Source organism: Pseudomonas sp. LAM2023, assembly GCF_016620375.1.
Lineage (GTDB): Bacteria > Pseudomonadota > Gammaproteobacteria > Pseudomonadales > Pseudomonadaceae > Aquipseudomonas > Aquipseudomonas anuradhapurensis.
In genome coordinates this window covers 456,451-568,758 of sequence record NZ_JAENHV010000015.1, presented here as the reverse complement: position 1 = coordinate 568,758, position 112,308 = coordinate 456,451, and the positions used below count along the sequence as shown (strand labels likewise).

At 63.6% G+C, this 112,308-nt stretch carries 105 protein-coding genes and 2 pseudogenes (2 of these 107 cut by a window edge); 56 read left to right on the top strand and 51 right to left on the bottom strand.

Translation table 11 applies throughout. The features are described 5' to 3' along the window. Positions 1-395: the 5' end (the start) of a penicillin acylase family protein gene (locus tag JKP78_RS08160; RefSeq protein ID WP_200626517.1), read on the bottom strand. It extends 1,969 nt beyond the left edge of the window; 395 of the gene's 2,364 nt are visible here — the first part of the coding sequence; it begins with the start codon at positions 393-395; the stop codon falls past the left edge of the window. An 86-nt stretch (positions 396-481) separates the two neighbouring features. Between JKP78_RS08160 and JKP78_RS08155 the strand changes: the two genes are divergently transcribed. After that, complete coding sequence (locus tag JKP78_RS08155) at positions 482-1,033, top strand: sugar O-acetyltransferase (protein ID WP_200626515.1); 552 nt, start codon at positions 482-484, stop codon at positions 1,031-1,033. A 41-nt stretch (positions 1,034-1,074) separates the two neighbouring features. Here the strand turns inward: JKP78_RS08155 and JKP78_RS08150 are convergent, their stop codons facing one another. The 6 genes and pseudogenes from JKP78_RS08150 to JKP78_RS08140 all read right to left on the bottom strand — a co-directional run bounded on the left by JKP78_RS08150 (position 1,075) and on the right by JKP78_RS08140 (position 4,197). Then, the gene (locus JKP78_RS08150; RefSeq protein ID WP_170033547.1) at positions 1,075-1,350 is read right to left on the bottom strand and encodes a bacteriocin immunity protein; all 276 of its coding nucleotides are present in this window, start codon (positions 1,348-1,350) and stop codon (positions 1,075-1,077) included. Continuing rightward, a pseudogene (locus JKP78_RS25265) lies at positions 1,347-1,721 on the bottom strand (HNH endonuclease signature motif containing protein); the annotation flags it as partial. The gene JKP78_RS08150 and the pseudogene JKP78_RS25265, both read right to left, overlap by 4 nt. Next, positions 1,717-2,142, bottom strand: a pseudogene (locus JKP78_RS25055) (S-type pyocin domain-containing protein). The pseudogenes JKP78_RS25055 and JKP78_RS25265, both read right to left, overlap by 5 nt. 197 nt (positions 2,143-2,339) lie before the next feature. After that, positions 2,340-2,708: a hypothetical protein gene (locus JKP78_RS25050; protein WP_234454589.1), complete on the bottom strand. Its 369-nt coding sequence runs from the start codon at positions 2,706-2,708 to the stop codon at positions 2,340-2,342. 6 nt (positions 2,709-2,714) lie between these two features. Beyond that, entirely contained in the window at positions 2,715-3,548 is an 834-nt protein-coding gene (locus tag JKP78_RS25045) for a hypothetical protein (RefSeq protein ID WP_234454559.1), read from the bottom strand. Positions 3,549-3,633: 85 nt separating this feature from the next. Then, positions 3,634-4,197 carry a DUF6436 domain-containing protein gene (locus JKP78_RS08140; protein WP_200626513.1) on the bottom strand — a complete coding sequence of 188 codons (564 nt, stop codon included), beginning with the start codon at positions 4,195-4,197 and terminating at the stop codon, positions 3,634-3,636. A 235-nt stretch (positions 4,198-4,432) separates the two neighbouring features. Here JKP78_RS08140 and JKP78_RS08135 point away from each other — a divergent pair, with 235 nt between their 5' ends. Next, on the top strand, positions 4,433-5,359 hold the full coding sequence (locus JKP78_RS08135) for an alpha/beta hydrolase (protein ID WP_200626511.1): 927 nt from the start codon (positions 4,433-4,435) through the stop codon (positions 5,357-5,359). Here JKP78_RS08135 and JKP78_RS08130 read toward each other — a convergent pair whose 3' ends face one another. Next, entirely contained in the window at positions 5,360-6,112 is a 753-nt protein-coding gene (locus JKP78_RS08130) for a DUF2059 domain-containing protein (protein WP_186684155.1), read from the bottom strand. Between the two features lie 113 nt (positions 6,113-6,225). Here JKP78_RS08130 and JKP78_RS08125 point away from each other — a divergent pair, with 113 nt between their 5' ends. Both JKP78_RS08125 and JKP78_RS08120 read left to right on the top strand, forming a co-directional pair. Further along, positions 6,226-6,858 (top strand): 2OG-Fe(II) oxygenase, encoded by a 633-nt coding sequence (locus JKP78_RS08125; RefSeq protein WP_200626611.1) that lies wholly within the window; start codon positions 6,226-6,228, stop codon positions 6,856-6,858. Then, complete coding sequence (locus tag JKP78_RS08120) at positions 6,845-7,348, top strand: DUF523 domain-containing protein (RefSeq protein ID WP_186684157.1); 504 nt, start codon at positions 6,845-6,847, stop codon at positions 7,346-7,348. Before JKP78_RS08125 ends, JKP78_RS08120 begins: the two co-directional genes overlap by 14 nt. Positions 7,349-7,370: 22 nt before the next feature. Here JKP78_RS08120 and JKP78_RS08115 read toward each other — a convergent pair whose 3' ends face one another. Next, entirely contained in the window at positions 7,371-7,859 is a 489-nt protein-coding gene (locus tag JKP78_RS08115; RefSeq protein WP_186684159.1) for a substrate-binding periplasmic protein, read from the bottom strand. 222 nt (positions 7,860-8,081) lie between these two features. Between JKP78_RS08115 and JKP78_RS08110 the strand changes: the two genes are divergently transcribed. Then, entirely contained in the window at positions 8,082-8,558 is a 477-nt protein-coding gene (locus JKP78_RS08110) for a DUF4399 domain-containing protein (RefSeq protein ID WP_200626509.1), read from the top strand. A 45-nt stretch (positions 8,559-8,603) separates the two neighbouring features. On the opposite strand, the gene serA is transcribed toward JKP78_RS08110, so the two are convergent. After that, entirely contained in the window at positions 8,604-9,833 is a 1,230-nt protein-coding gene (gene serA, locus JKP78_RS08105; protein ID WP_170033531.1) for a phosphoglycerate dehydrogenase, read from the bottom strand. Positions 9,834-10,004: 171 nt separating this feature from the next. On the opposite strand from serA, the gene JKP78_RS08100 reads away from it, so the two are divergent. The 4 genes from JKP78_RS08100 to JKP78_RS08085 all read left to right on the top strand — a co-directional run bounded on the left by JKP78_RS08100 (position 10,005) and on the right by JKP78_RS08085 (position 14,189). Continuing rightward, positions 10,005-11,402 (top strand): FAD-binding oxidoreductase, encoded by a 1,398-nt coding sequence (locus JKP78_RS08100; protein ID WP_186684164.1) that lies wholly within the window; start codon positions 10,005-10,007, stop codon positions 11,400-11,402. A gap of 25 nt (positions 11,403-11,427) precedes the next feature. Then, positions 11,428-12,093, top strand: a complete 666-nt coding sequence (locus tag JKP78_RS08095; RefSeq protein ID WP_186684166.1) for a fumarylacetoacetate hydrolase family protein — start codon at positions 11,428-11,430, stop codon at positions 12,091-12,093. Positions 12,094-12,275: 182 nt separating this feature from the next. Further along, positions 12,276-13,196 (top strand): SdiA-regulated domain-containing protein, encoded by a 921-nt coding sequence (locus JKP78_RS08090; RefSeq protein ID WP_200626507.1) that lies wholly within the window; start codon positions 12,276-12,278, stop codon positions 13,194-13,196. Positions 13,197-13,286: 90 nt separating this feature from the next. Beyond that, positions 13,287-14,189: an SdiA-regulated domain-containing protein gene (locus JKP78_RS08085; RefSeq protein ID WP_170033523.1), complete on the top strand. Its 903-nt coding sequence runs from the start codon at positions 13,287-13,289 to the stop codon at positions 14,187-14,189. Between the two features lie 205 nt (positions 14,190-14,394). Here JKP78_RS08085 and rpiA read toward each other — a convergent pair whose 3' ends face one another. Further along, on the bottom strand, positions 14,395-15,069 hold the full coding sequence (rpiA, locus tag JKP78_RS08080) for a ribose-5-phosphate isomerase RpiA (protein WP_170033521.1): 675 nt from the start codon (positions 15,067-15,069) through the stop codon (positions 14,395-14,397). A 135-nt stretch (positions 15,070-15,204) separates the two neighbouring features. Between rpiA and ilvA the strand changes: the two genes are divergently transcribed. Beyond that, on the top strand, positions 15,205-16,719 hold the full coding sequence (gene ilvA / locus JKP78_RS08075; RefSeq protein ID WP_200626505.1) for a threonine ammonia-lyase, biosynthetic: 1,515 nt from the start codon (positions 15,205-15,207) through the stop codon (positions 16,717-16,719). A gap of 193 nt (positions 16,720-16,912) precedes the next feature. Further along, entirely contained in the window at positions 16,913-17,338 is a 426-nt protein-coding gene (locus JKP78_RS08070) for a DUF2269 family protein (RefSeq protein ID WP_200626503.1), read from the top strand. Between the two features lie 67 nt (positions 17,339-17,405). On the opposite strand, the gene JKP78_RS08065 is transcribed toward JKP78_RS08070, so the two are convergent. Further along, entirely contained in the window at positions 17,406-18,062 is a 657-nt protein-coding gene (locus JKP78_RS08065) for an HAD family hydrolase (RefSeq protein ID WP_200626501.1), read from the bottom strand. 141 nt (positions 18,063-18,203) lie between these two features. On the opposite strand from JKP78_RS08065, the gene JKP78_RS08060 reads away from it, so the two are divergent. Further along, a complete protein-coding gene (locus JKP78_RS08060; RefSeq protein WP_003249017.1) occupies positions 18,204-18,683 on the top strand; it encodes an RNA pyrophosphohydrolase in 480 nt (159 codons plus the stop codon). 22 nt (positions 18,684-18,705) lie between these two features. Beyond that, positions 18,706-20,985 carry a phosphoenolpyruvate--protein phosphotransferase gene (ptsP, locus tag JKP78_RS08055; RefSeq protein WP_170033513.1) on the top strand — a complete coding sequence of 760 codons (2,280 nt, stop codon included), beginning with the start codon at positions 18,706-18,708 and terminating at the stop codon, positions 20,983-20,985. A 135-nt stretch (positions 20,986-21,120) separates the two neighbouring features. Here the strand turns inward: ptsP and JKP78_RS08050 are convergent, their stop codons facing one another. Beyond that, positions 21,121-21,867, bottom strand: coding sequence for an NRDE family protein (locus tag JKP78_RS08050; RefSeq protein ID WP_186684175.1), 747 nt, complete (start codon positions 21,865-21,867; stop codon positions 21,121-21,123). A gap of 130 nt (positions 21,868-21,997) precedes the next feature. Here JKP78_RS08050 and JKP78_RS08045 point away from each other — a divergent pair, with 130 nt between their 5' ends. Genes JKP78_RS08045 through JKP78_RS08035 form a run of 3 tightly spaced genes read left to right on the top strand, consistent with a single transcriptional unit; the run spans position 21,998 to position 24,626 of the window. Further along, positions 21,998-22,780 carry a sulfite exporter TauE/SafE family protein gene (locus tag JKP78_RS08045; RefSeq protein ID WP_170033509.1) on the top strand — a complete coding sequence of 261 codons (783 nt, stop codon included), beginning with the start codon at positions 21,998-22,000 and terminating at the stop codon, positions 22,778-22,780. A 16-nt stretch (positions 22,781-22,796) separates the two neighbouring features. Continuing rightward, on the top strand, positions 22,797-23,603 hold the full coding sequence (gene lgt, locus JKP78_RS08040) for a prolipoprotein diacylglyceryl transferase (RefSeq protein ID WP_170033507.1): 807 nt from the start codon (positions 22,797-22,799) through the stop codon (positions 23,601-23,603). A 51-nt stretch (positions 23,604-23,654) separates the two neighbouring features. Beyond that, positions 23,655-24,626, top strand: a complete 972-nt coding sequence (locus JKP78_RS08035; RefSeq protein ID WP_186684177.1) for a thymidylate synthase — start codon at positions 23,655-23,657, stop codon at positions 24,624-24,626. 120 nt (positions 24,627-24,746) lie between these two features. Here the strand turns inward: JKP78_RS08035 and cadR are convergent, their stop codons facing one another. Next, on the bottom strand, positions 24,747-25,190 hold the full coding sequence (gene cadR / locus JKP78_RS08030; RefSeq protein ID WP_186684179.1) for a cadmium resistance transcriptional regulator CadR: 444 nt from the start codon (positions 25,188-25,190) through the stop codon (positions 24,747-24,749). A gap of 83 nt (positions 25,191-25,273) precedes the next feature. Between cadR and JKP78_RS08025 the strand changes: the two genes are divergently transcribed. The 6 genes from JKP78_RS08025 to JKP78_RS08000 all read left to right on the top strand — a co-directional run bounded on the left by JKP78_RS08025 (position 25,274) and on the right by JKP78_RS08000 (position 33,051). Next, a complete protein-coding gene (locus JKP78_RS08025; protein ID WP_200626499.1) occupies positions 25,274-27,487 on the top strand; it encodes a heavy metal translocating P-type ATPase in 2,214 nt (737 codons plus the stop codon). Positions 27,488-27,497: 10 nt separating this feature from the next. Further along, a complete protein-coding gene (locus tag JKP78_RS08020) occupies positions 27,498-28,367 on the top strand; it encodes a LysR family transcriptional regulator (protein WP_200626497.1) in 870 nt (289 codons plus the stop codon). A 235-nt stretch (positions 28,368-28,602) separates the two neighbouring features. After that, a complete protein-coding gene (locus tag JKP78_RS08015) occupies positions 28,603-29,661 on the top strand; it encodes a putative 2-aminoethylphosphonate ABC transporter ATP-binding protein (protein ID WP_200626495.1) in 1,059 nt (352 codons plus the stop codon). 1 nt (position 29,662) lies between these two features. Beyond that, positions 29,663-31,387: a putative 2-aminoethylphosphonate ABC transporter permease subunit gene (locus JKP78_RS08010; protein WP_200626488.1), complete on the top strand. Its 1,725-nt coding sequence runs from the start codon at positions 29,663-29,665 to the stop codon at positions 31,385-31,387. A gap of 18 nt (positions 31,388-31,405) precedes the next feature. Then, positions 31,406-32,431 (top strand): putative 2-aminoethylphosphonate ABC transporter substrate-binding protein, encoded by a 1,026-nt coding sequence (locus tag JKP78_RS08005; RefSeq protein WP_186684186.1) that lies wholly within the window; start codon positions 31,406-31,408, stop codon positions 32,429-32,431. Between the two features lie 71 nt (positions 32,432-32,502). Further along, positions 32,503-33,051: a phosphonate degradation HD-domain oxygenase gene (locus tag JKP78_RS08000; protein ID WP_170033465.1), complete on the top strand. Its 549-nt coding sequence runs from the start codon at positions 32,503-32,505 to the stop codon at positions 33,049-33,051. A gap of 63 nt (positions 33,052-33,114) precedes the next feature. Here JKP78_RS08000 and JKP78_RS07995 read toward each other — a convergent pair whose 3' ends face one another. Then, positions 33,115-34,479 (bottom strand): GTPase/DUF3482 domain-containing protein, encoded by a 1,365-nt coding sequence (locus JKP78_RS07995; RefSeq protein WP_186684188.1) that lies wholly within the window; start codon positions 34,477-34,479, stop codon positions 33,115-33,117. Continuing rightward, a complete protein-coding gene (locus JKP78_RS07990) occupies positions 34,472-35,863 on the bottom strand; it encodes a DUF2868 domain-containing protein (RefSeq protein WP_200626610.1) in 1,392 nt (463 codons plus the stop codon). Before JKP78_RS07990 ends, JKP78_RS07995 begins: the two co-directional genes overlap by 8 nt. A gap of 54 nt (positions 35,864-35,917) precedes the next feature. Between JKP78_RS07990 and JKP78_RS07985 the strand changes: the two genes are divergently transcribed. Continuing rightward, a complete protein-coding gene (locus JKP78_RS07985) occupies positions 35,918-36,433 on the top strand; it encodes a dihydrofolate reductase (protein WP_186684190.1) in 516 nt (171 codons plus the stop codon). 135 nt (positions 36,434-36,568) lie between these two features. On the opposite strand, the gene JKP78_RS07980 is transcribed toward JKP78_RS07985, so the two are convergent. Beyond that, positions 36,569-37,960, bottom strand: coding sequence for an L-cystine transporter (locus JKP78_RS07980; protein WP_186684192.1), 1,392 nt, complete (start codon positions 37,958-37,960; stop codon positions 36,569-36,571). Positions 37,961-38,204: 244 nt separating this feature from the next. Between JKP78_RS07980 and JKP78_RS07975 the strand changes: the two genes are divergently transcribed. Beyond that, positions 38,205-39,260: a haloacid dehalogenase-like hydrolase gene (locus JKP78_RS07975; RefSeq protein WP_186684194.1), complete on the top strand. Its 1,056-nt coding sequence runs from the start codon at positions 38,205-38,207 to the stop codon at positions 39,258-39,260. 9 nt (positions 39,261-39,269) lie between these two features. On the opposite strand, the gene JKP78_RS07970 is transcribed toward JKP78_RS07975, so the two are convergent. Next, a complete protein-coding gene (locus JKP78_RS07970) occupies positions 39,270-39,938 on the bottom strand; it encodes an FMN-dependent NADH-azoreductase (RefSeq protein WP_186684196.1) in 669 nt (222 codons plus the stop codon). Positions 39,939-40,077: 139 nt separating this feature from the next. Here JKP78_RS07970 and JKP78_RS07965 point away from each other — a divergent pair, with 139 nt between their 5' ends. Then, on the top strand, positions 40,078-40,932 hold the full coding sequence (locus JKP78_RS07965; protein WP_186684198.1) for a LysR family transcriptional regulator: 855 nt from the start codon (positions 40,078-40,080) through the stop codon (positions 40,930-40,932). A 67-nt stretch (positions 40,933-40,999) separates the two neighbouring features. Here the strand turns inward: JKP78_RS07965 and ilvD are convergent, their stop codons facing one another. Then, a complete protein-coding gene (ilvD, locus tag JKP78_RS07960) occupies positions 41,000-42,841 on the bottom strand; it encodes a dihydroxy-acid dehydratase (protein ID WP_186684200.1) in 1,842 nt (613 codons plus the stop codon). A gap of 479 nt (positions 42,842-43,320) precedes the next feature. On the opposite strand from ilvD, the gene JKP78_RS07955 reads away from it, so the two are divergent. Then, the gene (locus JKP78_RS07955) at positions 43,321-43,977 is read left to right on the top strand and encodes a magnesium transporter (protein WP_186684201.1); all 657 of its coding nucleotides are present in this window, start codon (positions 43,321-43,323) and stop codon (positions 43,975-43,977) included. Between the two features lie 156 nt (positions 43,978-44,133). Here JKP78_RS07955 and JKP78_RS07950 read toward each other — a convergent pair whose 3' ends face one another. After that, complete coding sequence (locus JKP78_RS07950; RefSeq protein ID WP_170033449.1) at positions 44,134-45,330, bottom strand: class I SAM-dependent rRNA methyltransferase; 1,197 nt, start codon at positions 45,328-45,330, stop codon at positions 44,134-44,136. A 177-nt stretch (positions 45,331-45,507) separates the two neighbouring features. After that, complete coding sequence (locus JKP78_RS07945) at positions 45,508-46,047, bottom strand: type 1 glutamine amidotransferase domain-containing protein (protein ID WP_186684202.1); 540 nt, start codon at positions 46,045-46,047, stop codon at positions 45,508-45,510. A 191-nt stretch (positions 46,048-46,238) separates the two neighbouring features. Here JKP78_RS07945 and JKP78_RS07940 point away from each other — a divergent pair, with 191 nt between their 5' ends. After that, complete coding sequence (locus JKP78_RS07940; RefSeq protein ID WP_186684445.1) at positions 46,239-47,057, top strand: HDOD domain-containing protein; 819 nt, start codon at positions 46,239-46,241, stop codon at positions 47,055-47,057. Between the two features lie 3 nt (positions 47,058-47,060). Next, the gene (mutM, locus tag JKP78_RS07935) at positions 47,061-47,873 is read left to right on the top strand and encodes a bifunctional DNA-formamidopyrimidine glycosylase/DNA-(apurinic or apyrimidinic site) lyase (protein WP_200626486.1); all 813 of its coding nucleotides are present in this window, start codon (positions 47,061-47,063) and stop codon (positions 47,871-47,873) included. A 39-nt stretch (positions 47,874-47,912) separates the two neighbouring features. On the opposite strand, the gene JKP78_RS07930 is transcribed toward mutM, so the two are convergent. The 5 genes from JKP78_RS07930 to JKP78_RS07910 all read right to left on the bottom strand — a co-directional run bounded on the left by JKP78_RS07930 (position 47,913) and on the right by JKP78_RS07910 (position 52,406). Next, the gene (locus JKP78_RS07930) at positions 47,913-48,164 is read right to left on the bottom strand and encodes a YfhL family 4Fe-4S dicluster ferredoxin (protein ID WP_013974644.1); all 252 of its coding nucleotides are present in this window, start codon (positions 48,162-48,164) and stop codon (positions 47,913-47,915) included. Positions 48,165-48,271: 107 nt separating this feature from the next. Then, positions 48,272-48,751, bottom strand: coding sequence for a pantetheine-phosphate adenylyltransferase (gene coaD, locus JKP78_RS07925; RefSeq protein ID WP_170033443.1), 480 nt, complete (start codon positions 48,749-48,751; stop codon positions 48,272-48,274). 111 nt (positions 48,752-48,862) lie between these two features. Then, positions 48,863-50,461, bottom strand: coding sequence for a GMC family oxidoreductase (locus JKP78_RS07920; RefSeq protein WP_186684205.1), 1,599 nt, complete (start codon positions 50,459-50,461; stop codon positions 48,863-48,865). 18 nt (positions 50,462-50,479) lie between these two features. Next, on the bottom strand, positions 50,480-50,965 hold the full coding sequence (locus JKP78_RS07915) for a twin-arginine translocation pathway signal protein (protein WP_186684206.1): 486 nt from the start codon (positions 50,963-50,965) through the stop codon (positions 50,480-50,482). A gap of 10 nt (positions 50,966-50,975) precedes the next feature. Continuing rightward, complete coding sequence (locus JKP78_RS07910) at positions 50,976-52,406, bottom strand: coniferyl aldehyde dehydrogenase (protein WP_200626484.1); 1,431 nt, start codon at positions 52,404-52,406, stop codon at positions 50,976-50,978. A 150-nt stretch (positions 52,407-52,556) separates the two neighbouring features. Here JKP78_RS07910 and JKP78_RS07905 point away from each other — a divergent pair, with 150 nt between their 5' ends. Together JKP78_RS07905 and JKP78_RS07900 are read left to right on the top strand one after the other, a co-directional pair. After that, positions 52,557-53,222, top strand: coding sequence for a TetR/AcrR family transcriptional regulator (locus JKP78_RS07905; protein ID WP_186684447.1), 666 nt, complete (start codon positions 52,557-52,559; stop codon positions 53,220-53,222). A 34-nt stretch (positions 53,223-53,256) separates the two neighbouring features. Further along, a complete protein-coding gene (locus JKP78_RS07900) occupies positions 53,257-54,111 on the top strand; it encodes a sulfurtransferase (protein WP_186684210.1) in 855 nt (284 codons plus the stop codon). A gap of 16 nt (positions 54,112-54,127) precedes the next feature. Here JKP78_RS07900 and JKP78_RS07895 read toward each other — a convergent pair whose 3' ends face one another. The 6 genes from JKP78_RS07895 to JKP78_RS07870 form a co-directional block, all read right to left on the bottom strand. Next, positions 54,128-55,120 (bottom strand): hydrolase, encoded by a 993-nt coding sequence (locus JKP78_RS07895; RefSeq protein ID WP_186684212.1) that lies wholly within the window; start codon positions 55,118-55,120, stop codon positions 54,128-54,130. 60 nt (positions 55,121-55,180) lie between these two features. Continuing rightward, positions 55,181-56,554, bottom strand: coding sequence for a M16 family metallopeptidase (locus JKP78_RS07890; RefSeq protein WP_186684214.1), 1,374 nt, complete (start codon positions 56,552-56,554; stop codon positions 55,181-55,183). Then, positions 56,547-57,848 (bottom strand): M16 family metallopeptidase, encoded by a 1,302-nt coding sequence (locus tag JKP78_RS07885; protein ID WP_186684216.1) that lies wholly within the window; start codon positions 57,846-57,848, stop codon positions 56,547-56,549. Before JKP78_RS07885 ends, JKP78_RS07890 begins: the two co-directional genes overlap by 8 nt. Before the next feature lie 92 nt (positions 57,849-57,940). Then, positions 57,941-58,543, bottom strand: a complete 603-nt coding sequence (rsmD, locus tag JKP78_RS07880) for a 16S rRNA (guanine(966)-N(2))-methyltransferase RsmD (protein WP_186684218.1) — start codon at positions 58,541-58,543, stop codon at positions 57,941-57,943. Continuing rightward, positions 58,543-60,033, bottom strand: coding sequence for a M16 family metallopeptidase (locus tag JKP78_RS07875; protein ID WP_186684220.1), 1,491 nt, complete (start codon positions 60,031-60,033; stop codon positions 58,543-58,545). The genes rsmD and JKP78_RS07875 overlap by 1 nt, the downstream gene beginning before the upstream one ends. Further along, entirely contained in the window at positions 60,026-61,381 is a 1,356-nt protein-coding gene (locus JKP78_RS07870; RefSeq protein ID WP_200626482.1) for a M16 family metallopeptidase, read from the bottom strand. The genes JKP78_RS07875 and JKP78_RS07870 overlap by 8 nt, the downstream gene beginning before the upstream one ends. A gap of 231 nt (positions 61,382-61,612) precedes the next feature. Between JKP78_RS07870 and ftsY the strand changes: the two genes are divergently transcribed. The 4 genes from ftsY (at position 61,613) to rpoH (ending at position 65,801) form a co-directional block, all read left to right on the top strand. Next, the gene (ftsY, locus tag JKP78_RS07865; RefSeq protein WP_200626480.1) at positions 61,613-63,139 is read left to right on the top strand and encodes a signal recognition particle-docking protein FtsY; all 1,527 of its coding nucleotides are present in this window, start codon (positions 61,613-61,615) and stop codon (positions 63,137-63,139) included. A 2-nt stretch (positions 63,140-63,141) separates the two neighbouring features. Further along, positions 63,142-63,813, top strand: coding sequence for a cell division ATP-binding protein FtsE (gene ftsE / locus JKP78_RS07860; protein ID WP_056794328.1), 672 nt, complete (start codon positions 63,142-63,144; stop codon positions 63,811-63,813). After that, a complete protein-coding gene (ftsX, locus tag JKP78_RS07855; protein ID WP_200626478.1) occupies positions 63,810-64,835 on the top strand; it encodes a permease-like cell division protein FtsX in 1,026 nt (341 codons plus the stop codon). Before ftsE ends, ftsX begins: the two co-directional genes overlap by 4 nt. Before the next feature lie 111 nt (positions 64,836-64,946). Further along, positions 64,947-65,801, top strand: coding sequence for an RNA polymerase sigma factor RpoH (gene rpoH / locus JKP78_RS07850; protein WP_170033417.1), 855 nt, complete (start codon positions 64,947-64,949; stop codon positions 65,799-65,801). A gap of 166 nt (positions 65,802-65,967) precedes the next feature. On the opposite strand, the gene mtgA is transcribed toward rpoH, so the two are convergent. Then, on the bottom strand, positions 65,968-66,678 hold the full coding sequence (mtgA, locus tag JKP78_RS07845; protein WP_186684225.1) for a monofunctional biosynthetic peptidoglycan transglycosylase: 711 nt from the start codon (positions 66,676-66,678) through the stop codon (positions 65,968-65,970). A 64-nt stretch (positions 66,679-66,742) separates the two neighbouring features. Between mtgA and JKP78_RS07840 the strand changes: the two genes are divergently transcribed. From JKP78_RS07840 to trmB, 4 genes are all read left to right on the top strand, one after another. Further along, positions 66,743-67,114 (top strand): DUF423 domain-containing protein, encoded by a 372-nt coding sequence (locus JKP78_RS07840; protein WP_170033413.1) that lies wholly within the window; start codon positions 66,743-66,745, stop codon positions 67,112-67,114. Between the two features lie 104 nt (positions 67,115-67,218). Then, entirely contained in the window at positions 67,219-67,419 is a 201-nt protein-coding gene (gene thiS, locus JKP78_RS07835; protein WP_170033411.1) for a sulfur carrier protein ThiS, read from the top strand. Between the two features lie 54 nt (positions 67,420-67,473). Continuing rightward, the gene (locus JKP78_RS07830) at positions 67,474-68,268 is read left to right on the top strand and encodes a thiazole synthase (protein WP_043208630.1); all 795 of its coding nucleotides are present in this window, start codon (positions 67,474-67,476) and stop codon (positions 68,266-68,268) included. Between the two features lie 9 nt (positions 68,269-68,277). Then, positions 68,278-69,000, top strand: a complete 723-nt coding sequence (gene trmB / locus JKP78_RS07825; RefSeq protein ID WP_170033409.1) for a tRNA (guanosine(46)-N7)-methyltransferase TrmB — start codon at positions 68,278-68,280, stop codon at positions 68,998-69,000. Between the two features lie 132 nt (positions 69,001-69,132). Here the strand turns inward: trmB and JKP78_RS07820 are convergent, their stop codons facing one another. From JKP78_RS07820 to JKP78_RS07780, 9 genes are all read right to left on the bottom strand, one after another. Beyond that, complete coding sequence (locus tag JKP78_RS07820) at positions 69,133-69,459, bottom strand: DUF3392 family protein (RefSeq protein WP_023378203.1); 327 nt, start codon at positions 69,457-69,459, stop codon at positions 69,133-69,135. 9 nt (positions 69,460-69,468) lie between these two features. Further along, positions 69,469-70,644 (bottom strand): radical SAM family heme chaperone HemW, encoded by a 1,176-nt coding sequence (gene hemW / locus JKP78_RS07815; protein WP_186684227.1) that lies wholly within the window; start codon positions 70,642-70,644, stop codon positions 69,469-69,471. Then, a complete protein-coding gene (rdgB, locus tag JKP78_RS07810; protein WP_186684229.1) occupies positions 70,641-71,237 on the bottom strand; it encodes an RdgB/HAM1 family non-canonical purine NTP pyrophosphatase in 597 nt (198 codons plus the stop codon). Before rdgB ends, hemW begins: the two co-directional genes overlap by 4 nt. Beyond that, entirely contained in the window at positions 71,234-71,668 is a 435-nt protein-coding gene (locus JKP78_RS07805) for a DUF4426 domain-containing protein (RefSeq protein WP_186684231.1), read from the bottom strand. Before JKP78_RS07805 ends, rdgB begins: the two co-directional genes overlap by 4 nt. 22 nt (positions 71,669-71,690) lie before the next feature. Further along, positions 71,691-72,311, bottom strand: a complete 621-nt coding sequence (metW, locus tag JKP78_RS07800) for a methionine biosynthesis protein MetW (protein WP_186672173.1) — start codon at positions 72,309-72,311, stop codon at positions 71,691-71,693. Positions 72,312-72,318: 7 nt separating this feature from the next. Beyond that, on the bottom strand, positions 72,319-73,458 hold the full coding sequence (gene metX, locus JKP78_RS07795; protein WP_186672174.1) for a homoserine O-succinyltransferase MetX: 1,140 nt from the start codon (positions 73,456-73,458) through the stop codon (positions 72,319-72,321). Positions 73,459-73,557: 99 nt separating this feature from the next. After that, positions 73,558-74,148: a YggT family protein gene (locus tag JKP78_RS07790; protein WP_170033398.1), complete on the bottom strand. Its 591-nt coding sequence runs from the start codon at positions 74,146-74,148 to the stop codon at positions 73,558-73,560. 10 nt (positions 74,149-74,158) lie between these two features. Continuing rightward, a complete protein-coding gene (gene proC / locus JKP78_RS07785) occupies positions 74,159-74,977 on the bottom strand; it encodes a pyrroline-5-carboxylate reductase (RefSeq protein ID WP_200626475.1) in 819 nt (272 codons plus the stop codon). A 38-nt stretch (positions 74,978-75,015) separates the two neighbouring features. Beyond that, the gene (locus JKP78_RS07780; RefSeq protein WP_186684233.1) at positions 75,016-75,705 is read right to left on the bottom strand and encodes a YggS family pyridoxal phosphate-dependent enzyme; all 690 of its coding nucleotides are present in this window, start codon (positions 75,703-75,705) and stop codon (positions 75,016-75,018) included. Positions 75,706-75,769: 64 nt separating this feature from the next. Between JKP78_RS07780 and JKP78_RS07775 the strand changes: the two genes are divergently transcribed. Continuing rightward, positions 75,770-76,768: a type IV pilus twitching motility protein PilT gene (locus JKP78_RS07775; RefSeq protein WP_186684234.1), complete on the top strand. Its 999-nt coding sequence runs from the start codon at positions 75,770-75,772 to the stop codon at positions 76,766-76,768. 127 nt (positions 76,769-76,895) lie between these two features. Here JKP78_RS07775 and JKP78_RS07770 read toward each other — a convergent pair whose 3' ends face one another. Further along, on the bottom strand, positions 76,896-77,525 hold the full coding sequence (locus JKP78_RS07770) for a C40 family peptidase (protein ID WP_170033390.1): 630 nt from the start codon (positions 77,523-77,525) through the stop codon (positions 76,896-76,898). Positions 77,526-77,691: 166 nt separating this feature from the next. On the opposite strand from JKP78_RS07770, the gene JKP78_RS07765 reads away from it, so the two are divergent. Continuing rightward, on the top strand, positions 77,692-78,108 hold the full coding sequence (locus tag JKP78_RS07765) for an NINE protein (protein ID WP_170033388.1): 417 nt from the start codon (positions 77,692-77,694) through the stop codon (positions 78,106-78,108). 139 nt (positions 78,109-78,247) lie between these two features. On the opposite strand, the gene JKP78_RS07760 is transcribed toward JKP78_RS07765, so the two are convergent. From JKP78_RS07760 to JKP78_RS07750, 3 genes are all read right to left on the bottom strand, one after another. Further along, positions 78,248-78,946, bottom strand: a complete 699-nt coding sequence (locus JKP78_RS07760) for an SPOR domain-containing protein (protein ID WP_170033386.1) — start codon at positions 78,944-78,946, stop codon at positions 78,248-78,250. A gap of 1 nt (position 78,947) precedes the next feature. Then, complete coding sequence (argS, locus tag JKP78_RS07755; RefSeq protein WP_186684236.1) at positions 78,948-80,684, bottom strand: arginine--tRNA ligase; 1,737 nt, start codon at positions 80,682-80,684, stop codon at positions 78,948-78,950. A gap of 206 nt (positions 80,685-80,890) precedes the next feature. Beyond that, the gene (locus JKP78_RS07750) at positions 80,891-83,110 is read right to left on the bottom strand and encodes a primosomal protein N' (protein ID WP_200626473.1); all 2,220 of its coding nucleotides are present in this window, start codon (positions 83,108-83,110) and stop codon (positions 80,891-80,893) included. Between the two features lie 167 nt (positions 83,111-83,277). Here JKP78_RS07750 and rpmE point away from each other — a divergent pair, with 167 nt between their 5' ends. The 3 genes from rpmE (at position 83,278) to JKP78_RS07735 (ending at position 85,763) form a co-directional block, all read left to right on the top strand. After that, positions 83,278-83,493 (top strand): 50S ribosomal protein L31, encoded by a 216-nt coding sequence (gene rpmE, locus JKP78_RS07745; RefSeq protein ID WP_003257833.1) that lies wholly within the window; start codon positions 83,278-83,280, stop codon positions 83,491-83,493. A gap of 2 nt (positions 83,494-83,495) precedes the next feature. Continuing rightward, a complete protein-coding gene (locus tag JKP78_RS07740) occupies positions 83,496-84,317 on the top strand; it encodes a thermonuclease family protein (RefSeq protein WP_186684241.1) in 822 nt (273 codons plus the stop codon). Between the two features lie 177 nt (positions 84,318-84,494). Next, positions 84,495-85,763, top strand: a complete 1,269-nt coding sequence (locus tag JKP78_RS07735; protein WP_119371725.1) for a malic enzyme-like NAD(P)-binding protein — start codon at positions 84,495-84,497, stop codon at positions 85,761-85,763. A 177-nt stretch (positions 85,764-85,940) separates the two neighbouring features. Here the strand turns inward: JKP78_RS07735 and JKP78_RS07730 are convergent, their stop codons facing one another. Beyond that, positions 85,941-88,391, bottom strand: coding sequence for a penicillin-binding protein 1A (locus JKP78_RS07730; RefSeq protein WP_372241587.1), 2,451 nt, complete (start codon positions 88,389-88,391; stop codon positions 85,941-85,943). 194 nt (positions 88,392-88,585) lie between these two features. Here JKP78_RS07730 and pilM point away from each other — a divergent pair, with 194 nt between their 5' ends. From pilM to JKP78_RS07675, 11 genes are all read left to right on the top strand, one after another. Further along, the gene (gene pilM / locus JKP78_RS07725) at positions 88,586-89,467 is read left to right on the top strand and encodes a type IV pilus biogenesis protein PilM (protein WP_186684243.1); all 882 of its coding nucleotides are present in this window, start codon (positions 88,586-88,588) and stop codon (positions 89,465-89,467) included. Continuing rightward, positions 89,464-90,000, top strand: coding sequence for a PilN domain-containing protein (locus JKP78_RS07720; protein ID WP_170033374.1), 537 nt, complete (start codon positions 89,464-89,466; stop codon positions 89,998-90,000). Before pilM ends, JKP78_RS07720 begins: the two co-directional genes overlap by 4 nt. Beyond that, positions 89,997-91,013, top strand: coding sequence for a pilus assembly protein PilP (locus JKP78_RS07715; protein ID WP_234454558.1), 1,017 nt, complete (start codon positions 89,997-89,999; stop codon positions 91,011-91,013). Before JKP78_RS07720 ends, JKP78_RS07715 begins: the two co-directional genes overlap by 4 nt. Continuing rightward, the gene (locus JKP78_RS07710) at positions 90,937-92,205 is read left to right on the top strand and encodes a type IV pilus secretin PilQ (protein ID WP_200626471.1); all 1,269 of its coding nucleotides are present in this window, start codon (positions 90,937-90,939) and stop codon (positions 92,203-92,205) included. Before JKP78_RS07715 ends, JKP78_RS07710 begins: the two co-directional genes overlap by 77 nt. Positions 92,206-92,209: 4 nt before the next feature. Continuing rightward, positions 92,210-92,728, top strand: coding sequence for a shikimate kinase AroK (aroK, locus tag JKP78_RS07705; protein WP_170033370.1), 519 nt, complete (start codon positions 92,210-92,212; stop codon positions 92,726-92,728). Between the two features lie 97 nt (positions 92,729-92,825). Then, positions 92,826-93,923 carry a 3-dehydroquinate synthase gene (gene aroB / locus JKP78_RS07700; RefSeq protein ID WP_200626469.1) on the top strand — a complete coding sequence of 366 codons (1,098 nt, stop codon included), beginning with the start codon at positions 92,826-92,828 and terminating at the stop codon, positions 93,921-93,923. Between the two features lie 15 nt (positions 93,924-93,938). Further along, a complete protein-coding gene (locus JKP78_RS07695) occupies positions 93,939-95,567 on the top strand; it encodes an SPOR domain-containing protein (protein WP_186684246.1) in 1,629 nt (542 codons plus the stop codon). A 372-nt stretch (positions 95,568-95,939) separates the two neighbouring features. Then, a complete protein-coding gene (gltB, locus tag JKP78_RS07690) occupies positions 95,940-100,385 on the top strand; it encodes a glutamate synthase large subunit (protein WP_200626467.1) in 4,446 nt (1,481 codons plus the stop codon). A gap of 106 nt (positions 100,386-100,491) precedes the next feature. Continuing rightward, positions 100,492-101,910, top strand: coding sequence for an FAD-dependent oxidoreductase (locus JKP78_RS07685; protein ID WP_013974599.1), 1,419 nt, complete (start codon positions 100,492-100,494; stop codon positions 101,908-101,910). Between the two features lie 238 nt (positions 101,911-102,148). Further along, a complete protein-coding gene (gene hemE / locus JKP78_RS07680; RefSeq protein WP_186684248.1) occupies positions 102,149-103,213 on the top strand; it encodes a uroporphyrinogen decarboxylase in 1,065 nt (354 codons plus the stop codon). 115 nt (positions 103,214-103,328) lie between these two features. Beyond that, positions 103,329-103,676 (top strand): YgiW/YdeI family stress tolerance OB fold protein, encoded by a 348-nt coding sequence (locus JKP78_RS07675; protein WP_200626466.1) that lies wholly within the window; start codon positions 103,329-103,331, stop codon positions 103,674-103,676. A 120-nt stretch (positions 103,677-103,796) separates the two neighbouring features. Here JKP78_RS07675 and JKP78_RS07670 read toward each other — a convergent pair whose 3' ends face one another. Next, the gene (locus tag JKP78_RS07670) at positions 103,797-104,984 is read right to left on the bottom strand and encodes an MFS transporter (protein ID WP_225931989.1); all 1,188 of its coding nucleotides are present in this window, start codon (positions 104,982-104,984) and stop codon (positions 103,797-103,799) included. A 165-nt stretch (positions 104,985-105,149) separates the two neighbouring features. On the opposite strand from JKP78_RS07670, the gene JKP78_RS07665 reads away from it, so the two are divergent. Both JKP78_RS07665 and JKP78_RS07660 read left to right on the top strand, forming a co-directional pair. Next, on the top strand, positions 105,150-106,043 hold the full coding sequence (locus JKP78_RS07665) for a LysR family transcriptional regulator (protein WP_200626459.1): 894 nt from the start codon (positions 105,150-105,152) through the stop codon (positions 106,041-106,043). An 89-nt stretch (positions 106,044-106,132) separates the two neighbouring features. Continuing rightward, positions 106,133-106,906 (top strand): ParA family protein, encoded by a 774-nt coding sequence (locus tag JKP78_RS07660; RefSeq protein WP_186684254.1) that lies wholly within the window; start codon positions 106,133-106,135, stop codon positions 106,904-106,906. Here the strand turns inward: JKP78_RS07660 and trxC are convergent. The 3 genes from trxC to mscK all read right to left on the bottom strand — a co-directional run. Next, positions 106,903-107,337 (bottom strand): thioredoxin TrxC, encoded by a 435-nt coding sequence (trxC, locus tag JKP78_RS07655; protein ID WP_186684256.1) that lies wholly within the window; start codon positions 107,335-107,337, stop codon positions 106,903-106,905. The genes JKP78_RS07660 and trxC overlap by 4 nt on opposite strands. A 126-nt stretch (positions 107,338-107,463) precedes the next feature. Then, positions 107,464-108,924: a protein adenylyltransferase SelO gene (gene selO, locus JKP78_RS07650; protein WP_186684258.1), complete on the bottom strand. Its 1,461-nt coding sequence runs from the start codon at positions 108,922-108,924 to the stop codon at positions 107,464-107,466. Positions 108,925-109,040: 116 nt separating this feature from the next. Beyond that, a protein-coding gene (gene mscK / locus JKP78_RS07645) for a mechanosensitive channel MscK (RefSeq protein WP_186684260.1) crosses the window boundary here: on the bottom strand, positions 109,041-112,308 show its 3' portion. The gene runs 41 nt beyond the window's last position; 3,268 of the gene's 3,309 nt are visible here — the last part of the coding sequence; the start codon falls outside the window, past its right edge; the stop codon is at positions 109,041-109,043.

The following is a 112,308-nucleotide window of genomic DNA, read 5'->3' as shown; positions in this document are numbered from 1 at the left end:
TGCAGGGCCTGCCAGGCAGGGGCTTGGCGGTCCTGACGCGCGGCCATCAGGGCGGCCTGTTCGCGAATGCGCAGGCTGCGGAACAGGGTGTCGGTGGGCAGCAGCTTGTCGCCCAGCACCTCGGCCAGTTCGCCACGGGCCAGGCGACGCAGGATCTCCATCTGGAACAGCCGGTCCTGGGCATGCACATAGCCCAGCGCGCGGTACAGGTCTGCCTCGCTCTGCGCCTGCAGGTGCGGCACGCCGCGGGCGTCATAGCGCACGCTGACCGGCGCTTGAAGGCCGGCGATGGCCACTTCGCCCTCGCGTTGCGGCAGTTTGCCCTGCACGTACCAGTATCCGGCGCCTGCGGCTACGGCAACCGCTACGGCCAACAGGGTCAGGCTGCGCTTCATTCAGGCTCCTTGTGCATTCCAGCGAAAAATGTGGTCCGATCATGGGCGGATTCGCGAACAGAGCATAGCCCCAGGAAGGAGTTTCCATGTCCCTCAGCGAAAAACAGAAAATGCTTACAGGCCAGCTCTATCATGCCGGTTGCCCCGAGCTGCAGGCCGAGCAGATCGCCAACAAGCACTGGATGCACCGTTACAACAACAGTGTCGAATTGCTCAACGACGCACGGCATGGGCTGTTGGCCGAGCATTTTGCCCAGGTTGGCGAAGGCGCGGTGATCCGCCCACCGTTCTATTGCGACTATGGCTACAACATCAGTGTCGGTCGCAATACCTTCATAAACTTCAACTGCGTGATTCTCGATGTGTTGCCGGTACGTATCGGCGACGACTGCCAGATCGGCCCCAACGTGCAGATCTACACCGCCGACCATCCGCTCGACCCTGAGGTGCGACGCACCGGGTTGGAGAGCGGGCGGCCGGTGACCATCGGCGACAACGTGTGGATCGGCGGTGCGGCGATCATCCTGCCGGGAGTGACCATTGGTGACAATGCCGTGGTGGGTGCCGGTAGCGTGGTGACTCGGGATGTACCGGCGGGAGCCACGGTGGTGGGTAACCCTGCGCGGGTGCGTGGATAACTATGAAAAGCTCTGCGGTTTCTGCCGCAGGGCTTTGTAGGTCAGGCGGGCTTGAAGCCGGGTTTGCCGTTGGCGGCGCGCCATTCTTTAATGCGGTTTATGACGCCTTGAGGGCTTTTGTCCGAGCCTGCTGGAGGGCGTGTCAGAACATCAGCCCCATCAGGGTGTTCGGTGATCTTTTTGAAATTGGAAATGATCCTGTCTCGAAAGCTCTCTAACTCAGTACCGCGGCGGCCCGCTCGGTTTTCGTACAGTTCTGTTATGAGCGCGAGGAATTCATCTTCTGTGTAATCCTCCAATTTGCCCTTGAGTGTCATTGATTGCTCTCCTTGTGGTGATCAATATGAACTCGCGGTGTCATGAGTACAAGATTGTCCAGATCATACACTGCGCCACCGCTTGCGATTTCATGCTTATGATGGATCTCCAGCTTTATTCGTCTTCCTACCCAATGGCTCTCGGGGGCGTAAGGAGCAATACCATTTCGCATGTTGTCAGCGTTCAGAAATTCTAGATGCTGTTTGAACACCTCATCCGCAGCGATCTCCATCCAGATTGCTTCCCGTAGATTATCGAACCTACTGAACCTTCGCCCCCTCAGCCTTTCCGCAATCCTCGTGGGAATTGGCGCGCCTGCCGCCGTGCTTGCTGCGTCCAATACCCTGTCTGGCGTAAGCACCCCATTACCGCTGGCAACTCCGGAATATTGCGGGGCTGCGCAACATCACATAAATCGGCGCCAGTCCTGAATCTGCCGGGAAGATGATGACGTAGTCATCAATGTGCAGTTCGGGCCGTTCGGGGAAGGAGCGGATGTCCGCCTGCTGCGGCACAATGAGGCGTCCGGGGTAGTGCTTCTGCACCTCTTCTACGATGGGCTGGCCGCCGACCTAGGCGCCGGAGTGCAAGTCCAGTTTGCCCAGGCTGCTTGGCGGTGTTGCCGGGTGCCAGAGTAGGGTGGCGCCGCCTGGGCCATCGGCAGTGAAGCGGTAGGCTTTGACGGCAGAGTCCCATTGCGCCTGGCGCACTCGCACATCACGCAGTACAGCGTTGCCGTCGGTGTTGACCAGGTAGACCTCGGTCTGCTCGCCGCTGGGTACCGCGTTCATGCGCAGCGGCAACTCCAGCGTCTGGCCTGCCAAGCGATTGGCCTGTTGGGTGAGGTCGGCACCGGCTGTCATTGAGGCCAGCGGGACAGTTACGCCCATACGCTCGCCGTCACCAAGGCGGGCTGAGTAGAACATCAGCGGGGCATATCTGAGCGCGACCGTGAGGCTGCTTTCGAGCAGGCGTACCGCAGCTTTGCTCAGAAGTTTGCCAAAGGGCTCCCATACAGACTCGAAATGCGCCACGCCACCGCGAGAGGTGGCAAGCACCAGCGGATGGCGGGTGCTGGCGGCCCAAGCGTTGAAGATGACCGGTATGCTACTCGGGGGGCGCGCCCGGCGAGCGCAGCGAGGTAGAGCTGTTCGTCGAATGCAGCAGTGAGGCTGCGGTCCGACGCTGCAAGCAGGCGTGCGACGTTGGCCTTTTCAGTTGGCCACGACTGGACATGGGTGGCGTTGAAAGCGCTGACTTGCTGCTTGAGATCCAGCAACTCCTGCTTGTGTGGCAGCGGTGAGCGCGCGGTGTCCAGCTTGAGCGTGACGTCAATTCTGGTAGGGGTATGGCGCATGTGCCCCTAGAGCTTGTCGAGGTCGACGTACAGGGTGCTGAGAGTGGCTCGGCACTTGAGCAAGTCGAACGTTTCCAGTTCTAGTTCGCGGGCATGTGCCAGCGCAGCCTGCTCGGCCACATCGTCATGTTGGTGGCGTTCAAAGTTTTTGAGCTGGGCTTGCAGCATGCTGCGCGTCAGCAGGTACTCATGCTGGGCGGCCATCGTCCGGTCAAGCGTCTGCGCGGAAAGCTTCAGACGTTGGCTTGCTTGACCGGTCTGCATCTGCCGGTAGCGGGTGTTGGACCGTTCGCTGTTGAGCCGGCTGCGATGACGGCCCAGTTCGTCGATCTGCCGCTGTAGAACCTTCGCGGCGAAAGCGGCGCGGTAGGAGGCCAGCCAGGCTTGGCGTGGGTCTGTTGCGCTACCGGCACGCCGGCTGCTGTCGACAAATTCCTTGAAGGAGCGGTGTTCCGGGTCTGATCCAAAAAACTGGTTGGCTGCCTGGCGGGTGGTTTGGAGCTCGGCCTGGTACTTGGCCGTGAGATGGTTCACGGCAGCGAGCTTTCGTTCGATGGCCAACAGCGGCTCCAGCCCAGCCAGCGAACCGGTCTGCGTCAGGACGGCCTGGTCGAGCTTCTGCTCGAGCGCTTCAAGTTGCTGATTGTGTTCTTGCTTGACCCGCTGCTTGTCAGCCTCGATCTGGGGCACCAGGTCGATGACCAGATGGCCGGGTCGAAAGGTCGACGCCAGATAGCGAGACGGTATGCGGTTGTGGCCCCAAAAATATTGCGGGACTGGTGGAAGACGGGGGGCTTTTACAATGCTGTCGGCTAGCTCGACGGATCCGTGTTGAGACATACAGTTTCTCCATTGCTCTGTATGTCGCTACGGTAAGAATCCTCCTGTGGGCTGCTGCTGTAGATAATCCTTGAATGCTTGCTATCTACCAGGGGCAATAGCACCCTGAGGCAAGGGTGTTGTCGGCCTGTACAGGCCGGTTTGCGAGTAGTGCCTGTATGACCGGCTCGATGAAGCTGTTGCTGGCGTTGCACACCGCCCCTTCGCTGTATGGGCCGAAGTAAGCCAGGCGGCCTTGCCTGTCCCAGATGGCAACGGCCGGAGAGGCCGGCAGCTGCTCGCTGCCGGGCAAGCTGGCGATGGGCTGCAGGCTGCTCAGGTTGGCCGGCAACTGCCCATGGCTGCCGGGCTTTTGCAGCACATGGAAGACCACCCCTTGCGCGGCAAACTGGCTGACCAGTTCGCCCAGGTGCTGCTGGTTACCGACGTTGCACGGGCAGGTCGGGTCCCAGAAGTGCACCACGCGGATCGGCCCGGGGCCGGCCAGCTCGGCGGGCAGCTGCAGTTGGCTGCCGTCGAACAGCGTGGTCTGGTTGTCGAATGGACGCAGGTAGCGGGCCTGGAAGGTGGTGTAGGCCTGCCAGAGGATGGCGGCCCCGACCAGCAGGGCAACTGCTGTGCACAGCGGTTTGATGATCCGGTTGTTCATGAAGTTCTTCCGCGGTCCCCTTGTAGGAGCGGCCTTGTGTCGCGAGAGGGCCGCAAAGCGGCCCCGGCAACCTCAGCCTGATGCCCAAATCCCGGGGGCGCTTCGCACCCCTATCGCGACACAAGGCCGCTCCTACAAGGTTCGGTGCTGGTCGTTCGAAGCTGAGCAAGCTTGCCACGATGCCGGCCAGAGCTGAATATCGCAGATCAATACTTGCTTCGCTTTGGATGTAACGATGCCCGCTGCCTTTCACCCCGACCTGCTGCGCACCAGCCTGGCACCGTTGACCGCGCGCCAGGCGCTGTCGGCACAGGCCCTGGAATACCAGCGCTTCTATGGCCTGAACCTGCCGGCGCAAAGCTGGCTGGGCGGCTTTCAGGCTGCAGGCTTCGATCTGGTCGGGCAGGTCTGGTTACCCGAGCAGGCCAACGCGACGCTGTTCCTGCTGCACGGTTACTACGACCATATGGGGCTCTATCGGCATGTGATCGAGTGGGCGCTAAAGCAAGGATTCGCCGTCATCAGCTGCGACCTGCCTGGCCATGGCCTGTCCAGTGGCGAGCGGGCCAGTATCAGTGATTTTGCGCTGTACCAGCAGGTGCTGGAGGCGTTGTTCGAACAGGCGCTCATGCTGCGACTGCCACGCCCGTGGCATTTGTGCGGGCAGAGCACCGGTGGTGCGATTGCCGTGGACCACCTGTTGTACCAGGGCGCGCAGAGCCCCATCGATGGCCAGGTCATCCTCTTGGCACCGCTGGTACGGCCCTGTTCCTGGCGCTGGTCGAAGTTGAGCTACCGTGTGCTGCGCCATTTCGTCAACGGCATCGAGCGGCGTTTCAGCGAGAACACCAACGACCCGGCCTTCCTGCCGTTCCTCGAAGCTGACCCGCTACAACCACGCCGCTTGCCAACGGCCTGGGTGGGAGCCCTGATCGCCTGGGTCAAACGCATCGAGGCCGCCCCGTGCAGCACGCGGCGGCCATTGATCGTGCAAGGGCAGGCGGATGGCACGGTGGACTGGCCCTACAACCTTGAAGTGCTCAAGGCCAAGTTCGCCGAACCGCAGATCCTGCTGTTGCCCGAAGCTCGCCACCACCTGGCCAACGAGCTGCCGGGCATTCGCCAGCGCTACTTCGACTTCATCGACCAGCGCCTGGGCTGATCACTTCAGGTCGCTGTTGCTCTGGCCCACCGCCAGGCCGGCGCGAACGGCGGCCAGGGCGGCCTGGTAGTAGGCCTTGCCGTCAGGCGATTCGGCAAAGGTGGCAAACTCTTCCAGCTCGGCGTCGGAGAGGTCGCGGTAGACATACAACAGGGTGTTGTTGAGGTCTTCGCCGATCTGGCTCATCAGGCGCTGGCGCTGGCCGTCGAGCAGGCCCTGGGCCTGGCCGTTACCGAACAGGCCGGGGATCATCGAACTGAGGCTGTCGGCGGCAACGCCCGCAATGGCCAGGCTGACTTCGGCGCCGGCCTCGCGCGCCGGCAGGGCCTGGGCCAGGTGGCCGATGATCAGCAGGCGGTCATCGCTGGCCTGGATCTTCGGCAGGCCTTTGGCGTTTCTGGCCAGTTCATCCTTGCGCGTGGCCTTGAGTTCGGCTGCCACCACCTTGCGCCCCAGCGGCGACTGGAAGAACGCCAGCGCCGGCGCCGGATTGGCCAGGGTCGCACGCAGTTTTGCCTGGGCGCGACGGTCCACGGCCTGGGCCTGGAAACGCTGGTTGCTGTTGTTGACCAGCGCCTGGTACACGGCAGGCGGCAGACTGTTGCGGTAGCGTTCCTGGGCAGCGGTCAGGGCATCGTTGAAATGGGCGCGCTGGTCAGGCCAGCCGGCGGCCTTGTACAGCCGATCCAGGTTGTCTGCCCAGACAGGCACGGTGCAGATCATCAGCAGAATCAGGGAAAACAGACGGCGCATTCAGGACTCCTGTCGGCAGGCGGCTATTGTCCTTGGCCCGGCGCCGGTTTGTCGAGATATCCGCGTACTTGTCAGCCAAGTGGCGCTGTGCGGCGGCATGGCTAATGGATATGATGCGCGCCATGCATATTACCCCTGAACACCCGATGCTCGCGGCCGTCGTCGACGATCTGGCCACCCATGGCTGGTCGCAGCAGGCATTCTTCCTGCCTGCCGACCTGGTGCGCGCGCTGGCAGCCGAATGCCGGCGCCGTGATGCCGAAGGCGAACTCAACCCTGCCGGGGTTGGGCGCGGTGTTGCCCAGGAGGTGCGCGAAGCCATTCGCGGCGACCACATCCAGTGGGTCGACCCTGGCCAGGGCGAGGCCTGCGACCAGTATCTGGCCGCCATGGACCAACTGCGTCAGGCCATCAACCGGGGCCTGTTCCTGGGCCTGGAAGATTTCGAGTGCCATTTTGCCCTGTATCCGCCAGGGGCATTCTATCGCCGGCACCTGGACCGTTTCCGCGACGATGACCGGCGCATGGTGTCGGCGGTGCTGTACCTGAATGAAGGCTGGCAGCCGCAGGACGGTGGCCAGTTGCGCATGTTCCTGGCGGACGGTGTCGAACACGATGTGCAACCGGTGGCGGGTTGCCTGGTGGTGTTCCTGTCCGGTGAGGTGCCGCACGAAGTGCTGCCGGCCGGGCGCGAGCGGCTGTCGTTGACCGGCTGGTTCCGGCGCCGTGGCAATGACCCGTTCTGAGTTGCCCAAGGTGCTGGTCAGCGCCTGCCTGCTGGGGCAGCCGGTGCGTTATGATGGCCGTACCAGTGGCTACCCCGAGCTGTTGCAGCGGTGGCAGGCCGAAGGGCGTGTGGTGCCGTTGTGCCCTGAAGTGGCAGGCGGCTTGCCGACCCCTCGGGCACCTGCAGAGATACCGGGTGGGCAGGGCGCAGCGGTGCTCGACGGTGACAGGCAGGTGCTGACGGTGAGCGGTGAAAATGTCAGTGCGCAGTTCATTGCCGGGGCGCAGCAGGCGCTGGAGCTGGTGCGCCGGCATGGCATTCGCGTGGCGGTGTTGAAGGCCGGCAGCCCTTCGTGTGGTAACCGCTTGACCTACGACGGCACGTTCAGTGGCGTGAAGGTAGCGGGGGAAGGCGTGACCACGGCGCTGCTGCGGCGGGCTGGGGTACAGGTGTTCAGCGAGCTGGAGCTGGAACTGGCGGAGCAGGCGCTGGTTGGGCTTTCAGCCTAAGCCTGTTCCGCGACGAAGGCGCTTACTGCCCGGCCGCAGTCGCCGACACTCCCTTGAACCACTTCTGTTCAAGTTCGGCAGTCCGCCCGCTGTCCTTGAGCCGCTGCAATGCGTTGTTCAGCGCACTCTGAAAAGCCGGGTTGTCCTTCTGGAACGGGATCACCAGCTGTTTCTCGCCAAACGGCTGGCTTACATCGAGCGCACCATCAGCCTTGGGCGTTTCACTCGGCGGGGTCAGGGCAATGTCGTACTTGCCACTCTCCACGCCCGGCAGAACCTCGGTTGCGGGGGCTTCGATGAATTCGGCGCGCAGGTCCAGTTCCTTGGCCAGGTCCTGGCCAAACTCCACGTCGAAGCCGGTCAGCTGGTCGTTTTCCTTGAAGGCGTACGGCGAGTTGTCAGCCTGTACAGCAATGCGCAGTTCGCCCCGGTCGGCAACTTCGTCTATCAGCTCGGCCTGTGCCAATGGCGTGATCAGCAGCGCCAGCAGTAGTCCAATGGTCGAACGCATGAAAGCCCCTTTCTTCTTGGCAGGTGAATAATGCCCGCCACGGCTTTTTCCTCGCCGTGGTCGAGCGCAGCCTATGACCTTGAAGCTTCGGCGATGTTTGACCGTGACGGAAATATTTCTACCTGTCGATGTGAACATATGGGCGTCCATATCAACTAAGGTGAATTACCGCCGCCGTTGGATCGCAGGCGGGGGCCAACAAGTGAATCACAGGAGAAGTGAATGAACAGCCTATTTTCGCGTGCTGCCGTTGCGGGTCTGCTGATGGGAGCATCGGTGCTGGCCAGTGCCGCAGATGCATTGAAAAGCCAGGAGCCGCCCAAGGAGGCCAAGGTCTTCATCGTTTCCCCCGCCGATGGCGCCACGGTCGACAAGACCTTCACCGTCAAGTTCGGCATCGAGGGCATGGCACTCAAGCCTGCCGGTGACCACACCCCGCATACCGGCCATCACCACCTGCTGGTGGATGTGGACAAGGAGCCGGTGGCCGACATGCCACTGCCAACCAGCCTGATGCCGGAAAAAGGTGTGGCGCTGCCGGATGGGCCGCAGGTGCTGCACTTCGGCAAGGCGCAGACCGAAACCACCATTACCCTGTCCCCGGGCAAGCACACCCTGCAGCTGATCCTGGGTGACCAGTATCACGTGCCGTTCAAGCCAAGTGTCGAGTCGCAGAAAATCACGGTTGAAGTGAAATAAAAAAGGGAGGCCATCAAGGCCTCCCTTTTTCATGTCACCAGCAAATCAGAACAGGACGCGCGAGCGGATGGTGCCCTTGACCTGTTGCAGCTTCTCTTGCGCCAGGTCCGAGTACTCGGCGTCGACGTCGATTACCACGTAACCGACCTTTTCGTTGGTTTGCAGGAACTGGCCCGAGATGTTGATGCCGTTCTCGGCGAAGACCTTGTTGATCTCGCTGAGCACGCCCGGGATGTTCTGGTGAATGTGCAGCAGGCGGTGCTTGCCTGGGTGCGCCGGCAGGGCCACTTCCGGGAAGTTGACCGAGGACACCGAGGTACCGTTGTCGCTGTACTTGACCAGCTTCTCGGCCACTTCCAGGCCGATGTTGGCCTGTGCTTCGGCGGTGGAACCACCGATGTGCGGGGTCAGGATTACGTTGTCCAAGCCACGCAGCGGGCTTTCGAACTCTTCGTCGTTGGAGCGCGGCTCGACCGGGAACACGTCAATGGCGGCGCCGATCAGGTGCTTGTCCTTGATCGCGGCAGCCAGGTGGTCCAGCTCGACCACGGTGCCACGGGCGGCGTTGATCAGGATCGAACCCTTCTTCATGGCACGGATTTCCTTCTCGCCGATCATCCACTGGGTGGACGGCAGCTCAGGCACGTGCAGCGAGACGATGTCGGCCAGGCCCAGCAGTTCGTGCAGGCTGGTCACCTGCACCGCGTTGCCCAGCGGCAGCTTGGTCAGCGGGTCGAAGAAGTACACCTGCATGCCCAGGCTTTCGGCCAGGACCGACAGTTGGGTACCGATCGAGCCGTAGCCGACGATGCCCAGCTTCTTGCCGCGGATCTCGAACGAGTTGGCCGCGCTCTTGATCCAGCCGCCACGGTGGCAGGAGGCGTTTTTCTCAGGGATGCCGCGCAGCAGCAGGATGGCTTCGGCCAGTACCAGTTCGGCCACCGAACGGGTGTTGGAGTATGGCGCGTTGAACACGGCGATACCGCGCTCGCGGGCAGCTTCCAGGTCGACCTGGTTGGTGCCGATGCAGAAGCAGCCAACCGCGACCAGTTTCTTGGCGCAGTCGAAGATCTCTTCGGTCAGCTGGGTGCGCGAACGAATGCCGATGAAGTGGGCATCGGCGATCTTTTCCTTCAGCTCGGCTTCCGGCAGCGAACCAGTGAGGTATTCGATGTTGGTGTAGCCGGCGGCCTTGAGGGTATCGACCGCGTTCTGGTGCACACCTTCAAGAAGAAGGAACCGGATCTTGCTCTTGTCGAGAGAAGTCTTGCTCATCTGCGTAAACCTGTATCCCGGAGAAAAAATGGCGAGGGGTGATGCCAGGCGCCAGGGCTGCCTTAGCATGAACAGCGGGAGGGCTATGCTAGCATACGCGACACAATCTGAGCTTATCCCGACAGGTGAAGAGTGCTCAGGGTGACTATGAATAAGTCGAGAGTTCCAGCGATGACCCATCCCGCTGTAATTGATGAACTGATGACCTTGGTTGACCCTGGCAAGGTCTTGACCGACGCGGCTTCCCTGGAAGCCTATGGCAAGGACTGGACCAAGCATTACCCACCGGCACCCAGCGCCATCGTGTTTCCCAGGACGGTGGAGCAGGTGCAGGCGATTGTACGCTGGGCCAATACCCACAAGGTAGCGTTGGTGCCGTCTGGCGGGCGCACCGGGCTTTCCGCGGGGGCTGTGGCGGCGAATGGCGAAGTGGTGGTGGCCTTCGACTACATGAACCAGATTCTCGGCTTTAATGCCTTTGACCGCACCGTGGTCTGCCAGCCGGGGGTGATCACCCGGCAGTTGCAAAGCTTCGCCGAAGAGCAGGGCCTGTATTACCCGGTGGACTTCGCTTCCAGCGGTTCAAGCCAGATTGGCGGCAACATCGGCACCAATGCCGGCGGGATCAAGGTGATTCGCTACGGCATGACCCGCAATTGGGTGGCTGGGCTGAAGGTTGTCACCGGCAAGGGCGAACTGCTTGAGCTGAACAAGGGCCTGGTCAAGAACGCCACCGGCTACGACCTGCGCCAGCTGTTCATCGGCGCCGAAGGCACCCTGGGCTTCGTGGTCGAAGCCACCATGCGCCTGGACCGTGCACCGCGCAACCTCACCGCCATGGTGCTGGGTACCCCGGACTTCGACTCGATCATGCCGGTGCTGCATGCCTTCCAGGGCAAGCTGGACCTGACCGCCTTCGAATTCTTCTCCGACAAGGGCTTGGCCAAGATCCTGGCACGTGGCGACGTGCCGGCACCGTTCGAGACTTCTTGCCCGTTCTATGCGCTGCTGGAATTCGAGGCCAGTACCGAAGAAGTGGCAAATGTAGCCTTGGCCACCTTCGAGCACTGCGTCGAGCAAGGCTGGGTGCTGGACGGCGTGATGAGCCAGAGCGAGACCCAGCTGAAAAACCTGTGGAAGCTGCGTGAATACCTGTCGGAAACCATCTCGCGCTGGACGCCATACAAGAACGACATTTCCGTCACCGTGGCGAAAGTGCCGGAATTCTTGCGCGATATTGACGCGATCGTCGAAAAACACTACCCAGATTACGAAGTAGTGTGGTACGGCCACATTGGCGATGGCAACCTGCACCTGAACATCCTCAAACCCGAGCACATGGGCAAGGACGAGTTCTTTGCCTCGTGCGCCAAGGTCAACAAATGGGTGTTCGAGATCGTCGAACGCTATAACGGCTCGATCTCCGCCGAGCATGGTGTGGGAATGACCAAGCGCGACTACCTGGGCTACAGCCGCTCAGCGGAGGAAATCGCTTGCATGAAGGCAATAAAGGCCGTGTTCGACCCTAACGGCATCATGAATCCGGGTAAGATCTTCGCACCTGAATAAAAAGCAGTATCCAGAGGAGTCGGCCATGAGTTACCAGCACCAGTACGTAGACGGCACGCGCATTCACTTCCCGCTGGGCAAGGTCGTGTGCATCGGCCGTAACTATGCCGAGCATGCCAAGGAGCTGGACAACCCCATCCCCTCCGAACCGCTGCTGTTCATCAAGCCGGGTAGCTGCGTGGTACCAGCCGAAGGTGGCTTCAAGATCCCGACCGAGCGTGGTTCGGTGCACTATGAGGTCGAGATCGCGGTGTTGCTGGGCAAGCCGCTGTCGGCTCACCCGACCGAGGAAGAGGTACTGGACGCAATTTCCGGTTATGCCCCGGCGCTGGACCTGACCTTGCGTGACGTGCAAGCCAAGCTGAAAGAGAAGGGCCTGCCGTGGGAACTGGCCAAAAGCTTTGATGGCGCCTGTGTGCTGCCTCCGTTCGTGTCGGCTGGCAGCTTTGAAGACGTGACCGACATTCCGGTGCGCTTGACCGTCAACGGCGAAGTGCGCCAGGACGGCAACAGCAAGATGATGCTCAACCCGATCGTGCCGATGATTCAGCACATATCGGCACACTTCTCGCTGCAGGCAGGGGATGTGATCCTCACCGGCACCCCGGCGGGCGTGGGGCCGTTCAATGTCGGTGACGACGTGGTGCTGGAGTTGCCAGGTGTGAGCCGCTTCGAAAGCCGGGTGCTTTGAGCCGGAACCGTATCGCCTTCTTCGCGGATAAACCCGCTCCCACAGGTACTGCGCAACCCTCAAGGGCGGCGCTATGCCTGTGGGAGCGGGTTCACCCGCGAAGAGGGCAGACCTGTTTACCGATTTTTCACACCCAATCTGGATAATGCGCGGATCTACGCCCATTTCACCAGGAACCTCGCATGCCATCTCCCTCCAGCGCCCCGGCAACACCCAAGCGCCGTTTCTACCTGCGCTGGCCCTTCGGCCTGGCCGTGGCGGCGCTGATTGGCTATGGCGTAGCCGTGGCCATGCATTGGGATGACCGTGGCGCGCTGTGGGTCAAGGAAAGCTTCGAAAGCACCGCCGAACGCAGCGAAAGCGTGTGGCTGCCGAATTACCGGGTCGACATCGATGCCAAGCCGCTGCCGGGCATGGCGGATGACGAAGCCTCCGACGTGGCATTCAACCCGCGCACCCGCACCCTGTTCGCAGTGATGGGCAAGAACCCGTTCCTGGTCGAGCTGAACCTGGATGGCGATGTACTGCGCAAGATCCCGCTCAACGGCTGGAACAATCCGGAAGGCATCGCCGTGCTCGAAGACGGCTACCTGGCGATTACCGATGAGCGCTTGCACGACCTGACCGTGGTCAAGGTGGATGCCCAGACCACCGCGCTGAACCACGATGATTTCCAGAGCCACGATCTGGGCCAGTCGGTGAAAAGCAACAAGGGCTTCGAAGCGGTTGCCTGGGACCCGCTACGCCAGCGCCTGGTCATCGGCGAGGAGCGCCCACCCAAGCTGTATACCTGGAACAGCGATGGCCGTAGTCCGCTCACGGGTGACAAGCAAGCGTTGCCCAGCGATGAGCTGGACTTGCGCAACCTCTCGGCGCTGAGCGTCGACCCGCGTACCGGCCATCTGCTGGTGCTGTCGGCCGATTCGAACATGCTGCTGGAGCTGGACGAGCAGGGCCAGCAAGTCAGCTTCATGACCTTGCTGGGCGGCTTCAACGGCCTGCGGGACACGATCCCGCGCGCCGAAGGGGTGGCCATGGACGATCAGGGCAACCTGTACATGGTCAGCGAACCGGCCTTGTTCTATCGCTTCAGAAAGAACTGAGCCGAATATCAGAATTTTCTGATGCTGGCATTAAGCTTTATTTCAGTTGTTCATGGTTAGATTCGTCACCCCTATGTCGAGTCTGTACGCATGCGCCGTTTTGTTCGCCCCGCTCTTGTCCTGGCCGTTGCCGGCCTGTTCCTGCTCGGTTGGGCCGGGCAGGAGTTCCGCCTGTTCGAGCGTGGCTGGTTCAACCTCAAGGCCTGGTGGCAGCCTGCGCAGCAGAGCATCGGCCTGGACCGCTACCGGGTGGTGGTCGAGGCGCAGCCGGTCGAGGGGTTGGACGATGACCTCTCGGCGCTGACCTACGACCCCGACCGCAAGACCCTGTTCACGGTTACCAATGCCCGTTCCGAGCTGATCGAGCTGTCGCTGGACGGTCGCATCCTGCGCCGGGTGCCGCTGACCGGCTTCGGCGACCCGGAAGCCGTCGAGTATGTAGGGCCGAACAGCTATGTCATCACCGATGAGCGTCAGCAGCGGCTGATTCGCGTACGCCTTGACGACGACACCATGTTCCTCGACGCCGGCGATGCCGAGCAGCTGACCTTGGGCATAGGCCGGAACGGCAACAAGGGCTTCGAAGGGCTGGCCTACGATTCGGCCGGCAAGCGCTTGTTCGTGGCCAAGGAGCGCGATCCGATGCTGATCTACGAAGTGCGTGGTTTTCCGCATGACAACCCCGAACAGCCTTACGCGGTACACGTGGTGCAGGACAGCAAGCGCGATGCACGGCTGTTCGTGCGCGACCTGTCGAGCTTGCAGTTCGACGAGCGCAGTGGGCATTTGCTGGCGCTGTCTGACGAGTCGCGGCTGGTGCTGGAACTGGATGTGGAAGGCCGGCCGCTGAGCACCCTGTCGTTGCGCAAGGGCTTCCAGGGGTTGCAGGCGACGGTGCCGCAAGCGGAGGGGATTGCGATGGATGAGGCTGGGACCATCTACCTGGTCAGTGAGCCGAACCTGTTCTATGTGTTCAAACAGCCAGCGCAGTGAGGGATGGTGGGGCTGCTTTGCAGCCCATCGCGACACAAGGCCGCTCCTACAGGAAATTGAGCTGCGCCCCAGATGTTGGACACCTGTCCACCATCTGGGGATTTTCATGAGCCCATCGAGGCACAAGGCCGCTTCTGCAGGAAATCGCGTACCTCTGTAGGAGCGGCCTTGTGTCGCGAAACGAGGGCGAAGCCCTCGCCGCAGGTTACTCGGCCTTGAGGCTTTTCACGCCTTCAGAGGTGCCCAGCAGCAGCAGGTCCGCCGGCCGTGCCGCGAACAGGCCGTTGGTTACCACGCCAACGATGGCGTTGATCTGCGCTTCCAGTTCTACCGGGTTGGTGATCTGCAGGTTGTGCACATCGAGGATCACGTTGCCGTTGTCGGTGATCACGCCCTCGCGGTACACCGGGTCGCCGCCCAGTTTGACCAGTTGGCGCGCCACGTGGCTGCGGGCCATGGGTATCACTTCGACCGGCAGCGGGAACGCACCCAGTACCGGCACCAGCTTGCTGGCATCGGCGATGCAGATGAAGGTCTTGGCCACGGCGGCAACGATCTTCTCGCGGGTCAGGGCTGCGCCACCGCCCTTGATCAGGTTCAGGTGCGCATCGCTCTCGTCGGCGCCGTCCACGTAGAACTCCAGTTCGCTGACACTGTTGAGCTCGTACACCGGGATGCCATGGCCCTTCAGACGCTGGGCGGTGGCCTCGGAGCTGGCGACCGCGCCGTCAAAGGCGGTCTTGTGCTGAGCCAGGGCGTCGATGAAGAAGTTGGCGGTCGAACCGGTACCGACGCCGACAACGCTCTTTTCATCCAGCTTGGGCAGAATGAAGTCGACAGCGGCCTGGGCGACGGCCTGTTTGAGTTGGTCCTGGGTCATGCGGGCTCCGAGAGGGGCAGGGCGGTTTTGAAAAGGAGCCTAGTATAACGGCTCGCACGGCTTTGCTGTGGTCGCCCGACGTAGCGCTGGGGTAGACTCCAAGCCCTTGTCCCGCGGCCCAGTGATGCATTCCCGATGCTCGAACAGTACGTCAAGAAGATCCTCACCTCGCGCGTCTACGACGTTGCGGTCGAAACCCCGCTGCAGAGCGCCGGGCAGCTGAGCAAGCGCCTGGGCAACCAGATCCTGCTCAAGCGCGAAGACCTGCAGCCGGTGTTCTCGTTCAAGATTCGCGGGGCCTACAACAAGCTCGCCCAGCTGAGCGCGGAAGAACTGGCCCGTGGCGTGGTCACCGCCTCGGCCGGCAACCACGCCCAGGGCCTGGCCCTGGCTGCGCGGGAAATGGGCATCAAGGCTACCATCGTGATGCCCAAGACCACCCCGGAGATCAAGATCGAAGGCGTGCGTTCGCGCGGTGGCAAGGTGGTGCTGCATGGCGACACGTTCCCCGAGGCACTGGCCTATTCGCTGAAGTTGGTGGATGAAAAGGGCTTCGTCTACATCCACCCCTACGACGACCCGCACACCATTGCCGGGCAGGGCACCGTGGCCATGGAGATCCTGCGCCAGCACCCTGGCCAGCTGGACGCGATCTTCGTGCCCGTGGGGGGTGGCGGCCTGATCGCCGGCATTGCCGCGTACGTCAAGTACCTGCGCCCGGAAATCAAGGTGATCGGCGTCGAGCCGGACGATTCCAACTGCCTGCAGGCGGCCATGGCGGCCGGCGAGCGCGTGGTGCTGCCACAGGTCGGGCTGTTTGCCGACGGCGTGGCGGTGGCGCAGATCGGCCAGCACACCTTCGATATCTGCCGTCACCATGTGGATGAGGTGGTGACTGTCAGCACCGACGAGATCTGTGCCGCGATCAAGGATATCTATGACGATACCCGCTCGATCACCGAACCTGCCGGTGCGTTGGGTGTGGCTGGCATCAAGAAGTACGTCGAGCTGTACGGCGTGAGTGGCCAGACCCTGGTGGCCATCGATTCGGGTGCCAACGTCAATTTCGACCGCCTGCGCCATGTGGCCGAACGTGCCGAGCTGGGTGAAAAGCGCGAAGCGATCATTGCCGTGACCATCCCGGAGCGCCCGGGTAGCTTCAAGGCCTTCTGCGAGGCCATCGGCAAGCGCCAGATCACTGAATTCAACTACCGCAAGCATACCTCCGACGAAGCGCACATCTTCGTTGGCGTACAGACCCACCCGGAAAACGACCCGCGCGCGGCATTGGTACAGCAACTGACCGAGCAGGGCTTCCCGGTTACCGACCTGACCGACAACGAGCTGGCCAAGCTGCATATTCGCCACATGGTCGGCGGGCATTCGGCGGGTGCCAGCGACGAAATGGTCCTGCGCTTCGAGTTCCCCGAACGGCCAGGGGCGCTGTTCAACTTCCTCAACAAGCTGGGCGGGCGCTGGAATATCTCGATGTTCCACTACCGCAACCACGGCGCGGCTGACGGGCGCGTGGTGGCAGGGTTGCAGGTGCCGGAGGACGAGCGCCACCTGGTGCCGACGGCGCTGGCCAAGATCGGCTACCCGTACTGGGACGAGACTGATAACCCGGCTTACAAGCTGTTCCTGGGCTGAGCGGCTAAGCTAAGCCAGATCTCTCGCCTTTTGTAGGAGCGGCCTTGTGTCGCGATGGGCCGCAAGGCGGCCCCGGCAATGTGTGAGCATGGCCGAGATCCCGGGGCCGCTTTGCGGCCCTTTCGCGACACAAGGCCGCTCCTACACAGAGAAAGGCTGCTGCCAAAATGGCCTGATAAAGGACAATTCGGACATGGAACACCTGACCACCTTCAAAACCCTCCACATCCTCGCCACCGCACTGCTGCTGCTGGGTGCCCTTGGCCTGGCGATCTGGACCGTACGCGCCCGTCGCCAGGGCGATGGCGAGGCCTACGCCAAGCTGCTGCGTCGGCCGCTGGTGTTCGTCTGGCTGGTGATGGGCCTGTGCCTGGTGAGCATGCCGTTCACCGGCTGGTGGCTGGTACACCTGGTGGGCTGGCCGCTGGGGCAGGCTTGGGTGCTGGCGTCCAGCGTCATCTATATATTCGGCGCGTTTGCCGTGTGGTGGTTGCTGGTGCGGCTGAACCGGCTGCGCAAGGCCGAGGTAGTGGGGTTGCGTTTTACCTTGGCGCTGGCGGTGTTCAGTGGGGTTTGTTTCCTGTCCATCGCCGGGCTGATGGGCGCCAAGCCCGTCTGAAGGCCTTGTGCTCGTTGGGCGGGCCCATTCGCAGGTAAACCCGCGAATGGGCCGGCACAACAGTGCCTCAATCGCGCAACGAGAGCACCGGCCACCCGCGCTTCTCGGCCTCGGCCCGCAGGTTCGGGTCCGGGTCCACCGCCACCGCATGCGTTACCCGCTGCAGCAACGGCAGGTCATTCATCGAGTCGCTGTAAAAGCAGCTGTTCTCCAGGCCGAAGCCGTTCTCCAGCATCCAGCGTTCCAGCCGCGTCACCTTGCCTTCACGGAAACAGGGTATATCGGTACTACGCCCGGTATAACGGCCATCACGCATCTCGCATTCGGTCGCCAGCAACACGCGAACCCCCAGGCGCCGAGCAATCGGCGCGGTGACGAAGCGGTTGGTGGCGGTGATGATCACCAGCTGGTCGCCCGCTTCGCGGTGTTGCTCCAGCAGGGCCAGCGCCTTGGGCAGGATGATCGGCTCGATGCAGTCGCGCATGAAGTCGCGATGCCATTCGTCGAGCTGGGCCACGGACGTTGCCGCAAGGATTTCCATGGAAAAGGCCAGGTAGGCCTGCAGGTCGAGCGTGCCGTTCAGGTAGTTCTGGTAGAACGCATCGTTGCGTTGCTTGTAGGCAAGCGGGTCGACGATGCCGCGCTCGCACAGGTAATCCCCCCAGGCATGGTCGCTATCGCCACCGAGGAGGGTATTGTCCAGGTCGAATAAAGCCAGGCGCATCGCGGTCACTCGCATCAGCCACAAGGTAGGCCCGCAGAATACGGAGTTTTCACACGGCTGCACATAAGCTTGGCGGGCGCGTTGCTGCGCTCGCAAGCTTTGTGGAACAATGCGGTGACATGCGTTTGCGAGGTTGCTGCCGTGATCGACCCGGATGGTTTTCGCCCCAATGTCGGAATCATTCTCACGAATGATGCCGGGCAGGTGCTATGGGCTCGACGGATCAACCAGGATGCCTGGCAATTCCCCCAGGGTGGCATCAACCCTGACGAGACGCCGGAAGACGCCCTGTACCGCGAGCTGAACGAAGAAGTTGGCCTGGAACGCGATGATGTGGAAATTCTTGCCTGCACCCGTGGCTGGTTGCGTTATCGTTTACCCCAGCGACTGGTACGTACGCATAGCCAGCCGCTGTGCATCGGCCAGAAGCAGAAGTGGTTCCTGCTGCGCCTGGTCAGCAACGAACAACGGGTGCGGATGGACCTGACCGGCAAGCCGGAATTCGACGGCTGGCGCTGGGTCAGCTATTGGTACCCGCTGGGCCAGGTTGTGACATTCAAGCGCGAGGTCTACCGACGCGCCCTGAAAGAGCTAGCACCGCGTCTGCTGACGCGCGACTGACGACGGAGTTCGACCCCGAGCCATGCTCAATACGCTGCGCAAGATCGTCCAGGAAGTAAACTCCGCCAAAGATCTCAAGTCGGCGTTGGGGATCATTGTCTTGCGTGTCAAGGAGGCCATGGGCAGCCAGGTCTGCTCGGTCTACCTGCTCGACCCGGAAACCAACCGCTTCGTGCTGATGGCCACCGAAGGCCTGAACAAGCGCTCCATCGGCAAGGTCAGCATGGCCCCCAACGAGGGCCTGGTTGGCCTGGTCGGTACCCGGGAAGAGCCGCTGAACCTGGAAAACGCCGCCGATCACCCGCGTTACCGCTATTTTGCCGAAACCGGCGAAGAGAAATTCGCCTCCTTCCTCGGTGCGCCGATCATCCACCACCGCCGCGTGGTCGGGGTACTGGTCATCCAGCAAAAGGAGCGTCGCCAGTTCGACGAGGGCGAAGAAGCCTTCCTGGTCACCATGAGCGCCCAGCTGGCCGGGGTCATCGCCCACGCCGAGGCGACCGGCTCGATCCGCGGCCTCGGCCGTCAGGGCAAGGGCATCCAGGAAGCGCGCTTCGTCGGTGTGCCGGGCTCGCCTGGGGCCGCCGTGGGGCGCGCGGTGGTGATGCTGCCGCCGGCCGACCTGGAGGTGGTGCCGGACAAGACCGTCGATGACATCGACGCCGAACTGAGCCTGTTCCAGAACGCCCTCGAAGGCGTGCGCGACGACATGCGCAAGCTGTCCGCCAAGCTGGCTACCCAGCTGCGCCCGGAAGAACGCGCGTTGTTCGATGTGTACCTGATGATGCTCGAGGACGCGGCCCTGGGCGGTGAGGTGACCGAAGTCATCAAGACCGGCCAGTGGGCCCAGGGCGCCTTGCGCCAGGTGGTGGGCGAGCACGTCAACCGCTTCGAGCTGATGGACGATGATTACCTGCGTGAGCGCGCCTCCGACGTCAAGGACCTCGGCCGGCGCCTGCTGGCCTACCTGCAGGAGGCCCGCTCGCAGTCCCTGGTGTATGCCGACAACACCATCCTGGTCAGTGAAGAGCTGACCCCGGCGATGCTCGGCGAAGTGCCGGAAGGCAAGCTGGTCGGCCTGGTCTCGGTGCTGGGCTCGGGCAACTCCCACGTCGCCATCCTGGCCCGTGCCATGGGCATCCCCACGGTGATGGGCCTGGTCGACCTGCCCTATTCCAAGGTCGACGGCATCGAGATGATTGTCGACGGCTACAAGGGCGAGGTGTTCACCAACCCCAGCGAAGTGCTGCGCAAACAGTACAGCGATGTGGTCGAAGAGGAACGCCAGCTGGCCCGCGGCCTTGATGCCCTGCGCGAACTGCCGTGCGTTACCCCGGATGGCCATCGCATGCCGCTGTGGGTCAACACCGGCCTGCTCGCCGACGTGGCCCGTGCCCAGCAGCGCGGTGCCGAAGGGGTGGGCCTGTACCGCACCGAAGTGCCGTTCATGATCAACCAGCGCTTCCCCAGCGAGAAGGAGCAGCTGGCCATCTACCGCGAGCAGCTGGCGGCATTCCACCCGCTGCCGGTGACCATGCGCACCCTCGACATCGGCGGCGACAAATCGCTGTCGTACTTCCCGATCAAGGAAGAAAACCCGTTCCTCGGCTGGCGCGGTATCCGCGTCACCCTCGACCACCCGGAAATCTTCCTGGTGCAGACCCGCGCCATGCTCAAGGCCAGCGAGGGCCTGAACAACCTGCGTATCCTGCTGCCGATGATTTCCGGCATCCATGAGCTGGAAGAGGCCCTGCACCTGATCCACCGCGCCTGGGGCGAAGTGCGCGACGAAGGGACCGATGTGCCAATGCCGCCGGTGGGCGTGATGGTCGAAATTCCTGCGGCGGTGTACCAGACCAAGGAGCTGGCGCGGCAGGTGGACTTCCTCTCGGTCGGTTCCAACGACCTGACCCAGTACCTGCTGGCCGTAGACCGCAACAACCCGCGTGTGGCCGATCTGTATGACTACCTGCACCCAGCGGTGTTGCAGGCGCTCAACACGGTGGTGCGCGACGCCCACGGCGAAGGCAAGCCGGTGAGCATCTGTGGCGAGATGGCCGGTGACCCGGCGGCGGCGATCCTGTTGATGGCAATGGGCTTCGACAGCCTGTCGATGAACGCCACCAACCTGCCGAAGGTGAAATGGATGTTGCGCCAGGTGAACCTGAGCAAGGCCAAGGAGCTGTTGGTGGAAGCCCTGAGCCATGACAACCCGCAGGTTATCCACAGCTCGCTGCAGCTGGCCCTGAAGAACCTGGGGCTGGCACGGATGATCGGGCCAGAGGCCAATAAGACCCTGTGAAGTGCCGGGGCCGCTTGGCGGCCCTTTCGCGACACGAGTCCGCTCCTACAGAGAATGCAATTGCCCAGGGATAGGCGATCCCCTGTAGGAGCGGCCTCGTGTCGCGAAAGGGCTGCAAAGCAGCCCCCTTGGCCCTCAAACCATAAGATCAACTTCCCCCAGGTGCCCACCAAACGGCCCGAAACTGCGCTCAACCAGCCGCCTTCTGCCTTGATCATCTACCAACAGCACGGTACTCGCCCGCGTGCCATAGTTCTGGCTGGCAATGAACACACTCGACAGCAGTTTCTCGGTCGCCAATCCCACCCCGGTCTCCGGCAACTCGCCTTCCGGCGCAGGTTCGGCATCGGCCAGCAAGGCCAGCAACCGCTGCGGGTCTGCCGTCTCGAGCAAACCCTGCAGCCCGCTGCGCGCCTTCACCAGCTTCGGCCATGGCGTATCCAGCCCGGCGTTGGATAACCCGTACACCCCGGCCTCGAGCAAGCGCGGTGCGGCCTCCCGCGCATGCAGGTAGCCAAGCTGTCGGCCATCGCCCACCAACAGGTTGAACCCCGAATACTGATCACTACGGCTGGCCACCTGATCCAGATAGGCCTCCACCCCCAGCTCACCCTGCAGGTAGGCGGCTACCAGCTCGCCGCGTGAACGTGGACCCAACGGTTGCCGTGGGTCGCGGATATTGGTCAGCGCCGCGAAACGCCCTTGCGGACCCACCCCCAACCAGGTTCCGCCGGCCTCCAGGTCGCGCCCGGCATACACCCCTGGTGCGTCTTCCCAGGCTGCCAGGGCCTGGGTAGGGCGAGCATAGAACTCGTCGCGGTTGGCCGCCACCACCAATGGCAGGGCATGCCCTGGTCGCCAGGCGAATACGATCAGGCACATCGTTCGAGCCTCTGTGTGTTTTTGCCACTGTACCCACAGCGGTGGGGCTGATCCATCCTGACACAGACTTCACTAGAGCGCCGAGCCCGGCTTCCGTTACCATGCCGGATTGTTTTTTGGGGGAAGACGAATGGAATTCGTGCTCTATCTGGTGTTGGGCGCCTGTGCCGGTGTGCTGGCCGGGTTGTTCGGTGTGGGTGGTGGCATCATCATCGTGCCGGTGCTGGTGTTCAGCTTCACCTTGCAGGGGTTCGATGCCTCGGTGCTGACTCATCTGGCGGTTGGCACATCGCTGGCAACCATCGTCTTCACCTCGATCAACGCCGTGCTCGAACACCATCGCAAAGGCGCGGTGCAGTGGCCGATCTTCGCCTGGATGACCCTCGGCATCCTCATCGGCGCCGGTATCGGCGCCAAGACCGCCTCGCTGATCCAGGGGCCGCTGCTGCAGAAGATCATTGGCGTGTTCGCCCTGGTCATCGCCGCCCAGATGGCCCTGGACCTCAAGCCCAAGGCCAGCCGTGGCATCCCCGGCAAACCCGCGCTGGTCGGTGCCGGTGGGGTGATCGGCTGGGCCTCGGCCATTTTCGGCATTGGCGGTGGTTCGCTGACCGTGCCGTTCCTGACCTGGCGCAGCCTGCCCATGCAGCAGGCGGTGGCTACGTCCTCGGCCTGCGGCCTGCCGATTGCCGTGGCCAGTGCCCTGAGTTTCATGCTGCTGGGCTGGAATGAGGCGCACCTGCCGGCTCATAGCCTGGGTTACGTGTACTTGCCGGCGCTGGTCGGCATTGCCGTGACCAGCATGTTTTTCGCCCGCTTCGGCGCGCGCCTGGCGCACAAGTTGTCGCCACGTTTGTTGAAGCGCCTGTTCGCAGCCTTGCTGTTCTGCGTCGGGCTCAGCTTTCTGATTTGAACCGAGAGGAAGTTCCATGCTGCCTTACCCGCAGATAGATCCCGTGGCCGTAGCCATCGGGCCGCTGAAAATCCATTGGTACGGCCTGATGTACCTGGTCGGCATAGGGGGTGCCTGGCTGCTCGCCTCGCGCCGGCTGAACCGCTTCGACCCCACCTGGACACGCGAAAAGCTCTCCGACCTGGTGTTCTGGCTGTCGATGGGGGTGATCGTCGGTGGCCGGCTGGGCTACGTGCTGTTCTACGATCTGCACGCCTACCTGGCCAACCCGACGCTGATCTTCGAGGTCTGGAAAGGCGGCATGTCGTTCCACGGCGGCTTCATCGGCGTGATGCTGGCGGCCCTGTGGTTCGGCAAGCGCAACAACAAGTCGTTCTTCGAGCTGATGGACTTCGTTGCCCCGCTGGTGCCGATCGGCCTGGGCGCCGGGCGCATCGGCAACTTCATCAACGCCGAGCTGTGGGGCAAGCCGACCGATGTGCCGTGGGCGATGATCTTCCCGCCGTTCAGCGACCCGGCGCAGCTGCCACGGCACCCGTCGCAGCTGTACCAGTTCGCCCTCGAGGGCGTGGCGCTGTTCGTCATCCTCTGGCTGTTCTCGCGCAAGCCGCGGCCAACCATGGCGGTGTCGGGCATGTTCGCGTTGTTCTACGGCATCTTCCGCTTCATCGTCGAATTCGTCCGCGTACCAGATGCCCAGCTCGGCTACCTGGCCTGGGGCTGGCTGACCATGGGTCAGATTCTGTGCGTGCCGATGATCCTGGCTGGCCTCGGCCTGATCTGGTGGGCTTATAATCGCAAGCCCACGGCGAAACCCGCCTGATTAATCCCACGGCAGGGGCGATCCTCCTGCCGTTCTTGCTACAGGTAAGCCATGAAACAGTATCTGGACCTGGTCCGCGACGTCATCGAAAACGGCACGCTGCAGGGCAACCGCACCGGCATCCGCACCATCAGCCTGCCGGGCGCCATGCTGCGTTTCGACTTGCAGAAGGGCTTCCCGGCCATCACCACGCGCAAGTTGGCGTTCAAGTCGGCGATCGGCGAAATGGTCGGTTTCCTGCGCGGTGTGAAAAACGCCGGTGAATTCCGCGAACTGGGCTGCAAGGTGTGGGACCAGAATGCCAACGAAAACGCCCAGTGGCTGGCCAACCCGTTCCGCCAGGGCCAGGACGACCTGGGCGAGATCTACGGCGTGCAGTGGCGCCAGTGGCCGGGCTACAAGCGCATCCCGCTGAGCAACCCGGAGGCCATCGAGATGGCCGAGCGGGCAGGCTTCCGCCGCATTGCCCAGGACGAGGAGGACGGGGTCGCCTTCGTCATCCTGTACAAGGCCATCGACCAGGTGCGTCAGTGCCTGGACACCATCGCCAACGACCCGGGCAGCCGGCGTATCCTGTTCCACGGCTGGAACTGCGCGCAGCTGGACGAAATGGCGCTGCCGCCGTGCCACCTGTTGTACCAGTTCCACCCGAATGTAGAGACGAAGGAAATTTCCCTGACCCTGTACATCCGCTCCAACGACCTGGGCCTGGGTACACCGTTCAACCTCACCGAAGGTGCGGCCCTGTTGTCGCTGTTCGGCCGCCTTACCGGCTACACCCCGCGGTGGTTCACCTACTTCATCGGCGATGCCCATGTGTATGAAAACCACCTGGACATGCTCAACGAACAGCTCAAGCGCGAGCCGCTGGAAGCGCCGAAGCTGGTGATCAGCGACCGCGTTCCGGCGTTTGCCGAGACTGGCAAGTACGAGCCGGAGTGGCTGGAGAAGATCGAGCCAAGTGATTTCTGGCTGGAAGGGTATGAGCACCATGCGCCGATGACGGCGCCAATGGCGGTCTGACTGATCGCTATTGCCTGAACTGGCCTATTCGCGGGCACGCCCGCTCCCACAGGTACAGCGCAGCCTTCAGGTGCGGCGCGGTCCCTGTGGGAGCGGGCGTGCCCGCGAAGCTTTTTGGGCTCAATGCCCGTGACTACGCCCCACATGCGAATGCTCGGTATCCGGCACCGATACCGCCCCGTTCGTTTCCAGTTGCTGCAAGATCGCGCACTCAGCCCCCTGTGCATTGCAGCGCCGCCGTAGCTCCACAAGCTGTTCCTGCAGCGCCACCAACCCATCGATGCGTGCCTGCACATGCTCGATATGCTCGTCGATCAGCGCATTGACGCTGCCGCAAGAACCCTCCGGGCTGTCGCGCAGGCGGAGCAGGCTGCGGATTTCGTCAAGGGTCATGTCCAGGGTGCGGCAGTTGCGGATGAAGGTCAGCCGCTCGACGTGGGCCTGGGTGTACAGCCGATAGTTGCCCTCTGTGCGTGCCGGCTCGGGCAGCAGCTGTTCGCGCTCGTAGTAACGGATGGTTTCCACGGCGCAATCGGTGGCCTTGGCCAGTTCTCCGATCTTCATCAGCAAATCTCCAGCAAGTGGCTTGACCCTATAGTGGCTACAGGGTGTTCACTTGGCAACAGGCGCAAATCAAGGACGCACTCATGAACCAGTCTGTCAGCCACGAACATAAGCATCACCACCACGCCCACAGCTGCTGTGACGCCTCCGCTGCGCCCGCCAAGGTACAGGTGAGCGGAAAGGCCAGCAGCCACGCCCAGCTCAGCCGCTTCCGCATCGAGGCCATGGACTGCCCGACCGAGCAAACGCTGATCCAGGACAAACTGGGCAAGCTGGCGGGTATCGAACAGCTGGAATTCAACCTCCTGAACCGCGTACTCGGCGTACGTCACACCTTGGACGGCACGGCTGAAATCGAACAGGCGATCGACAGCCTGGGCATGAAAGCCGAACCGCTTGGCAGCGCAGATGAAGGCACCCGCCGCGCGCCTCAATCGGCCAAGGCTCGCTGGTGGCCGCTGGCACTGTCGGGCGTTGCCGCGCTCGCCGCCGAAATCGTGCACTTCTGGGCGCTGGCACCAGAATGGGTGGTGGCGGCATTGGCGCTGGCGGCAATCCTGGGCTGTGGCCTGGGTACCTACAAGAAGGGCTGGATCGCCCTCAAGAACCGCAACCTCAATATCAACGCGTTGATGAGCATTGCCGTGACCGGCGCCGTGCTGATCGGCCAGTGGCCGGAAGCCGCCATGGTGATGGTGCTGTTCACCGTCGCCGAACTGATCGAAGCCCGCTCATTGGACCGGGCACGCAACGCCATCGGCGGCCTGATGCAGCTCGCCCCGGACATGGCCACCGTGCGCCAGGCCGATGGCCAATGGCACGAAACGGAGGTGCGCGAGGTGGCCATCGGTGCCTTGGTGCGGGTACGCCCCGGCGAGCGCATCGGCTTGGATGGCGAAGTGACAAGTGGGCAGTCCAGCGTCGATCAGGCGCCGATCACCGGCGAAAGCCTGCCGGTGGAAAAGGCGGTTGGCGACAAGCTGTTCGCCGGCACCATCAACCAGGCGGGGGCGCTGGAGTTTCGCGTCACCGCCGCTGCCGGGCAATCGACCCTGGCGCGGATCATCAAGGCGGTCGAGGAAGCCCAGGGTGCGCGGGCGCCGACCCAGCGCTTCGTCGACCGCTTCTCGCGCATCTACACCCCGGCGGTGTTCGCCATTGCATTGGCCGTGGCGGTAATACCGCCGCTGTTCCTGGCGGGCGGCTGGTCCGACTGGGTCTATCGCGCCCTGGTGCTGCTGGTCGTGGCCTGCCCGTGTGCCTTGGTGATTTCAACCCCGGTGACCATTGTCAGCGGCCTGGCCGCCGCCGCACGCAAAGGTATCCTGATCAAGGGCGGTGTGTACCTGGAGGGCGGCCGCCATCTGGACTTCCTGGCGCTGGACAAGACCGGCACCATCACCCATGGCAAGCCCGTGCAGACTGATGCCAAGGTACTGGAGCCGCTGTTCGAAGGCCGCGCCCAGGCCCTGGCCGCAAGCCTGGGCGTGCGTTCGGACCACCCGGTGTCGCGCGCCATCGCGCAGTTCGGCAGGCAGAAAGGCCTGGCCCTGGCCGAGGTCGAAGATTTCGCGGCCCTGGCCGGCCGTGGCGTGCGGGGTACCATCGCCGGCGAGGTCTACCACCTGGGTAACCACCGCCTGGTCGAGGAGTTGGGGTTGTGCTCGCCGCAACTGGAGGCCCAGCTGGATGCGCTGGAGCGTCAGGGCAAGACGGTGGTGCTGCTGCTCGACCGCTCCGGCCCGCTGGCCTTGTTCGCCGTGGCCGACACAGTCAAGGACAGCAGCCGCCAGGCGATCGCCGAGCTGCATGAATTGGGCATCAAGACGGTCATGTTGACCGGGGACAATCCGCATACCGCCCAGGCCATCGCTGCCGTGGTCGGCATCGACCGCGCCGAAGGCAACCTGCTGCCCGGCGACAAGCTGCAGAGCATCGAAACGTTGTACGCCCAGGGCCACCGGGTGGGCATGGTCGGGGACGGCATCAACGATGCGCCGGCGCTGGCCCGTGCCGAGATCGGTTTTGCCATGGCGGCGGCCGGTACCGACACCGCCATCGAAACTGCCGATGTTGCGTTGATGGACGACGACTTGCGGAAAATCCCTGCCTTCGTCAGGCTGTCGCGGCAAAGTGCGGCGATCCTCATGCAGAACATCGTTCTGGCGTTGGGTATCAAGGCGATATTCCTGGCGATCACCTTTGCCGGCATGGCCACCATGTGGATGGCAGTGTTCGCCGACATGGGCGTCAGCCTGCTGGTGGTGTTCAACGGCTTGCGCCTGTTGCGCAAATAAGAGGACGTGCATGCTGAGTTCGGAGCTCAAAGCCTTCTACATGGTGGCCCGCCTGGGCAGCATCACCCTGGCGGCGAAGAAGCTCGGGCTCAGCCAGCCCACGGTGACTACGCAGATTCGTAACCTGGAAAGCCAGTACGCGGTGGAGCTGTTCTACCGCGGCGGGCGGCGCCTGGTGCTGAGCGAAGAGGGCGGGCGCCTGCTGCCGATGGTCAAGGCGCTGCTGCAGCAGGAGGCCGACATCGAGTTCGAACTGCGCAACAGCGGCCAGGCTCAGGGCAGCTTGCGTATTGCGGCCACGGCACCTTACTACATTCTCGACCTGGTGAAGATCTACCGTGAACGCCTGCCGCAAGTGGACGTGGCGGTAGAAATCGGCAACTCGCAGCAGGTTCTGGAAATGCTCGAGGAGTACCGGGTGGATATCGCTGCTTCGTCGCAGCTGGTGGAGGATGCGCGGCTGGTGCGGCGGGTACTGGGGACCGACCCGCTGGTGGTAGCGGTGCACCGCAATCATCCGTTGGCCCATCACCAGGCGGTTTCGATCGAGGCGCTGGCCGGGCATTGCCTGCTGCTGCGCGAGAAAGGCTCGACTACGCGCAAGCTGACCGAGCAGATGATGCGGGAAGCCGAGGTGACGGCCGGCACGTTGCTGGAAATTGGCAGCCGTGAATCGATCCGCGAGGCGGTGTTGCGCAATATCGGCATCAGCGTGATTGCCCGGCACGAAGTGCCGCACAACCCCGAACTGCGGGTGCTGGCACTGGAAAACGCGCCGGTGATGCACGAGTACCTGTATTGCCTGAAAGAGCGGCGTCAGGCCAGGTTGCCGGCCGCTTTCCTGGGGGTGGCACAAGAGGTGGCGGGTCCGCGTTTCTGATTCAAGACCAGCACAGCCTGTAGGAGCGGCCTTGTGTCGCGAAAGGGCTGCGAAGCAGCCCCGGGATTTCAGTTTCACCGCAAAAAACTGCTGGGGCTGCTTCGCAGCCCTTTCGCGACACAAGGCCGCTCCTACAAAATCTGCCTATACCACTATTGCCGGCTTTTGCCCTGAAGCCACACAACCTTCGCATAGCCTTCCTAGCATGGCCCCATCTCTTCGATGAGGCCCTGCCATGAACCCCACCACCTCCGGCGCACCGATGAAAGTGCGCAACATCCACAAGCGCTTCGGTGCCTTCACCGCGCTCAACGATGTCTCGCTGGACATCAACGCCGCCGAGCTGGTGTGCCTGCTGGGCCCGTCCGGCTGCGGCAAGACCACCCTGCTGCGCTGCATCGCCGGCCTGGAGCACCAGGACAGCGGCACGCTGTTCATCGGCGAGCGCGATGTCTCCGCGCTGCCACCCCAGGCCCGGGACTACGGCATCCTGTTCCAGTCCTACGCGTTGTTCCCCAACCTGAGCGTCGAAGCCAACATCGCCTACGGGCTGGCCGGCAGCGGCCGCGATCAGGCCCGCCAGCGGGTGGCCGACATGCTCGAACTGGTAGGCCTGGTCGGTAGCGAGAAAAAGTACCCTGGCCAGCTCTCCGGTGGGCAGCAACAGCGTGTGGCCCTGGCCCGTGCGCTGGCACCGGCGCCCTCCCTGCTGCTGCTCGACGAGCCGATGTCGGCGCTGGATGCCCGCGTGCGCGAGCACCTGTGCAGCGAATTGCGCCAGTTGCAGCGCCAGCTGGGCATCACCACGCTGATGGTCACCCACAACCAGGACGAAGCCATGCTGATGGCCGACCGCATTGCGGTGATGAACAACGGCCGGGTCGAGCAGTACGCCACCCCACAGGCAATCTACGACCAGCCCGCCACGCCATTCGTTGCCGAATTTGTCGGCCAGGGCAACTGGTTGCCGTTCCAGCGCAGCGGCGACAGCCATGCCCAGGTGGGCGGCATGAACATGCGCCTGGCGCCGGGTGCGGCCCAAGCCAGCAGTGGCCGGCTGTTCTGTCGCCCGGAGGCGATCGCGGTCAACCCGCCGGTACCCGAAGACAACCTGTTCCCGGCGTTGATCCGCGAGATCACCTTCCTCGGTAACCGCTGCCGCATGCGCTTCGAGCTCAAGGCCCTGCCAGGCCATGCGCTGCTGGCCGAGCTGGCCCCCGAGGCCATGCCACGGCTGGGCTCGCAGGACATCTGGGTGGCACTGCCGCCACAGTGCCTGCAGGTGTTTGCCTGAGATGGCCGCGCCAATGTCCCTGCCGTTGAGCCAGGCCCAAGCCGCTCGAAACGCTGGCGTCGCCCGGGGTGACCGGTTGTTCGTCGTCGGCGGCAAGAGCCTGCTGCTGATCCTGCTGCTGGTGGCGGTGCTGATGCCGCTGCTGGCAATCTTCTGGCGCGGCTTCAGCGCCGAAGCGGGCCAGGGTGGCGGCCTGGTGGCGGCAGGCGAGCTGTTCGCCAGTGCCAACTTCCACTGGTTGCTGGGCAATAGCCTGGCGGTCGCTTTCACCGTCGCGGCCATCGTGGTGCCACTGGCCTATCTGTTCGCGTATGCGTTGCAACGCACGCTGGTCCCGGCCAAGGGTCTGTGGCGGGGCATTTCCCTGTTACCGCTGCTCGCGCCGTCGATGCTGCCGGCCATTGCCCTGGTCTACCTGTTCGGCAACCAGGGGCTTCTGCGCGGGTTGCTCAGCGACAATATCTATGGCTTCTGGGGCATTGTGCTGGGCGAAGCCATCTACACCTTCCCACATGCGCTGATGATCCTGCTGTCGGCCCTCTCGCTGGCCGATGCACGCCTGTTCGACGCCGCGTCCAGCATGGGCGCCGGGCCGTGGCGGGCCTTTTTCAGCATCACCTGGCCGGCCACGCGCCAGGCAGTGTTCGCGGCGTTCTGCCTGGTGTTCACCCTGACCATCACCGACTTCGGCGTACCCGTCGTGGTTGGCGGTGATTATCAGGTGCTGGCGCTGGAAGCCTACAAGGCCGTGGTCGGCCAGCAACAGTTTGGCCGTGGAGCGTTGATCGGCATGGTGCTGCTGGTGCCGGCGCTGTTGAGCTTTTCCGTCGACGCCTGGCTGCGCCGACGCCAGGGCGAGGCCATGAGCGGTCGTGCCCAGGTGTTCGAGGCAAAGCCGTCACGGGCCCGCGATGCCTGCTTCCTGGCCATCGTGCTACTGGTGTGTGCGGCGTTGCTGCTGGTGATTGGCATGGCGGTGTATTCGTCGCTGGTTACCTTCTGGCCCTACAACCTGTCGCTGTCGCTGCGTCACTACATGTTCGAGGACACCGCCGGAGGCGGCTGGCTGGCCTATCGCAACAGCGTGACCATGGCCGTCGGCACTGCGCTGATCGGCAGCATGGTGATCTTCACCGGTGCCTACCTGATGGAGAAGACCCAGGGCCAACGCCTGCTCAACCAGGCGCTGCGCTTGCTCAGCTTCATCCCCATGGCTGTGCCGGGCCTGGTACTAGGCCTGGGCTACGTGTTCTTCTTCAACCTGAACGGCAACCCCTTGCACGTGTTCTATGGCGGCATGGGGCTGTTGGTGGTGTGCACCATTGCCCATTACCTGACCACCGCACAGATGACCGCGACCACCGCGCTGCGCCAGCTCGACGGCGAGTTCGAGGCCGCCGCGCTATCGCTGAAGGCTCCACTGTACCAGCACTTCCTGCGGGTGACCGTGCCGATCTGCCTGCCGGCGCTGCTGGACATCATCCGCTACCTGTTCGTCTCGGCGATGACCACCGTCTCGGCGGCGATCTTCCTGTACAGCCCCGACACCATCCTGGCTGCCGTCGCCGTGCTGAACATGGACGACGCCGGCAACGTCGGCGGTGCCGCCGCGATGTCCACCCTGATCCTGCTGACCAGTGCTGGCGCTTCACTGTTGCTGGCCGCAGCCTCACGCGGCCTGCTGCGCCGCTCCCAAGCCTGGCGCCAACGCGCCGCGACCGTCTGACCTGTAAGGAACCTACCCATGCACAAGCACCTTGCACTTGCCGCTGCCGTTTCCGCCGTGTTCAGCCTGCAGGCCTCGGCCGCGGCTACCCAGCTGACGGTCTACACCGCGCTGGAAGCCGAACAGCTGAAGAGCTACAAGCAGGCCTTCGAGAAGGCCAACCCGGACATCGAGATCAAGTGGGTCCGTGACTCCACCGGCATCATCACCGCCAAGCTGCTGGCCGAGAAAGACCGCCCGCAAGCTGACGCCGTATGGGGCCTGGCGGCATCGAGCCTGGCCATCCTCGATCACAATGGCATGCTTGAAGCCTATGCACCCAAGGACCTGGACAAGATCGCCGGTAACTATCGCGATGCTGCCAACCCGCCAGCCTGGGTCGGCATGGACGTGTGGGCTGCCACCCTGTGCTTCAATACCATCGAGGCCGAGAAGCAGGGCCTGAGCAAGCCGGTCAGCTGGCAGGACCTGACCAAGCCCGAGTACAAGGGCAAGATCGTCATGCCCAACCCGGCCTCGTCCGGCACCGGCTTCCTAGATGTCAGTGCCTGGTTGCAGACCTTTGGCGAGCCGCAGGGCTGGGCCTACATGGATGCCTTGCACGAGAACATCGGCCAATACGTTCATTCCGGGTCCAAGCCGTGCAAGCTGGCGGCGGCGGGCGAGTTCCCGATTGGCATCTCGTTCGAGTACCCGGCCGTGCAGCTCAAGCGCCAGGGCGCGCCGCTGGACATCGTGCTGCCGAAGGAAGGCCTGGGCTGGGAGATCGAGGCGACCGCAGTGATCAAGGGCTCGCCGAAGGCGGATGCGGCCAGGCGCCTGGCTGATTTCTCGGCCAGCCCGGCGGCCATGCAGCTGTACAAGGAGAACTTTGCCGTGCTGGCCGCGCCGGGTATCGCCAAGCCACAGACCGAGTTGCCGGCGGATTACGAACAGCGGTTGATCAACAACGACTTTGCCTGGGCTTCGCAGAACCGTGACCAGATCCTGGCCGAGTGGCGCAAGCGCTATGACGGCAAATCGGAGAAGGTCGCCCAGCAGTAACCCGCACTGGCCTCTTCGCGGGCGTGCCCGCGCAGCATCCAGCACCGCAATCACGCCAGGAGAAGGCTGTTATGCCTACCCCAACCCAGATCATCGACAGCATCTTTGCCCTTTACCAGCGCCACGGCAATGACGATTACATCGGCGAGGCCATCACTCAGCTCGAACATATGTCCCAGGCCGCGCAACTGGCCATGGCCGAGGGCTTTGACGATGAAGTGGTGCTGGCGGCGTTCTTCCACGACATCGGCCACCTGTGCGGCGGTGACGCCAGCATGGGCGGCTATGGCGTGGTCAGCCATGAACGCATCGGCGCCGAGTACCTGCGCCGCTGTGGCTTTGGCGAGCGCATGGCGCGGCTGGTGCAGAACCACGTGGAGGCCAAGCGCTACCTGACCTTGCGCCAGCCGGGGTATTACCAGCGGTTGAGCGAGGCGAGCCGGCGCACGCTGGGATATCAGGGGGGCGTGATGAACGAGGCCGAGGCGGATGCGTTCGAACGCGACCCGCTGTTCGAGGTGAGCTTGCGGATGCGGGATTGGGACGAGAGAGCCAAACAGGTCGATGTTGCGCTGCTCGACCTGGATGAGTTGAAACAGAAGGCGCTGGCGTTACTTTGAAATGCTGGCTGCCAGCACAGGCCCAATCGCCGGCTTGCCGGCGATGAGACCAGGCCTGCAGGCTCAGATCTGCGAAACCAGCGCCTCCAGTTGCTCTTGCCGCTCCGCCTGGTTCAGCTTCGCCCCAGGGTTCAGGGTGGACCACTGCGGATGCGCCCGCGCCTTCACCAGTGCCTCCGGCAACTTGCCCTCACGCCAGGTCTGCTCATCCAGCGCTTCCAGGCGAATGCTGTCCTGCGCTGCATGCCCGCGATTTTCCAGCGCGACCTGCAGCTGCTGCTGACGCAGGGCCAGCAGGCGCAACACGGTATCGTCCACGGTCAGCTCGCGCTTGCCTTTCAACTTGCCCATCAGGCGCGACCCATAGTTGCGGGCGGTTTGCAGCGCGCCTCCGGCAATCGCCCCGGCCAGTGCCGCCGCGCCGAGGGTGAGGCCGCCCACCAGTAGGTCGACCCCGGCACCGGCCGCAGCACCGGCCGCCACACCGCTGCCCAGGCGCACGCCGAGCAGTTTCAAGGTCTCCGGATTGAACAGGTCGTCGCCCCAGCGGCCATCCAGCAACGGCAGGTCGCTGGCATGGGCATCCTCGCGGCGAAAGGCATACAGCTTGAGCAACGCTTCGACACAGCGCTGTTCGCGCTGGCGTACCTCTTGCCGCAGCGCCTCGATGGCCCGGGCCTCGGCCGCTGGCTCGGCCTCGACACTGCGCCGGCAGGCGGCGCAGTCCAGCAGCAGCTCGGCGATCAGGCGCTTGCCGCTGTGCCGGCGTGCCAGGCGCTGCGCCTGCTGGTCGTCGATCAGCCGCTGCAAGGCCGGGCGGGCGTTTTCCAGCAGTAGCGCCAGGCTTTCGTACAACCGGCGCTCGCCATCCTCTGGCGGGGCCACGCTGTCGAACCGCACCAATGCGTGAAGGCCAAGGCGGGCGAGGGCTTCACGCCATTGCGGCTCGCGATGCGCGTGGCTGGCGACGAAGTTGAGCACCGGTAGCAGCGGCTTGCCGCAGCTGGCCAGTACCTCCAGCTCGTCGCGGTACTTGGCCAGTACCGGCTCGCGGGCATCGATCACATACAGGCCGGCATTGCTGGCCAGCAGCTGGCGCAGCACCTTGGCCTCCTGTTCGAAACGTTGGCGTGCTTCGCTGCCCTGCAGAAAGCGCTGCAGACGGGCCGGGCCGTCGAGGCGCTCGCCCGGGCGGTCCAGGCGTTCAAGGTAGTCGAGCAGGGCGATGGCGTCTTCCAGGCCCGGGGTGTCGTACAGTTCCAGCAGGGGCTCACCGTCCACCGACAGCCGCGCCCCTTCTACGTGGCGGGTGGTGCTGGGGCGGTGGGATACCTCGCCGAAGCCGACGTCACGGGTCAGGGTGCGCAGCAGCGAGGTCTTGCCGACGTTGGTGTGGCCGACCACGGCCAGTTTCAGTGGCTCAGTCATGGCCATGCTCCAGCCAGGTCAGTGGTGAGGTATCGGCATGTGGCAAGCCAAGCCGGTCGAGGGCTTCGTGCCAGTCACCCAGGCGCTGCGCGTCCAGGGCCTGGCCCGGTGCGGCCTGTAGCAGCCAGATGCGGGTTGCGCCGGCATTGCGTGCCAGTTCGGCGAGCAGCGCCAGGCTGCCACGGTCGGGCGAGCGGCGTGGGTCGCAGGCAATGGCCAGGCGCGCCGGGGGGAAGCGGCTGAGCTGCTCCAGCAGCCGGTTACGCGATTCACGGCTATCGAGCACACCGGCATCGGTCACGCTTTTCGGCAATGTGGGTGGCCAGGGGCGCTGGTCGTCCAGTTCCAGGCCGACCAGCAGTGCGCCACTGCTGCCGCTTTCCAGCTGGCCGGCGGTGAACGCCGGCAAGGTATCGGGCGCGGCGTCCTGTACGCCGATGCGTTCGCTGCGTGGCATCAGCGCTTCACGCAGTTGCGCGTAGCCGGGCAGGCTGAGATCCAGCGCCAGGCACCCACGGCCCTGGCGCCAGCGCCACAGGCACAAGCCGGCCAGCAGCAGGCGTGGCAACAAGCCATAAACCAGCACCACGCCGAGCAGCCAGCTGGCCCAGGCTTGCCGTGCCAGGTCCAGGGCCGGCAAGCTGTCGCCGCTCGCACGGATCATGCCCTCGTCGGGCACGGCGAAGCCCAGCAGCGAGGGCAGGGCGCCCAAGGCCTGGGTCAGGTGGATGAACGGGTCGGCAGCGAGCAGGGTGGTTTCCCAGACGAAGCCATAGCGGCGGGTGGCCAACAAGGCCAGCAGCATGCCCAGCGCGCTGATCATCGCCAGCAGCCACAACCCGTGCACCAGCAGGCCGAGCAACCAGCGGCTGAGGCGCTGGCGCTGCAACAGAACCAACAGTGCCGGGGCCAGGTGCGCGGCCTTGGCGTCGCGGGCGAAGCGTTCGCTCAGCCACAGCCACAGGCGGCCCAGCCCGGCGCCATACTCGCCGCTGGCGGCAAAGCCGATGGCCCAGCCCAGCAGCATCAGCAGGTCAAGCCCGAGCAGGCTGCCCAATGCCCAGAACACATTTACCGGGCGCTGGCCATCACCGAGGGCCGCCAAGGCCAGCCCCGCGCCGCTGAGCATGGCCAGTATCAGCAAGGCCAGCAGCGCCAGGCGCGCGCCCTGTTTCCAGTGGCGCAGGGCGACGCTCATGCCGTCGCGTTCAGCCAGGAACAGCGCACGGGTTTCAACCCGGGTCGCCAGGTCACCTCCCGCTTGGCGGGCACGGCGGTTGGCTTCCTGGTCCTCCAGGGGGCCGGCATGTTCCTCGCGCAGGCGTACCGCTTCGGTGAGCCAGCGCTTGTCCAGGAAAGTCGGAGCAGTCACAAGGTCTTCCAATGCACAGGTCAGGGCAGAAGCATAACCCACACGCCCGGTGCTATCCTCGCTGGCATGAATACATCACTCCCCCTCAGCCTGATCGCGGCGCATGCCGAAAACCGCGTGATCGGCATCGACAATTCCATGCCCTGGCATTTGCCGGGGGATTTCAAGTACTTCAAGGCCACCACCCTGGGCAAGCCGATCATCATGGGGCGCAAGACCTGGGATTCCCTGGGGCGGCCGCTGCCCGGGCGCTTGAACATCGTGGTCAGCCGCCAGGCAGGGCTGGAGCTGGCCGGTGCCGAGGTGTTTGGCTCGCTGGAACAGGCCCTGGTCCGCGCCGAGCAGTGGGCGCGTGAGAACGGTGTCGATGAATTGATGCTGATTGGTGGGGCGCAGCTGTATGCGCAGGCGCTGGAGAAGGGGCTGGTCAGCCGGATGTACCTGACACGGGTGGATTTGGCGCCGGAAGGGGATGCCTGGTTCCCCGAGTTTGATCAGGGGCACTGGCGGCTGGTGTCGAGCGAGGCACAGGCAGAGGAAGGCAAGCCTGGGTATCATTTTGAGGTTTGGGACAAGGTTTGAGATTTTAGGGCTGCTTTGCAGCCCATCGCGACATAAGGCCGCTCCTGCAGGCGGCCGCGCAAGACGGACATGCGCGGTGCCCTGTAGGAGCGGCCTTGTGTCGCGAAAGGGGCGCAACGCGCCCCCGGCAATCCGTCAGGTATGGCTCAGCTCGGCATGTTCATCGCCAGCCAGCACTTGTTTGTCGGTCTCTTTCAACAGCTGGCTGGTCACCACGCCCGCGGTCATCGAACCATTCACGTTCAACGCCGTGCGCCCCATGTCGATCAGCGGCTCTACCGAAATCAGCAACGCCACCAACTCCACCGGCAAGCCCATGGCCGGAAGCACGATCAATGCGGCGAACGTCGCGCCACCACCTACACCGGCAACGCCTGCCGAACTCAGGGTAACGATGGCCACCAAGGTGGCGATCCACAGCGGGTCGAAAGTATCGATGCCCACCGCAGGCGCCACCATCACCGCCAACATGGCAGGGTAGAGGCCGGCGCAGCCGTTCTGGCCGATGGTGGTGCCGAACGAGGCGCTGAAACTGGCAATCGACTGCGGCACGCCCAGGCGCCGAGTTTGCGCTTCGATGTTCAGCGGAATGCTGGCGGCGCTGGAACGGCTGGTGAAGGCGAAGGTCAGCACTGGCCACACCTTGCGCAGGAAACGCAGCGGGTTCACACCGCTGGCGGCGAGGATAACGCCGTGCACCATGAACATCAGCCCCAGGCCCAGGTACGACACCACCACGAAGCTGCCCAGCTTGACGATGTCTTGCAGGTTCGAGCTGGCCACCACCTTGGCCATCAACGCCAGCACGCCATACGGGGTCAGCTTCATCACTACCCGCACCAGGCGCATCACCCAGGCCTGCAGGATGTCGACGGCCGACAGCACGCGCTGGCCTTTCTCGGCATCGTCCTTGATCAGCTGCAACGCGGCCAGACCGAGGAATACGGCAAAGATCACCACGCTGATGATCGAGGTCGGTTTCGCCCGTGCCAGGTCACCCACCGGGTTGCTGGGGATGAACGACAGCAGCAGTTGCGGGATGTTGAGGTCGGCGACCTTGCCGGCATAGTCACTGTGGATGACCTGCATGCGTGCACTTTCCTGGGCGCCAGCCACCAGGCCTTCGGCGCTGAGGCCGAACAGGTTGGTCAGGACGATGCCGATCAATGCCGCGATGGCAGTGGTCAGCAGCAGGGTGCCAATGCTCAGCACGCTGATGCGGCCCAGCGACGAGGCATTGTGCAGGCGCGCCACGGCGCTGAGGATCGAGGCGAAGATCAGCGGCATGACGATCATCTGCAACAGGCCGACATAGCCGTTGCCGACCAAGTCAAGCCAGCTGATGGTGGCCTTGAGCACCGGGTGGCCTGCGCCATACAACGTGTGCAGGGCCAGCCCGAAAACCACGCCCAGCACCAGGCCCAGCAGGACTTTCCTGGCCAGGCTCCAGTCGGTGCGGCGGGTTTGTGCCAGGCCCAGCAACAAGGCCAGGAACGCCAGCAGATTAAGGGACAGCGGCAGGTTCATTAAAGCTCCAGCGGAAAAAGGCAAAAGAGGCACCGCCTCTGTGAGCGATTGCGAACGGAAATGCTAACAGCCTGAAAACAAACGAATTTATACGCATATGGAATGTGCATAGTCGTTTATGGAATAACGCGCTGTCGCGGATGGCAATGAACGCGGCGTTTGCAGCTGCATGAGGGTCGTTATGAAAGGCCGCCGACAACGGTTGTTGCACTAGCGTTTCGGGGTCATTTCAGGAGATTCGTAGATGAAATTTGCTCCGAAAGCTGTCGCTGCCGCCCTGTCCCTGCTGTTCAGTATCGAAACCTTCGCCACCGAGCTCAAACACTGGCCGGCCGAGGCCGCCAAGCAGCTCGACAGCCTGATCGCCGCCAATGCCAACAAGGGTAACTACGCGGTGTTCGACATGGACAACACCAGCTACCGTTACGACCTCGAAGAGGCCTTGCTGCCATTCCTGGAGAACAAAGGCCTGCTGACCCGCGACAAGCTCGACCCCTCGTTGAAGCTGATGCCATTCAAGGACACCGCCGACCACAAGGAAAGCCTGTTCAGCTATTACTACCGGCTGTGCGAAGTCGACGACATGGTCTGCTACCCGTGGGTAGCCCAGGTGTTCTCGGGCTTCACCCTGCAGGAGCTGAAGGTGCAGGTGGATGAGATGATGGCCTCCGGCAAGCCGATCCCCAGCACCTACTACGAAGGCGACCAGGTCAAGACCATCGAGGTGCAGCCGCCCAAAGTCTTCAAGGGCCAGACCGAGCTGTACAACAAGCTGATGGAGAACGGTATCGAGGTCTACGTGATTTCCGCTGCCTCCGAGGAGCTGGTGCGCATGGTCGCGTCCGACCCCAAGTATGGCTACAACGTGAAGCCGGAGAATGTGATTGGTGTGAGCCTGCTGCTGAAGGACCGTGCCAGCGGCCAGCTGACCACTGCCCGCAAGCAGATCACTGCCGGGCACTACGATGCCAAGGCCAACGCCGGGCTGGAACTGACCCCGTATCTGTGGACCCCGGCCACCTGGATGGCCGGCAAGCACGCGGCCATCCTGACCTATATCGATGAGTGGAAGAAGCCGGTACTGGTCGGCGGTGATACGCCAACCAGCGACGGCTACATGCAGTTCCATGGCGTGGACGTAGACAAGGGCGGTATCCACCTGTGGATCAACCGCAAGGCCAAGTACATGGACCAGATCAACGGGATGATTGCCAGGAATGCGGCGGCACAGGCCAAGGAAGGCTTGCCGGTGACGGCGGACAAGAACTGGGTGGTCGTGACGCCGGAGCAGATTCAGTAACGGGGCTTGTCAGCCGTTGCGGCCCACGATGACCGTCCGGGCCGCTTCCTGATCAATGTTCTGCGCCAGCAAGGTAGCGGCTTCGATGGCGGCTGTACGGACGCTGGCCCCTACAGGGCCAAGCGTCTGTTCGACGACGACACTGTGCACCTGGTTTATACCGACGAAGCGAAACCATGTGTCGATGAAGGGTTTTTCCAGGCCAAAGCCTTGCTCGGGGGTCTGTGAGCCGGGGCCATACCCCAGTCCGCGAGAGTAGATTGCAACAGCCCGACGTCCACCCAGCATGCCGTTCAACCCGTGCTCATCGAAGGTGAACAAGACGTCTTTGTGCGAAATGGCGTCGATCAGATGCTTGAGCTTGTACGGAATGCCGAAATTCCACAGCGGCACGCTGAACACCAAGGTATGAGCCTGGTGGAACCGTTCAGCGAGTGCCTCGATCTGCTCCCATGCCGCGGCTTGAGCGGCAGACAGTGGGGTGTCGACAAGCCTTGCATATTTTGCCGCGAGTAACGCGCCATCCACTTCGGGAAGTTCGCATTCCCAGGGATCAAGGCGGTCAATTTGCACGGCTTTGCGCTCTGCTAACGCCGCCAGGAACACTTCGGCAATCTGTGTGGAGACGGAGCGCTCTCCACGCGGTGATGCGCAAACATACAAGATACGTTCAACCATCGGGCTTCTCCTTGGCAGTGTGGGTGACACGATCCCGGCAGTACAACTGCGCGGATACTTGGCGCAAAGTCTGATTCAGAATAATCAGTTATGGAAATCACGTATGCTTCGCTCATTGAGTGAGATAGGTGATTAATCGGTGTTCGATATCGTGCTTTTGCGAAGCTTCATTGCTGTTGCCGACAGCGGTGGCTTCACGCGTGCTGCGCAGAGCCTGCACCTGACGCAGTCGGCGATCAGCGCCCACATCAGGCGGCTGGAAAGTGATGCCGGGCATAGATTGCTGGAGCGCACGACCCGTTCTGTCAGCCTGACGCCAGCCGGTACGCGCCTGGCAGGCTATGCCCGCACCATCCTGGCGCTGCATGATGATGCCCGCGCGAGTCTCGGCGTCGGCCGCCGGGTTTCCGGCATGGTAGTTGTCGGGTTGAGCGAGGAGATGGTGAAAGCGCCCATCATCGACTGTTTGCGTCGATTCTCGGCGGCACATCCCGACGTGGAAATTTCGCTGAAAGTCGGCCTGACCGGCGAGCTGCTTGGACTTTTACAATCGGCTGGGCTCGATATCGTGCTGGGCAGCCGCTGCGGCGATGATGAACGTGGCGAATTGCTTTGGTCCGAGCCGCTGATCTGGGCGAGAGGGCCGCTTGCGTTGAGCCTCGATGATGCAAGCACCCCGATACCCTTGGCGGTGTTTTCCGACCAATGCCCCTATCGGGCTGCCGCCATCGCAGCCTTGGCACGTGCGGGGCGACAATGGCGGATCGTTTGTCAGAGCCCAAGTGCCGGGGGGCTGATAACCGCCGTCAACGGTGGGCTGGGTATTACGCCGGTCACCCGATCAACTGCACTGGCTGCAGGTTTGCAGGAAGAGCCAACGCTGCCTCCTCTTCCTCAAGCGCAGTTCATTCTGACCTCGACGGCAAAGCCGAAGCGTTCGGTTGCCTTGCTGCTGGCGCAATTGCGTCACTGTGCTTCGAGAGCAGTGCTTTGATTCAGTAGTTCTCGCTGCCAAAAAAAACCGGCGCACCAGGCGCCGGCTTTTCAACTGCCAGGTAGCCTTACAGCCCTTCCAGCATCGCCTTGTTACGCACAGCGCCCTTGTCGGCACTGGTCGCCAGCAGGGCATAGGCCTTCAGCGCGGTGGTCACCTTGCGTGGGCGCACTTCGGCAGGCTTCCAGCCCTTCTTGTCCTGCTCGACGCGGCGCTGGGCCAGTTCTTCGTCGCTGACTTGCAGGTTGATCGAACGGTTGGGGATGTCGATCAGAATCTTGTCGCCGTCGCGCACCAGGCCGATGGCGCCGCCAGCAGCGGCCTCCGGCGAAGCGTGGCCGATCGACAGGCCCGAGGTACCTCCCGAGAAGCGGCCGTCGGTGAGCAGGGCGCAGGCCTTGCCCAGGCCTTTGGACTTCAGATAAGAGGTCGGGTACAGCATCTCTTGCATGCCCGGGCCGCCTTTCGGGCCTTCGTAGCGGATGATCACGATGTCGCCGGCCTTCACTTCGTCGGCGAGGATGCCGCGCACGGCGCTGTCCTGGCTCTCGAAGATCTTCGCCGTGCCTTCGAACACCAGGATCGATTCGTCGACACCGGCGGTTTTCACCACGCAGCCATCCAGCGCGATGTTGCCGTACAGCACGGCCAGGCCACCCTCCTGCGAATAGGCGTGCTCGACGCTGCGGATGCAGCCTTCGGCGCGGTCCAGGTCCAGGCTCGGCCAACGGGTCGACTGGCTGAACGCGGTCTGAGTCGGAATGCCGGCAGGACCTGCCTTGAAGAAGGTGTGCACGGCTTCGTCATCGGTCTGGGTAATGTCCCACTTGGCGATGGCTTCTTCCATGCTGCGGCTGTGCACGGTCGGCAGGTCGGTGTGCAGCAGGCCGCCACGGGCCAGCGAGCCGAGGATGCTGAAGATGCCGCCGGCGCGGTGCACATCTTCCATGTGGTACTTCTGGATGTTCGGCGCCACCTTGCACAGCTGCGGCACTTTGCGCGACAGGCGGTCGATGTCGCGCAGGTCGAACGCCACCTCGGCTTCCTGGGCTGCGGCCAGCAGGTGCAGGATGGTGTTGGTCGAGCCGCCCATGGCGATATCGAGCATCATGGCGTTCTCGAACGCCTTGAAGTTGGCAATGTTGCGCGGCAGTACCGACTCGTCGTTGTCGCCGTAGTAACGCTTGCACAGCTCGACGATGGTGCGGCCGGCAGTGAGGAACAGTTGTTCGCGGTCGGCGTGGGTGGCCAGGGTCGAGCCGTTGCCCGGCAGGGCCAGGCCCAGGGCTTCGGTCAGGCAGTTCATCGAGTTGGCGGTGAACATGCCGGAGCACGAGCCGCAGGTCGGGCAGGCGCTACGCTCGTATTCGGCGACCTTTTCATCGGAGGCCGAAGAGTCGGCAGCGATGACCATGGCATCGACCAGGTCCAGGCCATGGCTGGCCAGCTTGGTCTTGCCGGCTTCCATCGGGCCGCCGGAAACGAAGATTACCGGGATGTTCAGGCGCAGTGCGGCCATCAGCATGCCGGGGGTGATCTTGTCGCAGTTGGAGATGCACACGATGGCATCGGCACAGTGGGCATTGACCATGTATTCCACGGCATCGGCGATGATCTCGCGGCTTGGTAGCGAGTACAGCATGCCGTCGTGACCCATGGCGATGCCGTCATCGACCGCGATGGTGTTGAACTCCTTGGCCACGCCACCGGCGCGTTCGATCTCGCGGGCGACCAGCTGGCCCAGGTCCTTCAGGTGCACGTGGCCCGGGACGAACTGGGTGAACGAGTTGGCGATGGCGATGATCGGTTTCTTGAAGTCTTCGTCCTTCATCCCGGTGGCGCGCCACAGGGCACGGGCGCCGGCCATGTTGCGGCCTTGGGTGGAAGTCTTTGAACGGTAATCAGGCATGAAACACTCCTGGCGGCTTAATCAGGTCACAAAAAGGGGAGTGAGCTTCTCTTGTCCTTTGTACCGCAGGCCGGTTGCCACTGGCACGGATGGGGCCGAAGACCGCGCGGGATCGCCGCGTGCTTGGGCAGAGCTCATAAACCCGCCGGGGATGACTGGCGATGAATAGGCCGATTCTACACCGCTGAGGCGGTGAGGGAATGGCGATGTGGCCGGGCGGTGGATTTGGCCTGTTGGCCGGTTGCTTGTAGGGCCTTTCTGAATCGCTGCTGATGGGGCTGACCAGCAGGCCCTGAGCTTCTATTATCCCGGCGCCGCATGTGCGGCTTTGCGAGAAAAACACTCAATGGACCTTCCCAGTTACCGGTTCCAAACGAACCTGAAATCTGGCACTGAGCGCGCCGTCGCCAGGGCTGCCGAAGGCTTGAGTCCACGGGGCTGAGGTCTGTGGGCGCCTGGGTCGGCGCCTGGAGAAACTCATGCAACAATCGCTCGATAAAGACACCTCCGGCCCGAACATCCAGGCAGCCCTGGAGGCACAACGGCGTGAGGCGACCGAAGATTTCCACAAGGGCGCCTCTATCACCAATCACATAGGCAATCTGCGCCACGCGACCCTTGGCCTGCTTTACCGCAAACGCGTGTTCTGGCTGGTTCTGCTGGTGTTCGGCAACCTCTTTTCCGGGGCGGGCATTGCTGCCTTCGAGGAAACCATCGCCGCCCACATCGCTCTGGTGTTCTTTCTGCCACTGCTGGTGGACAGCGGCGGTAATGCCGGCGCCCAGTCTGCAACCTTGATGGTGAGGGGGCTGGCCACAGGTGAAGTGGTCATGCGTGACTGGTGGCGCATGCTGGGGCGGGAATTCGCGGTGGCGCTGCTGCTTGGATGCACCATGGCAGTGGCCGTAGCGTCCTTGGGGGTACTACGCGGGGGGCCGCAGATTGCCCTGATCGTTGCCAGCAGCATGGTGGTGATCGTTTTGGTCGGCAGCCTGATCGGCATGAGCCTGCCGTTCCTTCTCAGCCGCTTCAAGCTGGACCCGGCCACGGCCAGTGGCCCGTTGATCACATCGATTGCCGATGCGGCGGGGGTACTGGTGTATTTCGGCATAGCGACGCAGGTATTGGGGATCTGATGCCAGTTTTGACCATCGTGCTTTTGTAGGAGCGGCCTTGCGTCGCGACGGGCTGCGAGCAGCCCCTTCGATCCGTGCACAATGGCCGAAATCCTGGGCCGCCTTGCGGCCCATCGCGACGCAAGGCCGCTCCTACGGAAGCAATTACGGAGGCGGTCAGCTGTTGGGCAGCAACCGGCAGGTGATGCTCTTGATGTAGCGGGTTTCAGCGATGGCCGGGTGCACCGGGTGGTCCGGGCCCTGGCCGCCGCGTTCGAGCAATTGCAGGTTGCGGTCCAGGTGGCGGGCGCTGGTCAGCAGGATGTTGTGCAGGTCGTCTTCCGGCAGGTGCATCGAGCACGAGGCGCTGACCAGGATGCCGTCCTTGGTCAGCATGCGCATGGCCTGTTCGTTCAGGCGACGATAAGCCGCCTCGCCGTTCTTCAGGTCTTTCTTGCGCTTGATGAACGCGGGTGGGTCGGCAATGATCACGTCGAAGCGCTCTTCGGCGGCCTTGAGCTCGCGCAGCGCCTCGAACACGTCGCCTTCGATGCAGGTCAGCTTCTCGCTGATGCCGTTCAGCGCGGCGTTGCGCTCCACGCCATCCAGGGCGAAGCCCGAGGCATCGACGCAGAACACTTCGCTGGCGCCGAAGGCACCGGCCTGCACGCCCCAGCCACCGATGTAGCTGAACAGGTCGAGCACGCGCTTGCCTTTGACGTAAGGTGCCAGGCGCGCACGGTTCATGCGATGGTCATAGAACCAGCCGGTCTTCTGCCCTTCACGCACCGGAGCTTCGAACCTGACGCCGTTCTCTTCCAGCGGCACCCAGTCCGGCACTTCGCCGTAGACCGTCTCGACATAGCGCTGCAGGCCTTCGGCGTCGCGCGCCGAGGAGTCGTTCTTGAACAGAATGCCGCTGGGCTTGAGCACCTGCACCAGGGCTGCAATCACGTCGTCCTTGTGCGCTTCCATGGTGGCCGAGGCCAGTTGCACCACGAGGATGTCGAAGAAGCGGTCGACCACCAGGCCTGGCAGCAGGTCGGAGTCGCCGTAGACCAGGCGGTAGCACGGTTGCTCGAACAGGCGCTGGCGCAGTGACAGGGCCACGTTCAGGCGGTGCACCAGCAGCGACTTGTCCAGCGGCAGCTTGGCATCGCGCGACAGCAGGCGGGCACAGATCAGGTTGTTCGGGCTCAGTGCAACGATGCCCAGCGGCTTGCCGTTGGCCGCCTCGAGAACAGCCTGCTGGCCGGCCTGAAAGCCCTGCAACGGGGTCGCGGTGACATCGACTTCGTTGCTGTAGACCCACAGGTGGCCGGCGCGCAGGCGGCGGTCGGCATTGGCTTTGAGGCGAAGGCTGGGCAGGGACATGACGTCGCTCCGGAAAAAAGAGCGGGATTATAGCCTGTCTGCCTATCTATCGGTGTCAGGCTCGACAAACTGCGGCCTCATCGTCGGCAAGCCAGCCACCACATGGGCTGAACCGCCTTGGCGGCGTGCGCCTTACTGTGGAGGCGGGCTTGCCAGCGATGAGCCCGCTAGCGGCAATCAGGCCGCGAGTGCCTTGATCAACTGCTGGCTGAACGCCGGAATGTCATCGGGCTTGCGGCTGCTGATCAGGTTGCCATCGACCACCACTTCTTCATCCACCCATTCCCCCCCGGCATTGCGAATGTCGTCCTGCAGGGTCTTGTAGCTGGTCATCCGCTTGCCCTTGACCAACCCGCATGACACCAGCAACCAGCCGCCGTGGCAGATCACTGCCAGCGGCCTGCCGGCCGAGTCGTGGCTTTTCACCAGTTTCTGCGCGGCGGGGATGAGCCGAATCGTGTCAGAATTTTGCACGCCGCCGGGCAGCACCAAGGCATCGTAGAGGTCCAGGTGGGCGCCTTCGAAGGTGGCATCCACGGCGAATTCATCCGCCGGCCGGTCATGGTTCCAACCCCGTACAGTGCCTTCTCTGTCGCTGAGGATATCCACTACCGCGCCGCTCTGTTCCAGGGCTTCGCGGGGCCCGGTCAGCTCCACCTGCTCGAAGCCATCGGTGACCAGAAAGGCCACGCGCTTGCCGTTCAGTTCCGCACTCATGGGCCTTGCTCCTTTTTCGATGGGTGTGAAAAAAGAGGCCCGTGGCGCTCAAGGAAAGTTCCGGCGTTACGATTCAGTGGTTGGTCCCTTGCCAGTCTAGAAGGTTAGAATCGCCCGTCCCGAACGAGTATGCACGTATGTCCCAGGAACTCAGCGCCGAACAGATCCAGCAAGCCTTGCAAGGCATTACCATCCCGCCGCAACCGCAGATCATGGTCGACCTGCAGTTCGAGCAGTACATGCCTGACCCGGACCTGGAAACCATCGCCAAACTGATTTCCCAGGACCCGGGCCTCTCGGGTGCCTTGCTCAAGCTGGTCAACTCCCCGCACTTCGGCCTTTCCAACAAGATTGGTTCGATCCAGCGCGCGGTGAACCTGCTGGGTAGCCGTTCGATCATCAACCTGATCAACGCCCAGTCGATCAAGGGCGAAATGAGCGACGAGACCATCGTCACCCTCAATCGCTTCTGGGATACCGCCCAGGATGTGGCGATGACCTGCCTGACCCTGGCCAAGCGCACCGGCATCCAGCCTGCGGACGAGGCCTATACCCTCGGCCTGTTCCACGACTGCGGCGTGCCGCTGATGCTCAAGCGCTTCCCGAACTACATGGAGGTGCTGGAGCAGGCCTATGCCACGGCCGATGAGGAAACCCGGATCGTCGACACGGAAAACCGTTCTTTCAACACCAACCATTCGGTGGTCGGCTATTTCACCGCCAAGTCCTGGCGGCTGCCCGAACACCTCAGCGCGACCATTGCCAACCACCACAATGCCCTGGCGGTGTTCCGCGACGAAAGCTCGCGCAACACCCAGAGCCAGCTGAAGAACCTGCTGGCGGTGCTGAAGATGGCCGAGCACATCTGCGCCTCCTACCGGGTGCTGGGTAACCAGTCGGTGGACCACGAGTGGCGTGTGGTCGGCCCGCTGGTGCTCGATTACATCGGCTTGTCGGAATACGATTTCGAAAACCTCAAGCAGAACATTCGCGAGTTGGGCGGGCACTGACACATGCCGGAATTACCCGAAGTAGAAACCACCCGGCGCGGTATCGCGCCGCACCTGGTGGGCCAACGCGTCAGCCGGGTGGTGGTGCGTGACCGGCGCCTGCGCTGGCCGATTCCCGAAGACCTGGATGTGCGCCTGTCGGGGCAGCGCATCGTCAGTGTCGAGCGGCGCGCCAAATACCTGCTGATCAATGCCGAGGTCGGTACCCTGATCAGCCACCTGGGCATGTCGGGCAACCTGCGCCTGGTCGAACTGGGCTTGCCGGCAGCCAAGCATGAGCACGTCGACATCGAACTGGAGTCGGGGCTGATGCTGCGTTACACCGACCCACGCCGCTTTGGCGCGATGCTGTGGAGCCAGGACCCGCTCAACCACGAACTGCTGCTGCGCCTGGGCCCGGAGCCGCTGACCGACCTGTTTGACGGCGAGCGATTGTTCCAGCTGTCCCGCGGGCGCTCGATGGCGGTCAAGCCGTTCATCATGGACAACGCCGTGGTGGTGGGGGTGGGCAACATCTACGCCACCGAGGCCCTGTTTGCCGCCGGCATCGACCCCCGCCGCGCGGCAGGCGGGATCTCACGGGCGCGCTACCTGAAGCTGAGCATCGAGATCAAGCGGGTGCTGGCGGCGGCGATCGAGCAGGGCGGTACCACCTTGCGCGATTTTATCGGCGGTGATGGCCAGCCGGGTTACTTCCAGCAGGAATTGTTCGTGTATGGGCGCGGCGGGCAGCCGTGCAAGGTGTGCGGCACGCAATTGCGCGAGGTAAAGCTGGGGCAGCGGGCCAGCGTGTATTGCCCGCATTGCCAGCGCTGAGGTGTTTCGCTCCTACAGGTGCCGCGCAGGCCTGTGGGTTCAGGCCTTGCCGGTAATCCGGCGATACTTGGCCATCAGCTCTTCTTCGGTTTCCGGGTGCGCTTCATCCAGCGGGATGCAATCGACCGGGCAGACCTGCTGGCATTGCGGCTCGTCGTAATGGCCCACGCACTGGGTGCACAGGTTAGGGTCGATCACGTAGATCTCTTCGCCTTGGGAGATGGCCTCGTTCGGGCACTCGGGTTCGCAGACGTCGCAGTTGATGCAATCGTCGGTGATGATCAGGGACATGGGGACTCCGGCCGGGGCTCTGCGCCCGGGCATGTTCAACGCAGTGGGCACAATTGTGCCGCATTCGCGCCCGCAGTGCACGCGGGCGCGACAATCAGCTGTGTGGCTTACTTCCTGAAGCGTTCGGTCAGCGCGTCGGCCACCACCGGGTGTACGAACTTGCTGATATCACCACCCAATGCGGCGATTTCCCGGACCAGGGTCGAGGAAATGAACGAATAACGCTCCGAAGGCGTGAGGAACAGGCTTTCCACATCAGGAGCCAGTTGCCGGTTCATGTTCGCCAGCTGGAACTCGTACTCGAAGTCGGATACCGCCCGCAGGCCGCGCAGGAACACGTTCGCGCCCTGTTCCTTGGCGAAATGCGCCAACAGCGAGGAGAAGCCGATGACTTCGACATTGGGCAGGTGCTTGGTGACCTCCCGGGCGAGCTCCACCCGTTGTTCCAGCGGGAACAGCGGGTTTTTCTTGGGGCTGGCTGCCACGGCGATGATCACGTGGTCGAACAGCCGCGAGGCGCGTTCGACCAGATCGCCATGGCCTTTGGTAATGGGGTCGAAAGTACCCGGGTACAACACTCGGTTCATCGCGTCATCCTGGCTGGAGTGCGTTGGGGACTCGGATGGTAGCGCAGCGACTGCGCCCGGCCAAGTCATGCGGCCGGCTGATGGCACTATAGACAGGGGCCGTGTTCGTTGTCATGCGCTGTGTGCCAGGCGGGCGATCAGGGCCTCGCTGAGCCTGGCGCTGATGGCATACACCGACAATTGCGGGTTGGCGCCGATGCTGGTGGGGAACAGCGAACCGTCGTGAATCGACAGGTTTTGCAACTGGTGATGGCGGCCCAGGCTGTCGCATACCGCCTGGCGCGGGTCCTCGCCCATGGCACAACCGCCCATCACGTGGGCGCTGCCCAGGCGCGTGCGGAACGGCTCCAGGCGCAAGCGGTCGATCATGGCCAAGGCCTGTTGCAGGCTGGACGCGGCACTGGCATCGCTGTGCACGGCGGTGACCTGGGTGGCGCCAGCGGCGAATTGGATTTGCGCCATGCTGCGGTAGGCGCGGCGCAAACCGTCGTACAGATAGTCAGTGAGCGGGTAGTCGAGCACGGGCGAACCATCGCCGCGCAGCTCCACGGTGCCACCCTGGCTTTGTGGGTGAAAGCCATCGCGCAGCAGCGCCAGCATCACGTGGGTATGTGGCAGCTCGGCCATGCGTCGGGCATTTTCCTCGCCGTATCCGCCCAGCAGGGTGCTGGCCAGGGCCGGGTGCAATGGTGGTACCTCCAGTTTGTAGCCAATCGGGCCATCGACGCCGCCTTGCCATTGGAAGTGGTCGCTGTAGATGGACTGTGGGGCGCCGTAATAAGGGTCGATACGCTCGTTGAAGCGGGCCGCGCTGAAGTTCACCAGGTGCAGGAAGGTCCGTTTGCCCAGGCGGCCGTGCGGGTTGGGCGCGGCGGACCGCAGCAGCAGCGCCGGGCTGTTGATGCCGCCACCGGCAACCACGTAGTGACGGGCGCGAATGTGCACCAGGCGGCCGGTAGGGTGCAGGCCCTGGCTGTCCAGAGCCTGGCAGGTCAGGCCGAGGATGCGTTCGCCGTTGTGCTCGAAGCGCTCGGCCCGGGCCAGATAGAGCAGCTCGCCGCCTTGCTCGAGGGTGGCGGGAATGCGGGTCACGAGCATTGATTGCTTGGCATTCACCGGGCAACCCATGCCGCAATAACCCAGGTTCCAGCAGCCGCGCACGTTGCGTGGGATCACTGCCCAGCGGTAGCCCAGCTGCTCGCAGCCACGGCGCAACACGTCGTTGTTGGCATTCGGCGGCAGCGCCCAGGGAGTGATGCCCAGCTCCTGTTCGATGCGTTCGAACCAGGGGCGCATCTGCGCTTCGCCCAGGCCGCTCACGTTGTGCGCCGACGCCCAGTGCGCCAGCGTCTGGGGCGGGGTGCGAAAGCTCGAGGTCCAGTTCACCAGCGTGGTGCCGCCCACGGCCCGGCCCTGAAGGATGGTGATGGCGCCATCCTTGCTCATGCGGCCCAGGCCTTCCTGGTACAGGCTGGCGTAGGCTTCGTTTTCCAGCAGATGGAAATCGCTGCTGGTCTTCAATGGGCCTTCTTCGATCAACAGCACCTTGAAGCCGGCGGCACTGAGCATCTGCGCGCTGGTAGCACCACCGGCACCGCTGCCGATCACCGCAACATCGGCCTCCAGGGTGAGGTCTTGCTCCAGGCGCGAGGCGTCGTGGGTAATCCAGCCGCGCTCCAGGCCTTGGCGAAACGGGTCAGGTACAGGCATCTGCGCTGCTCTTCGTTGTCAGATCTTCGGTGGGCCCGGGTAGCCGCAGGCGGCCCAGGATTCAGGGCGTTCATACCAGGCCATCTGCAGCAATTGCAGCAGCGATGCGTGACCCATGCGCAGCAGGTTCAGTGAGCTGTCCTGCCAACGCTGCAGGAAGGCCCTGACTTGCGCGGGGCTGGCTTGTTCCCAGGCACCCCAGATACCCGTCAGCGGGCCGCGAGTCAGCGGCAGGCTGAGCACGTCGAACAGCTGCCGGGTGAGCTTGAGCATTTCTGGCGACAACGCCGACAGCTTGTGGTCGAGGCTGTGCAGCACCAGGGTTTCGGTGGCCTGCGTGCCGGCCAGTACTACCGGGATCAGCGCACCCAGTAGCGGCAGGTCATCGTCGCGCAGGATGTCGTAGCCGGTCGCGGCGGTTTGGGCGCGGCAACCGACCAGGCTGGTGCCGGCCAGCACGAGGCTGGCACCCAGGCTGAAACGCAACAGTTCGCGGCGGTGCATGGGCTGCCCCTCAGCGGATGAACAGCTTGTAGACCAGGCGTTGCAAGGCTTTGCCATAAGGCGGGTAGATCAGCCGTGCGGTATTGAGACGTTGCTTGGCCAGTACCGCCTTGGCCTTGCTGAAGGTCAGGAAGCCGTCGCGGCCATGGTAGTGGCCCATGCCCGAAGGCCCGATGCCGCCGAATGGCAGGTCGTCCTGAGCCACGTGAAGCAGGGTGTCGTTCAGGCACACACCGCCGGAATGGGTGTGGCGCAGTACCTGCTCCTGGCCAGTGCGGTCATAGCCGAAGTAGTACAGCGCCAACGGGCGCGGCCGTTGGTTGACGTAGGCCAGCGCCTGCTCGAGGTCGTCGTAGGGCACCAGCGGCAGCAGTGGGCCGAAGATCTCGTCCTGCATCACCTGCATGTCGTCATGTACCCCCAGCAACAAGTGTGGTGGCAGGCGCCGGCCCTGGTGGGTTTCGTCGGGGTACAGGTCGAGCACCTGCGCGCCTTTGGCGCGGGCATCGTCCAGCAGCCGTTGCAAGCGCTGCAGCTGGGACGGGTTGATGATAGCGGTGTAGTCGGGGTTGTCGGCGATGCGCGGGTACAACCGGCGCACGGCCCGCTGGTAGGCGTCGCTGAAGGCTTGCAGCCGCTCGCGCGGCACCAGCACATAGTCGGGGGCGACGCAGGTCTGGCCAGCGTTCAGCGTCTTGCCGAAGGCGATGCGCTCGGCGGCGCTGTCCAGCGCTACGTCAGCCGAGACAATCGCCGGTGACTTGCCGCCCAATTCCAGTGTGACCGGGGTCAGGTTGTGTGCCGCAGCCAACATCACCTGACGCCCCACGCTGGTGGCGCCGGTGAACAGCAGGTGGTCGAAAGGCAGGCGAGCAAAGGCCTGGCCTACCTCGACCTCGCCGAGTACCACGCTGACCAGGTCACTGGGGAACACCCGTTCCAGCAGCTGTTTCAGCGCCAGGCCCGTGGCCGGTGTGGCTTCGCTGAGCTTGAGCATGACCCGGTTGCCGGCTGCCAGGGCGCCGGTCAGCGGGCCGATGGCGAGGAACAGCGGGTAATTCCACGGCACGATGATACCGACCACGCCCAAGGGTTGATAACGCACCTGCGCGCGGGCCGGCTGGAAGGCCAGGCTGACCCGGCGCCGGCTGGCGCGCATCCAGCGTTGCAGATGCTTTTCGGCGTGGCGCAGGCCTTGCATGCAAGGCAGCAGCTCGGCCAGCAAGGTCTCGTCGGCGCTGCGCCCTGCAAAATCCTGGCCGATGGCATCGATCAACTGCGTCTGATCGGCCAGCAAGGCCTGGCGCAGGCTTTTCAGCCATTGCCGCCGCTGCGCTGCGGGTGGCAACGGGTTGCCGGCAAAAGCCCGACGCTGGGCAGCGAACATCGCCGCCAGGTCGGTGTCGGATTGCACAAGAGGCAGGGCGCTAGGCGTATTCATGGCAGCGTCGAGTCCGGGCCGGAAATCCCTAGAGCCTATACTCTAATTCGGCCGATGGTGGGACTTTTTTCGCGCTTTCGGGCGGTGCACTCCACCCTCGATACGCCGTAAGATGACCTTTTGATGAAGCCCGCAGACTGGGAGCCGAGCATGGCGCCGCGCATGAAGACCCGAGAGCGCATCGTGCAGAACAGCCTGGAGTTGTTCAACCAGCAGGGTGAACGCAGCGTCAGTACCAACCATATTGCCGCACACATGGAAATCTCACCCGGTAACTTGTACTACCACTTCCCCAACAAGCAGGCGATCATCGCCCTGTTATTCAGCCAGTACGAGGAACTGGTGGACAGCTTCCTGCGCCCGCCGCAAGGCCGGGTAGCGACCGTCGAGGACAAGCGCTTCTACCTCAAGGCCCTGTTGGCAGCGATGTGGAACTACCGCTTCCTGCACCGGGACCTGGAGCATCTGCTGGACAGTGACCCGGAGCTGGCCGCCCGTTACCGACGCTTTTCCGAGCGCTGCCTGCACCAGGGCCAAGCGATATACCGTGGCTTCGTCGAGGCGGGCATCCTGGCCATGACCCCTGCACAAATCGAATCGCTGACCATCAACGCCTGGATCGTGCTGACCTCCTGGGTACGGTTTCTCAGTACCACGCGGGAGCATTCAGCACACCTGGGGGAGGAAGCTTTCAAGCGCGGCGTCTACCAGGTGCTGGTGCTGGAGCTTGGCTTCGTCACCGATAATGCCCGCAATGCCGTGGATGCCCTGTGCCAGGAGTTCCATGTACCGTTCAACCAGGCCCTGGAGCAGTAGCTGGGGCCCAAGTGCCATCGATCAGGAGATTGTCATGCCCCTTGCGCAATTGATCACCCCGCAGCAGTTGGCCGAGCGTCTGGGCTCGCCCAAATTGGTGATACTCGACTGCCGCTTTGCTCTGGAGGATGTGGACTATGGCCAACGCAGCTATGCCCAGGGGCACATTGCCGGGGCGCATTTTGCCGACCTGGAGCGTGATCTGAGCGGGCCGGTGAGCAAAGGACGCACCGGGCGCCACCCATTGCCCGATGCGCGCCGGCTGGTCGAACGCCTGCGCGAGTGGGGCCTGGACAATGACAGCGAGGTGGTGCTGTACGACGACGGCCCCGGTGCCTTTGCCGCCCGGGCGTGGTGGCTGCTGGCCTGGCTGGGCAAGCGCAGCGGTGTGGCAATCCTCGACGGCGGGCTGAAGGCCTGGCATGCGGCACACCTGCCGCTGAGCCTGGACCCGCCAGCCAAGCGGGAAGGCACCTTCGCAGGTGAGCCGGACGCCAAGCTGCTGATCGATGCCGGGCATCTGGCCAAGCGCTTGGGTGCAGATGACCTGACTTTGCTCGACGCGCGTGCCTTGCCGCGGTTTCGTGGGGAAGTGGAGCCGATCGACCCGGTGGCAGGGCATATCCCAGGCGCCCAGTGCGCAGCGTTCACCGACAACCTGGGGGCTGACGGATGCTTCCTGCCGGTGGAGCAGCTTAGGCAGCGCTTTGCCGAAAAGCTGGCGGGGCGTGCGCCGGAGCAGCTGGTCGCCTATTGCGGATCAGGCGTGACCGCCTGTCACAACCTGTTTGCCCTGGCCCTGGCGGGCTACCCGCTGGGCAAGCTGTATGCCGGATCCTGGAGTGAGTGGATCAACGACCCGGCGCATGGCGTAGCGACTGGTGAATAAGTAGGCCGGTACTGCTCTACTGGCCTTGCAACAGCCACTGCGGAATCCGCCGCTCCAGGTAATACCCCGGGTTGCGCAGGCTGCCATCGACGAACCCCACATGGCCACCTCGACTGTGCAGTTCGAAACGCGTCTGCGGTGCCAGTTCACGCGCCGTGGGCAGGCTGTGGCCTGAAACGAATGGATCGTCGCTGGAATGGATGATGAGCGTCGGCGTGCGGTTGCGGCCGAGGAAGAAATGGCTCGATGAGCGGCGATAGTAGTCGTGCGCGTCGCGAAAGCCGTTCAGCGGCGCGGTGACCTTGCCATCGAAATCCCAGAAAGTGCGCAGCTTGCCCAGTGGTTCCAGCCGTTGCAGCGTTGCCAGCCGCTCATGCAGGCCGTTGTCGTGAAAGTGCCGCTGCTTGAGTTGCACGTACGCCAGCATCTCGCGCATGAAATGTGCCTGGTACACCTTCGAGAAACCTTGGCCGATACGGTCAGCGCAGTGGTCCAGACGAAACGGCACCGACACCGCCACTGCGGCTTCCAGCTGGCTGGCCACGCCACTTTCGCCCAGGTACTTGAGCAGCACATTGCCCCCCAGCGAGTAGCCCACCGCGTACAGCGGTGCCAAGGGGCGCAGGGCACGCAGGTGGCTGACGATTTCTGCCAGGTCTTCGCTGGCACCGGAATGGTAGCTGCGTGGCAGCAGGTTGGGTTCGCCCGAACAACCGCGCCAGTTCACTGCAACGCTGGCCCAGCCGCAGCCTTGCAATGCTTGCTGCAAGCCTTTGACGTAAGGCGAATGCGATGACCCGGTCAACCCATGCAGCACCAGTACCAGGGGAGCATGGGGTTGGTGCGGGCCGTGCCAGTCCAGGTCGATGAAGTCGCCATCGGCCAGCCACAGCCGCTCGCGGTTGCGCGGCAGGTCGGGCAGCTTGCGCCACAGAGGCCCCCACAGGGTTTGCAGGTGAGGGTTGGACAGGCCGATGGCCGGGCGGAAGGTGGCGCTGGAGCTGGGCATGCTGGGCGACTCGTGATGTGCCTGCCTAGAGTGCCATGAAACAGCGCCACTGTACCTGCGCTATTGGTCGGTAGGCGGTAGCGGTTGCTGCTCGACGCCAGGGCCGACACTCACCAGTACTTTTTGATTGGGGTCAAGCCGGCGTCGCATGACCGAGCGAACTTCCTCCGCTGTGATCGCCCTGATGCGCTCGACGTAGGTGTTCAGATGATCGGCGGGCTGGCGTTGATGGGAGATCTCGCTGAGCAAGGCTGCCAGGCTCTGGTTTTGAGCAGCGGCACGCAGCAGGTCCCCGGCCAGCCGCTTGCGGGCGAGCTGCAATTCCACCTGGCTTGGCCCTTCGTCGATGAACTCACGCAGCAAGGTTTCCACCAGAGCCTGGGAAGCTTGGACGTATTGCGGCGCGATTTCCCATTCAACGGCAAACAATCCTCCCGCGCTGAGGGGCACTATCGTGCTGTAGATACCGTAGGTCAGGCCGCGACGTTGGCGCAGTTCCATCATCAAACGAGCCTCGTAACCCCCTGCGAAGACTTCGCTGGCTAATATCAAGGGCAAAAACTCAGGGTCGCTGGCAGGCACGTTCATCGGCAGGGCTAGTAACGTTGCGCTGCTCGTACCGGGCTGCTGGATGTTGATGGTTGCACTGGTTACCGCCGGTACGGCAGGCAGTTCAGCGGCTGTCCAACCTTGCGGCAGGGCCTGGCTGATCCGCTGAGCGATGGCTTGGGCTTCGCTCAAGGAAAGGTCCCCTACCATGACCACCTCAAGATTGCTGGCAGCATAGGCGCGTTGATGGAACCGGCGCAGATCATCCACGGTTACCGATTCAATACCCTGCGGGGTACTGCCCACACGATTGCCATAAGGATGGCCATTGAACATATGGCGGAACGTCTCGTTGCGAGCCTTTACGCCAGGCTGCCGTTCGCGCGAGGTATTCAGGTGTAGTAATTGTGGTTTTATCTTTTCCAGGGCAGGCGGCTGTAGTGCGGGGTTGGCGACCAGATCGATGAACAGCTCCAAGGCCGCGTCGAACCTCGAGGGGTCGGCAAGGCTGCGCAAACTGAGCGTGGCATGCTCCAGGCGTATCTCTCGTTCGGTAATTGCGCCGAGGCGTTCCAGCTGCTCTGCATGTTCAGTAGTTGTATGCCGTTGGCTGCCCTCGTCAAGCATGTAGAACGTCAGGGCCGCCAGGCCGGACTGATCGGTGTCCTGGCTGGTGCCAGCCCTGAAACGCAATACGACATCGACAATTGGCAGCCCATGGGCCTCGATGAACTTTACCGCTGTGCCGCTCATCGTGGTCCAGGAGCGGACCGGCGTGTTCAAGGTTTCGAAGCTGTCCAGGTCAAGGCCTTGGGTGGACTGCAAGTTGCTACCGACGCTGCTGGCTACGGCTGGCTGTTGGGGGGGCGGAAGGGAGTCATGCATGAGCGCTCTCCTTGGAATGCATGAAGGTCATGGTCGCTCGCGATTCGGTAAGGTAGGCATAGGCGGCCTGGCCCACCTGTTCGGCTGTTACAGCTTCTATGGCTTGACGTTCGTCATCCAGGGCAACCGGGTCCAGCCCGCAGGCTGCCTGCTTGCCGATAGCAAAGGCCTGTCTGTCGATGGCGTCTCGTTCAAACAGTTGCCTGGCCAGCAGCCGTGCCTTGGCTCGCTCGAGGTCTTGTTTGGCGGGGGCGGCCTGACGAAACGCGCCGATTTCGAGCATCAGTCGTTCGGCTGCGGCTTCCGGTGCTACGTGCGGGCTGCATAAGGCGTAAAGGGCAAACATGCTGTCGCCGCGTTGCCAGGGTTCATAGTCCGCGCGCAGGCCCTGAAGCAGCGGCTCGTCCTGCACCAGCAGCCGTTTCAGCCTGCTGGCCCGCCCATCGGCAAGGATTTCAGGCAGCAACCGCAACGCATAGGCTTGGGAGTCCGAACCTGCGGTGCATTGACTGGGCAGGTTGAAACCAAGGAGCGCACCGGTATAGAGGCCTGGCAGGCGCAGCGTTTGGTGGCGCCTGGCCAGGTTAGAGGGCGCCATTGGTACCTGTTGCTCGGGAATACGGTGGGCAGGTATTTCAGCAAAGTACCTATTCACGAGTGCTTGCAGTTGCGCCAGGCTGATGTCGCCGGCCACCGCCAGCGTGGCGTTGTTGGGGTGGTACCAGGTTCTATACCAGGTTCGTGCTGCTGCCGGGGTTATATGCTCGAGATCTGCCTTGTGGCCGATCACCGGCGAGCCATAGCCGAAATCGCCATAGGCCAGCAAGTGATGATGCTCCAGCGCGAGCGCCAGAGCGTTGCTATCGACATTTTTGCGCCGTTCGGCCATCACCACGGCCAGTTCCCTGGCAAAAGGTGTATCGCTGAGGGTGGCGCTGGCCATGACATCAGCCATGGCCTCGAGGGCGACTGCCACGCGGCTGGCCGGTAATGTGAGCGGGAACACAGTGGCATCCCAGGTGGTGAATGCATTGGGATTGCCGCCCAGGCGGGTCATGAGGGCCGAATACTCGCCTGGCGCTAGTTTGCTGCTGCCTTCGAAAAGTAGATGTTCCAGGGCGTGAGACAGGCCTGTGTGGCCTTGCGGTTCATAACTGGACCCAACGTGATACCAAAGCTGCACACTGACCAGCGGGGCGCGATGGTCTTCACGCAGGTAGATGCGCAAGCCGTTATCGAGGCTGAATGATTGCACCGTGCTCGCTGCTGCGGGCGGAGAGGAACGATCGGTCATGGTTGAAGTGCTCCTGCAAGAAGAGGGAGCAGCTTCAACCAGGGTGCGGATGGCTTGGCGGTAACTAAATACGCCGGCTTGCGGTTAGCCGGTCAGCCCCGCTGCCAGAGTGCGTAGTACACCTGGCCGGTTTTCTTCTCGCGGTGCAGGCGCCAGTTACCGGGAAGCTGCAAGGTCGACGGCGCGGTTTCGCTTTCGGTGTAGACCCAGGCCTGTTGATGTAGCCACTGGTTCTGCTCCAGCAGGTTGCAGGTGTTGGCCAGCAGGTCCTGATGGAACGGCGGATCGAGGAACACCACGTCGAACTGTTGCTTGGCCGGGTTCTGCAGGTAGCGCAGGGCATCGGTCTGCAGGATCTGCCCGCGTGGGCAGCGGAGGATTTCGAGGTTGTTCTTCAGGTTGGCGATGGCGGCCGGGTTGCTGTCCAGCGCCACGGCGTCCTCGGCCCCGCGGGACAAGGCTTCGAGCACCAGGGCGCCGCTACCGGTGAAGGCGTCGAGTACCCGGGCGCCTTCAATATAGGGCGCCAGCCAATTGAACAGGGTTTCGCGCACACGGTCGGGTGTTGGCCGCAGGCCTTCGCCGTCCGGCACCGCCAGGCGGCGGCTGCGCCACTCGCCAGCGATGATGCGCAGGTGGCCCTGGCCCTTGCTCTGGCCCGGTTGCGGGCGGGCGGGAGGGGTGGATCTCGGCATTAGTGCTCCGGTACCCCGAGCGCTTGCTCGGAGGGTTTGTCAGTAGGTGCTGGCAGCGGCTTTTGTGGCACTTTCGGGCCAACGGTGACCATCACCAGTTTATCCGCTGACAGGTGTTTGTTCATGGCTGCCCTGACCTGTTCGACGGTGAGCGCCTGGGACTGCTGCATGAAGTCCTCCAGCCAGGTCAGCGGCAGGTTGTAGAAACCAATGGCACCCAGCTGGCCGACGATGCTGGCATTGCTGGCATTGGACAGCGGGAAGCTGCCGGCCAGCTCGCGCTTGGCGTCGTCCAGCTCCTGCTGGGTGGGGCCGGTCTTGAGGTATTCGGTGAGAATGCCTTGCACCAGCTTGAGCGTACCCTCGCTGAGCTCGGCACGGGTTTGCAGGTTGATCATGAATGGCCCGCGGACCTGCATCGGGCTGAACGCCGAGTATACCCCGTAGGTCAGGCCGCGCTTTTCACGCACCTCGCTCATCAGCCGGGTACCGAAGGCCCCACCACCGAGGATCTGGTTGCCCAGCGACAGCGCTGGCCAGTCCGGGTCCTGGCGGTCTATACCGAGTGTCGCCAGCATCAGGTGGGTTTGCGTAGTCGGGAAGTCAATGTGGTTCAGGGTTGCATGCGTTTCAGTGGGTTGGGGCGGTGCTGGCAGCGCCGGGCCCCTGGGCAGGCCTGCGGACACTTGGGCAGCGATGCTTTCGGCTTCGGCGCGGCTGAGGTCGCCGACCAGGGCGATGACCGCATTGCCGCCGGTGTAGGCCTTGGCATGGAAGGCACGCAATTGTGCCAAGCTTATGCCCTTGATGCCTTCGGCAGTGCCGTCGCTTGGGTGGGCATAGGGATGCTCGCCGTAAAGGTTGGCGAACAGCGCCTTGCCAGCGATCTTGCCGGGGTTCTGCTTGTCGTATTCGAAGCCGGCCAGCATCTGGTTCTTGATGCGCTTGAGCGCATCTTCCGGGAAGGTCGGTTTGCCGGCCACCTCGGTAAACAGCTTCAAGGCCGGTTCACGCTTGTCCTTGGCGCTGAGGCTGCGCAGCGAAGCCACCGCCATGTCGCGGTAGGAGCCGTTGCCAAAGTCTGCGCCCAGGCTTTCGAAGCCTTCGGCAATCGCTGTCACGTCCTTGCCGGCCACGCCTTCGTTGAGCATGGCGTTGGTCAGGGCGGCCAGGCCTGGCACGCCGCCATCCTGACTGCTGCCGGCGGCGAAGGTGACACGCAGGTCGAACATCGGCAGCTCGCGGGCTTCGACGAACAGCACCCGCGCGCCTTCAGCGGTGTTCCAGTGCTGGATGTTCAGCTGGCGCCGGCTGGGTGCCTTGCCATCCAGCTCGGCCAGCGACTGCAGGGTGTTGGCCGGGCGTGCGGCGTTGCTTTCGGCCTTGGCGAGGTCGTCGGCCATGGCCGGGCCGGCCAGCACGGCCGCCAGCGCCAGGGCACGGATGCCGGTGGTCAGCAGGGTTGGGCGCGGGGCGCGGCGGTCACTCATTAGCGGACTCCTCGGGCAATACATGGGCAACGCTCAGGCGTTCGCGGGTGAAGTAGCTGCGCGCTGCGTTCTGGATGTCTTGCGGAGTAACGCGCTCGAGTTCGTCCAGTTCGCTGTCGATCAGCTTCCAGGACAGCCCGACGGTTTCCAGCTGGCCGATGGTGGTGGCCTGGCTGCTGATGGAATCACGGTCGTAGACCAGGCCGGCGATGACCTGGGCGCGCACGCGCTCGAGTTCCTCGGTGCTGGGTGGGGTGGTCTTGAGCTCATCCAGCAGCTGCCAGATGCCCTTTTCCACGTCCGCCAGGGACTTGTGCTTCTGCACGTTCGGTGTGGCCGAAACCAGGAATAGGCTGTCGCCGCGGGTGAAGGCGTTGTAGCTGGACGAAGCGCCGGCCACCAGTTCCTGGCCACGCTCCAGGCGCGCCGGCATGCGCGCGCTGTAGCCGCCGTCGAGCAGCGCCGAGATCAGGCGCAGGGCATGCACCGTGCGCGGGTCCTTGGCTGTGGCCAGGCCGGGGACGTTGAAACCGTAGATCAAGCTGGGCAGTTGGGTGCGTACGTGCAGGGTCAGCTGGCGCTGGCCGGGTTCGGCCAGTTCCAGGGGCAACTTGGCCGCCGGCACGGCACGCCTGGGGATGCTGCCGAAGTACTTCTGCGCCAGGCCCTTGACCTCGTCGACAGTGACGTCGCCCACGACGACCAGGGTGGCATTGTTGGGGGCGTACCAGGATTCATACCAGTGGCGCAGCTCCTCGACCTTCATACGCTCGAGGTCGGCCATCCAGCCGATGGTCGGCGTGTGATAGCCGCTGGCCGGGTAGGCCATGGCGCGGAACAGTTCGAATGCCTTGGCGTTGGGCTGGTCGTCGGTGCGCAGGCGGCGTTCTTCCTTGATTACCTCGATTTCGCGGCTGAACTCGTCGGCAGGCAGGCGCAGGCTGGCCAGGCGGTCGGCCTCCAGCTCCAGGGCCACCGGCAGGCGGTCACGGGCCAGCACCTGGTAATAGGCGGTGTAGTCATCGCTGGTGAAGGCGTTTTCCTCGGCACCGATGTCGCGCAGGATGCGCGATGCCTCGCCAGGACCAACCTTGGCGCTGCCTTTGAACATCATGTGTTCCAGCGCGTGGGACAAGCCGGTCTGGCCCGGGGTTTCGTAGCTGGAGCCAACCTTGTACCAGATCTGCGAGACGGCCACCGGGGCGCGATGGTCTTCGCGCACGACCACTTTCAGGCCGTTGTCGAGGATGAACTCGTGGGTGGGTTGCACATCGGCGGCAAAGGCTGCGAGCGGCAGGCAGAGCGTGCCGAGCAACAGGCCTGCGGCACGGCGGGCTAGAGCATTCATACGGTGTTTAACCTGTTCGGCGGCCCGCTGGGTTTAGCGTCGGCGGGCCAGGAGGTGCTAGGATACTGATCCGGTTGCCTGGCGACCATGCCTGTCGCCGTTCTGGCCCACAGGACATCAAGACAAAACGTTGCGCATGAACCAGCCGGCTTCAAGATAGTCTGTTCTGCGTAGAGAGAATTCCCGATGCGCCGTAGCTGGCCCATCGCTACCCTGAGATAGCCGTCTTCCATGTTTGGTTCCAACGACGACAAAAAAGCACCGGCCGAGGCTGGTGAGAAGAAAGGCCTGTTCAGCTGGTTTCGCAAGAAGCCGCAGCAACCCGTGGGGGCGGGCTCGCCCGCGAATGAAACCCACGCCGTCGAGCAGCCTGCTGCCGCTCCGGTAGAGGCCCCTGCCGCCGAAGCGCCGCAGGCCACAGAGCCCGCTCAGGCCGCTGCGGCCCCAGTGCCGGTCGAGCCGCAGCAGGTCGCCGAAGCAGCCCAACCCCCGGTAGCCCAGGCGCCGGCACCCGAACCGGTCGCCTCCCAGCCATTGCAGGCCCCCGCGCCGGAGCCGGTCGCTTCCCAGCCACTGGTTGCACCAACGCCGCAGCCGGTTGCGTCGGTACCCTTGCAGGCGGCTCCGGTCGAGCCTGCTGCGGCGGTGGAACCTGTCGCGCCGGTCAGCAACCTGGTATTGCCGGTTGCCGAAGAACCTGTGGCGTTGGTGCCGGACCTGGAGCCGAAGGCCCCGCCTGCCATCCCGGAGCGCCCTGCGCCAGAACCCTCCGCTCCTGTGGCTGCGGCCGCAGCGCCGGTCGAACCTGCACCTGCACCGACCGAGCAGGCCAAGCCCGGCTTCTTCGCACGCCTCAAGCAGGGCCTGTCGAAGACCAGCGCCAGCATCGGCGAGGGCATGGCCAGCCTGTTCCTGGGCAAGAAGGTCATCGATGACGACCTGCTCGACGAAATCGAAACCCGCCTGCTGACTGCCGACGTCGGCGTGGAAGCGACCTCGACCATCGTCCAGAACCTGACCCAGAAGGTCGCCCGCAAGCAGCTGGCCGATGCCGATGCCCTGTACAAGTCGCTGCAGGAAGAACTTGCTGCGCTGTTGCGCCCGGTAGAACAGCCGCTGGTGGTCCAGGCGCAGAACAAGCCCTACGTGATTCTGGTGGTTGGCGTGAACGGCGCCGGCAAGACCACCACGATCGGCAAACTGGCGAAGAAACTGCAGCTTGAAGGCAAGAAAGTGATGCTGGCCGCCGGCGACACCTTCCGTGCCGCAGCGGTCGAGCAGTTGCAGGTGTGGGGCGAGCGCAACCAGATCCCGGTAATCGCCCAGCACACCGGGGCCGACTCTGCCTCGGTGATCTTCGACGCCGTGCAGGCCGCCAAGGCCCGTGGCGTCGACGTGCTGATCGCTGACACTGCCGGCCGCCTGCATACCAAAGACAACCTGATGGAAGAACTGAAGAAGGTCCGTCGGGTTATCGGCAAGCTCGATGCCGAAGCGCCGCACGAGGTGCTGCTGGTGCTGGATGCCGGCACCGGCCAGAACGCCATCAGCCAGGCCAAGTATTTCAACCAGAGCGTCGAACTGACCGGCCTGGCCTTGACCAAGCTGGACGGCACTGCCAAGGGCGGGGTGATCTTCGCCCTGGCCAAGCAGTTCAAGCTGCCGATCCGTTTCATCGGTGTCGGTGAAGGCATCGACGACCTGCGCACCTTCGAAGCCGAGCCGTTCGTCAAGGCTCTGTTCGCCGAGCGAGACTGACCATGATCAGATTCGAACAGGTTGCCAAGCGTTATCCCAATGGTCATGTGGGTTTGCATGAGCTGAGTTTCCGGGCGCGCCGGGGCGAATTCCTGTTCGTCACCGGCCACTCCGGGGCTGGCAAAAGTACCTTGCTGCGTCTGCTGCTGGCCATGGAACGCCCCACCAGCGGCAAGCTGATGCTGGCCGGGCAGGACCTGGGGCAGATCAGCAACGCACAGATCCCGTTCCTGCGTCGGCAGATTGGCGTGGTATTCCAGAACCATCAGCTGTTGTTCGACCGCACGGTGTTCAACAACATCGCCTTGCCGCTGCAGATTCTCGGCTTGTCCAAGGCCGAGGTCGCCAAACGCGTGGATTCGGCCCTGGAGCGCGTGTCGCTGGCCGACAAAGGCGAGCTGTTCCCGGCCGACCTGTCCACCGGCCAGCAACAGCGGGTGGGTATCGCCCGCGCCATCGTGCATCAGCCGGCCCTGCTGCTGGCCGACGAACCCACCGGTAACCTCGACCCGCGCCTGGCCGCGGAGATCATGGGCGTGTTCGAGGACATCAACCGCCTGGGCACCACGGTATTGATCGCCAGCCACGACCTGGCACTGATTGCGCGCATGCGCCACCGCATGCTGACCTTGCAGCGCGGTCGCTTGATCGGCGATGGGGAGGCCGGGCAATGACCACTACACGCACACCTAAAGTTTCCGAGCGGGTTGCGCCGAAACCGGCCGATCCGCAACCGGCAAAGAAAAAACACGGTGATGACGATGACGGCCCGGATTTCCGCACGCTGCTGCATGCCTGGCTGGAAAGCCACCGTGCCAGCCTGGCCGACAGCCTGCGCCGTCTGGGCAAGCAGCCGATCGGCAGCTTCTTCACCTGCCTGGTAATGGCGGTAGCGCTGAGCATGCCCATGGGCCTGTCGCTACTGCTGAAGAACGTCGAAAAGCTTGGCGGCTCGTGGCAGCGCGCCGCGCAGATTTCGCTGTACCTCAAGCTCGACGCCGGCAGCCGCGAAGGTGAGGCGCTGCGCGACGAGATCAAGGGCATGCCCGGTGTGGCTGACGCACTGTATGTCAGCCGCGAGCAGGCGCTGGAGGAATTCCAGCAGCAGTCCGGCCTGGGTGAAGCCCTGCGTGAACTGCCCGACAACCCGCTGCCAGGCGTGGTCGTGGTGACCCCGACCGAGGTCGACAAACCGGCGCTGGAAGCCTTGCGTCAGCGCTTGTCCGAGCTGCCACGGGTAGAAGTGGCGCAGCTCGACCTGCTGTGGGTCGAGCGCCTGGCGGCGATCCTCAAGCTGGGTGACCGTTTCGTCTTCGGCCTGGCCGTGATGCTGATTTCTGCCTTGCTGTTAGTAATCGGTAACACAATTCGGCTACATATTGAAAACCGTCGCACCGAGATCGAAGTGATCAAGCTGGTCGGTGGCACCGACGCCTACGTGCGCCGGCCTTTCCTGTACATGGGAGCCCTCTATGGGCTGGGCGCAGGCCTGCTGGCGTGGGGTATCCTGGCGTTTGGCCTGAACTGGCTGAACGAGGCGGTGGTAGGGCTTTCTGGCCTGTATGGCAGCGACTTCGCCCTGGGCGGGGTGCCGGCGTCCGATGGTCTGTCGCTCTTGATCGGAGCGGTGCTGTTGGGGTATATCGGTGCATGGATTGCAGTCGCCCGCCACCTGAACGAGCTGGCGCCGCGATAGTTTTTAAGTGCCAGCATTGACAAATTCTTCACTATGGAACTTGTACCGTCGTTCCAGGTCAATGTTGGCAGCGCCCACAAGGTGCGAGTCTGGTAAGTCGGAGGTTCTTGAATGACCACATCGTTGCAACCTGCCTATGCCCTGGTACCCGGTGCAAACCTGGAAGCCTACGTGCACACGGTCAACAGCATTCCGCTGCTGACGGTCGAGCAGGAGCGTGATCTGGGCGAGCGTCTCTATTATGAGCAGGATGTCGAGGCCGCTCGCCAGATGGTGATGGCCCACCTGCGTTTCGTCGTACATATCGCCCGCAGCTACGCCGGCTACGGGCTGGCCCAGGCCGACCTGATCCAGGAAGGCAACGTCGGCCTGATGAAAGCCGTCAAGCGCTTCAACCCGGAAATGGGTGTGCGCCTGGTGTCGTTCGCCGTGCACTGGATCAAGGCGGAGATCCACGAGTTCATCCTGCGCAACTGGCGCATCGTCAAGGTGGCCACTACCAAGGCCCAGCGCAAGCTGTTCTTCAACCTGCGCAGCCAGAAGAAGCGTCTGGCCTGGCTGAGCAACGACGAAGTGCACCGCGTGGCGGAAAGCCTGGGCGTTGAACCGCGTGAAGTGCGCGAGATGGAAAGCCGCCTGAGCGGCCAGGACATGGCCTTCGACCCAGCAGCGGAAGCTGACGACGACAGCGCCTTCCAGTCGCCTGCGCACTACCTGGAAGACCACCGCTACGACCCGGCGATGCAGCTGGAGGATGCCGACTGGAGCGACAACTCCACCAGCAACCTGCACGAAGCGCTGCAAGGGTTGGACGAGCGTAGCCGCGACATTCTGTACCAGCGCTGGCTGGCGGAAGAGAAGGCCACGCTGCATGAGTTGGCGGACAAGTACAGCGTTTCGGCTGAGCGGATTCGCCAGCTGGAGAAGAATGCGATGAACAAGGTCAAGGCATTGATCGCGGCCTGATCGAGCCCTGACTGCAAGGAAAAGCCGCTGGCCCAGATAGGGTGAGCGGCTTTTTTTTGCGCAAGCCTTGAAGGCCTCTTCGCGGGCGCGCCCGCTCCCACAGGTACTGCACAGGCCTCAGGGGTAATGCTGGCCATGTGGGAGCGGGCGTGCCCGCGAAGAGCCCTCAAGGCTTGCGCGAAGTGTCGAGCTGCATCAGATAGCTGGGGCCACCCAGCTGGCTCATCTGCCGCCGAATCCATCCGGCCCGGCTGGCCACATAGGCGCTCGGCCGACTGGCACTCCACTTGATCGGGCTTGGCAGCACGGCCGCCAGCTGCGCCGCCTGCTGGCGGCTGAGCCGGCTGGCATCGACGCCAAAGTGATAACGCGCCGCCGCCTGGGCGCCGAATACGCCCTTGCCCCATTCGGCGCTGTTCAGGTAGACCTCGAGAATCCGTTCCTTCGACCAGAACAGCTCGATCAGCGCGGTGAACCACGCCTCCAGCCCTTTGCGCAACCAGCTGCGCCCGGACCACAGGAACAGGTTCTTGGCCACTTGCTGGGTCAGGGTGCTGGCACCACGAATACTGCCGCCACGCTCGTTGTAGGCCAGCGCCGCCTGGATGGCCGGAATGTCGAAGCCCCAGTGGTTGGCGAACTTCTGGTCCTCGCCAGCGATGACCGCGACCTTGAGCTCGTCGGAGATGTTCTCCCAAGGCTCCCAGTCCCGCTGCAGGTCGATCGGCTCGCCATTCACCCAGGACTGCACTTTGCGCTCGACCATCAGCGCTGTGCCGGGTGGTGGCACCCAGCGGAACACCAGCACCAGCACGATGCTGCCGGCAGCGAACCAGAGCAGGGCACGGGAGAGGCGGCGGAGAAGGGTTGGCAGCATGGCGATGGCTTGGCCGTACGGGTGGAAGGGGCCATTATACAGACCCGATCCAAGGAGTCGTCCCATGCTTCGCAGCTTCCTGATGCTCGCCGCCTTTTTCGGCTTTACCGGTGTCGCCTTGGGCGCTTTTGCGGCTCACGGCCTGAAAAGCCGGCTGACAGCCGACTACCTGGCGATCTTCCAGACCGGTGTGACCTACCAGCTGGTGCACGCCCTGGCGATCCTCGCTGTCGCGGTGCTCTCGGCCCACCTGCCCGGGCGCCTGGTCGGCTGGGCGGGCGCGCTGTTTGCCCTGGGCATAGTGCTGTTCTCCGGCAGCCTGTACCTGCTCACCCTCAGCGGCCTGGGCAAGCTCGGCATCATCACCCCGCTTGGCGGGCTGTGCTTCCTCGCCGGCTGGTTGTGCCTGGGCCTGGCGGCGTGGCGGCTGGGCTGACCGAGTGGTCCACAATCGCGACTAATGGCGCGCGCCGCCCTTGGGTTGCGGGGTGGTTCGGCGCTAGAATGCGTGCCCCCCAAAGCACAATGGTGGCCGTGCGCATGCGCATTCAACTGAACGGTGAACCTTACGAATTGCCCGCTGGCGAATCCGTCGCGGCCCTGCTGGCCCGCCTGGAGCTGACCGGGCGCCGCGTCGCGGTGGAGCTGAACCTGGACATCGTGCCGCGTAGCCAGCACGACACTACGCTGCTGAATGATGGCGACCAGGTCGAAGTGGTCCACGCCATTGGTGGCGGCTGACTGCGGCCCGGCGGTTCACCTGCAAGCCCTGCAACCTTTTCCCGAGGAACAACCATGAGCAATGTTCGCAGCGACAAGCCCTTCACCCTGGCCGGGCGTACTTTCCAGTCGCGCCTGCTGGTCGGTACCGGCAAATACCGTGACATGGAAGAAACCCGTCTGGCCATCGAGGCCTCGGGTGCCGAAATCGTCACCGTTGCCGTGCGCCGTACCAACATCGGCCAGAACCCGGGCGAGCCGAACCTGCTCGACGTGTTGCCACCGGACCGTTACACCATCCTGCCAAACACCGCAGGCTGCTACGACGCGGTCGAGGCCGTGCGCACCTGCCGCCTGGCACGCGAACTGCTGGATGGCCACAACCTGGTCAAGCTGGAAGTACTGGCTGACCAGAAAACCCTGTTCCCCAACGTGATCGAAACCCTCAAGGCCGCCGAAGTGCTGGTCAAGGACGGTTTCGACGTAATGGTCTACACCAGCGACGACCCGATCATCGCCCGCCAGCTGGCCGAAGCCGGCTGCATCGCGGTCATGCCCCTGGCTGGCCTGATCGGTACCGGCCTGGGTATCTGCAACCCCTACAACCTGCAGATCATCCTGGAAGAATCCAAGGTGCCGGTGCTGGTCGATGCCGGCGTGGGCACTGCTTCCGACGCCACCATTGCCATGGAAATGGGTTGCGAAGCGGTGCTGATGAACTCGGCCATTGCCCACGCCCAGCAGCCGGTGCTGATGGCCGAGGCCATGAAGCACGCCATCGTCGCCGGCCGCATGGCCTACCTCGCCGGCCGTATGCCGAAGAAACTCTATGCCAGCGCCTCCTCGCCGCTGGAAGGTCTGATCAAGTAAGAGCCCCTGATGACTGAATCGCACGATACGCCGAGCACCCCTGACGGCGAAGCCCGCCCGCACCGCCGCATCAAGAGCTTCGTGATGCGCGCCGGGCGCATGACCGAAGGCCAGCAACGCGGCCTGGAGCAGGGCGGCCCGCTGTACATCCTGCCGCTGGCCGACAGCCCGGTGGACTACGACCAGGTGTTCGGCCGTTCGGCGCCGCGCACCCTGGAGATCGGCTTCGGCATGGGCCATTCCCTGCTGGAAATGGCGGCTGCCGCACCGGAGCAGGATTTCATCGGTGTGGAAGTGCACCGCCCGGGCGTGGGCGCGCTGCTCAACGGCGTGCTGACCCAGGGGCTGAAGAACCTGCGGGTGTATGACTGCGATGCTATCGAAGTGCTGAACCGCTGCGTGGCGGACAACAGCCTCGACCGGCTGATGCTGTTCTTCCCCGACCCATGGCACAAGGCGCGCCACCACAAACGGCGCATCGTTCAGCTGGAGTTCGCCGAGCTGGTGCGGCGCAAGCTCAAGCCGGGTGGCGTGTTCCACATGGCTACCGACTGGGAGCCGTATGCCGAGTACATGCTGGAAGTGATGAGCGCTGCCCCGGGCTATCGCAACCGTGCGGCCGACGGCACCTATGTGCCACGCCCGGAAGAGCGCCCGATCACCAAGTTCGAACGCCGTGGCGAGCGGCTGGGGCATGGGGTTTGGGATTTGAAGTTCGAGAAGGTGGATTGACTGGCTGGTTAGCCGTTCGATGCGCTGATTCTGCAGACGAAAAAACCGCCTTGAAAAAGGCGGTTTTTTTTAGCCCCGGCTGACAACTACGGCCTCACAGGCATGGTCATGTTGCAGCAAATGTGGATTGGCTCAGCCCCGCCGATCAGCCACTACCCCAATTAGCACCAGCACCACCAGCAACACCGGCGCCAGCGCGTAGTTGTTGAACTGGCCCAGCCCCTTCACTACCCAGGGTGTGGCATAGATCAACGCCGCACCACTGCCGATCATCACCAGCAAGGCCATGAACGGTACGCGCAGGGCGCCGGCCAAGCCGCCCAGGCGCTGTTCCACCCAGCCCTTGATATCGGTGCCGAACAGCACCAGCAGGCAGCCCACCAGGGCCAGTGAAATCTCCGACAGGTTGCTGCGGCTCCAGCGGGAAACCGTCGCGAGCAGATCAAGTACCAGATCCATGGGTCATCCTTAGGTCAAGAAATACTGCAGCAGGTCATTGAGGAACAACTGGCCTCGTGGCGTGGCCACCAGTCGATCCGCTTCGACCTGCAAAAGGCCCTTTTGTTCGGCGGCGCGCCGTGCTTCGCGCAGCTGTTCCAGTGGCAGCCCGGTGCGCTGGGTGAACAGTTCGGCCTCCACTCCATCGGTCAGGCGCAGGGCATTCATCAGGAACTCGAACGGCAGCTCGTCGACCGGCAGCAGCTTTTCGCCAGCTTTGAACGGCTTGGCCAGGTTCAGGTAGTCCTTGGGCAGGCGGGTCTTCCAGGTGCGCAGGATGCGACCGTCGGCGAAGGTCAGTTTGCCGTGAGCACCGGCACCAATGCCGATGAAGTCGCCAAAGCGCCAGTAATTGAGGTTGTGCCGCGCGGCACGACCAGCCTGGGCATAGGCCGAGACCTCGTACTGGCGGAAGCCGTGATCGGCCATCAGCGCCTGGCCGGCTTCCTGGATGTCCCAGAGGATGTCGTCCTCGGGAAGCTCCGGTGGCTGGTTCCAGAACACCGTGTTCGGCTCCACGGTCAGCTGGTACCACGACAAATGCGTGGGCCCCAGTTCGATCGCCTGGCGCAGGTCGCCCAGCGCGTCATCCAGCGACTGCTCGGGCAGGCCGTGCATCAGGTCCATGTTGAAGTTGTCGAAGCCGGCCGCACGCGCCATGCCGGCGGCGCGGACCGCTTCATCGCCATTGTGGATGCGCCCCAGCGCCTGCAGCTTGGCTGGCTGGAAGCTCTGCACACCGATGGACAGGCGGTTGATGCCGGTTTGCCGGTAGGCCTTGAACTTGTCCTGCTCGAACGTGCCCGGGTTGGCCTCCAGGGTGATTTCGATCTCTGGCGCAAACGCAATGCGTTGCTCCACGCCTCGCAGCAGCCGGCCGAGGGCATCGGCGCTGAACAGGCTGGGCGTACCGCCACCGAAGAAGATCGAGCTGATCGGCCGGCCTTGTACCGCGGCCAATTCCTGGTCAAGGTCGTTCAGCAGGGCCGCGACATAGGCATCTTCTGGCAGATCAGGGCCGGCGGCGTGGGAGTTGAAGTCGCAGTAAGGGCATTTGCGTACGCACCACGGGATGTGGATGTACAGCGCCAGCGGCGGCAGGCTGGTGAAACCCGCCGTGCCGGGTGTGGACAGCGTGTCGATCATGCCAGGCCCAGACGTTGACGCAGCAGGGCCATGGCGCGCGCGCGGTGGCTGAGCTGGTTCTTGTCCGCAGGGGCCAGTTCGGCGCTGGAACAGCCGCGCTCCGGTACCCAGAACAGCGGGTCATAGCCAAAGCCGTGCTCGCCGCTGGCCTCGAACATGATGCGCCCGTGCCACAGGCCTTCGCACAGGATCGGCAGCGGGTCGTCGGCATGGCGCACCAGTGCCAGCACGCAGACGAACTGCGCACCGCGCTCTGCTTCGGGCACATCTTTCAGGGCCTCGAGCAGCTTGGCGTTATTTGCTGCATCACCCTTGCCGTCGGCATAGCGCGCCGAATAGATGCCCGGTGCACCACCGAGGAAGTCCACTGCCAGGCCGGAATCGTCGGCCAGGGCCGGCAAGCCGGAAATGCGTGCGGCATTACGTGCCTTGAGGATGGCGTTCTCGACGAACGACAGGCCGGTTTCTTCCGGCTCCACCTGGCTGAACTCACCGATCGAGCGCAGCTGCACGGACGCGCCGAGCATGGCCTGGAGTTCCTTGAGTTTGCCGGCGTTATGGCTGGCCAATACGAGTTGCTGGAAATTCATCATTCGCCTGGGAACACTTCCTGGTTGAAGCTGAGGGAATTGCTGATGCCGCCGGTTTCGATGTTGAGGTCGAAGGTGACGGTCTCTGCCTGGTCGATCTTGAACTGGGCGATGTAGTACACCGCGCCTTGCTCGTTGATCTGCTTGAACGACAGCGGGGTGCTGCGCCCGGTCAGGTCCTTGACCGTGCCGCTGACCACCGCGATGGCGGGTTTGTTGGCGCGGAGCACGGCAATGTTGAGTACGCCCTGGTTCTTGCTGCGTACCAGGCCGGTGGCTGCAGCCACCGCTGGTGTCAGCATGCTCGAGGTGAATGCGCTGTAGTGCACCGTCACGTCGCCAAACACTTCCTTGCGCTCGGGGCGGGCAGCATCGGCAGCCAGTGCCGGCAGGGCGAGGCACAGGCTTATCAGGAGCAGGGCTAGGCGACGCATGGGGTGGTTCCTCCGCTGGGCGTCAGACAGCGAGCTGGTGCTCTTGCAGGCCCGGGCTGCTGACGCGGTAGATACCGATCTCACCTAGAAGATTAGGCCAAAGCCGGCCACCCCACCCATTACGGTGCAAGTGGTCGACAGCCAGGCGGTCAAGCACCCTGGCCTTGCGTTCGTGCACCAGTTCCTCGAAGTCGGCAAAGGTGCAGAAGTGGATGTTCGGCGTGTTGTACCAGGTGTATGGCATGAAGTCCGACACTGGCATGCGGCCCTTGGTCGCCAGGTACCAGCGGCAACGCCAGTGGCCGAAGTTGGGGAAGGTGATGATGCACTGGCGGCCCACGCGCAGCATCTCGTCGAGGATGCGGTCGGGGTACTCCACGGCCTGCAGGGCCTGGGTCATGATCACCACGTCGAAGCTGTTGCTGGCGAAGTTGCCCAGGCCCTTGTCCAGGTCCTGCTCGATGACGTTGACGCCCTTGGCCACGCAGGCGGCGATGTTGTCAGCGTCGATCTCCAGGCCGTAGCCGGTGACCTGCTTGCGGTCACGCAGTGAGGCCAGCAGTTCGCCGTTACCGCAGCCCAGGTCGAGTACCCGGCTGCCGGCGGGAATCCAGTCGTGGATGATTTCCAGATCGGCTCTCATGCTGTCCTCAGATGGCAATGCGGTTCATGTAGTTCGCGAAACCCTGCATGTAGCGAGGCGTGGGGATCAGGAAGGCATCGTGCCCATAGGGCGAATCGATCTCCAGATAGCAGACGTTCTTGCGTGCGGCCATCAGGGCGTTGACGATTTCGCGCGAGCGGGCCGGCGAGAAGCGCCAGTCGGTAGTGAACGACATGATGCAGTAATCCGCCTTGACGTGGGCCAGGGTGGCCGCCAGGTCGCCGCCATGGGCAGCAGCCGGGTCGAAGTAGTCCAGCGCCTTGGTCATCAGCAGGTAGGTGTTGGCGTCGAAACGCCCGGAAAACTCTTCGCCCTGGTAGCGCAAGTAGCTTTCGACCTGGAATTCGACGCTATGGAAGTCGTAGTTGAGCTTGTCGCTCTTCAGCTCACGGCCGAATTTTTCACCCATCGAGTCGTCGGACAGGTAGGTGATGTGGCCGACCATGCGCGCCAGCATCAAGCCACGCTTGGGGATCACGCCCTGGTCCTGGAACGAACCACCGTGGAATTCGGGGTCGGTGAGGATGGCCTGGCGCGCCACTTCGTTGAAGGCGATGTTCTGTGCCGACAGCTTGGGCGCCGAGGCGATATCGACACAATGGCGCACGCGCTCGGGGTAGCTGATGGTCCACTGCAGCGCCTGCATGCCGCCCAGGCTGCCGCCGACCACGGCAGCCCATTGCTGGATGCCCAGGCGTTCGGCCAGGCGTACCTGGCTGTGTACCCAGTCTTCCACGGTCAGCACCGGGAAATCCGCGCCATAGGGCTTGCCGGTGGCCGGGTTGATGCTGCTGGGGCCAGTACTGCCGTTGCAGCCGCCCAGGTTGTTCAGGCTGACCACGAAGAAGCGGTTGGTGTCGATCGGCTTGCCCGGGCCGATGCAGCTATCCCACCAGCCCGGCTTGCGGTCGGTGGCGGCATGGTAGCCAGCGGCATGATGGTGGCCGGACAGGGCATGGCAGATCAGCACGGCGTTGCTGGCGCTGGCGTTGAGGGTGCCATAGGTTTCGTAGACCAGTTCATAACTGGCCAGCGAGCGGCCACAGGCCAGGGCCAGCGGTTCATCGAACCGGGCTGTTTGCGGTACTACCAGACCGACGGAATCTTCGGGAAAGACAGTGGACATCGACCCTGCTCACGCTTGACGGAGGCGTCAGTCTAAAGAGCGCTACCCCCAGCGGCAAGCACAGGCTTGCCACTGGAAGCGACCAGGGCCGGGGGCGGCTCAGATCATCCGCCACAGCTCTTGTGGCATGCCGGCGTAGGCGGCCAGCGGCGGCATCACGAACGACTGGATCACCTGGATCGCGAGGAAGGCGAAGATCGGCGAGATGTCCATGCCGCCCAGGTTGGGCACGATGCGGCGGAACGGTGCCAGCACCGGTTCGCTGATCTGGTAGGCCAGCTCGGCGGCTGGGTTGTGGCTGTTGGGGGCGACCCAGGAAACGATCACCATGACGATCATCGCCACCCAGAAAATCTTCAGGAACAGCGAGGTGATCCCGATGATCGCCCACATCAGCAGGTGCAGGATGTCGCCGAAGGTACCGTAGGTGACCATCAGCACGAAGCCCATCAACAGCGCCTGGATGACCACCGACAGCAGCAGCGACGAGGTATCCAGCCCGCCGACACTGGGGATGATCCGGCGAATCGGCTTGAGCAGCGGCTGAGTGGCGCGTACTGCGAACTGGCAAAGCGGGTTGTAGAAGTTGGCCTTCACCAGCTGCAGCACGAAGCGCAGCAGGACGATCACCAGGTACAGGCTGACCAGGGTTTGCACCACGAAGATCGCGGCGCCGGACAGTGCATTCATCTGGAACTCCTTATTTGCCCAGTTGTTCGGCCAGCTCCGCAGAGCGCGTGGCGGCAGCCTGCAGGGCCTGCTCGACGATGGCTTCGAAGCCGCTGGCCTGGAATGACTTGATCGCCGCTTCGGTGGTGCCGGCGGGCGAGGTGACACGGCGGCGCAGCTCGGCGGCATCGACATCGCTGGCGACCGCCATGCGCGCGGCGCCCAGGGCCGTCTGCAGGGTCAGCTGGGAAGCGGTTTCGCGTGGCAGGCCGAGTTTTTCCCCCGCCGCGGTCATGGCTTCGATCAGCAGGAAGAAGTACGCCGGGCCACTGCCGGAAACAGCGGTCACGGCGTCCAGTTGCTGTTCCTGCTCCAGCCACAGGACGGTGCCCACGGCCGACAGCAGTTGCTCGGCCTGCTGGCGCTGCTCGGCGGACACCTGTGCGGTGGCATACAGGCCGCTCACGCCTTGGCGCAGCAGGGCAGGGGTGTTGGGCATGCAGCGTACCACCGGGCGCGCGCCAACCCAGCTTTGCAGGCTGGCGCAGGTGATGCCGGCGGCGATGGAAACGATCAGCTGGCCGTCCTGCAGGTTGGGTTGCAGGGCCTGGCAAACGGCTTTCATGACCTGTGGCTTTACCGCCAGCACGATGACGTCGGCGCCGTCGATGGCCTGGGCGTTGTCCTCGAAGGTTTCGATGCCGTGCTCGGCCTGGATGCGGCTGCGGGTCTCGGCGCCCGGGTCGCTGGCGCGGATCTGCGAGGCGTCCAGGCCCTGGGCACGCAGACCACCGATCAGGCTGGCGGCCATGTTGCCGGCGCCGATAAAGGCAATACGTGTCTTGCTCATGTCAGGTCCTTGTTGGAAAGAGTGAGTAAAGCATGGGATCAGGCGTGGCCGCTGTAGTCGCGGGCACCGAACAGGGCAGTACCGATACGCACCCACGTCGCGCCTTGGGCAATGGCGGCTTCCAGGTCGTGGCTCATGCCCATGGACAGCGTATCCAGGCCCAGCCCGAGTTCTTCATGCAGCTTGCGCAGGGTGGCGAAGGCTGCCTCTTGGGCGGCGCGGTCGTCGGTGGGTTCGGGAATGGCCATCAGCCCGCGCAGGCGCAGGTTGGGTAGCGCGGCTACCGCTTTCGCCAAGGCCGGCAAGTCAGCCGGTGCGCAGCCGGATTTGCTGTCCTCTCCGCTGACGTTCACCTGCAGGCAGATATTCAGCGGCGCCAGCCCGGCAGGACGCTGTTCCGACAGGCGTTGGGCGATCTTCAGGCGGTCCACGGAATGTACCCAGTCGAAATGTTCGGCGATGGCTTTGGTCTTGTTCGACTGAATGGGGCCGATGAAGTGCCAGATCAAGGGCAAGTCGCTGAGTGCCTGCTGCTTTGCCAGCGCTTCTTGTAGGTAATTTTCACCGATATCACGCACGCCTGCGGCGTGGATTTCGCGGATGGCGCTGGCTGGCTTGGTCTTGCTCACGGCCAGCAACTGGACGCTGGCCGGATCACGCCCGGCAGCCTGGGCAGCGCTGGCGATACGGGCGGAAATAGCGGAAAGGTTGTCTGCTAGGGTGGACATGGACTGATGCCGGCGTTTTAGGGTTTGCGGCATTCTACCTACTTGCAGGCCTTTGGGGAGTCTCATGGATGTGACCGACCTGTTGGCCCTGGCCGTGGATGCGGGGGCTTCCGACCTGCACCTGGCGGCGGGCCAGACACCGATGCTGCGCCTGGATGGGGAGTTGCAGCGCGTGGCTCTGCCGACCTTGAGCCCGGACGTCTTGATCGAGGGCATGGCACCCATGCTGGATGAAGCCCGGCGCCGACAGTGGACCCAGGGAGATGAGCTGGACCTGGCGCTGGAGTTGCCGGCACTGGGGCGCTTTCGGCTGAACCTGTTTCGCCAGTTGCATGGCCCTGCGGCCACCTTCCGCCTGATCCCGGGGCGCATCGCCACGCTCGATGAACTCGAGCTGAGGGATGTGTTTCAAGCTGTTGCGCAGTGCAGTGATGGCTTGATCCTGGTGGGTGGGCCGACCGGCAGCGGCAAGTCCAGCACCCTGGCGGCGCTGCTCGACCAGCTGAACCGTGAGCGGGCACTGCACATCATCACCCTCGAAGACCCTGTCGAAGTTATCCACAATAGCCAGCGCAGCCTGGTCAACCAGCGAGAGATCGGCCGCCATTGCGGCGGGTTTGCCCAAGGGCTGCGCAGTGCCCTGCGTCAGGACCCGGATGTGATCATGATCGGGGAGCTGCGCGACCTGGAAACCATTCGCCTGGCCTTGCGCGCGGCGGAGACCGGGCACCTGGTGCTGGCGACCGTGCATACGCGTTCGGCGGTGAACAGCGTTGACCGGTTGGTGGAGGTGTTTGCGGCCGAAGAGAAGCCGCTGGTGCGGGCGATGCTGGCCGAGTCGTTGCGCCTGGTGGTGGCGCAAATATTGGTCAGGCGTGCGGGGGGAGGGCGGGTTGCGGCGCGTGAGGTGCTGGTGGTTACGCCAGCGGTGCGTAACCTGATTCGGGAAGGGCGTATGGCGCAGTTGTGTTCGGTGATGCAGGCGGGTGGTGCGGACGGGATGCGGACGATGGAGGGGGCGATGCGAGGACTGAGGGAGCGAGGGCTGATTGAGGACTTGTAGTGGCTGTACCGGCCCCTTCGCGGGCACGCCCGCTCCCACAGGTATGGCGCTGCCCGCGAGAGCGACGCGGTACCTGTGGGAGCGGGCGTGCCCGCGAAGAGGCCGATACAGGAGAGCGCCGATCAGATCAGCGCTTGGCCAGGTTCAGTTGCTGCTGTTCTTTTGGCAACACTCGCTTGGCTACTACGTAATGCTGCTGCCAGTAAGGCTTGCTCAGGGTGTCGATGCTCACCCGCTTGCCACGACGCGGGGCATGGATGAAGCGGTCATTGCCCAGGTAGATGGCAACGTGATTGACCCGACGGCTCTTGATATTGAAGAAGATCAGGTCGCCCGGTTTGAGGTCGCCCTTGGCCACCTTGACCCCGTGGCCTTGGGCCATGGCGTTGGAGGTGCGCGGCAGGTCGACGTCGGCGACATCGTTGAAGGCGTACTTGACCAGCCCGCTGCAGTCGAAGCCTTTCTTCGGGCTGCTGCCGCCCCAGACGTAAGGGGTGCCGAGCACATTCACCGCACGGCTGAGCACATCACTGCTCTGCTTCGGTGACATGGCAATGGTTGGGCCGCTGCTGCGGCTGCTGGCGGCATTGCTCGGGCGGCTGCGCAGCGTGGTCTGCTTGACCGGTGCGTGTCTCACCGAGGCATTGCTGGTGTAGCCGGTGAAACCATTGGGAAGACGTTGCTCACGATTGGTGGCGTGGGCGGCCAGGGGCAATAATAGGCAGAGGGTCAGCCATGTCTTGAGTAAAGGCGGCATAGATGAAGCTCTTATGAATAGTTGTGTGTTGGGCGCGCAACTTTATAACAGCTTTTTGATCAATCTTTGATCCGTTGGTCGATTGTCCGGGTGCCGTACGTCGGCCTGCGACGAGAAAGTCACATTTTTTTTTAGAAAATTTTCGGATAACCCGCGGGAGCTATGCATGAACAGTTATCAGGGAGCGCCGTTTCACGATACCCACAGCAAGACCATTGGCTACCTGTTGTGGATTTTCGGCTTCACCGGGTCGCATCGCTTTTACTACGGCAAGCCCGTCACCGGCACCATCTGGTTCCTGACCCTGGGCCTGCTGGGCATCGGCTGGTTGATCGACCTGTTCCTGATCCCGTCCATGGACCGTGAGGCCGACTTGAGGTTCCAGTCCGGGCGCATCGACTACAACATCGCCTGGATCCTGCTGACCTTCCTCGGGGTGTTCGGCCTGCACCGGTTGTACCAGGGCAAGTGGGTGACCGCGATCATCTACTTCTTCACAGGCGGGCTGTGCCTGGTGGGAGTGCTGTACGACTTCTGGACGTTGAACAGCCAGGTGTCCGAGCGCAATGCGGTACGGGCTTGAGGGCCCTGGGGCTGCTTTGCAGCCCATCGCGACACAAGGCCGCTCCTACAAAGATCGGATAAGCCCTCTGGGGTTGTCGCGGTCTCTGTAGGAGCGGCCTTGCGTCGCGACAGGGGCGCACAGCGCCCCCGCTCACAGGCTACTGGCGGGTTTGCCGCTGTTGCAGCAGCAGGTTGCTGAAACCAGCCCCGGCCAGCTGCTTCTGCGCCCCGGTCAGCTGCTCGCGGTTGCTGAACGGGCCGACCATGACGCGGTACCAGGTTTCGTCCTTGACCGTGCCCGACTCCACCTTTACCGCCTGGCCCAGCAGGATGATCTGCGCGCGCACCTTGTCGGCGTCAGCCTGCTTGCGGAACGAGCCAGCCTGGAGGAAGAACTGCGTGGTCGCCGCTGGCTTGATCACCGGTGGCGCCGGCGGCGGGGTCTGGCCCATCAGCGCCGCCTGGGCCCGCGCCGTGTCGATCTTTGCCGCTTCGGCAGGGGTCACCGGTGTCACCGGTTGGGCCGGGACGGGCGGTGTTTTCTCGGGCACGGCTTCCGGCGGCACGATCACCTCGGTCTCCGGCAGCAGGGTATAGAAGTCATACTTCGGCTTCACCGGCTGCTGCGATGCGGCTTGTGTCGTCTTGCCGGCTTCGGCCACTTTTTCCGGCTTCTGCTGCTCGGGCTTGGCCCGCTTGATGTCATCGCCACCAGGCTCGAGCTTCATCAGGAACACGATGAACGCGCCTACAGTCAGGCCGACCGCCAGCCATACCCAACCGGGAATCGGCTGCTTGGCCGGCGCCGTCTGACGGCTGGCGCCGCGTTTTGGGGCAGGTTTTTTCTTGGCAGCCAACTTACATGCGCTCCAGGGTTTCCAGGCCGAGCAGTTCCAGACCTTGCTTGAGGGTGCGGCCAGTCAGGGCCGCCAGACGCAGACGGCTCTGCTGCTGTTCTGCAGTTTCGGCGGCGAGGATCGGGCAGTTCTCGTAGAAGCTGGAGAACAGCCCGGCCAGGTCGTACAGGTAGCTGCACAGTACGTGCGGCGTGCCCTTGTCGGCCACGTTGTTGAGAATTTCGCCAAACTGCGCCAGGCGCGCGGCCAGGTCCTGTTCGTGCGGGGCCTGCAGCACGATGTTGCCTTCGACCTGGTCAAAGGCCTTGCCCAGCTTGCGGAACACGCCGGCCACGCGGGTGTAGGCGTACAGCAGGTAAGGCGCGGTGTTGCCTTCGAAGTTGAGCATCAGCTCGAAGTTGAAGCTGTAGTCGCTGGTGCGGTGCTTGGACAGGTCGGCGTACTTCACCGCGCCGATGCCCACCACTTCGCCGATGCGGCGCAGTTCTTCGTCGGCCAGGCTCGGGTTCTTTTCCTTGACCAGGGCATAGGCGCGCTCCTTGGCCTCGGTGAGCAGGTCGATCAGCTTCACGGTGCCGCCGTCACGGGTCTTGAACGGGCGGCCGTCGGCGCCGTTCATGGTGCCGAAGCCCATGTGTTCCATCTGCATCGGGTGGCCGACGAAGCCTGCGCGGCGTGCGACTTCGAACACCTGGTTGAAGTGCAGCGCCTGGCGCTGGTCGACGAAATACAGGGCGCGGTCAGCCTTGAGCACGTTGCTGCGGTAGCGCACGGCGGCCAGGTCGGTGGTGGCGTACAGGTAGCCGCCGTCGGCCTTCTGCACGATCACTGGCAGCGGCTCGCCTTCGCTGTTCTTGAACTCCTCGAGGAATACGCACTGGGCGCCCTGGTCTTCGACCAGCAGGCCCTTGGCCTTGAGGTCGGCTACCACGTTGGCCAGGTCGGCGTTGTAGGCGCTCTCGCCCATCACGTCGGCCATGGTCAGCTTGACGTTGAGCAGCTCGTAGGTCTTCTGGCAATGCGACAGCGAGATGTCCTTGAAGCGTGTCCACAACGCCATGCAGTCCGGGTCGCCAGCCTGCAGCTTGACCACCAGGCCGCGCGCCCGGGTAGCGAACTCTTCGGACTCGTCGAAGCGCTTCTTGGCGGCGCGGTAGAAGTTTTCCAGGTCGGACAGCTCGTCGCTGGTGATCGGGTTTTCTTCCAGGTAGGCCAGCAGCATGCCGAACTGGGTACCCCAGTCGCCCACGTGGTTCTGCCGGATCACCTCGTCGCCGAGGAATTCCAGCACGCGCGCCACGCTGTCACCGATGATGGTCGAACGCAGGTGGCCGACGTGCATTTCCTTGGCCAGGTTGGGGGCCGACATGTCGATCACCACCTTCTGCGCAGGGCCAGCCTTGCGTGCGCCCAGGTGGGCGTCGGCCAATGCGGCATCCAGGCGGTTGGCCAGGGCGGCGGTGTTCTGGAAGAAGTTGAGGAAGCCGGGGCCGGCGATCTCGACCTTGCTGATGTCGGCGCTGACGGGCAGGGCGTCGATGAGTTTTTCCGCCAGGTCGCGTGGTTTCATGCCGGCCGGCTTGGCCAGCATCATGGCGATGTTGCTGGCGAAGTCGCCGTGGGTCTTGTCCCGGGCGTTTTCCACCTGAATCGCCGGCGACAGCCCTTCAGGCAGCACACCGTCGGTGACGAGTTGGGTGAGGGCTTGCTGGATCAGCTGGCGAATGGTGTCTTTCATGGGGATCTCTTTTCGACCGCAAGCGCGGTGGAGCGCTTGGATGCGCAGGTGGAAAAACTGGACATTATCCGTGGCTGGGAGCGGGTTGCCAACCTTTGGGTCCGCTTTGCGGCCCATCGCGACACAGGGCCGCTCTCCCACAGGGGGACGCGATCCCGCTGCAGGAGCGGCCTGGTGTCGCCATGGGCTGCAAGGCAGCCCCGGTATCAGTAAAGGTCTACCGGGTCGACATCCAGCGACCAGCGCACCTGGCGCCCGCTCGGCATCTGCTCCAACACTAGCAACCAGGCACTGATCAGTCGATGCAAAGGCGCGCGGGTATTGGCCTGTATCAACAGTTGCGCGCGGAAGCGCCCGGCCCGCCGTTCCATGGGCGCCGGCACCGGCCCCAGCAGCTCGATGCCCGCCAGGCGTTGCTCGGCTACCAGGCGCTCGGCTGCGGCGCAGGCCTCGTCAAGGAAGCCTTCGGCCTGCCCGGGGCGGTGCGCTTCGGCGCGCAGCAGTGCCAGGTGCGAGTAAGGTGGCAACCCTGCGGCGCGGCGCTCCTGCAAGGCTTGTTCGGCAAACGCGAAGTAGCCCTGTTCGGTCAGTTGTACCAGCAGGGGATGGTCGGCCAGGTGGGTCTGGATGATCACCTTGCCAGGCTCTTCGGCGCGCCCGGCACGCCCGGCCACCTGCACGATCAGTTGTGCCATGCGCTCGCTGGCGCGGAAATCACCGGAGAACAGCCCACCATCGGCGTCGAGGATTGCGACCAGGGTCACCCGCGGGAAGTGATGGCCCTTGGCGAGCATCTGGGTGCCAACAAGGATGCTCGGCTGACCACGCTGGATGGTGCTGAACAGGTTGTGCATGGCGTCCTTGCGCGCCGTGCTGTCGCGGTCCACGCGCAGGATCGGGTAATCCGGGAACAACACCTTCAGGCGCTCTTCGGCCCGTTCGGTGCCGGCGCCAACCGGGCGCAGGTCGACGTGGTTGCATTGTGGGCACTGCTGCGGCAGGCGTTCGTCATAACCGCAATGGTGGCAGCGCAGCACGCCGGAGCGCTGGTGCACGGTCATGCGCGCGTCGCAGCGCGGGCATTCCGACAGCCAGCCGCAGTCGTGGCACAGCAAGGTCGGGGCGAAGCCGCGGCGGTTGAGGAACACCAGCACTTGCTGGCCGGCCTCCAGTGTCTGCCGGATGGCCTGCTGCAACGGGCCGCTGATGCCACTGTCCAGCGGCAGGCTCTTCACGTCCAGGCGTAGCATGCGCGGTGGCCGTGCACCGCCGGCGCGCTGGTTCATGCGCAACAGGCGGTAGCGGCCGTTGAGGGCGTTGTGCAGGGTTTCCAGCGACGGCGTGGCCGAGCCGAGCAGGATCGGGATGTTCTCCTGGTGGGCGCGCACCAGTGCCAGGTCGCGGGCATGGTAGCGCAGGCCTTCCTGCTGTTTATAGGAGCCGTCATGTTCTTCGTCGATGATGATCAGGCCGGGGTTTTTCATCGGCGTGAACAACGCCGAGCGGGTACCGATGATGATGTCCGCTTCACCGTCGCGTGCCGCCAGCCAGGCGTCCAGGCGCTCGCGGTCGTTCACCGCCGAATGCAGCAGGGCGATGCGGGCGTTGAAGCGTTGTTCGAAACGCGCCAGGGTTTGCGGGCCGAGGTTGATCTCCGGGATCAGCACCAGTGCCTGCTTGCCGGCTTCCAGGGTTTCCCGGATCAGTTGCAGGTAGACCTCGGTCTTGCCGCTGCCGGTCACGCCAGCCAGCAGGAACGCCGCGAAGCCGCCGAAGCCTTCGCGCACGGCGTCAAAGGCTTCGCGTTGCTCGTCGTTGAGCGGTAGTTCGGGTTGTGCCAGCCAGTGCTGGTGGCGCAGCGCCGGCAGGTGGCGGCGCACCTCGATCTGCACCAGCTCCTTGGCCAGCAACAGGTCGAGGCTGTCCTTGTTCAGGTTGAGTTTGGCCAACAGGCTGTGGGCCACGCCATGCGGGTGCTGGGCCAGGGTCTTGAGCGCGTCGCGCTGGCGTGGGGCACGGGCGATGCGCGGGTCTTCCAGGCGGGCGCCGGGGGCGACGTGCCAGAAGCGCTCCTGGCGCATCTCGGCGGGTTCGCCCTGACGCAGCAGCGTTGGCAGGGCCCAGCTCAGGGTATCGCCCAGGCTGTGCTGGTAGTACTGGGCAGTCCACAGGCACAGCTTGAACAGCGACGGCGGGATCGGGGACAGCGGGTCGAGCAGGGCGCTGGCCGCTTTCAGCTTGTCTGCCGGCACTTCGCTGTGCTCGCAGACCTCCACCAGCACGCCGATCATTTCGCGGCGGCCGAACGGCACGCGGATACGCATGCCCGGGGTCAGGGCCTGGCGCGCCATGCTCGCCGGTGCCTTGTAGTCGAACAGGCGACGCAGCGGGGAGGGCAGGGCAAGGCGCAGGATGACGTCGGACACGCGGAAAGTCTCGGAGGGCGTTTCAAGAACTGGCGAGCCTAGCAGACGACGGTCGGTGCAAGCGACAACTTGCACTGGCGCGACGCTCTGGTATTATTCGCCGCCTAATTACGTGCGGTATTCAACAATTGGTGTTGGGTGGCGGCACGCAGCTCGAGGAAGTGACCATGAAAGCAGATATTCATCCGAACTACGAAGTAGTTGCAGTCACCTGCAGCTGCGGCAACAAGTTCGAAACTCGTTCGACCCTGGGCAGCACCCTGGCGATCGACGTTTGCAACCTGTGCCACCCGTTCTACACCGGTAAGCAGAAAGTCCTGGACACCGGTGGTCGCGTACAGAAGTTCGCCGATCGCTTCGGTATGTTCGGTACCAAGAAGTAATCATGCGCATGGCGAGCCCCTCGGGTTTCGCATTGCTGCAAAAAAAGGCGCCCCTTGTGGGCGCTTTTTTTATGGGCCTCATCTGGCACCTGCCGGCCCAGGCGTTCTGCCCGCTGCCGGACAGGCCGCAGCAGGTGGCGGTGCGCCAGGTGGTAGATGGCGATACCTTGCGTCTGGTCGATGGCCGCAGCGTGCGGCTGATAGGCATCAATGCCCCGGAAATCGGCCGTAACGGGCGTAGCAGCGAACCCTATGCGGAGGCCGCCAAGCGACGCCTGCAGGCATTGGTCAAGGCCAGTGACGGGCGTGTCGGCTTGGTGCCGGGCATCGACAGCAAAGACAAATACGGCCGAACCTTGGCGCATATCTACGCCAGCAATGGCGACAATCTGGAAGCACAATTGCTCGGCGAGGGTTTGGGCTATCGGGTGGCGGTTGCCCCTAATGTGCGCCTTAGCGCTTGCCACCAGCTGGCCGAGCAGGCGGCGCGCAAGGCTGGCGCCGGCTTGTGGCGACGCTCGCCAGTGCTACGTGCCGAAGAGCTGCGGCAGTCCGGTTTCGCCGTTGTCGCTGGCCGTATCCAGGCTGTGCAGCGCAACCGTGGCGGAGTTTGGCTGAACCTGGACGATGCCGTGGTGCTGCAGGTTCCCGCTCGTCTGCAACGCAACTTCCCCGCCAGCTTCTTCGATAACCTCAAGGGACGCCAGGTCGAAGCGCGCGGCTGGGTGCTGGATCGTTCCCGCAAGGGCGGCCTCAAGCCAGGGCAGCGGCGCTGGGTGTTGCCATTGACCGATCCAAGCATGTTGGAACGTATTTCAGGCTAAAAGTTGTAGACATTTCGCTATTGGATTGTACACACTGTGAGCCGTATGCCCCGTGGGTTATAGCGTAAAGTCGTAGGCTAAAGGCCTTGACACAAGTGACCGGCCAGTCTTGTGGCTCCCCGGCTCTTTGCGTATCCTCGGCGGTCCGTCAGAACAGTAAACAGCGGAATGCCCACCATGTCAGACCTGAAAACCGCCGCTCTCGAATATCACGCCCAACCTCGTCCGGGGAAACTGAGCGTCGAACTTTCCAAGCCCACTGCCACCGCCCGTGACCTCGCCCTGGCCTACAGCCCAGGTGTTGCAGAGCCGGTGCGTGAAATCGGCCGTGATCCAGAGCTGGCTTACAAATACACCGGCAAGGGCAACCTGGTTGCGGTGATTTCCGATGGTACTGCCATCCTCGGTCTGGGCGACCTCGGCCCGCTGGCCTCCAAGCCGGTCATGGAAGGCAAGGGTGTACTGTTCAAGCGTTTCGCCGGTATCGACGTGTTCGACATCGAAGTGGAATCGGAGAGCCCGCAGGCGTTCATCGACACCGTTCGCCGTATCTCGATCACCTTCGGTGGCATCAACCTCGAAGACATCAAGGCGCCTGAGTGCTTTGAAATCGAGCGCACCCTGATCGAACAGTGCGACATCCCGGTATTCCACGATGACCAGCACGGTACCGCCATCGTCACCGCAGCCGGCATGATCAACGCCTTGGAAATCGCCGGCAAGAAGCTGGAAGACGCCAAGATCGTCTGCCTGGGTGCTGGCGCTGCCGCCATCTCCTGCATGAAGCTGCTGGTGAGCATGGGCGCCAAGGTCGAGAACATCTACATGATCGACCGCAGCGGCGTGATCCACGCTGGCCGCGACGACCTGAACCAGTACAAGGCGCAGTTCGCCCACGCGACCGACAAGCGCACCCTGGCTGACGCCCTCAACGGTGCCGACGTGTTCGTAGGCCTGTCGGGCCCGAACCTGCTGAGCGCCGAAGGCCTGAAGTCGATGGCCGCCAACCCGATCGTGTTCGCCTGCTCGAACCCGGACCCGGAAATCTCGCCAGAGCTGGCTCACGCCACCCGCAGCGACGTGATCATGGCTACCGGTCGCTCCGACTACCCGAACCAGGTCAACAACGTACTGGGCTTCCCGTTCATCTTCCGTGGTGCCCTGGACGTCCGCGCCAAGCGCATCAACGAAGAAATGAAGATCGCTGCCGCCATCGCCCTGAAGGACCTGGCCAAGCTGCCAGTGCCGAAGGAAGTCTGCGAAGCCTACGGCGTCGAAGGCCTGGAGTTCGGCCGCGAGTACATCATTCCGAAGCCGCTGGACGCCCGCCTGATCACCGTCGTTTCCGACGCCGTGGCCAAGGCTGCCATCGAATCCGGCGTAGCGACCCTGCCGTATCCGAAGCACTACCCGCTGACCAGCGTGGATGATGTGTTCAACGGCTGATTGCAGCTGAGCGACACAAAAAAGCCCCGGCTCGCATGAGCCGGGGCTTTTTGTTGTGCCATGGAAATGCGTCAGGGCTGCAAGGTGTTCGTCGCGACATGTCCGTAGCTCGCGATGCGCCGCGCGGGCGGCGCTCGATTTACGCGCCCACTCAAAACCTGAGACAGGCACCTGCCTTTAGAACAGATCCATCGGCGCCGCTTCATCCGCCGGCAGCGGGCTGCCCGGCGCCGCTCCGGTGCCCAGTTCGTCCACCGAAGGCGGCGAATCCTCGGCCTTGAACAGCTCGAAGTAGGCGTTTGGCGTGCTGGGCGAGGCAGCGCGACCGCTGACCGGGTCGACGCGCAGGCTGAGGATGCCTTCCGGCTCGGCAGGCGCATGCTCAGGCTTGTCCTTGAGTGCCGCACCCATGAAGCTCATCCAGATCGGTAGCGCCACGGTGCCACCATACTCGCGGCGGCCAAGGGTCTCAGGCTGGTCGAAACCGACCCACACGGTGGTCACGTAGTCGGCGTTGTAGCCGGAGAACCAGGCGTCCTTGGACTCGTTGGTGGTACCGGTCTTGCCGGCCAGGTCGGTGCGGCCCAGGGCCAGCGCCCGGCGGCCGGTGCCACGCTTGATCACGTCCTGCAGCATGCTGGTGAGGATGTAGGTGGTCCGCCCGTCGATGATCTGTTCGGCCACGGCTGGCGCCTGCGGTGCAGAGGCTACCTGGCTGAAGGCAGGTGGGGCCTCGCCCGGCATGGCGGCGGTGCTGATCGGCTGTTCGGCTGCTGCCAGGCCAGCATGGTCCTCGGCACCCTGCGGTACGCGCGGCGGGTTGGCGGTGAACAGGGTTTCGCCGCTGCGGCTCTCGATGCGCTCGATCAGGTACGGGGTTACCTTGTAGCCGCCGTTGGCAAAGGTGCTCCAGCCAGTGGCGATTTCCATCGGGGTCAGCGTAGCGGTGCCCAGCGCCAGCGACAGGTTGCGCGGCAGGTCCTGCTTGTTGAAGCCGAACTTGGCAATGTAGTCGATGGTGCGGTCCACGCCCATGGCCTGCAGCAGGCGGATCGACACCAGGTTGCGCGACTTGTACAGGGCCTCGCGCATGCGGATGGGGCCGAGGAAGGTGTTGGTGTCGTTCTTCGGTCGCCAGACCTTGTCCAGGTACTCATCGACGAACACGATCGGCGCATCGTTGACCAGGCTGGAAGCGGTATAACCGCTATCCAGGGCAGCACTGTAGATGAACGGCTTGAAGCTCGAGCCCGGCTGGCGCTTGGCCTGCATGGCACGGTTGTAGTTGCTCTGCTCGAACGAGAAGCCGCCAACCAGCGCACGGATGGCGCCGCTGTAAGGGTCGAGGGTAACCAGCGCGCTCTGTGCGCCAGGCACCTGGCTGAATTTGAGCTTGCCGTCCTCCAGGCGCTGGACGCGTACCAGGTCGCCGACCTGGGCGACATCCGCCGGTGACTGCGGCGCACGGCCCTGGGCGTTGCTGTTGATGAACGGGCGGGCCCATTTCATGGTATCCCAGGCCACCAGTTCTTCCTGGCCGCTACGGGTCAGCACCTTGAGGCCGGCCTTCTCGACCTGGGTGACGATGGCCGGCTCCAGGCCGCCCAGCATGCGCTGTTTGCCCAGTTCCTGCAGCCAGGCCGCCTGGGTGCGGCCGGGGAAGCGTGCTTCCGGCCCGCGGTAGCCGTGGCGCTCGTCATATTCGGACAGGCCGTTGAGGATGGCCTTGTTGGCCATTTCCTGCATGTCGCTGGGCACCGTGGTGGTGACGCGGAAGCCTTCGGTGTAGGCGTCGCTGCCATAACGGCCGACCATTTCGGCGCGGGCCATTTCGGCGATATAGGGTGCATTAACTTCTGGCGCGGGCACGTGGTAGCTGGCGTTGAGCGGCTCGGCCAGGGCAGCCTGGTAGCTGGCCTCGTCAATCTTGCCGAGCTTGTACATGCGGCCGAGGATCCAGTCGCGGCGCTCCTTGGCGCGCACCGGGTTGGCCAGCGGGTTGAAGCGCGACGGGGCCTTGGGCAGGCCGGCGATCATCGCCATCTGCGCCAGGCTCACATCGCGGATCGACTTGCCGTAGTACACCTGCGCAGCGGCGTCGATGCCGTAGGCACGGTTGCCCAGGTAGATCTTGTTCACGTACAGCTCGAGGATCTCGTCCTTGGTCAGCTCTCGCTCGATCTGCAAGGCCAGCAGGATCTCGTTGGTCTTGCGCGAGAAGCTGCGCTCGCTGGTGAGGAAGAAGTTCTTCGCCACCTGCATGGTGATGGTGCTGCCGCCGGTCTGGATATGCCCGGTTTTCACCAACTGGGTCGCGGCGCGCATCAGGCTGCTGGGGTCGACACCGTAGTGATTGAGGAAATTGTCGTCCTCGGCTGACAGAAGCGCCTGGATGAACTGTGGGGGAATTTCCGCGAAGCGGATCGGCGAGCGGCGCATTTCGCCGAACTCGGCAATCAACTTGCCATCGCTGCTATACACCCTGAGGGGGATCTGCAACTGGATGCTTCTGAGCGATTCGACCGAGGGCAGGCTGGGGCTAAGATACAGAAACGCACCGCTCACACCGAGTACGAGCGCGCAGATGACTGCGACGGAAGACCACCAGAAGAACTTCAGCAGGCGTATCAAGGCTTTTCGGTGTCCAGGTTGGGAGTGGATTGCACGCAGGTCCGGCGGACCAAAAAACGCTGGGCATTATAAGCATTTTTTAGCCTCTCCGGGTTACCGGTCAGGCTGCCCGTCGCCTCGATGCGCAGGCGCGGCCCGGTGTTGGCGCGGGGTTGCGACGGATCGTTGCGACAGACGACAAGGAAGCCACCATGCTAGGACGCTTCGGCAAGGATGCGGGTTCACTCGTGGGGGTGGAAATAGCCCCTGATACCGTTCGGATCGTGCAACTGCAACGGCGCAACCGGCGCTACCGGGTGCATGTCTCGGCACAGGAGCCGTTCGAATCGCCGGTCGGCCAGGATTGGCTGGCAGAGCCGGCAGCCGTGGTGGCTGCCTTGCGCCGCGCCTGTCGTCGCAGCGGCCTGGGGCAGCGCCGGGTAGCGCTGGCATTGCCCGCCAACCTGGTGATTTGCAAGCTGTGCCAGCTCCCGCAGGGCCAGGACGAGGCGGACATGGAGGCGCAGCTGCTGGCGGACGCAGAGCGGCTGTTTCCATTTCCGCTGGAAGACCTGGCCCTGGACTTTCAGGTAATGGGTGGCTCCCGCGCTCAGCCTGGTTGTGTCGAAGTGATGGTGGCGGCGTGCCGGCAAAGCGCGATGGCGCCCCTTGACGCCATGGTCGAGGAAGCCGGGTTGCAGCTGGAGGCTGTGGAGGTCGACAGCATTGCCCTGTGCCGGCTGTTGCCACAGGGCAGCCTTGAGGGAGCGGCACTGCTGCGTATCGATGTGCATGGCACAACGCTTTATGACTGGCAGCCGGGGCGACTGCAGCAACGTCGGGATCTGCAAGTGGCTGAGGCGGGCATGAAGGAGCAGTTGCCCGGGTGCCTGCAGGCGCTGCTTGCCGATGGGCCGCGGCCGGCATGCCTGTGGGTTGCCAGCAGCTCACCCATCGACCCGGGCTGGCTGCAAAGCCTGAGTGCCCGATTGCACGTGCCCTGCCGGCTTCTGCCTGGCTTGGCCGGCCTTGGGCAGGTCGATGGCTCGATGTTGCTGGCTTGCGCCCTGGCCCTCGGTGGGGTGCAGTCATGATGCGCCTGAACCTGCTGCCCTGGCGGGAACGGCAGCGCCAGGCCGGGCTCCGGCGCCTGCGCCGACAATTGGTCGCTGGAGCAGTGCTGGCCTTGTGTGCAGTGATGCTGGTCGACCAGCTGGCCCGTCAGCGCGGCCAGCAGCAAGCGTTGGCCCACGACCTGCGTCAGGCAGCCCTTGCAGCGCTACGCGAGCAACTGCAACCGCTGGCCGATGTGCGTGAACTGCATGAAACCCTGCTCGCCCGGGCGATGACGCTGGAGAGCCTGCGTGCCCACCAGGATGTGTTGGCCGGCGTGTTCGCGGACCTTGAGGGGGCGTTGCCGCAAGGTATCCGGTTGCTCGATCTCAGCCTTGAAAACGGCCGCCTGCAAATGACCGGGTTGGCCACCTCAGGTGCCGTGGTCGCGCAATTCATGCGCGACCTGGACCGCTCGGGGGCATTGCTCGGGCTGGAGCTCAAGCGCATCGAAAGCTTGCCGGGCGGCGATGAGTTTGTGCTCAGCGCCCGTGTTTCGGCGTTCTGGTCATGAAGCCAGCGCAGGTGCTGGCCTGGCTGGCGATGGTCAGCCGCGTCCGCCGCTTCCGGCTGCTGGCGCCAGGGCTGGTGGCAGTGGCGGTATTTGGCCTTGGCTGCGCGATTCGTCTGCCGGCAGTGCTGCAACAGCAGGCGCAGGAGGATGCCCGGCACGTCGAGCTGGCGGAACAGCAAGCAGCCAGCGCCGCGCACCTGGCCGAACTGGAGCAGCTGCAGGCTTCCGTGGCGGTTGCCGAACGGCGTTTGCAGGAGGCGCACTGGCAACTGGCGGCTGGCGAGGGCATGAGTGATCTGCTCGAGCGCCTGGCAGCGTTGGGTCATGCGCACGGCTTGCTCATCGAGCGGGTCGTTGTACATGAGGAGGAACAACAGGCTGGCTTTCGCAAGGTACCGCTGGAGCTACAGATGGTGGGGCGCTACGCAGCCTTGCGCCAGTGGCTGGACGACTGGTTCGGCCAAGCGCGCGTGTTGCGCCGCGGTGTTCTGCGGCTCGCGGCGGCCGATGGCCAGCCTGGCCTGCTGCGCCTGCAGTTGCGGCTTGATACCTATCAGGCGCTGGCGCCCACAACGGCACCTGCTGTGCTGGCGCAGATGCCGGCCAGGGCCGCGACGGTAGTGCCGGCAATCGATCCGTTTGCCTCCGGGGCGTCGCAGCTACCGAGCGCCGGGCTGGGCAGCGTGCCGCTGGCGCAGGTGGAAATGGTCGGCAGCCTGTCGCGCGGAGCTGCGCACGAAGCACTGCTGAGGGTGGCTGGCAGGCTCTATCGGGTGCGCCCGGGCGATCGGCTGGGGCGTGACCAGGGGGTAGTGACGCAAATCGACCAGCGTCAGGTCGAAATACGTGAGCGGGTGTTCATGGCAGGAAGCTGGCACGAACGCACGGCGCTCCTGACTCTCGCAACCCGCCTGGGCAAGGAGGCCCCGGACCAGGATGAAACGATTGATGAAGTTGGTGTTGGCAGCCCTGCTGTCCATTCCACTGGCGTCGGCAACGCCGTATCAGGGTGAACCGCTGTCGCTGAATTTCCAGGATGTGGAGGTGCGCGCCGTGTTGCAGGTGCTGGCAGATTATGCCGGCGTGAACTTGGTAGCCAGCGATGCCGTACAGGGCAACGTCACCTTGCGTTTGCAGGATGTGCCGTGGGACCAGGCGCTTGACCTGGTACTGCGCAGCAAGGGCCTGGCCCGGCGCCAGGAAGGCAATGTGCTGCTGGTGGCGCCTGCCACCGAGCTGGCCACGCAGTCGTTCGATACCCGTGTGGAGCAGGCGCTGGAGGCGCAGTTGCAACCGCTGCGCCGGGAGTTGCTGCCCATCCACCATGCCAAGGCTGCCGAACTGGCGGAGTTGCTCATGGCAAGCCTGGCGGATGACGGCATCCTTGCCGGGCGGGGCAGCCTGAGTGTCGATGAGCGCACCAATACACTGGTGCTGCACCAGCCTGCCGAGCGTCTTGCCGAGTTGCGGCAACTGGTGGCGCAGCTGGACGTGCCGGTGCGTCAGGTGGTGATCGAGGCGCGTATCGTCGAGGCCAACGTCGATTACCAGAAGAGCCTGGGGGTGCGCTGGGGTGGGCCGCTGTACCTGGAGGACCCGCAGCCGGGCAAGGACCTGTTCGTCGACCTTGGCCTGGAGCGTGCCGGCAGCAGCATCGGCCTGGGCCTGTTGCGTGGGGGCGTGCTGCTCGACCTTGAGCTCAGCGCCATGGAAAAGAGCGGCAACGGCGAGATCATCTCGCAGCCCAAGGTGGTAACCGCCGACAAGGAAACGGCCAGGATCCTCAAGGGTACCGAGGTGCCATACCAGGAAACCAGCAAGAGCGGCGCCACCTCGGTAGCGTTCCGCGAAGCCTCGCTGTCGCTGGAGGTGACCCCGCAGATCACCCCGGACAACAAGGTGATCATGACCGTCAGGGTGACCAAGGACGAGCCGGATTACGTCAATGCCTTGAACGACGTACCGCCGATTCGCAAGAACGAGGTCAATGCCAAGGTGCGCGTGACGGACGGCGAAACGATCGTGATCGGTGGCGTGTACTCGACTTCGCAAAACAATGTGGTCGACAAGGTGCCATTTTTCGGCGATCTGCCGTATGTTGGGCGGCTGTTTCGACGCGATGCATTACAAGAGAAAAAATCCGAGCTGCTGGTCTTCCTGACTCCGCGTATCATGAGTGACCAGGCGATTGCTGTGAGTCGTTGATTCTGTGCGAAATTTGATACTTGTGGGGCCCATGGGTGCTGGTAAAAGCACCATCGGACGCCTATTGGCCAAAGAGCTGCGCCTGCTGTTCAAGGATTCCGACAAGGAAATCGAACTGCGCTGCGGCGCCAACATCCCGTGGATTTTCGACAAGGAAGGCGAGCCGGGTTTCCGTGACCGCGAACAGGCGATGATCGCCGAGCTGTGCGCACTCGACGGCGTGGTGCTGGCCACCGGCGGTGGCGCCGTGATGCGCGAAGCCAACCGCCAGGCGCTGCGCCGCGGTGGCCGGGTGATCTACCTGCATGCTTCGGTGGAACAGCAGGTTGGCCGCACCGCGCGCGATCGCAATCGCCCCCTGCTGCGCACGGCCAATCCCGAGGCAACCTTGCGCTCCTTGCTGGAGACGCGCGACCCGCTGTACCGCGAAATCGCCGACCTGGTGGTGGAAACCGACGAGCGGCCGCCACGCATGGTGGTGATCGATATTCTCGAGCGTTTGCAGCAGTTGCCGCCCCGTTAACCCGGGACTATTCTCGGCCACCAGCGCCGAGGCGAGGTTGAACGTTACCGCGTGGGCCGCCCCAACGGCGCCGCGCCCAAGCACATTGTGGGGATACATGCAGACACTAAAGGTCGACCTGGGCGAGCGTAGCTACCCGATCTACATTGGCGAAGGCCTGCTGGACCAGCCCGAGCTGCTGGCACCGCATATCGCCGGGCGGCAGGTAGCCATCGTTTCCAACGAAACCGTCGCGCCCCTGTATCTCGAACGCCTGAGCAAGACCCTGGGTGCCTATTCGGTACTGCCGGTGGTGTTGCCCGATGGCGAAGCCCACAAGAACTGGGAAACCCTGCAACTGATCTTCGACAGCTTGCTGGCGGCGCGTCACGATCGCCGCACTACCGTGGTTGCCCTGGGTGGCGGTGTGATCGGTGACATGGCCGGGTTCGCCGCCGCCTGCTACCAGCGCGGTGTCGACTTCATCCAGGTGCCGACCACGCTGTTGTCCCAAGTCGACTCCTCGGTAGGCGGCAAGACCGGTATCAATCACCCGCTGGGCAAGAACATGGTCGGAGCCTTCTACCAGCCCAATGCGGTACTGATCGATACCACCACCCTGAAGACCCTGCCGGCGCGCGAGCTGTCCGCCGGCCTGGCCGAAGTGATCAAGTACGGCCTGATCTGCGACAAGCCGTTCCTCGCCTGGCTCGAGGACAATATGCAGGCGCTGCGTGCCCTCGACCCGGCAGCGCTGACCGAAGCCATTCGCCGCTCCTGCGCGGCCAAGGCCGCGGTGGTGGGGGCCGACGAACGCGAGTCGGGCGTGCGTGCCACGCTGAATTTGGGGCATACCTTCGGGCATGCCATCGAGACCCACATGGGCTATGGCGTGTGGCTGCACGGCGAAGCCGTGGCGGCGGGCACGGTGATGGCCCTGGAAATGTCCATGCGCCTTGGCTGGATCAACCAGGCTGAGCGCGATCGCGGAATCCGCCTGTTGCAGGACGCAGGCTTGCCGGTGGTGCCACCACAGGAAATGACCCCGGCGCATTTCATGGAGCACATGGCGGTCGACAAAAAGGTGCTCGACGGTCGTCTGCGTCTGGTGCTGCTGCGCCAGATGGGCGAGGCCGTAGTCACCGACGACTATCCGAAAGAGATTCTACAGGCCACGTTGTCGGCGGATTACCGCGCGATCGTGGCCCAGCTTTGAGGTTGTGACAGCGCAATGACCAGTTTGCATGCCGATGAGGCCTTTCTCGACCATTACCAGTTGAGCCACGATCCGTTCGCACCCCGCGTGCCCGGCTTCAAGTTCTTTCCGGCCCAGCGCAAGCCCGTGCTTGGCCAGTTGCACCACCTGGCGCGCTACAGCCAATTGATGCTGGTGGTCAGCGGCCCGCTGGGCAGCGGCAAGACCTTGCTGCGCCAGGCCCTGGTGGCCAGCACCAACAAGCAGGCGGTGCAGAGCGTCGTGGTTTCTGCCCGGGGCGCCAGTGACGCCGCCAGCGTACTTGGCCAGGTCGCACAGAGCCTGGACGTGGCGCAGCCTGAAATGCAGGCGATCCTGGCCAAGGTGGTGCAGCTGGCACTGACCGGCCAGGAAGTGTATTTGCTGGTGGACGATGCGGAACAACTCGACGAGTCGGCACTCCAAGCGTTGCTGGAATTGGCCGCTGGCGTGCCGGAAGGGCGTCCGCATGTGTTCCTGTTCGGTGAGCCTTCGCTGATTGCCGGGCTGGATGAGCTGAATATCGAGGAAGAACGCTTCCACATCATCGAGCTCGCCCCCTACAGCGAAGAAGAAACCCGCGAGTACCTGGAGCAGCGCCTGGAAGGCGCTGGCCGGGGCATCGAGGTGTTCACCCGCGAACAGATCGTCGATATCCATGAAAACTCTGACGGTTGGCCTGGCAACATCAACCAGGTCGCCCGTGACACTTTGATCGAAGCCATGATCGCCAGCCGCTCGACGGCCAAGCGACCATCCATGGGGTTCAAGATGCCTAAAAAACACGTGCTCGCACTGTCCGCTGTGGTCGTGGTCGCCGTTGCGGCCGCGGTATTGATGCCCAAGAAAGGTGACAAGGCGCCTGCCGAAGCGCCCGTCGCCCAGGCCCAGTTGCCACTGGGCGAAGGCCAGGGCAACGCTGGCAACCCGGCCATCGAGTTCTCGGGCTCGTCCCAGCCGATGCCGCTGCCACTGGTTGGCCAGTCACAGCCGGTAATGCGCGAGCCGCTGGCCCAGGCCGCAGGCATGGGCGAGGGCGAAGAGGGTAGCCCGGCTGGTGATACCGCGCTGCAGCCTGGCAACCCGCCGCCTACCGTGACCACCATCGCGCCACCACAAGGCGTGCAGGCAGGTCCGGCCCCGGTACCTGCCCAGCCTGTTGCCGTTGCGCCTGCCCAGCCGGTGCAGTCGCAGCCGGTTGCGCCTGCGCCTAAACCTGTTGCAACCCAGCCTGCCAAGCCGGTTGCGCCTGCCAAGCCTGCCCCGGCGCCGACCCAGGTCGCCGTGGCCAAGCCGGTCGCCAAGCCTGCCGAGAAGCCGGTGACTGGTGGCAGTGGCAACAGTGGCTGGTACACCGGGCAAAAACCGGGCAACTACGTGGTGCAGATCCTCGGTACCAGCTCCGAGGCGTCGGCCCAGGCCTTCGTCAAGGCCCAGGGTGGCGACTATCGCTACTTCAAGAAAAACCTCCAGGGCAAGCCGCTGTACGTCGTCACCTACGGCAACTTCGCCAGCCGCGATGCTGCAGTTGCGGCAATCAAGAACTTGCCAGCGAAGGTCCAGGCTGGTAAACCTTGGCCACGTACCGTCGGCAGTGTTCAACAAGAGCTTGCCACGGCTCGCTGATTACCTTCCGGGCGGCAACACCCCGCTGCCCAGTTGCTGAGCGATTACAGAACTTCGACTAGCCTGCTGCGCCCGAGCGCGGCAGGCTTTTCTGTCCCAGACTGCCGGCCAAAAGCCTCCCTTGCAGTCACGGCTGAAACGCTTCAGACTCGAGCCAAGCCGCTATCACGGCACATGGCGTAAAAACATTCAAAATTGCGACATAAATTTTCAATGGTGAGACATGAAAATTTGTGAGCATCGCTGTCGCTGTGCAACAATGGTTTTCCATGGCCACCGCAAAAAGCTGGCGTTTGATCGGCGTGGATGGTAAGTGGTTGTTAAAAAAGAGATTTACCTCCGTTGAGAGGTGAACCTGGTGAGAATGTGTCTATGAAAACAGGTCTGTACCATCCCGAAGAATTCAAGGACAACTGTGGTTTTGGCCTGATCGCCCACATGACGGGCGAACCGAGCCACCACCTTCTGCAAACCGCCATGCAGGCATTGACTTGCATGACTCACCGCGGCGGCATCAACGCCGACGGCAAGACCGGTGACGGTTGCGGCCTGCTGATGCAGAAGCCTGATCAGTTCCTGCGTGCCGTGGCCCAGGAGCACTTCGCCGTCGAGCTGCCCAAGCAGTATGCCGTCGGCATGGTGTTCTTCAACCAGGACCCGGTCAAAGCCGAAGCTGCCCGTGCCAACATGGACCGCGAAATCCTCGCCGCCGGCCTGAAGCTGGTTGGCTGGCGCAAGGTGCCGATCGACACCAGCGTACTCGGCCGCCTGGCCCTGGAGCGCCTGCCACAGATCGAGCAGGTGTTCATCGGCGGCGAAGGCCTGAGCGACCAGGAATTCGCCATCAAGCTGTTCAGTGCCCGTCGCCGTTCGTCGGTGGCCAACGCCCACGATGTCGACCACTACATCTGCAGCTTCTCGCACAAGACCATCATCTACAAAGGCCTGATGATGCCGCGCGATCTGGCGGCGTTCTACCCGGACCTGGGTGACAAGCGCCTGCAAACCGCGATCTGCGTGTTCCACCAGCGCTTTTCCACCAACACCCTGCCGAAATGGCCGCTGGCGCAGCCATTCCGCTTCCTCGCCCACAACGGCGAGATCAACACCATCACCGGCAACCGCAACTGGGCGATGGCCCGTCGCACCAAGTTCGCCAATGACCTGATCCCCGACCTCGAAGAGCTCGGCCCATTGGTCAACCGTGTCGGTTCCGACTCATCGAGCATGGACAACATGCTCGAGCTGATGGTTACCGGTGGCATCGACCTGTTCCGTGGTGTGCGCATGCTGGTACCGCCAGCCTGGCAGAACGTCGAGACCATGGACGCCGACCTGCGCGCCTTCTACGAATACAACTCCATGCACATGGAGCCGTGGGATGGCCCGGCCGGTATCGTCATGACCGAAGGCCGCCACGCGGTGTGCCTGCTCGATCGCAACGGCCTGCGCCCGGCGCGCTGGGTGACCACCAAGAACGGCTACATCACCCTGGCGTCGGAAATCGGCGTATGGGACTACAAGCCAGAGGACGTCATTGCCAAGGGCCGGGTCGGCCCGGGGCAGATCTTCGCCGTCGACACTGAAACCGGCCAGATCCTCGATACCGATGCCATCGACAACCGCCTGAAGTCGCGCCACCCGTACAAGCGCTGGCTGCGTCAGCATGCCACGCGCATCCAGGCGACGCTGACCGACGACCAGGGCGTGGCCAGCTACGACGCTGACCAGCTCAAGCAATACATGAAGATGTTCCAGGTCACCTTCGAAGAGCGTGACCAGGTACTGCGCCCGCTGGGTGAACAGGGCCAGGAAGCGGTCGGTTCGATGGGTGACGACACGCCGATGGCGGTGTTGTCGCAGCGCGTGCGCTCGCCTTACGACTTCTTCCGCCAGCAGTTCGCCCAGGTGACCAACCCGCCGATCGACCCGCTGCGCGAAGCGATCGTCATGTCCCTGGAAATCTGCCTCGGTGCCGAGCGCAATATCTTCCAGGAGTCACCGGAGCACGCCTCGCGGGTGATCCTCAGCTCGCCGGTCATCTCGCCTGCCAAGTGGCGCTCGCTGATGAACCTGGAGCGTGAAGGCTTCGACCGCCAGCTGATCGACCTCAACTATGAAGAGAGCGTCGGCCTGGAGGCGGCCATCCGCAATATCGCCGACCAGGCTGAAGAAGCGGTGCGCAGCGGCAAGACCCAGCTTGTGCTGAGCGACCGCTACATCGCCCCGGGCAAGCTGCCGGTGCATGCCTCGCTGGCCGTTGGTGCGGTGCACCACCGCCTGACCGAACAGGGCTTGCGCTGCGACAGCAACATCCTGGTGGAAACCGCTACCGCCCGTGACCCGCACCACTTCGCCGTGCTGCTGGGCTTCGGTGCCTCGGCCGTGTACCCGTACCTGGCCTACGAAGTGCTGGCCGACCTGATCCGCACCGGCGAAGTGCTGGGCGACCTGGACGAAGTCTTCAAGTACTACCGCAAGGGCATCTCCAAGGGCCTGTTGAAGATCCTGTCGAAGATGGGCATCTCGACCATCGCCTCGTACCGTGGTGCGCAGCTGTTCGAAGCCATCGGCCTGTCCGAGGAAGTGGTTGGCCTGAGCTTCAAGGGCGTGTCCAGCCGCATCAAGGGTGCGCGCTTCGAAGACCTGGAAAGCGACCAGAAGCTGCTGGCTGCCGAAGCCTGGAGCGCGCGCAAGCCGATCCAGCAAGGCGGCCTGCTGAAGTTCGTCCACGGTGGCGAATACCACGCCTACAACCCGGACGTGGTCAACACCCTGCAGGCTGCGGTGCAACAGGGCGACTACGCCAAGTTCAAGGAATACACCGCGCTGGTCGACCAGCGCCCGGTGTCGATGATCCGCGACCTGCTGAAGGTGAAAGTGGCTGAGCAGCCGCTGCCGCTGGAGCAGATCGAGCCGCTGGAGGCCATTCTCAAGCGCTTCGACTCCGCTGGTATTTCGCTGGGCGCGTTGTCGCCAGAGGCGCATGAGGCGTTGGCCGAGGCCATGAACCGCCTGGGTGCGCGCTCCAACTCCGGTGAGGGCGGTGAAGACCCGTCGCGCTACGGCACCATCAAGAGCTCGAAGATCAAGCAGGTGGCCACCGGTCGCTTTGGCGTGACCCCGGAATACCTGGTCAACGCCGAGGTGCTGCAGATCAAGGTTGCCCAGGGCGCCAAGCCCGGCGAAGGCGGCCAGCTGCCAGGCGGCAAGGTCAACGGCCTGATCGCCAAGCTGCGCTACGCGGTGCCGGGTGTGACCCTGATTTCGCCACCACCGCACCATGACATCTACTCGATCGAAGACCTGGCCCAGCTGATCTACGACCTCAAGCAGGTCAACCCGCAGGCCCTGGTGTCGGTCAAGCTGGTGGCCGAAGCCGGGGTCGGCACCATCGCTGCCGGTGTGGCCAAGGCCTATGCGGACTTGATCACCATCTCGGGTTACGACGGTGGTACCGGTGCTTCGCCGCTGACCTCGATCAAGTACGCTGGCGCCCCGTGGGAGCTGGGCCTGGCCGAAACCCACCAGACCCTGCGCGGCAACGACCTGCGCGGCAAGGTCCGGGTACAGACCGACGGTGGCCTGAAAACCGGCCTGGACGTGATCAAGGCGGCCATCCTTGGCGCCGAGAGCTTCGGCTTCGGTACTGCACCGATGATCGCCCTGGGCTGCAAGTACCTGCGCATCTGCCACCTGAACAACTGCGCTACCGGCGTGGCCACCCAGAACGACAAGCTGCGCAAGGACCACTACATCGGCACCGTCGACATGGTGATCAACTTCTTCACCTTCGTCGCCGAAGAAACCCGTGAATGGCTGGCCAAGCTGGGCGTGCGCAGCCTGGGCGAGCTGATCGGGCGTACCGACCTGCTCGATGTACTGCCAGGCGACACCGAGCGCCAGCAGTACCTCGACCTGTCGCCGCTGCTGGGCAGCTCGCACATCCCGGCGGACAAGCCGCAGTTCTGCGAAGTGGACAAGAACCCGCCGTTCGACAAGGGCGAGCTGGCCGAAAAAATGGTCGAAATGGCCATGCCGGCCATCCGTGACCAGGCCGGTGGCGAGTTCAGCCTCGACATCTGCAACTGCGACCGCTCCATCGGTGCCCGCGTGTCGGGCGAGATCGCCCGCCTGCATGGCAACCAGGGCATGGCTGCAGCGCCGATCACCTTCCGCTTCAAGGGCACTGCGGGGCAGAGCTTCGGCGTGTGGAACGCCGGGGGCCTGAACCTGCACCTGGAAGGCGACGCCAACGACTACGTCGGCAAGGGCATGACCGGTGGCAAGATCACCATCGTGCCACCAGCCGGCAGCCCGTTCGAAACCCAGCACAGCGCCATCGTCGGCAACACCTGCCTGTACGGGGCCACTGGTGGCAAGCTGTTCGCCGCTGGTACAGCGGGCGAGCGCTTCGCTGTGCGTAACTCTGGCGCCCACGCTATTGTCGAGGGCACTGGCGATCACTGCTGTGAATACATGACCGGCGGCTTTGTCTGCGTGTTGGGCAAGACCGGTTACAACTTCGGTTCTGGCATGACTGGCGGCTTCGCCTACGTGCTCGACATGGACAACACCTTCGTCGACAAACTCAACCACGAGCTGGTGGAAATCCAGCGAATCAGTGGTGAAGCGATGGAGGCCTATCGCAGCCACCTGGCGCGAGTCCTTGCCGAGTACGTCGAGGAGACCGGCAGTGAGTGGGGGCGTGAGCTCTCGGAGAACCTGGACGACTACGTGCGGCGCTTCTGGCTGGTCAAGCCGAAGGCGGCCAACCTGAAGCAACTGCTGTCCAGCACCCGTGCCAACCCGCAGTAACAACAGCTGCAAGTGACGGCCCCGTGCGCGGGGCCTGTCGTGCTCAAGTGATCGTCTTGCAGCTTGCAGCCTGAGGCTGGCAACTGCGGTAAAGAGGTTTTGAAAAATGGCTGAACGTCTGAACAACGACTTCCAGTTCATCGAAGTGGGCCGCAAGGACCCGAAGAAAAAGCTGCTGCGCCAGCGCAAGAAGGAGTTCGTGGAAATCTACGAACCGTTCAAGCCGCAGCAGTCCGTGGAGCAGGCGCACCGCTGCCTGGGCTGCGGTAACCCGTATTGCGAATGGAAGTGCCCGGTCCACAACTTCATCCCCAACTGGCTGAAGCTGGTTTCCGAAGGCAACATCCTGGCGGCGGCCGAGTTGTCGCACCAGACCAACACCCTGCCGGAAGTGTGTGGCCGCGTATGCCCGCAGGACCGCTTGTGCGAGGGCGCCTGCACCCTCAACGACGGCTTCGGCGCGGTGACCATCGGTTCGGTCGAGAAGTACATCACCGACACCGCCTTCGCCATGGGCTGGCGCCCGGACATGTCCAAGGTCAAGCCCACCGGCAAGCGCGTCGCCATCATCGGCGCCGGTCCGGCCGGCCTGGGCTGCGCCGATGTGCTGGTGCGTGCTGGGGTGACCCCGGTGGTATTCGACCGTAACCCGGAAATCGGCGGCCTGCTGACCTTCGGCATTCCCGAGTTCAAGCTGGAAAAGACCGTGCTCAGCAACCGCCGCGAAGTGTTCACCGGCATGGGGATCGAGTTCCGCCTGAACACCGAGGTGGGCAAGGACGTGACCATGGAGCAACTGCTCGCCGAGTACGACGCGGTGTTCATGGGCATGGGCACCTACACCTACATGAAGGGTGGCTTCCCCGGTGAGGACCTGCCGGGCGTGCACGACGCGCTGGACTTCCTGATCGCCAACGTCAACCGCAACCTGGGCTTCGAAAAGTCGCCGGAAGATTTCGTCGACATGCAGGGCAAGAAGGTGGTGGTGCTCGGGGGCGGTGACACCGCGATGGACTGCAACCGTACCTCGATCCGCCAGGGCGCCAAGTCGGTGACCTGTGCCTATCGTCGTGACGAGGCGAACATGCCGGGTTCGCGCCGTGAGGTGAAGAACGCCAAGGAAGAAGGCGTGAAGTTCCTCTACAACCGCCAGCCGATCGCCATTGTCGGCGAAGACAAGGTCGAAGGCGTGAAGGTGGTCGAGACCCGTCTGGGCGAGCCGGATGCGCGGGGCCGCCGCAGCCCCGAGCCGATCCCGGGTTCCGAAGAGATCCTGCCGGCCGATGCCGTGGTGATCGCTTTCGGCTTCCGCCCAAGCCCGGCGCCGTGGTTCGAGCAGCATGGCATCCAGCTCGACAGCCAGGGTCGCGTGGTGGCGCCGGAGAAGGGCAAGTTCAAGCACCAGACCAGCAACCCGAAGGTATTTGCCGGGGGCGACATGGTGCGCGGTTCGGACCTGGTGGTGACGGCGATCTTCGAAGGGCGTACTGCTGCCGAGGGTATTCTGGACTATCTGGAAGTCTGATCGATTTTCGGGGGCCGCTTTGCGGCCCATCGCGACGCAAGGCCGCTCCTACAGGGGATCGTGTATGTCCTGTAGCAGCGGCCTTGTGTCGCGATGGGCTGCAAAGCAGCCCCAAAGGCTTTTTTTGTATACAAGATTGCTTGATCCATGGCATCCAATAGACAAAACGCATGGCCCTGCCCGTGCCTTTTGCGCTGGCGTCTGAGAAAATGCCCGCACTTTTTTTCCGGATGCCGACATGACTGCCCTGAAGAACGATCGTTTCCTGCGTGCACTGCTCAAGCAACCCGTAGACGTCACCCCGGTGTGGATGATGCGCCAGGCCGGCCGCTATCTGCCGGAGTACCGCGCCAGCCGCGCCAAGGCCGGTGACTTCATGAGCCTGTGCATGAACCCGCAGTTCGCCTGCGAGGTCACCCTGCAGCCGCTGGACCGCTACCCGCTGGATGCGGCGATCCTGTTCTCGGACATTCTCACCATCCCTGACGCCATGGGCCTGGGCTTGTACTTCGAAACCGGCGAGGGCCCGCGCTTCAAGAAGGTCATCAGCACCCCGGCCGATATCGAAGCGCTGCCGATCCCCGACCCACAGAAAGACCTCGGCTATGTGATGGACGCGGTCAGCACCATCCGCCGCGAACTCAACGGCCGCGTGCCGCTGATCGGCTTCTCGGGTAGCCCATGGACCTTGGCCACCTACATGGTCGAAGGCGGCTCGTCGAAGGACTTTCGCAAGACCAAGGCAATGGCCTACGACAACCCGCAAGCCCTGCACCTGCTGCTGGACAAGCTGGCGCAGTCGGTGACCAGCTACCTCAACGGCCAGATCCTCGCCGGCGCCCAGGCCGTGCAGATCTTCGACACCTGGGGCGGCAACCTGTCGGCGGCGGCCTACCAGGAATTCTCCCTGGCCTACATGCGCAAGATCGTCAGCGGCCTGATCCGCGAGCACGAAGGGCGCAAGGTACCGGTAATCCTGTTCACCAAGAATGGCGGCCTGTGGCTGGAAAGCATCGCCGAAGCCGGTGCTGATGCACTGGGCCTGGACTGGACCTGCGAGATCGGCGATGCCCGCCGCCGCGTGGGTGACAAGGTGGCGTTGCAGGGCAACATGGACCCGACCGTGCTGTACGCCAAGCCCGAGGCGATCCGCAAGGAAGTGGCACGAATCCTGGCCAGTTACGGCCATGGCACGGGACACGTATTCAACCTGGGCCACGGCATCACACCGGAAGTCGACCCGGAGCACGCTGGCGTGTTCATCAATGCCGTGCATGAGCTGTCGGCGCAATACCATCGGTGAGCTGATCGCTGAAAGGCAAAGCCCGGCCAAGTGCCGGGCTTTTTGTTGCGTTAAGTTTTAATTCAGCGATCGTCGCTAATCTGCTTCTATCGAAACCAGACAGGACCTGATCCTCATGAAAACCCGCTACCTCGCCATGATCTTCGTACCGCTGTTCAGTACCGCAGCCCTGGCTGGCAGCTATACCGGCCCCGGCGCCCAGTCGGTCACCACTGTTGCCGCCGCCAACGATGCTGCCGATGACACTCCGGTGGTGTTGCAGGGCTTCGTGACCAAGAAGATCAACAACGACGACAAGTACGAGTTCAAGGACAACACCGGCACCATCACCGTGGAAATCGATGATGAAGACCTGCCGCCGACGCCATTCAACGACAAGACCAAAGTCAAGCTGACCGGTGAGGTGGAGAAACACCTGATGAGCCGCGAAGTGGATGTGGATATGGTCGAAATCATCAACTGATCCGAGATTCAGGGGCTGCTTTGCAGCCCATCGCGACACAAGGCCGCTCCTACACGGGAATCGCGTTCCGCTGTAGGAGCGGCCTTGTGTCGCGATGGGCCGCAAAGCGGCCCCCAAGGTTCAGATCGACTTAGGTGGCAGCTTGCTCAGGTGCAGCGCCACCAACAATGCCACCGCAAGCAGGCTGCCGATGAACAGCCCGATGCCATTCCAGCCCCACTGGTGCCAGAACACCCCGCCCGCCGTACCGGCCACGCTCGACCCGGCGTAATAGCTGAACAGGTACAGCGACGAAGCCTGCCCCTTGGCTTTCAACGCCCGGCGACCGATCCAGCTGCTGGCCACCGAATGCGCACCGAAGAAGCCGAAGGTGAACACCAACATACCCACGATCACCATCACCAGCGGGCTGGCCAAGGTCATCAGCAAGCCACTCGCCATCACCACGATACTGGCCCAGAACACCTTGCGCCGGCCCAGCTTGTCGGCCAGGGCGCCGACCTGCGCCGAGCTGTAGATACCCGACAGGTACACCACCGACAGCAAGCCGACCAGTGCCTGGTTCATATGGTAGGGCTCGGCCAGCAGGCGATAGCCGATGTAGTTGAACAGGGTGACGAAGGCGCCCATCAGCAGGAAGGCTTCAAGGAACAGCCAGGGCAGGCCGGCATCCTTGAAGTGCATGACAAAGCCGTCCAGCAGGCTACGCGGGTTCATTGCCTGTGGGCGGAAGTTGCGCGATTCGGGCAGCACTTTCCAGAACACCAGCGCGGCCGCCAGGGCCAGGCCACCGATGGTCAGCATCGCAGTGTGCCAACTGACGAAATCGATCAGTACACCCGTGATCAAGCGCCCGCTCATGCCGCCAATGGCATTGCCGCCAATGTACAGGCCCATGGCCAGGCCGATGTGCTGCGGGTGGATCTCTTCGCTCAGGTAGGTCATCGCCACTGCCGCCAGGCCGCTCAGCGACAGGCCGACCAGGGCGCGGCTGGCCAGGACCAGCTCCCAGCTCGGCATCACCGCGCTGGCCAAGGTGGCCAGGGCAGCACAAGCCAGAGCAAATACCATCACCGGCTTGCGGCCGATGCGGTCGGAAATGGGCCCGGTGATCAACAGGCCGAACGCCAGCATCGCCGTCGATACCGACAACACCAGGCTGCTTTGCGCCGCGTTGATGGCAAATTCCTTGGACAGCAGCGGCATCATCGGCTGTACGCAATACAGCAGGGCGAAGGTGGCGAAGCCGCCGCTGAACAGCGCCAGCACGGTCTTCAGGAAGGCAGGCGTGCCCTTTTCGATCCACATTTCGTTCAAGGGGGCGGGTTCCGGCTCGGCAGGAAGGGGCGCTACGGCAGTTTTCACGGGCGGGGACCTCTGACGCAATGAAAAAAGCATATAGCTGGCTAATGATTAGTTCCAATATATTGTTCGACCTATTTAAGATGTTTAGCGACTTGTTCGGAGCCGACCATGGAACTGCGCCACCTGCGGTACTTCATTGCCGTGGCCGAGGAATTGCACTTTGGCCGTGCCGCCCAGCAACTGGGCATCTCGCAGCCGCCCTTGAGCCAGCAGATCCAGGCGCTGGAGCAGGAACTGGGCGCACGGCTGTTCGAGCGCACCAACCGGCGGGTCGAGCTGAGCGAGGCGGGGCGGTTGTTCCTCGACGAAGCCCGCCAGGTGCTGGCGCAAGTGGAAAAAGCCGCCGATGTGGCCCGACGTGCGCAGTTGGGCGAGCTGGGCGAAATGAAGATCGGCTTCACGTCCTCGGCCCCGTTCACCTCGAAGATCCCCAAGGCCATCCATGCGTTTCGCCAGCGCTTCCCGGCGGTGCACCTGAGCCTCAGGGAAATGAGCAGCCGCGATGTCGCCGAGGGAGTGTTCGATGAATCCATCGAGGTAGGGCTGATGCGGTCGATGCCGCTGCCGGAAGGCCTGGTCGCCACAGAGCTGTTCAGCGAGCCGCTGGTAGCGGTAATCAACGCGTCGCACCCGCTGGCCGAAGGTACCGAGCATGGCGTGTACATGGCGGCGCTGGCCCATGAGCCGTTCGTGTTCTTCCCGCGCAGTTATGGCAGCGGCCTGCATGCGCAGCTGTTGAGCCTGGCGCGGCAGGCGGGCTTCAGCCCGCATTTTGCCCAGGAAGCGGGGGAAGCGATGACCATCATTGGCCTGGTGTCGGCGGGGTTGGGGGTCTCGGTACTGCCGGCCTCCTTCCAGCGCATGCGCATCGAAGGCGTGGTCTACCGCACCTTGCTCGATGACGGGGCGATGACGGCGGTGTGGCTGGTACAGCGCGAGCGCGGCAGGTCGGCAATGGCCAGGGCTTTTGCCGAGTTGGTCACCGGGCAGTCCTATGACTGACGACCTGCAGGGGTGAACGGCAAATGGCACTGGCCATTGCCGCAGCGCCGCCACATACTCGGGCATTCGTTGAAACACGGAGGTCAATCATGCGGCGCGTGGTGTTCAATCAGAAAGGTGGCGTGGGCAAGTCGAGCATCGCCTGCAACCTGGCGGCGGTCAGTGCCAATGAAGGCTACCGGACCCTGCTGATCGACCTGGATGCCCAGGCCAACTCGACCCAGTACCTCACCGGGCTCACCGGCGAGGACATTCCCATGGGCATCGCCGATTTCTTCAAGCAGAGCCTGTCCAGCGGGCCGTTCAGCAAGAAGAACAAGGTCGATATCTACGAAACTCCCTTTGACAACCTGCACGTGGTCACCGCCACCGCCGAGCTAGCCGACCTGCAGCCGAAGCTGGAGGCCAAGCACAAGATCAACAAGCTGCGTAAGCTGCTCGACGAACTGGACGAGGACTACGAGCGGATCTATATCGACACCCCGCCAGCTCTGAACTTCTATGCGGTTTCCGCACTGATCGCCGCCGATCGAGTGTTGATCCCCTTCGACTGCGACAGCTTCTCGCGCCAGGCCCTATATGGCCTGCTGGCCGAGATCGAAGAGCTCAAAGACGACCACAACGAAGACCTGGTGGTCGAAGGCATCGTGGTCAACCAGTTCCAGTCCCGTGCCAGCCTGCCGCAGCAGATGCTCGATGAGCTGCTGGAAGAGGGCCTGCCGGTGCTGCCGGTGTACCTGGGCAGCTCGGTGAAGATGCGTGAATCGCACCACGCCAGCCTGCCGCTGATTCACCTGGAGCCCAGGCACAAGCTGACGCAGCAGTTTGTCGAGTTGCATTCGCTGCTTGAAGAGAACGCTTAAACCCCTTGGCTGCGCAACCACTCCAGCAATGACTGGAGTGGGAACGCCCCGGCCTGGCGGCTGATTTCGCGGCCGTTTCTGAACAGCAGCAGGCTGGGGATCGAACGGATACCCAATTGCCCGGACAGGGTGCGGTTGGCTTCGCTGTCGAGTTTGGCCAGGCGGCAGCGGCCGGCCAGTTGGCGGGCGGCTTGTTCGAATGTGGGAGCAAACGCCTTGCACGGGCCGCACCAGTCGGCCCAGACGTCGACCAGCAGCGGCAAGTCGCCCTTGATCTGGCTGGCGTAGGTTGCTTCGGTAACCTCGAAGGGGGCGCTGAGCAGTACATCCTGTTTGCAGCGGCCGCATTTCGGGGCGTCGCCCAGACGCTCGGCGGGCACGCGGTTGAGGCCATTACAGTGGGGGCAGGGGATTACCAGGGGCTCGGACATGTCATTTCCTTGAGATTTCGGAGCTGCTTTGCAGCCCACCGCGGCACAAGGCCACCCCAGCAAGGATACGCGTATTCCTGTAGGAGCGGCCTTGTGTCGCGATGGGCCGCAAAGCGGCCCCAGGATTCATGATGAACAGCTGATTTCCAGGTGCTTGCCCCACTCCGGCGGCCGTTCGGCGTAGGCCTGCATCCCGGCTTGCTCTTCAAAAGGCTTGCTCAGCACCTGATGCAACCGTCGTACTTCACTGTAGTCTCCCGCTTGCGCCGCTTCGATGGCTTTCTGCGCCAGATAGTTGCGCAGCACGTAGAGCGGGTTGACCGCATGCATCCGTGCCCGACGCCCTTCGGCATTGCCGGCTTCGCGCTCGCAGCGGGCCAGGTAGTCGGCCGCCCAGGTATCGAAACCGGCCAGGTCGATGAAGTCGTCGCGCACCACCTTCAGCGCTTCGGCTAGCGGCTTGTCACCCAGCTTGCGGAAGAACAGGTTGTAGTCCACGCCACCGCTTTGCATGCGCTGCAACAGGCGCTCGACCAACGCCATGTCGTCGTTCTCGGCAGTGGTCAGGCCCAGACGGCGGCGCATCAGGTCGAGGTAATGGGCCTGATAAAGCGGCAGGAACAGCCCCAGCGCCTCTTTCAGCGGTTCCACTTCGATCACTGTGGTCAACGCCTGAGCCAGGGCACTGAGGTTCCAGTGCGCAATCGGCACCTGGTTGGCGTAGCTGTAGCGGCCACGGTCGTCGGAGTGGTTGCAGATGAAGTTGGCGTCGAAATCATCCAGGAAGGCATAGGGACCGAAATCGAAGGTGATGCCGAGAATCGACATGTTGTCAGTGTTCATCACGCCGTGGCAGAAGCCGTAGGCCTGCCAGCGGGCAATCAGCTCGGCGTTGCGCTCGACGATGCTGCGGAACATGGCCAGGTAGGGCTGCTCGGCGTCACGGCATTCGGGGTAGTGCTGTTCCAGCACATGGTCGATCAGTACGCGCTGTTGCTCGGGCTGTTTGGTGTAGTAGAAGTATTCGAAATGGCCGAAACGCACATGGCTCGGCGCCAGGCGGGTGAGCATGGCTGCGCTTTCACGGGTTTCACGCCATACCGGGGTGCTGGAGCCGATGACGCACAGCGCTCGGCTGGTGGCGATGCCCAGGGCATGCAGGGCTTCCGAGGCAAGGAACTCGCGGATCGACGAACGCAGCACGGCGCGGCCGTCGCCCATGCGTGAGTAAGGGGTCTGGCCGGCGCCCTTGAGGTGCAGGTCCCAATGCTCGCCGGCGTCATTCAATACTTCGGCCAGCAGCAGGCCACGACCGTCACCCAGCCGTGGGTTGTACGAGCCGAACTGGTGGCCGGAATAGACCATCGCCCGTGGGTCGGCCTGGTCCCACAGCTTGTGGCCGCTGAACAGCTCGGCGAACAGTGGCAGTTCGGCCTGGGCCGGGTCGAGGTCGAGCAGGGCCATGGCCGACTCGCTTGCAACCACCAGGCGTGGGTCTGCAATGGGCTCGGGCAGTACCTGGGTGGAGAACGCGTCGCCCAGGCGGGCGAAGCGATTGTCGAAGGTGAGTTGGTCGAGGGCTTTCACGGGCCGGCTCCTGGGGTTGAGTGTCCGGGGCCGCGCTACGGCCCTTCGCGAGCTTGCCCGCGAACGAGGGCAAAGGCCTCGCGGGGGTTTGCCCAGAATAAAGCATTGGAGCGTTCTCAGGCCGAAGCAGTGCCATCCGATTTCGGCTGTTCCACCGGAACCAGCTGTTGCTTGCCGCCTTTCGGGTCCATCAGGAATACCTCTACCTGGCGTACCGAGATCTTGATGTTGTGCGCCTTGAACTCACGGTTGATGTAGCGGTTGATCTCATCCAGGGTCGGGTTGCGGTCGCCCAGGTCGCGTACGTGCATGCGCAGTTCATGGTCCAGCGAGCTTTCGCCGAAGTTGAGGAAATACACGATCGGCTCCGGGTCCTTGAGCACCCGTGGGTTCTCATGGGCACCCTTGAGCAGCAGGTCGCGTACCAGGTCCAGGTCGGAGCCGTAGTCGATGCCCAGCTTCAGTGTCACCCGGGTGACCGTGTCGGTCAGCGACCAGTTGATCAGCTGGCCGGTGATGAAGGTCTTGTTGGGGACGATGATGTCCTTGCGGTCGAAATCGGTGATGGTGGTGGCGCGGATGCGGATCTTGCTCACCGTGCCCGACAGGTTGCCGATGGTGATGGTGTCGCCGATGCGCACCGGGCGTTCGAACAGGATCATGATGCCGGAAATGAAGTTGGCGAAGATTTCCTGCATGCCGAAGCCCAGGCCCACCGACAACGCGGCCACCAGCCACTGTAGCTTGTCCCAGCTGACCCCCAGGGTCGACAGGGTGCTGACGATGCCGACGCCGACGATGGTGTACGACAACAGCGTGGTGGTGGCGTAGGCGCTGCCCTGCGCCAGGTTCAGGCGCGACAGTACCAGCACTTCCAGCAGGCCCGGCAAGTTGCCGGCCAGGGCAAAGGTGATACCGACGATGACCAGGGCTCCGAGCAGGTCGCCGAGGCTGATCGGCACCATGCTGGCGGCGGCGCCAGTGCCGCTGGTGTATTCGTAGAGGACGAAGTTGTTGAGGTAGGCGAATACCGAGATAAGGTCCGACCACACCCAGTACAGGCCGGCGATGAAGCCGCCGAGCAGGGCCAGGCGAATCAGGCGCAGCGATTGTTGGTTGACCTGTTCGATGTCCAGGGTCGGCTCTTCGGTGATGACTTCGCCATCCAGCCCCTCCTTGGCTGCCGCCCGCTTGCTCAGCGCGCGTTGGTAGGCCAGGCGCCGTGCCGCCACCGACAGGCCGCGCACGAACGCGGCCTCGATCACCAGCCAGAACAGCAGCAGGTAGAGGGTGTAGATCAGCCGGTCGGTGAGCTTCAGCGCGGTGTAGTAATAGCCGAAGCACACCGCCACGAACAGGGCGATGGGCAGTGCGGTGAAGGCTACGCCCACGGCCTTGCGGAACAGCGAGGTGTCGCGGTGTGCCGGGCTGCTGAGCAGCAGGCGGCTGAGCAGCCAGGCCATCAAGGCATAGCAGGCCAGCACAACGCCGATGCCCAGCACGTCGTCGGCCAGGGCCGATGGCTGATGCTCGGCCACAGCCACTACCCCGACCAGCGCCAGCACCACGGTGCCGAGGCGGCGTACCCAGCCGCGCAGGAACTCGACTTGCGGCTTGTGCCAGCGGAAGTGGATTTCCGCCACGCCGCCGGGGGCAAGGATGCGGTAGGCGGTATAGAACACCAGCCAGGCCTGGGCCAGCTGCCAGAGGGCGGCGCCGAGGTTGGCGTTCTGTCCCCGGGCGTCGATCTGCAGGGCATAGCTGCACAGGGCCAGGCCCAGGCTGACCGGCATCGCCAGCAGGATGTTGATAAGGATTGCCTGCGGTGTATGCCACTGGCTGTCGCGGCGGAAATGGCCGATGTCCTGGTGCACCTTGCCCAGCCGTTGGTACAGGTACTTGCGTCGCCACAGCAGGGCGCCGATCACCAGCAGTAGCGGCAGGAACAGCAACGGCCGCTGGCTGAGGCCGTCGGCCAGCTCGTTCAGGCCCGAGCCCCACGGCAGGTTGGCGACCTGATCGGCCAGGCGCTCCGGCACGTAACGCAGCCAGTCCCAGTCCAGCGGCTTGTTGCTGGGGATCCAGAACATCTGCTCGTCGAGGGTGGTACGCAGACTCTGGGCGGTGCCCAGCAATTGCTTCTGGTTGAGCTGCAGGGTGATCGATTCGTTGAGCAGTGCCGACAGTTCGCGGTTCAGCCGTTCCAGCAGGTCGCTGCGGGTGATGGCTACTTCCAGCAGGGCCTTGCGCAGCTGCGGCGTCACCTCTTCCTGGGGTTGTGCCGCCAGCAGCTTGTCGACGTAGGTGACCGGGCTACTCATCTGCTCGCGTTGCTGGTTGACCTCGAACTGGTACAGGCGGGTGTCGGCGATCTGGTCGGCCAGGTCGCGGTCCAGTTTCAGGTGCGGCAGGGTCTGCTTCTGCTTGTAGAGGATCTTCGACAGCAGCAGGCTGCCTTTGAGCACGTTGATCTGTTCGTCCAGCGCCTGGTCAGCCTGGGTCAGGCTGTCGAGCTGTTGCTTGGTGCGCAGGTTCTGCTGGGTCAGTTCGTTGAGCCGGTCGGTGCTTTTGAGCAGGTAGTCGGAAAGCTTGAGGTTGACCGCGCTTTCGGTGGCCAGCAGGCTGCTGCCACCGGCCTTCTGGGCCTCGATCGATTGCTGGGTGACGGCCTCCTGGGACTGGGCCAGACGCTTGTCGTTGATCAGGGTCTGCAGGTCCTGGATTTCCTGCTCCAGGCGCGCCGCGCGTTCGATCAGCAAGTCGTGGCGGGCATTGCCGAGGTCCTGCAGCAGGCTGTTGCCGGCCAGCTCCTGGCGGCGTAGCAGGGTCAGGGCGTTGAGCGAGGCCAGTTCGGCATTCAGCTGGTTGCGCTGGTCGGCGTTGATCGGTTTGCCGGCATCCTTGCCGGTCTTGAGGATGCTGTTGATCTGCTGGGTGCGCGCCTGGGCATTGCTGATTTCCGCCTGGGCACGTTCCGGGCGGGTTTGCGAATTGATGATCAGGCTGTTGGCTTCGGACAGCGCCTTCTGCAGCTCGCCCTGCTGGGTGCTGCGTTCGCTGAGCATCTGTTCCAGTTGCGGCACGCTGAGGCTGGCGTAGCGCTGGGCCACCGGCTGTGGCTTGCTTTCCTGGAGCTTGGCCAGTTCGCGCTGGCTGTCGCTGGTTTCCTTCGGAGCCCCGGCCAGCTGCTGCTTGAGCGCGGCGAGCTTCTTCTCGTTGTCTTCCTTGCTGGCGAGCAGGCTGAGGGTTTGCTCCAGTACCTGCTGCAGGGCCTTCTGCTCGGCTTCGGGCAGCTTGCGCTCGGCGATCTTGTCGAGGCTGTTCTGGATACTGGCGGTGGTCGGGGCTTCTGCCGCAGTGGCTGCAAAAGAAAGAGACAGGCAC

Coding starts and splice junctions, on each gene's coding strand:
- JKP78_RS07790 (WP_170033398.1), bottom strand. CDS start 74,148: ATGAATGCACTGTCCGGCGCCGCGATCTTCGTGGTGCAAACCCTGGTC.
- ilvA (WP_200626505.1), top strand. CDS start 15,205: ATGCTCGAACAGTACGTCAAGAAGATCCTCACCTCGCGCGTCTACGAC.
- thiS (WP_170033411.1), top strand. CDS start 67,219: ATGCGCATTCAACTGAACGGTGAACCTTACGAATTGCCCGCTGGCGAA.
- rsmD (WP_186684218.1), bottom strand. CDS start 58,543: ATGCCGAGATCCACCCCTCCCGCCCGCCCGCAACCGGGCCAGAGCAAG.
- JKP78_RS07695 (WP_186684246.1), top strand. CDS start 93,939: ATGACCAGTTTGCATGCCGATGAGGCCTTTCTCGACCATTACCAGTTG.
- JKP78_RS07770 (WP_170033390.1), bottom strand. CDS start 77,525: ATGCCGCCTTTACTCAAGACATGGCTGACCCTCTGCCTATTATTGCCC.
- JKP78_RS07980 (WP_186684192.1), bottom strand. CDS start 37,960: ATGAACCTGCCGCTGTCCCTTAATCTGCTGGCGTTCCTGGCCTTGTTG.
- JKP78_RS08070 (WP_200626503.1), top strand. CDS start 16,913: ATGGAACACCTGACCACCTTCAAAACCCTCCACATCCTCGCCACCGCA.
- JKP78_RS08050 (WP_186684175.1), bottom strand. CDS start 21,867: ATGTGCCTGATCGTATTCGCCTGGCGACCAGGGCATGCCCTGCCATTG.
- JKP78_RS07890 (WP_186684214.1), bottom strand. CDS start 56,554: ATGCATGACTCCCTTCCGCCCCCCCAACAGCCAGCCGTAGCCAGCAGC.
- JKP78_RS08135 (WP_200626511.1), top strand. CDS start 4,433: ATGCCCGCTGCCTTTCACCCCGACCTGCTGCGCACCAGCCTGGCACCG.
- mutM (WP_200626486.1), top strand. CDS start 47,061: ATGCCGGAATTACCCGAAGTAGAAACCACCCGGCGCGGTATCGCGCCG.
- JKP78_RS08045 (WP_170033509.1), top strand. CDS start 21,998: ATGGAATTCGTGCTCTATCTGGTGTTGGGCGCCTGTGCCGGTGTGCTG.
- JKP78_RS07915 (WP_186684206.1), bottom strand. CDS start 50,965: ATGCACCGCCGCGAACTGTTGCGTTTCAGCCTGGGTGCCAGCCTCGTG.
- trxC (WP_186684256.1), bottom strand. CDS start 107,337: ATGTCCGAGCCCCTGGTAATCCCCTGCCCCCACTGTAATGGCCTCAAC.
- JKP78_RS07780 (WP_186684233.1), bottom strand. CDS start 75,705: ATGTCCACCCTAGCAGACAACCTTTCCGCTATTTCCGCCCGTATCGCC.
- JKP78_RS25050 (WP_234454589.1), bottom strand. CDS start 2,708: ATGCGCCATACCCCTACCAGAATTGACGTCACGCTCAAGCTGGACACC.
- JKP78_RS07765 (WP_170033388.1), top strand. CDS start 77,692: ATGAACAGTTATCAGGGAGCGCCGTTTCACGATACCCACAGCAAGACC.
- JKP78_RS07720 (WP_170033374.1), top strand. CDS start 89,464: ATGATGCGCCTGAACCTGCTGCCCTGGCGGGAACGGCAGCGCCAGGCC.
- JKP78_RS07660 (WP_186684254.1), top strand. CDS start 106,133: ATGCGGCGCGTGGTGTTCAATCAGAAAGGTGGCGTGGGCAAGTCGAGC.
- ftsX (WP_200626478.1), top strand. CDS start 63,810: ATGACCACTACACGCACACCTAAAGTTTCCGAGCGGGTTGCGCCGAAA.
- JKP78_RS07995 (WP_186684188.1), bottom strand. CDS start 34,479: ATGACTGAGCCACTGAAACTGGCCGTGGTCGGCCACACCAACGTCGGC.
- JKP78_RS07735 (WP_119371725.1), top strand. CDS start 84,495: ATGTCAGACCTGAAAACCGCCGCTCTCGAATATCACGCCCAACCTCGT.
- hemE (WP_186684248.1), top strand. CDS start 102,149: ATGACTGCCCTGAAGAACGATCGTTTCCTGCGTGCACTGCTCAAGCAA.
- JKP78_RS07950 (WP_170033449.1), bottom strand. CDS start 45,330: ATGTCCCTGCCCAGCCTTCGCCTCAAAGCCAATGCCGACCGCCGCCTG.
- JKP78_RS08130 (WP_186684155.1), bottom strand. CDS start 6,112: ATGCGCCGTCTGTTTTCCCTGATTCTGCTGATGATCTGCACCGTGCCT.
- JKP78_RS07975 (WP_186684194.1), top strand. CDS start 38,205: ATGAAATTTGCTCCGAAAGCTGTCGCTGCCGCCCTGTCCCTGCTGTTC.
- JKP78_RS07775 (WP_186684234.1), top strand. CDS start 75,770: ATGGATGTGACCGACCTGTTGGCCCTGGCCGTGGATGCGGGGGCTTCC.
- JKP78_RS08065 (WP_200626501.1), bottom strand. CDS start 18,062: ATGCGCCTGGCTTTATTCGACCTGGACAATACCCTCCTCGGTGGCGAT.
- proC (WP_200626475.1), bottom strand. CDS start 74,977: ATGAGCAAGACACGTATTGCCTTTATCGGCGCCGGCAACATGGCCGCC.
- JKP78_RS07945 (WP_186684202.1), bottom strand. CDS start 46,047: ATGAGTGCGGAACTGAACGGCAAGCGCGTGGCCTTTCTGGTCACCGAT.
- JKP78_RS08140 (WP_200626513.1), bottom strand. CDS start 4,197: ATGAACAACCGGATCATCAAACCGCTGTGCACAGCAGTTGCCCTGCTG.
- JKP78_RS07970 (WP_186684196.1), bottom strand. CDS start 39,938: ATGGTTGAACGTATCTTGTATGTTTGCGCATCACCGCGTGGAGAGCGC.
- JKP78_RS07895 (WP_186684212.1), bottom strand. CDS start 55,120: ATGCCCAGCTCCAGCGCCACCTTCCGCCCGGCCATCGGCCTGTCCAAC.
- ftsE (WP_056794328.1), top strand. CDS start 63,142: ATGATCAGATTCGAACAGGTTGCCAAGCGTTATCCCAATGGTCATGTG.
- coaD (WP_170033443.1), bottom strand. CDS start 48,751: ATGAACCGAGTGTTGTACCCGGGTACTTTCGACCCCATTACCAAAGGC.
- JKP78_RS07985 (WP_186684190.1), top strand. CDS start 35,918: ATGAATACATCACTCCCCCTCAGCCTGATCGCGGCGCATGCCGAAAAC.
- JKP78_RS07905 (WP_186684447.1), top strand. CDS start 52,557: ATGGCGCCGCGCATGAAGACCCGAGAGCGCATCGTGCAGAACAGCCTG.
- JKP78_RS07665 (WP_200626459.1), top strand. CDS start 105,150: ATGGAACTGCGCCACCTGCGGTACTTCATTGCCGTGGCCGAGGAATTG.
- JKP78_RS08090 (WP_200626507.1), top strand. CDS start 12,276: ATGCCATCTCCCTCCAGCGCCCCGGCAACACCCAAGCGCCGTTTCTAC.
- aroB (WP_200626469.1), top strand. CDS start 92,826: ATGCAGACACTAAAGGTCGACCTGGGCGAGCGTAGCTACCCGATCTAC.
- argS (WP_186684236.1), bottom strand. CDS start 80,684: ATGAAAGACACCATTCGCCAGCTGATCCAGCAAGCCCTCACCCAACTC.
- JKP78_RS07930 (WP_013974644.1), bottom strand. CDS start 48,164: ATGTCCCTGATCATCACCGACGATTGCATCAACTGCGACGTCTGCGAA.
- JKP78_RS07920 (WP_186684205.1), bottom strand. CDS start 50,461: ATGCCTGTACCTGACCCGTTTCGCCAAGGCCTGGAGCGCGGCTGGATT.
- JKP78_RS07685 (WP_013974599.1), top strand. CDS start 100,492: ATGGCTGAACGTCTGAACAACGACTTCCAGTTCATCGAAGTGGGCCGC.
- JKP78_RS08120 (WP_186684157.1), top strand. CDS start 6,845: ATGACCCGTTCTGAGTTGCCCAAGGTGCTGGTCAGCGCCTGCCTGCTG.
- JKP78_RS07900 (WP_186684210.1), top strand. CDS start 53,257: ATGCCCCTTGCGCAATTGATCACCCCGCAGCAGTTGGCCGAGCGTCTG.
- JKP78_RS08035 (WP_186684177.1), top strand. CDS start 23,655: ATGAAACAGTATCTGGACCTGGTCCGCGACGTCATCGAAAACGGCACG.
- JKP78_RS07830 (WP_043208630.1), top strand. CDS start 67,474: ATGAGCAATGTTCGCAGCGACAAGCCCTTCACCCTGGCCGGGCGTACT.
- JKP78_RS07840 (WP_170033413.1), top strand. CDS start 66,743: ATGCTTCGCAGCTTCCTGATGCTCGCCGCCTTTTTCGGCTTTACCGGT.
- JKP78_RS07715 (WP_234454558.1), top strand. CDS start 89,997: ATGAAGCCAGCGCAGGTGCTGGCCTGGCTGGCGATGGTCAGCCGCGTC.
- JKP78_RS07910 (WP_200626484.1), bottom strand. CDS start 52,406: ATGAATACGCCTAGCGCCCTGCCTCTTGTGCAATCCGACACCGACCTG.
- JKP78_RS07875 (WP_186684220.1), bottom strand. CDS start 60,033: ATGAGTGACCGCCGCGCCCCGCGCCCAACCCTGCTGACCACCGGCATC.
- rdgB (WP_186684229.1), bottom strand. CDS start 71,237: ATGATGAATTTCCAGCAACTCGTATTGGCCAGCCATAACGCCGGCAAA.
- JKP78_RS07885 (WP_186684216.1), bottom strand. CDS start 57,848: ATGACCGATCGTTCCTCTCCGCCCGCAGCAGCGAGCACGGTGCAATCA.
- ilvD (WP_186684200.1), bottom strand. CDS start 42,841: ATGCCTGATTACCGTTCAAAGACTTCCACCCAAGGCCGCAACATGGCC.
- rpmE (WP_003257833.1), top strand. CDS start 83,278: ATGAAAGCAGATATTCATCCGAACTACGAAGTAGTTGCAGTCACCTGC.
- lgt (WP_170033507.1), top strand. CDS start 22,797: ATGCTGCCTTACCCGCAGATAGATCCCGTGGCCGTAGCCATCGGGCCG.
- metW (WP_186672173.1), bottom strand. CDS start 72,311: ATGAGAGCCGATCTGGAAATCATCCACGACTGGATTCCCGCCGGCAGC.
- JKP78_RS08125 (WP_200626611.1), top strand. CDS start 6,226: ATGCGCGCCATGCATATTACCCCTGAACACCCGATGCTCGCGGCCGTC.
- JKP78_RS07675 (WP_200626466.1), top strand. CDS start 103,329: ATGAAAACCCGCTACCTCGCCATGATCTTCGTACCGCTGTTCAGTACC.
- metX (WP_186672174.1), bottom strand. CDS start 73,458: ATGTCCACTGTCTTTCCCGAAGATTCCGTCGGTCTGGTAGTACCGCAA.
- mtgA (WP_186684225.1), bottom strand. CDS start 66,678: ATGCTGCCAACCCTTCTCCGCCGCCTCTCCCGTGCCCTGCTCTGGTTC.
- JKP78_RS08000 (WP_170033465.1), top strand. CDS start 32,503: ATGCCTACCCCAACCCAGATCATCGACAGCATCTTTGCCCTTTACCAG.
- ftsY (WP_200626480.1), top strand. CDS start 61,613: ATGTTTGGTTCCAACGACGACAAAAAAGCACCGGCCGAGGCTGGTGAG.
- rpoH (WP_170033417.1), top strand. CDS start 64,947: ATGACCACATCGTTGCAACCTGCCTATGCCCTGGTACCCGGTGCAAAC.
- JKP78_RS08100 (WP_186684164.1), top strand. CDS start 10,005: ATGACCCATCCCGCTGTAATTGATGAACTGATGACCTTGGTTGACCCT.
- JKP78_RS07820 (WP_023378203.1), bottom strand. CDS start 69,459: ATGGATCTGGTACTTGATCTGCTCGCGACGGTTTCCCGCTGGAGCCGC.
- serA (WP_170033531.1), bottom strand. CDS start 9,833: ATGAGCAAGACTTCTCTCGACAAGAGCAAGATCCGGTTCCTTCTTCTT.
- JKP78_RS07740 (WP_186684241.1), top strand. CDS start 83,496: ATGCGCATGGCGAGCCCCTCGGGTTTCGCATTGCTGCAAAAAAAGGCG.
- gltB (WP_200626467.1), top strand. CDS start 95,940: ATGAAAACAGGTCTGTACCATCCCGAAGAATTCAAGGACAACTGTGGT.
- JKP78_RS08005 (WP_186684186.1), top strand. CDS start 31,406: ATGCACAAGCACCTTGCACTTGCCGCTGCCGTTTCCGCCGTGTTCAGC.
- JKP78_RS08015 (WP_200626495.1), top strand. CDS start 28,603: ATGAACCCCACCACCTCCGGCGCACCGATGAAAGTGCGCAACATCCAC.
- JKP78_RS08115 (WP_186684159.1), bottom strand. CDS start 7,859: ATGCGTTCGACCATTGGACTACTGCTGGCGCTGCTGATCACGCCATTG.
- JKP78_RS08155 (WP_200626515.1), top strand. CDS start 482: ATGTCCCTCAGCGAAAAACAGAAAATGCTTACAGGCCAGCTCTATCAT.
- JKP78_RS07955 (WP_186684201.1), top strand. CDS start 43,321: ATGCAACAATCGCTCGATAAAGACACCTCCGGCCCGAACATCCAGGCA.
- JKP78_RS07670 (WP_225931989.1), bottom strand. CDS start 104,984: ATGTGGATCGAAAAGGGCACGCCTGCCTTCCTGAAGACCGTGCTGGCG.
- JKP78_RS08010 (WP_200626488.1), top strand. CDS start 29,663: ATGGCCGCGCCAATGTCCCTGCCGTTGAGCCAGGCCCAAGCCGCTCGA.
- cadR (WP_186684179.1), bottom strand. CDS start 25,190: ATGAAGATCGGAGAACTGGCCAAGGCCACCGATTGCGCCGTGGAAACC.
- pilM (WP_186684243.1), top strand. CDS start 88,586: ATGCTAGGACGCTTCGGCAAGGATGCGGGTTCACTCGTGGGGGTGGAA.
- rpiA (WP_170033521.1), bottom strand. CDS start 15,069: ATGACCCAGGACCAACTCAAACAGGCCGTCGCCCAGGCCGCTGTCGAC.
- JKP78_RS08095 (WP_186684166.1), top strand. CDS start 11,428: ATGAGTTACCAGCACCAGTACGTAGACGGCACGCGCATTCACTTCCCG.
- JKP78_RS07805 (WP_186684231.1), bottom strand. CDS start 71,668: ATGCGTCGCCTAGCCCTGCTCCTGATAAGCCTGTGCCTCGCCCTGCCG.
- JKP78_RS08025 (WP_200626499.1), top strand. CDS start 25,274: ATGAACCAGTCTGTCAGCCACGAACATAAGCATCACCACCACGCCCAC.
- JKP78_RS08085 (WP_170033523.1), top strand. CDS start 13,287: ATGCGCCGTTTTGTTCGCCCCGCTCTTGTCCTGGCCGTTGCCGGCCTG.
- trmB (WP_170033409.1), top strand. CDS start 68,278: ATGACTGAATCGCACGATACGCCGAGCACCCCTGACGGCGAAGCCCGC.
- JKP78_RS08110 (WP_200626509.1), top strand. CDS start 8,082: ATGAACAGCCTATTTTCGCGTGCTGCCGTTGCGGGTCTGCTGATGGGA.
- JKP78_RS07870 (WP_200626482.1), bottom strand. CDS start 61,381: ATGAATGCTCTAGCCCGCCGTGCCGCAGGCCTGTTGCTCGGCACGCTC.
- JKP78_RS25045 (WP_234454559.1), bottom strand. CDS start 3,548: ATGTCTCAACACGGATCCGTCGAGCTAGCCGACAGCATTGTAAAAGCC.
- ptsP (WP_170033513.1), top strand. CDS start 18,706: ATGCTCAATACGCTGCGCAAGATCGTCCAGGAAGTAAACTCCGCCAAA.
- hemW (WP_186684227.1), bottom strand. CDS start 70,644: ATGATCGACACGCTGTCCACACCCGGCACGGCGGGTTTCACCAGCCTG.
- JKP78_RS08020 (WP_200626497.1), top strand. CDS start 27,498: ATGCTGAGTTCGGAGCTCAAAGCCTTCTACATGGTGGCCCGCCTGGGC.
- JKP78_RS07710 (WP_200626471.1), top strand. CDS start 90,937: ATGAAACGATTGATGAAGTTGGTGTTGGCAGCCCTGCTGTCCATTCCA.
- JKP78_RS08150 (WP_170033547.1), bottom strand. CDS start 1,350: ATGACACTCAAGGGCAAATTGGAGGATTACACAGAAGATGAATTCCTC.